Below are 109,720 nucleotides of genomic sequence, written 5' to 3' on the forward strand. Positions count from 1 at the left end.
GGCGATGTTATCGACGGTTGCGTGCATTCCGTTGTGGCGTTCGTCGAAAAGCCTGACCCAGCCATGGCTGCGCGCAATGTGGCGAACGGCTATCTTTGGAATAGCGGCAACTTCATGTTTCGGGCGGATGCGCTTCTTGAGGAATATCGGGCCGTCGATGGTACAAGTGTCGATGCGGTAACCCAGGCCATCGACAAGGCAGAACGGGATCTCGCCTTTGTGATTCTCGACGGGGCGGCACCGGCATATATAAAGTACAGAGCCGATTTCTATCGACTACGCCGTGATGGAAAAGACAGCTCGGGCGGCCGTCCTCCCGGTGTTGTAGTTGGTCCGACGTCGGTGCTTGGTATGCCGTATGGAAATTGTCATAGAAAGACGAAAGGCAATGCCGCGCGAGGCGCCGCGGTGTTTGAGAACTCGCGGAACTGCAATTTGTCGTCAGACAGGGCGCTTGTAGCACTCGAAGGCGTTGATGACCTCGTTGTGGTGTCAACTCAAGATGCCGTGCTGGTCTCGCGTCAGAGCGATGCAAATGGACTAAAGTGGCTGGTTGCAAAACTAAAATCGGTCGTACTCAGGTCACCGAGAATCATCTCAAGGTTCACCGGCCATGGTGGTCGTATCACTCGCTCGACATCGGGGTTCGCTACCAGGTAAAGCGCATCGTGGTGAAAGCGGGCTGCCGGCTGTCTTTACAAAAGCATCATCATCGCGCGAAGCACTGGATTGTAGTGCATGGTACGGCCCTGGTGACTGTCGACAACACCGAGAAGATCGTTCACGAAAACGAGTCGATCTATATCCCTATCGGCGCCACGCATCGGATGGAAAATCCCGGCAAGATTCCTCGTGAGCTGATCGAAGTTCAAACAAGAAGCTATCTCGGCGAGGATGACATCATCCGCATTCAGGATGATTATCGCAGGTCCTAGATTTTCGAATATATATTGAGCGGTTTACTTGGTTGTTGCCAAAGTTCTCCTGAGCAAATGATCGCATCAGTTCCTGTTCATTTCAGGTTTTGTCCATAAATTACACTAACTGGCAGACTTGTCTTCGAGCGTGAGCAGGTCGAGGCTATCGATGTCCGGCATAGCGCGTCCAGCAATGCCCTGAAGATCACCGTAGAAACTTGTGCTGGCACTGATGACGCCGTTGAGCTGGGCTTCGCGTTTGGCCCATAGCCGCATGGTGGCCCTGCGCTCGCGATCGAGATCGGACTGCATTTCGCAGAACTTTTCGATGATAGCCTCGATGTGTTGCCGGAATTGGGGACCGGTGAGATACTGATAAATCATCCCCATTTTGGTACGGCGGCCATCGACGGCAAGGCGGGTGCTGGCTAGATCAACCAGTGATTGGCGGAGCACCATGGCCAGCGGAATGGCGAAACGGGGCGCGGTCACCCAGATATTGTCGATGAAACCGAAGCTATCAACGCCATTGGGTAACGCGCTTGACACGATCAATGCAATCTCGGCCTTTACGGCACGTTGATCGTCGCGCAATTTGGCGAGCCAGCGGTCACTCCAGGTCCGGGTATGCTTGCATTCCCATAGGATCGTGCCGCAGGCTTGGCCGGCGGCGCCGCGCACGCGATGTAGAATATCACCACCTAATACACCGACTGGTACCGGTTCGATTTGGTCGCGGGGAAAGCGCTGGCACAGCAAGGCCTCCATTTCGACCTCGCGCGCTTGGCCTTGCAGTTGCTGAGAACCCTGTTCAGCCTTGCGACGCAGCTGTTCGATCTGGCGCTTCATGCTAGCGATCTGAGTTTCTTTCTCGGCGACCCTGGTCTTGAGGTGGCCTTCGGCTTCGGCTTTCGCGGTGCTGCGCACCTTCGCAAGTGAAGCCTGCACCTTCTCCTCTACCCTCAGATCGAGTTCACGTTTGGCGTCGTCGAGTTCACGTGCTTTGCGCATCAGCTCAGCCTGGGCCTTTTGGGCGCTTGCTAGCTTGGACCTGTTGGCATTCAGGTTGCGCTGCAGTTCGGCCAAGCGTCGATCGCGTTCCGCAAGATCGCCCGCCAACGCGCGGCGAACCTTTTTCGCTTCGGATTTAGTAATCGAGGTCCGCTCGGCGCGCAGTTTCTTGGCGATCTCGGCGTCGATCGTCTTGCGGGTCTTGGCAAGCGCATCCCGCATCTTGCGAATACTGGACTCACGCTTTGAAAACTCCGCGTCCTTTCTCGCGAATTGGCGTTCTGGTCTGCCCCCTGAAAAGTGGTCCTCCCTGAATTAGGCTATTAGCCGTTAGAGAGGACATTGGAATGCCCCAGAAGAAGCACAAGGCGGAAGAGATCGTCGCGAAGCTGCGCCAGGTCGATGTTTTGCTTTCACAAGGCAGATCGGTTGGCGAAGCGGTTCGTTCGATCGGCGTGACGCAGTTCACGTATTACCGGTGGCGCAAGGAGTTTGGTGGCCTGAAGGGCGATCAGGTAAAGCGCTTGAAAGAGCTTGAGAAAGAGAACGACCGGCTGCGCAAGGCAGTGTCGGACCTGACGCTCGAGAAGCTGATCCTGAAAGAGGCTGCCTCGGGAAACTTCTGAGCCCTTCCCGCCGTCGCCGCTGCGTCGACCATGTCATGGTGAAGTTCTCCGTCTCGGAGCGCTTTGCCTGCAAGGTTCTGGGCCAGCATCGCTCGACCCAGCGCAAGAAGCCGCAAAGCCGACCGGATGAAGAGGCATTGACGACCGACATCATCAGTCTGGCCTTACGCTACGGCCGCTATGGCTATCGCAGGATCACGGCGATGCTGCGGTCCGAGGGTTGGACGGTGAATGCCAAGCGTGTCGAGCGTATCTGGCGGCGGGAGGGGCTGAAGGTTCCTCAGAAACAACCGAAGAGAGGCAGACTCTGGCTGAATGACGGATCGTGCGTCCGGCTTCGGCCCGAGCATCCAAACCATGTTTGGTCCTATGACTTCGTCGAGGGCCGGACCCACAATGGCAGGAAGTTCCGCATGCTCAACATCATCGACGAGTTCACCAGAGAATGTCTGGCGATCCGGATTGATCGCAAGCTCAACTCGACCGACGTCATCGACGTCTTGTCGGACCTGTTCATCCTACGCGGCGTGCCCGGCCACGTTCGTTCTGATAACGGGCCGGAGTTCATCGCCAAGGCAGTGCGAGAGTGGATTGCAGCTGTCGGCGCCAAGACCGCGTTCATCGAGCCCGGAAGCCCTTGGGAGAACGGCTACTGCGAGAGCTTCAACTCGAAGCTTCGCGACGAACTGCTCAACAGTGAGATCTTCTACAGCCTCGCCGAGGCCAAGGTCATCATCGAGGCATGGCGGCGCTACTACAACACCGAGCGACCACACTCATCGCTCGGATATAAACCGCCGGCGCCAGAGGCCATCGCCTGGCCTTCAAAGCCAGCCGGATCGCTTCCGCCAGCAGCGCAAGCAATGGCCGAAAAGCCGATTATGCATTAAGACTGAAACCGGACCACCTCATAGGGGCAGGCCACTGTTCTAAAGTCTTTCTGATCGGACATATAAAGCGCCAGTCGCGGTCTTGCGGGATAGCCGTCGGTATTCCGGCCAGAGGAATAATAAGAGGAAGTGTCTCCCAAGTTGGGTGCGCGAGAACAGCAAATCCAGGGACGATATCCTTGGCTCGCCTAGGCCGTATGATCCGGAGCAAGAATACGCCAGCGCTGCACGATCGCCTTAGGCTGCGATTCAGCAATACGATATTGCCGTCCCGGATATGAAAGTTCCAGTTCTGACGTAATCGGTCGTCAGGGCATAGGGCTGCGTCGATCACCTGCCAGCTGTCGAGTGAAATCGGGCTCTGAGTCACACCGCGACCCCTTGTAGTTGATAGATGTTCGGCTACTATTAGCAGGCCATCCGTTGTAAATTACGGCTCCTCGCGGTTCAAGAGGGGCGAATCCTTAGTTCAATACGAGGGCTATTCCCCATGGCGAAAAGAGCTCAGATTGATCGTGTCGACGATTGGGTCGGTCGGCCGACGCTTGCTGATCGGACGAGCGCGGACCGGTTTCGATGGCTGGACGACGAGATCGAGCGCGAAATTGCGCCGACAAATATCTTCGAGAAAATCGAGGCACGAGACATCAGCCATAAAGTCGCGGAAGAGCAGCTTTTGAAAGGCATGCAAACTGCGATAGTCAGAAGCGCCCGAGTGCAATCACTAGCGATGCTGCTTGGCCCCGCTTTCGGTCAGAATACTGATAAGGCGTTTAAGGTAGCACAAGATTACTTTGGTGGGTCCGAAGAACGGCAGCGCGCTGCCAAAGACCTGGTGCTCGACCTCGAAATATCGATCGAAGATATCGAGGCTAATGCGTTGCACTTACGTATGGCCAGCATTCACGCGCTTGACGCCATGATCGATCGAAGGGAAGGCGGCCGCAATCGAATTATCAAGCGCCATCTGAAAAACAAGAGGGCAGCGAGTTCTAAGAATTCTGTGCCGACGGCAAATGAGAAAGGTGCAAAAGTATCAAGGGAAAGAATTCAGCGTATGGGAAGAGATTGAGTGTAATAGGATGGCAAGCGAAAAGCAGATCGCGGCCAATCGGCGCAACGCCATGCACAACACTGGGCCAAAAAGCGGGCTCGGGAAATTCCATTCGAGTCGTAATGCTCTAAGGCATGGCTTTTCGCTAGGCCTCGCGCTCGATCCAGCGAGTATCCGACGAGTGAATTCTTTGAAAAGGAAATTGCTTGGGGCAGGTGCAAATCAAGATATGGAGCGAGCAGCCGAGGAGTTTGCACGAGCCCAGGTCCACATATCGAGGATTCGCAAGGTCCAGTCGGAGGTACTCGCAGAGTGCGCAAAGGCGCTCGAAGGTGATCAGGCGAAAGCCATCCGACGGCTGGGAGCATTAGATCGCTACGAAAGATATGCGTTCACAAGGCGGGAGCGAGCGCAACGAGTTTTTGAAAATTGCCAAAACGAAGCCAATTATACTAAATAAATCAATATATTAACAGAAACAAGAAGGAGCAATCGTTGGACTATCTGCCTCTCAACGCGTTCAGGCTTACCGCCATCGCCGAGATCAGCGGCTTCATGAAGAACGCATCGTTTGCGGGCGTGATATCGGTGCGCAGGCCATAGGCTTTCAGTTCCCCCGAGACCACGGGCCCGACCGACGCGATCTTGGTGCGGTAGAGCCCGGCGCGCAAGCGGTCCTCGCACCCATGGACTCGCGCGACCTCCACCAGCCGCCGAACCTGTCCGGAGCTCGTCAGTGCAACGGCATCAACCCGGCCGTCGGCCATTTCTTCGATTGCTCCGAGGATGTTGGCCTCAGCCGCGCTTGCATCATAGATGTATGGTACCACTGGATCGATACTTGCATTCTGCGCTTTGATTTTTCCAAGCAGTGCGCTGTGGTCGCGATCTGGATAAAGCTGCAGGCCGACGCGATGGCCGTCGAGGTCGAACCGCGCCAGCGTTTCGGCGATGCCTTCGGAGGTCGGCTTGTCGGTGGTGATCGTCGCCTCCAGTCCGATTTCGCGCAACGCCTTGCCCGGCTTCGGGCCGCGCGCAAACGTGCGGGCCTTACCAACGGCCGTGACAAACTCCTGATCGAGGCCGATCTGCCGCGCAGCTTTGACAAGGCGCCTCAACCCTTCGCCGGTCGTCAGCACCAGATCGTCATGCGGGGTCCGGATGCAGCGTCTGATCCAGTCCTCGACCTGCGAGGGGTCTGGCGCGTCGCGAATGGTGAACATCGGGCATTGCAACACTTCGGCACCTTGCTCCGCCAGTAAGCGGGCAAATTGCGCTTCCTCGCGCGCTTCGAGGATCAAGATACGGAAACCGGATAGCCTGTCAGTCATGGTCACCCAGGAGGTCAGGTGTTGATCGCTTTACCGTATTGATTGTCTCTCTGGCAGGATGAGTGGCGCAAGGCCAATGTGGGTGATAGAGCAGGGGGCCTGTTCGAGTTTTATCACTATCGTCCGGTCCCATGCCCCACCATCAATTCGTGTTAACGCTCTCCTGCCCCGACCGGCCCGGGATCGTATCCGCAGTGTCCACGTTCCTGGCTCACAACGGCCAGAACATCATCGATGCCCAGCAGTTCGACGATGCCGAGACCGGCCGCTTCTTCATGCGAGTGGTGTTCAATGCCGCCGATCTCGCTGTGCGGCTCCCGGCGCTCCAAACCGGGTTCGATGCGATCGCCGAGCGCTTCCACATGACCTGGCAGTTGCGCGATCGCGCCGAACTCCGCAAGGTTATGCTGCTGGTGTCGAAGTCCGATCATTGTCTGGTCGATATTCTCTATCGCTGGCGCACTGGCGAACTGAAGATGATTCCGACCGCTATCGTTTCCAATCATCGACGCGAGACCTATGCGCACCTCGATTTCGGCGAAATACCGTTTCACTATTTTCCGGTGACAAACAAGGCGTCGCAAGAAGCCGAGGTCCTGAAGCTGGTGGCGGAAACCGGCACCGACCTGGTGGTGCTAGCGCGCTACATGCAAATTCTGTCGAACGACATGAGCGCCAAGCTCTCCGGTCGATGCATCAATATCCATCATTCATTTCTGCCTGGGTTCAAGGGCGCAAAAGCCTATCACCAGGCCCATGAGCGCGGCGTCAAGCTGATCGGCGCAACCGCGCATTATGTCACCAGCGATCTCGACGAGGGTCCGATCATCGATCAGGACGTCGAGCGCATCAGCCATCGCGATACGCCCGATACGCTAGTCCGCAAGGGGCGCGATATCGAGCGACGAGTGCTGGCGCGCGCGATCCGGCATCACCTGGATGACCGCGTGATCCTAAACGGCCGCAAGACCGTCGTGTTCATGGATTGAGTCGCTCCCGGTTGCCGAGGTTTAGTTGGTCGGGGCCGTCACATGATTGTCGGTCGATTGGGCGCCGGGATCTTTCGCCTTCGGTTCTAGGCGCTCGCGTTCACGCTGCTTCATCACCTCATCATATTTCGCAGTACCCGGCCGCGGTGGTGCGTCCGCGGGAAGTCCGCCCGCCCAGTGCGGAATCGCGTCCCCCATCCCGGCTGCCATATGCGAATTGATACTGGCGCATCCACCCAGGTTGCATACGGTCAACAGGGCGCAAAGCAGCATCGAGAATCGGCGCATCGAATATGTCATGACCAAATGATTAGTGTCTCGGTGTGGAGATTGCGGGGCGTCGTCCGTTCGTTCCAGATACTGAATGGCTTAGTTTCTAAAAATTTGCGGCGAAACTTCGCGCAAGGGCAGGTATTATGATACTGATTAGCGCGGCGACTTTCGTACCACCGTTCACGTGGGGAAACGAAACTTATCTTCGCTGCCTGCCTAGCGCGGCCTGCAGCCGGACAAAGCTGGGAAGTCATATCATCGCGAAAGGGACCGGAGGATGCGATGTGATTGAGCATCTATTAGCGCGCAAACCGGATAAATGCCGATTTGCAGAAGGCCTCTAGCCTGGCAAGCAACGTAAGAACGCTTGAGCGAAAACATCTCGACGATAGGATGATCCTTTTATGGGGCCCGAATCGCGCGTTGCGGTCGCCGGATGGAGGTGAAATCAAACATGGGGCGTCCCGCTCGCAAGCTACCGATATCGAGAGCGGTAGGCAATTCTCCGGAATTTTCACTCACGGATCAGGGTTGGAAAAAAGTTGAGATCGCGTATGGCCAGGCTCTTCCGGCCGCGGTTCGCCAGAGCATCCTGGACACAACGAACAAATATCTCGAGTGGGAAGTCTTTGAACGAAATGCCAGTGCATTGAAACCGGCAGTCGATCTGGTCGAATCGATCAAAGTCGAATCCAACAATCTCCGAAAGAAACTTTCTAGGGCGGGAGGCGATGCGGGAGCTTTTGCGCAATCTGTGATCAGAGAGCATTTTCATCCGGTTCACTTCAGAATGAAACCGTATGACCAGCTGTTTCCCGCGCTCGGCGACATAATGTCGTCGTTAAGCGTTGCCTGCCAGACGGCGATCGAGGAAATGGATGACCCGGAGGGTAAGGTTTTCCGCGAAGGTGCAAGTTGGGACGATTGGATCCGAGCGCTGACAAACATTGCAGAAGAAAATGATTTGCCTACCGCAGCGTCCAAAGCCGGCAATCGGAAATCTGACGTCGGGCCTTTCGCAAGGTTGGTTGCAACGCTGCAAGAGAATTTGCCAAAAGAGGCCCAAAGGCACGCTAACACCAGATTGTCATCGGCCATTTATTCCGCGCGCGCCAACCCATTGAAAACGACAGACGAACCGTAACCGGGGCGCATTAAAATGAAATCGTCCTACAAAAACGTCCTGTCTTGGGCGCGATAATTTTTAGAGCCTCCCACCCGATGAGTAATCAGGAAAGGTGGAGAGCTAAACATGTCCAAAAGAGAGCCGAGAACAGACTACACACCGGAGGCCTGCAATCAGGTGGTTACGCTGATGGGAACCGGTCTTTCGCTTACCGCCGCTGCAGGCTTGATGGGATTTTCCCGTGCCACGATCAACTGCTGGATGGATAAGCACAAAGAATTTAAAGACGCTGTCTCTAGGGGGCGGGCTGCACGTGTCCTCGCCCTTGAAAGCAAGATGCTCGCCAGCGAGAATACCGCTGTTATCAGCGCATGCCGCTTTGCTCTCATGAATGCCGCACCCGAGGAATGGTGTGAGAAACCGGTAGTCGAGGCGGCAGTGGATCCGATCCGCCTATTAGCCGAACAGCTTTCGGGCACCGCGATTCGCCCGCGAATGCCGGAGCCCAAGACCATCGAGCACGATGCGTCACGCGAAGTTCGGCAGCAGCAGCGCGTAACCGTCCATGATGTGGAGAATAGTCATAAGCCACGCATTCACACCATTTCCCGCGAAAGCTATGAGGACGAAGGATAAGCTCCGGCGAGCTCAGCGTCGCCTCGTGTCATGCGCCGCTTGGTTGTCGTGCCGCGGATCTGGCTGGACGTAACCAATCGGGCCGCACATTGAGTGGCAATAACGCGAGCACTTTGACGATGATCCTAGCTAGGCCAGCGCTTCCACGGCACCGGACACTTCTCGGCGCTGCGCGGTATCGCCCGATCGGCGGGCGTGGCTTCAGCCACTGGTGCGGCGACGGACTTCATGGTGGTCCGGCTTCTCGGAATGGGTGGTCCCACGAGCAATTGCATCGATATGGCCATCACGCGAAGCGGACGCCATGGTCATGGGTGAACTGCGTCCCAATCATCAGGAGCGTCATGCCTTTACCGCGCCAATTGCCTCACGGGCCCAATCCCCGAACGCCCGCGGCATCATGTCATGCTCGGAGATCACGTACGCGCCGAATTCCTCCGGCGTCAGTTCGTCCGAGAACGGACCGGAAGTTTCTTGCGCGTGCGCCATGCGGACGAGCGCCTTGTCGTAGACGGCGCGCGCGCCGCCTCCGGACCGCCGGGCTTGATTGTAAAGACTGAGGAGGCGTCCAATCAGATCGGACCATGCCTTATTGCCGATCAGGGGGCGAACGCCGGAGTGGAACGCTTCGTGCAACAACGAGGCCGTAACTTCGCCATCAGAGCGCAAATTGGGCGCAACGAGATGAATAACGCCGTCGGCGTCGGTCACGTAAGCGTTGGCGTCGGAATCCGCGACCGGCTCGATGACGATTTGCCAGCGTCGATGAGGCGCTTGATCGGGCCGGCAAGCGCCGTCTGATCGAGGGCAGAGCGCACCCGCTCCGGCGACATGCCCCGCTCGGCATTGTTTTCAGATCTCTCGAATGTTAGATTAATCCCGCTGGCGGTGCTTTGTGATGCAGGCTGACCCACCGGAAGCGATTCCGTGGTTCCTTCGGGAACACTGACCCCCGGACCGCCAGACTTCTTGTCCTCCCTGTCATATCCAAATCATAGTGCCAGGTCCCGTCCTGCTGGACATGAAGTGTGACAACAAGCCGACGGGTTACACCGCCCAAATTTACAGGGGCCGAGACAACAACATTCTCGCGCACCCCATACTTATTGCCCGGCTCGCGGCTGACCACCTCACCACGCTCGATGATTGAGCGGATGGCGGGAACCGCGCGAAGAATGAAGTCAGTCTTGTTCCCTTTTGTGGCTTCCCGCCGCCCGCTGTTGCCGAATTTAACGGGCGTCCCATCCGGGCGTTCGACAATCTGCCCTTTAAGGTTTTGATCGTACCATCTTTGTGCTGCGCGCCGGAGTGCCGGCATGTCATTCGGGCCATTAAACTCTATGCCCAGCTCATCGCCAGTGAGTTTCGCAACTGGCTCGCGATCTGACGGGATGAATTCTCGGGTGTCCCGACTCGGTGCCGCTTCGGTCGCAGTCGGCGCGATGAACCTGTGCTCCTCGTAGAGAAGCATCCCATGCTTGTCTTTGGTCTCCATGTACGGGATCACGGTGGCCTTGCCCGTCTCGTCCTGAGCAAGGACGAAATAGCCGTCGTCGCCCCAGCGATGGCCGTTCACGGTGTAGTAGGGTTCGCCGCCGGCATACACCGCGGTCTCGGCCGGAGCCCCCGGCGCGCAGCCAGTACGGCGGCGCGACCGGGTTGGCAGCGATGTCCTTTTCGAGATCATCGAGCTTGCGCTTGGTGTCATCGAGCTTGCCGACGAAATGGAACGGCTCCTGCTCCACAGCCTCGTTATGCGCCAACGATCGCTGCGCCTCTTCGACATTAGACGTCAGTTTTTTGCCGCGTTGCTCCCGCAAAGATCGAATTGCGAATTCGAGGCTTTGTAGGCTCGGGCCCTCGCTGCTCATCACCTCATCACCGAGCTTCACGTAAAGGTTAGGCTTGGAGTTGAACCGGCCCCATTTCCCATACAGAGGCACGTCGGTGCCGATCTGCTTTTCATCGCCAATGGCGACTTGCCGCCCAGGAAGAGGTTACGAAGGGCCTCGCTTGCGTTCTTAAGGGTGTCGAATTTCTTCTTGCCGAGCACAGATCGAATCTGTTGCCGCGCTGCGCGTCCATTAGCTCGGGGCGCTTGCTTCGCCACGTCGGTATCGCGAACGCCGCGAACCGCTGCTCTAACGTCGGGCAAATCCTTGCGCATGCGGGCGGCCGTGCGCTGGCGTCCTGTTTGCCGTGCTGATAGATGCGCTCGCGGCTCTGTAACTGTGCTCGATCTGCTTCTTGAGCCTTTCACGGGTGAGCACGCGCGGATCGCCCGCGGCTTCCGAGAACGTCGAGAGAATGTCGCTCTGTTCATCGGCGGCGTCGTCGTCCTCGATGACGCGCACGCTATTGTCCGATTTGAGGAATTCGGTGATGAACTTCTTCTTGATCGCGGCTCAGCGGTGACAGAAACTGATCAGGCACCGTGTGCTCCAGGTTGGGCATTGGGGATTTTCGCGCTGATCAACACCATCATCAATCTGCGAACACGTTCACCAACATAAAGGTCACGTCGATAAATGTTCAGGCGACTCATTAATAGTCACTAGGTTAGAAGCCGGCTGCGGAGTAGGCGGACACGCCCGCTCAGACCATATTGTTATTGTTCCGTCCGACGCTTTCGTAGACGAAGCCGAGATCCTGCATATCTTCAGCGCGATAAATGTTGCGCAGATCGACCACGATCGGCTGCTTCATGATGAGTTTCAGGCGCGGCAAGTCGAGAGCGCGGAACTGAACCCATTCCGTCACGATCACCAGCGCGTCGGCGCCTTCCGCGCAGGCGTAGGCGTCATCGCAATAATCGATATCGGGAAGCTCGCGTCGCGCCTCCTTCATGCTGGCGGGGTCGAAGGCGCGGACCTTCGCCCCCATATCGCACAGGCCTGTGATCAGCGGAATTGACGGCGCGTCGCGCATGTCGTCGGTATCCGGCTTGAACGCCAGTCCCAGCACCGCGATGGTTTTGTTCCGGAGATTGTCGCCGAGCGCTTGTGCTACCTTGCGCGCCATTGCGCGCTTGCGGTTATCGTTGACCGTGACAACCGATTCCACAATGCGAAGCTGGGTGTCGTGGTCTTCCGCGATCTTGACCAGCGCGCGCGTGTCCTTGGGAAAACACGAACCGCCATAGCCCGGGCCGGCGTGCAGAAACTTTGTGCCGATGCGATTGTCGAGACCTATTCCGCGCGCGACCTCCTGGACATCGGCGCCGACCTTTTCTGACAGGTCCGCGATTTCGTTGATGAAGGTGATCTTGGTCGCGAGAAATGCGTTGGCCGCGTATTTGATCAGTTCGGCGGTGCGACGCGCGGTAAACATCAACGGCGCCTGATTGAGCGACAGCGGCCGGTAGATGTCGCCGAGCACCTTGCGCCCGCGCTCGTCGGTTGTTCCGATCACAATGCGATCAGGAAATTTAAAATCGCGGATCGCTGCGCCTTCGCGCAGGAATTCGGGGTTGGACGCTACCACCACATCTGCCGACGGGTTGGCCTCAAAGATCAGCCGTTCCACTTCATCGCCGGTGCCGACCGGCACGGTCGATTTGGTAACCACCACGGTGAAATCGCGGATCGCCGCCGCGATCTCGCGCGTCGCGGCATAGACGTAGCTGAGGTCGGCATGACCATCGCCTCTTCGCGAGGGGGTGCCGACGGCGATGAACACCGCATCGGCCTCCGCCACCGGGCCGGCGAGATCAGTAGTGAAATCGAGCCGTGAAGCCTTGACGTTGGTCGCGACCAGCGCCTCAAGGCCGGGTTCGAAGATCGGGATTTCGCCGCGGCAAAGAGCGGCGATCTTGACTGCATCCTTGTCGACGCAGGTTACCTGATGCCCGAAATCGGCAAGGCAGGCTCCGGACACCAAGCCAACATAGCCCGTGCCGATCATGGCGATGCGCATCGTTCTAACCTACCGTAGGAGGGTCGGGGGATGGTATTCAGCGCCTCATATAGCGTTTTCGAGCGAAGTCGATAACCGGTTTGCATGACGAAAACGCGTCAAGAGGCATTTGACCTTCATAAGGGCTGAAGCGGAGTAGGCCCTGGGCCGCTTTCTGGGTTTCAATTGTGGGCAGATGATGATAGGAAAATAGCTTTACGTCCTTCTGCCCATTAATCTGGCCCCATTCACGCTACAATGACGAACGAGGAATTGCTGAGCCAGATTTCCGGCTATTGTCGCCGGGCCGGCATGGCCGAATCGACCTTCGGCCGGCGTGCCGTCAATGACGGTAAGCTTGTGCACCGGCTGCGCGAGGGCAAGCGCATCACCATCGACACACTGAACCGGATCGAGGCATATATCGTCTCCGGTTCCCCGGATGGGACGGTGCGGGTCCGCAAGCCGGAGCCGATCGAGCGGCGCGATCCCCGCGCCAACTTCCGCTTTTTTGAGAACCGGCAAAAGTATCTGCTTTTCGTCCATACCTGCAGCGAAAAGCGGGTGATCGCCGATCGGGTCGCGCTGGAGTTCGGCAGCATTCATCCGCGACCGCCGGCGCTGCGGGTTTTTGATGCGGGGGTCGGCGACGGCACAGTCTTGGCGCGGGTGATGCGGTCGATGCATGGCCGGTTTCCCCACATGCCATTCTACATCGCAGGCAAGGAACTTAGCCTCGAAGACATCAAGCTGACGCTGGATAAGTTGCCGGACCGTCTGTTTGAGCATCCCGCGACGGTTATGGTGCTGACCAACATGAATTACGCGGAGGCGCCTTGGCTGGCGCCCCGGTCGTCCCAGGCTGCGGCCAGCATGGTATGGCGCGAGGTGCCGCTGCGGGGGGCATCCTCCGGCGAGTTCGAGGTTCAAATCCGCGACCTATGGCCGTTTCTGGAGGAGAACTGGAGGGCGAGCGTCAGCCCGGTCACGGGGATGCCGGTTTACGAGCGTCCGGTGGTGCTGGTCATCTATCGCGAGGACCACCAGTTCCTGCTGGATTCCGCGATTCCACGGGCCGGGCGGGTCGAAGCTAACTTTGATCTGGTGATCGCCTCGCAGCCGTACCGGGCTCGGTCTTCCCTCAATTTCAAGGCTAGAAGAATAATCGCTCCGCTGGCGCGAAGCTTGCGATCTGGAGGGCGTTTGATAGGAATACATTCTCACGGACAGGATCCTGGACTGGAGATCGTCCAGACCGTCTGGCCAGGAGAAAACCCTTTCGCCGTGAGCCGTCATGAGCTATTGCGCGCCGTGAAGTACGAGCTCGGTTCGGTGGGGCGCGACCTCAATTTCAACGCATACGCCGACCATCGTTCGATTTTTCGCTATGATATGGAAGCGCTGCCCAATGAGGTCACCGGGTCCATCGGGACTTCGACTTTGTTCGCGGCGTGGAATGCTGCGGTTTACGTGGCCCAAGTCGAAGATGACCGGTTGACGGAAATGACCCAAAGCGGCCGCTATCTCGACGCTACTAGAGAGGTTTTGCGCAAACACAACGGTCTCTGGTTCTACGATGAATCCTACGTCATCTCGCGTCGCCGGGACTGACATTTCAGACAACAGCACGAAAGGACCGCCACCTCTGGCGGACGAAAGGTCGATTGATGCGCGGATCCTATTTATTCACGAGCGAGTCGGTTTCGGAAGGACATCCCGACAAGGTGTGCGATCGGATCTCCGATGAGATCGTCGATCTCTTTTTCAGCGAAGGCCCAAAAGCCGGCATCGACCCATGGGCGATCCGCGCCGCCTGCGAGACCCTTGCCACCACCAACAAGGTGGTGATCGCCGGCGAAACCCGCGGGCCGAAATCCGTCACCAAGGACAAGATTGAGAGCGTCGTGCGCGCCGCGATCAAGGACATCGGCTACGAGCAGGATGGCTTTCACTGGAAGAATGCCAATATCGAGATCTTGCTGCATCCGCAGTCGGCGGACATCGCGCAGGGCGTCGACGCCTTGCAGCCCGGAGCCAACAAGGAAGAGGGCGCCGGCGACCAGGGCATCATGTTCGGCTACGCCTGCAACGAGACGCCGGACCTGATGCCGGCGCCGATTTTCTACGCTCACAAGATCCTGCGGCTGATTTCTGAGGCTCGCCACTCCGGCAAGGAAAAGGTGCTGGGACCGGACTCCAAGAGCCAGGTCACCGTGCAATATGAAAACGGCAAGCCGGTCGGCGTGCGCGAGATCGTGGTGTCGCATCAGCATCTCGTCGAGGACATGAGCTCCGATCAGGTCCGCGAGCGTGTCGAGCCCTATGTGCGCGAGGCGCTGCCGAAGGGATGGATCACCGACAAGACCATCTGGCACATCAATCCCACCGGCAAGTTCTTCATCGGCGGTCCCGACGGCGACGCCGGCCTGACCGGCCGAAAGATCATTGTCGATACCTACGGCGGCGCGGCACCGCATGGTGGCGGCGCATTTTCCGGCAAGGACCCGACCAAGGTTGACCGCTCGGCGGCCTACGCCGCGCGCTACCTTGCCAAGAACATCGTCGCGGCCGGTCTTGCCGACCGCTGCACATTGCAGCTGGCCTATGCCATCGGCGTGGCGCGGCCGCTCTCGATCTATATTGATACGCACGGCACCGGAAAGGCTCCGGAAGACACGCTTGAGCGGATCGTCTCCGAGGCGATGGATCTCACGCCGCGCGGTATCCGCAAGCATCTCGACCTGAACCGGCCGATCTATGCGCGTACCTCGTCTTACGGTCATTTCGGCCGCACGCCGGACAACGAGGGCGGATTCTCCTGGGAGAAGACCGATCTCGCCGAGGTGATCAAGCGCGCTGTGTGATGGTTCCCTCTCCGTTGCGGAAGAGAGCGCTTCACTCGTTAATCTCGTGAGATATCAGGGAATACCATAACACCATGACCCAATCTGCCACCGCCAAGCAGCCCGCCGGTTTCACAGACTACATCGTCGCCGACATTGGCCTTGCCGATTTCGGCCGCAAGGAAATCTCGCTGGCCGAGACCGAGATGCCCGGACTGATGGCGACGCGCGAGGAATACGGCCCCAAACAGCCTTTGAAGGGCGCGCGCATCGCGGGCTCCCTGCACATGACGATCCAGACCGCGGTGCTGATCGAAACCTTGAAGGCGCTCGGTGCCGACATCCGCTGGGTCTCCTGCAACATCTATTCGACGCAGGATCATGCCGCCGCCGCGATCGCCGCCGCCGGCATTCCGGTTTTCGCGGTGAAGGGCGAAACGCTGAAGGACTACTGGGATTACACCGCGAAGCTGTTCGACTGGCACGGCGGTGGTTACCCCAACATGATCCTCGATGACGGCGGCGACGCGACGCTGCTAATCCATCTCGGCGTGCGCGCGGAGAAGGGCGACACCGCGTTTCTCGACAAGCCGGGCGCCGAGGAAGAGGAAGTGTTGTTCGCGCTGATCAAGCGCCTGCTGAAAGACAAGCCGAAAGGCTGGTTCGGGAAGGTAGCCGAATCCATCCAAGGCGTCTCGGAGGAGACCACCACCGGCGTGCATCGCCTTTACGAGATGCAGAAGAACGGCACGCTGCTGTGGCCCGCGATCAACGTCAACGACAGCGTCACCAAGTCCAAGTTCGACAACCTCTACGGCTGCCGCGAGTCGCTGGTCGACGGCATCCGCCGGGGCACCGATGTGATGATGAGCGGCAAGGTTGCCATGGTTGCCGGCTTCGGCGACGTCGGCAAGGGCTCGGCCGCCTCGCTACGTCAGGCCGGCTGCCGCGTCATGGTCTCCGAGATCGATCCGATCTGCGCACTGCAAGCGGCGATGGAAGGCTATGAGGTTGTGACCATGGAGGACGCCGCGCCGCGCGCCGACATCTTCGTCACCGCCACCGGCAACAAGGACATCATCACCATCGAGCACATGCGCGCGATGAAGGATCGCGCCATCGTTTGCAACATCGGCCACTTCGACAACGAGATCCAGGTTGGTGCGTTGAAGAACCTGAAGTGGGACAACATCAAGCCGCAGGTGGACGAGATCACCTTCGCGGACGGCAAGCGCATGATCCTGTTGTCGGAAGGCCGTCTGGTGAATCTCGGCAATGCCATGGGGCATCCGTCGTTCGTGATGTCGGCCTCCTTCACAAATCAGACGCTGGCGCAGATCGAACTGTTCGCAGGCAACAAGAACGGCAAGTACAAGAAGGAAGTCTACGTGCTGCCGAAGTCGCTGGATGAGAAGGTGGCGCGGCTGCATCTGAACAAGATCGGCGTCAGGCTCACCGAATTGCGCAAGGACCAGGCCGATTACATTGGCGTCAAGGTCGAGGGCCCGTTCAAGAGCGATCATTACCGGTATTGAGCATGATCCCGAAAAGTGGGCACCGGTTTTCGGATGAGATCATGCTCGCTTGAAGGCTTACGCGATACGAAACGCAAAAAGCCCCGGAGCGATCCGGGGCTTTTTAGATTCTGTCAATTGTGAGCGGTGGTCGGACGTCACCGATTCAAGTGGTCCGGCCGTTGCTCCTTTGGGAAGCAAGGAAATCCGACAGCTTGGCCGCTTGTTTGGGCGCTGCCTTCTTGGCCCGGGGAGGCGCTTTCACCGGCTTCGGCTGCGTCGCCTCTTCGGCTTCCTTCGCAAGCCGCAGGGCGCGCAGGCGCTCCATGTTCTTGCGGACCGCGACATCGCGGGCTTCAATATCGGCGCGGGCTTTGGCGCCCTCGACGGCTGCTGTACGCATCCGTTCGTTACGGGCCAGTTGTGCTGGACTCGGCGGAGACTTTGTCATGGAACTTATATAGGCATGGTTTGCCGGAATGCCAGGGTTAAGGCCGGGATTTGCCTTCTCAGCCGAAAAATGCCATAACTAGGGGTATTCGATTGCCGGCATTGGTTTTGTTAGAGCGCCGCAAGTCTTCTGTAAAAAGACAAGGCTCCTTTCCAAAGACATCGCTGAGATTGGATGGCTCGCGCAATCGTGCGCGGAAAACGCGTATGTGCGCGCTTTGGAATAAGGGACGACTCCGATGACGACAGGTACAGTGAAGTGGTTTAACGGCCAGAAGGGTTTTGGCTTCATCCAGCCGAGCGATGGCGGCAACGACGTGTTCGTGCATATCAGCGCGGTGGAGCGTGCGGGCCTCTCCGGCCTCAATGAGGGCCAGAAGGTCAACTTCGAGCTGAAGACCGACAAGATGCGCGGCAAGGTCAGCGCGGAAAATCTCTCGCTCGCATAAACAGATCATGGTCGCGCTGGCTGTCATCCCTTTGTGATGATGGCCGTGCATCATGCAGAGAATCGGAAAGCGTCGTCACCCGCGGATGAACCGGGACTCGCTTTCTTCGCGCCTCGTTTTACCTATGTCCTGAAACGGACAGTGTCTTGAAACGGGCGTTCAGGGAGCCTCGTCAGCGATGACGGGGCTTTTTTGTTGCGCCGGCATGTCCGGCAACCCGGCGCATTGTTCGCGCTCCCGGAACCCGGCTTCACGCCCCGCGTTTTCTCCGTTCGATCCCGCCCCAAGCATTCCCACGAGGCCCCGATGGAACATCTGCAATATCCGAACGAGAGCGAGGGCTATCGAATCGCGCGCAACCGGTTGTTGGAGGAGGAGATCAAGCTGCGCGCGCAGATCGAGGCGGTTGCGGCGCGGCGTCGCGCGCTGCCGCTCGGTGGCAAAGTGCCGTGGGATTATGTGTTCGAGCGCATCGGCGACAATCTCATGCCGCAGAAGGTGAGGATGTCGGAGCTGTTCGGGCCGCACGACACGATGATCCTTTACAGCTTCATGTACGGCCCCGAGCGCGACTCCCCATGCTCCGGTTGCACGCATCTTCTCGATGGTATCGACGGCGCCGCGCGGCATTTCACTCAGCGCGCCGCGTTTCACGTCGTCGCCAAATCGCCGATCGCGCGGCTGATGGCGTTCGCGCGTGAGCGCGGCTGGCAGCACATGTCGCTGCTCTCGACCGCGGGCAACTGTTACGACGGAGACTATTTCGGCGACACCACGAAGTTGTCAAAAGCCATGCGGTTTCAGCACAGGGTGCCGGTGGGCCAGAACTGGGACGAGACCATCTTCAACGTGTTCAAGAAGCGCAACGGAAAGATCCATCACTTCTGGGGCTCGGAGATGGCCTTCACGCGCCCGGCGCCGGGTCAGCACCACCGCGCGGGCGACATGGCCGATCCCTTGTGGAATCTGCTCGACATGACGCCGGAGGGACGAGGGGAGACGTGGTTTCCGGAGGTGGAGTATTAGCGAGGACGGGCATCGCTTCTTCCCGACGTGCAAGGGAATGGCTATTACGCCAAGGACGAAACAATTGCGTTCAACTGCTAGCTTCCTTTTGCAAACCGACTTGCGATACTTGCTACCTGTTTGGCGGATTTTGCCAACGCTGTCGCGTCACCGTCGCGCCAATACAATTCCTCACCGACGTAAGAAAGATCAGTTTGGGAAGGGATCGTTATAACGATAATTCCCAGTCCGTAAAACGAGTTGAAATCCATATTGGAAAGCACGGCATCGCGCAGTTTATCGGTTAAACTAGATTTCCTGATACGATCTTTCCATCTGGAAAAATAAACTTCGACCGAAACTTTCAGGCGTTTGGCTTCGCGATTGACGCCAACCACGTATCGCTTCCCGATCTTTTTTGGCTCAATACCGTCCAACTTTCGAATCTTATCGGCGTCTGCCTTTTTGTCAGTAACGCCAATCACGATTTTTCCCGTGCTTTTGGGGCCTATGTTTGCAATTGCGCATATTGTTTTGATGACCTTATCAATCGTTTCACCGTCCTCAGTACCGCTGCCATCCTTGAGCGAAAGAATTCCCTGCTTGAGCTCATAATTTGCGAGCTCGATTTCTGAGCGTCGAATGATTCCTTCAATATCGATGGTCGTATGGTCAGTATAAATTTGCTTCGCTAGTTTGGCCTTTACGAAACTCCCTCCGATAAGCCCTTTAATCGTGTCGATATTCTTCCGGCGCTCCTCCGGACTAGTTGCTTTCCTACCGGTCTCAATCCTGCTCGAAAGGTTATTTAAAGCGGCTTTCACTCCCCCATAGTCCGAAATCTTTTTCTTCTCTCCAATTATTATTTCATGAAATGCTATTAGGATCACCGCAAATACAGATGGAAAAGCATTTGTGTTCGTTTTGGTGAAAATGATATTGCGTAATTTGCTGACTGACTCTGTGTTGCAAACCTTCATAATTTCGTCGACGCAGAATTTTACCTCGTCAGTGATCTTGCTAGATCCATATACTTCTAGCGCTGCTAAAATTCCCTCCGATGCGGAGCTGCTCTTTTGGTATATTTCATCAAGCGCGTCTTTTGATCGTTCAATAAGTTTGGCCTGCCCCTATGAGGTGGTCCGGTTTCAGTCTTAATGCATAATCGGCTTTTCGGCCATTGCTTGCGCTGCTGGCGGAAGCGATCCGGCTGGCTTTGAAGGCCAGGCGATGGCCTCTGGCGCCGGCGGTTTGTATCCGAGCGATGAGTGTGGTCGCTCGGTGTTGTAGTAGCGCCGCCATGCCTCGATGATGACCTTGGCCTCGGCGAGGCTGTAGAAGATCTCACCGTTGAGCAGTTCGTCGCGAAGCTTCGAGTTGAAGCTCTCGCAGTAGCCGTTTTCCCAAGGGCTTCCGAGCTCGATGAACGCGGTCTTGGCGCCGACAGCTGCAATCCACTCCCGCACTGCCTTGGCGATGAACTCCGGCCCGTTATCAGAACGAACGTGGCCGGGCACGCCGCGTAGGATGAACAGGTCCGACAAGACGTCGATGACGTTGGTCGAGTTGAGCTTGCGATCAATCCGGATCGCCAGACATTCTCGGGTGAACTCGTCGATGATGTTGAGCATGCGGAACTTCCTGCCATTGTGGGTCCGGCCCTCGACGAAGTCATAGGACCAAACATGGTTTGGATACTCGGGCCGAAGCCGGACGCACGATCCGTCATTCAGCCAGAGGCTGCCTCTCTTCGGTTGTTTCTGAGGAACCTTCAGCCCCTCCCGCCGCCAGATACGCGCGACACGCTTGGCATTCACCGTCCAACCCTCGGACCGCAGCATCGCCGTGGATCCTGCGATAGCCATAGCGGCCGTAGCGTGAGGCCAGACGGATGATGTCGGTCGTCAAGGCCTCTTCATCCGGTCGGCTTTGCGGCTTCTTGCGCTGGGTCGAGCGATGCTGGCCGAGAGCCTTGCAGGCAAAGCGCTCCGAGACGGAGAACTTCACCATGACATGGTCGACGCAGCGGCGACGGCGGGAGGGGCTCAGAAGTTTCCCGAGGCAGCCTCTTTCAGGATCAGCTTCTCCAGCGTCAGGTCCGACACAGCCTTGCGCAGCCGGTCGTTCTCTTTTTCAAGCTCCTTGAGGAGTTTCACCTGGTCGCCCTTCAGGCCACCAAACTCCTTGCGCCACCGGTAATACGTGAACTGCGTCACGCCGATCGAACGAACCGCTTCGCCAACCGATCTGCCTTGTGAAAGCAAAACATCGACCTGGCGCAGCTTCGCGACGATCTCTTCCGCCTTGTGCTTCTTCTGGGGCATTCCAATGTCCTCTCTAACGGCTAATAGCCTAATTCAGGGAGGACCACTTTTCAGGGGGCAGACCAGTTGCCGGGGAGAGCACGAAGCAAGCCGAAAAACCACTGCGTGCGGAACGCCGGACGATGCCGGTGCTTTCGTGGTGACTAACTCGTGCGCTTTTTTCATCGCGCATGAGGCTGCGGACGCATCGCGCGTCCGGCGTTCCGCGCGCCCTCTTTCAAGGGGGAGCAAACGGAAACAAGCGATGGCGTCCCCGCGCCGCAAACAACAGGGGTGTTCTCGCACGTCTGGAGGTTAGCGTGGATTGTTATGAGCGCGAATGAGGCAAGCCTCGCGCGCACTACAGCGGCTCGGTCGCTGCATCGAGCCAGAGTTTCGTGGCTTCGTCGAGATGCGGGCGCACCTCGCGGCGAACGCGGGCATGATAGTCATTGAGCCACATCAGCTCTTTCTTGCTGATGCGACGATCGATCAGGCGGCGGTCGATCGGGGCCAGCGTCAGGGTCTCGAAGCCGTTCATGGGTTTCTCGGCGCCGGCAATCTCCGCGGCCGTGACCAGCACCAGATTTTCGATCCGGATGCCGAACCCATCACGTTTATAATAACCCGGCTCGTTAGACAGGATCATGCCGCGCTTCAGCGGCGTGGTGCCGAGTTTCGAAATCCGCGCGGGACCTTCATGCACCGACAGATAGCTGCCGACGCCGTGGCCGGTGCCGTGGTCGAAGTCGATGCCGGCCTGCCAGAGAAACTGCCGCGCCAGCGTGTCGAGTTGCGCGCCGGTGGTGCCATCGGGAAACACCGCGCGGGCGATGGCGATGTGGCCGCGCAGCACGCGGGTGAAGCGGTCGCGCATCTCGTCGGTCGGCGTGCCGATGGCGATGGTGCGGGTGACGTCGGTGGTGCCGTCCTCGTATTGCCCGCCGGAATCGATCAGCAGCAAATCGCCGGGCACGATGCGGCGGTTGCTCATGCGGGTGACGCGGTAGTGGACGATGGCGCCGTTCGGCCCGGTGCCCGAGATGGTGGGAAAGGAGACGTCCTTCAGCGCGCCGGTGTCGCGGCGAAAAGTTTCCAGCGCCTCGACCGCGTCGATTTCGGTCAGCGTGCCCTTCGGCGCCTCGCGGTCGATCCAGGCGAGAAACCGCGCCAGCGCCACGGCGTCGCGCCGATGCGCGGCGCGCGCGCCGTCGATCTCGGTCTGGTTCTTCACCGCCTTCAAAAGCGCAACAGGATCGTTACCGCGCACCGGCTTTCCGCCGGCCGAGGTGATCAGGCGGCTCAGCGCGTCGGCGGCGGTGGCTTTGTCGAGCGCGATGGCCGCGCCGGATTGGGCCGTCCGCGTCAGCGCGTCGGTCAGCTCATCCGGTTCGTGGACCTCGGCGTTGCGCTCAAGATGATCGCGTGTGCTGTCGGAAAGTTTGCGGGTGTCGATGAAGATGGTGGGGCGGCCATCCTTCGGCACCAAAGCGTAAGACAGAGGCAGCGGCGTATGCGAGACATCGGCGCCGCGAATGTTGAAGGTCCACGCCACCGCATGGGAATCCGACAGCACCAGCGCATCGACGCCGAGCTTTGTCATCTCAGTGCGGATGCGCGCGAGCTTATCGGCCTCGGCTTCGCCAGCGAACGTCGCGCCGTGGATCGTGACCGGGCCGAGCGGCGGCGCGGGTCGGTCGGTCCAGATGCTGTCGACCGGGTTGCTGTCGACGGGGACCAACTCAGCGCCCGCCTTCGTGCAAGCCGTCGCGAGACGTTCGACCGCCGCCGAGGTGTGCAGCCATGGATCGTAGCCCAGGCGGTCGCCGGCCGTGAGATGCTCCGCCAGCCAGCTTTCCGGTGGCGGATCGGCCAGCGAAGCGATGCTCCAGGCTCGGACATCCACCTGTTGCGCCGCCTGCAAGGTGTAGCGGCCGTCGACAAATACGGCAGCTTCCGTCGCGAGCACGATGGCCATGCCGGCCGATCCGGTGAATCCGGTGAGCCACGCCAGCCGCTCCTCGGAAGGCGGGACATACTCGTTCTGCTGCCGATCCGCGCGCGGGATCACGAAGCCTGTCAGTTGCCGCCGCACCAGCTCCTCGCGAAACGCGGCAAGACGGGCGGTCAGCGCGACGCCGCCTTCGGGGTCTTCGAATGTCTGGAAATGGGCCTCGAACATTGTCCGGGCATCATAGGATCGAGGGCAGGGCTGCGCAACGCAGCCGGGGGGGGGCATCGTCTGTTCTGCATCAGTAGGCTGCACCAGCCGTCGATCCGGATCTGCCGGATCAACACCAGCCCCTGCGCGCGGTAGGCCGCAATGACGCCGCGCGTTTGCTGCGGCAGCAGCCCCGAGAGGATCACTAGGGCTTCAGGCGCGAGGTGACGCGCCATGGCCGGGGCCATCTGCCGCAGCGGATTGGCGAGGATATTCGCCAGCACCAGATCGAACGGCGCGCGCATGCGAAACGACGGCGCGGAAAAGCCGGTCGCGCAGATCGCCTCGACAAGATTGCCGACGCCGTTCGATACGGCATTCTCTCTCGCTACGGCCGCCGAACGCGGGTCGATGTCGCTGGCCAGCACGTTCCGACGCAGCGCCTTGGCCGCGGCGATGGCCAGGACGCCGGTCCCAGCGCCGAGATCGAGGACGCGTCTCGGCATCCGGGCGTGCAGTACCTGATCGAGCAGCAGCAGGCAGCCCCGGGTGGTGCCGTGGTGGCCGGTGCCGAATGCCAGCGCGGCCTCGATCTCGATGCTCAGCTTGTTCGGCGGGACGCGTGCGCGGTCGTGTCGGCCGTGGACGATGAAGCGGCCGGCGGGGACCGGAGCTAGCCCTGCAAGGCTGGCCTCGACCCAGTCCCTGGCGGCAACGCTATCGAAGACGACGGTTCGGGCGACCTCATCGCCGGCGGCGAGAGCGACCAGCGCGCGGATTCGTTTTTCGTCCGGCGGATCGGCGAAGTGGACCGCGATGCTCCAGCAGCCGTCGCTGCGTTCAAATGCGGTAACCGCGGCCTCGCTATCCTCAAGGCTTTCGGTCAGGAGATCGACGACCCGACGCGCGATCTGCTCCGCCCCGATGGCGAAGGTGGCGCAGCTTGTTGCCGGCGAAATGGCGTTTGTCATCGACAGCCCGGGGCCCATAGCGTTTTCGAGCGAAGTGGATACCGATCCGCGGGAAGAAAACGCGTCAAATCAAGATCATAGCTCCGCCTCGGATTTCATGAGAAGCGGAAAGGGGAAACGGAGATTCCGCAGGGCCTCATACATATTTGGCAATGAGATAGCCGATGCCATAGGCCGGTCCGGCGACCAGGAGAATGGCGAACACCATGACAAGCCAGCCCTTTATAATCGCGATGATGCCGCCGCTCTCCCAGAGCTCTTGCGGTCCCGGGCGCCCGTAGGCCCACAGCGACCAGGAGGCGGCCACCAGCAGGTAGACGTCAAAAATATTCAACGATGCGCCGACATAACCGAGATAAGTCGGGACAAGAATCGCCAGAAAAACCCGGCCAAGAATTTGTAGCACCTCAACCCCCAGAACTTGCCTGCTTTCGTCAGGCCTTTGCTTTAGTGCAAATCGGAAACTTACACGATGGAAAATGCGCAGGCGGGAAGGCGGCCGCGGGGGTGACGGCGACAGGCGTCGCGATTGTCACGAAGGGCGGCCGGGGATGCGGAAGCTTTCCCACAGAGATATCCACAGGATTTCCACAGCCTGATCCCCGGTTTCGCACAGGGTTTTCGACAGCCTTATCCGCCGCCTCGGCATCGGCCCGGGTTGTGGTCGGAATTGGCCTCGCTGGCGATAGTCTATGTGGTGTTGAGTGTTAGCGGCGAGCGAACAGCGCCCGGTGATCCCGTAGGATGGCGCGGGCGGCGTTATGACCGGGTGCGCCTGTGACACCTCCGCCGGGATGCGCGCCGGCGCCGCAGTGATAGAGCCCCTTCAGCGGGCCCCGATAGTCTGCGTAGCCGAGCATCGGTCGGGCCGAAAACAATTGGTTCAGCGTCAGCGCGCCGTGGAAAATATCGCCGCCGAGCAATCCAAATTCGCGTTCGAGATCGAGCGGTGACAGGACCTGCCGGCCGATCACGCTGGCGGCAAAGCCCGGCGCGTAGCGGTCGACGGTCGCGATCATGAGGTCGGCGACCTCATCGCGATGGTCATCCCAAGACGCGCCGTCAGGCAATTGTGGCGCGACATGCTGGCAGAAAAGACTGGCCACATGGCGGCCGGGCGGCGCCAGGGAGTCGTCGATCACCGAGGGGATCAGAACCTCGATCACCGGTTCGCGGCTCCAGCCTAACTTTCGCGCATCCTGCCAGGCGCTGTCCATGTAGTCGAGACCGGGTGCAATGATGATACCGGCGCTGAGATGGTCGCCGGCGCCCGGCAAGGCGGAGAATGAGGGGAGGGCGGAGAGCGCGACGTTCATCCGGAATGTCCCGGAGCCATTGCGCCAGTTCTTGATGCGGGTGAGAAATGTGGCGGGTAGCGCGTCTGCGGGCAACAGCCGCGTATACAGCAGTTTTGGGTTGACGTTCGCCGCGACATATCTTGCGTGGATCGTCCGTCCGTCGTCGAGCACGGCACCAGCTACCTGCTTTCCTTCGACAATGATCTCGCGCACGCCTGCGTTCGTTTCGATTTCCACACCGTTCGCGCGGGCGGCCGTTGCCATCGCCTGGGTAATCGCGCCCATGCCGCCGATCGCGTGTCCCCAAACGCCCTTCTTGCCGTTCACTTCCCCGAAAGCATGGTGCAGCATCACGTAGGCCGAGCCGGCCGCGTAGGGACTCGCATAGTTGCCGACGATGGCGTCAAAGCCGAACAGAGCCTTGATAAGATCGGTTTCGAAGCGATCGTCGAGCATGTCTCCTGCCGATCGCGTAAAGAGATCGAGCAGGCTGCGTTGCTGCTCCAGCGAAAGCCCGCGCAGGATGCCCACCGTGCCAGCGGCGTTGACGAGCTCGTGCGCCGCCTTGAGGCCAAGCCCCTCAACGAGATTTGGTGGCGCGCGGAGCACGAATTGGCGGACAACGTCGGCGATCTCTTCGAGTTCGCTCATGAAATCGCCGATCGCGTCCGCATCCCGTTCGCTCAAGCGAGCAGCCGATGCCCGGGTGCGGCCTTCGCCGGTGAGCAGGTAGCGGCCGTCGGGAGCGGGCAGGAAGTTCTGCGCGCGGCGTTCGACGATCCGAAGGCCGTGGTTGTGAAGCTGCAGGTCAGCGATGACTTTCGGATTGAGCAAGCTGACGGTGTAGGCCGCGACCGAATTGCGGAAACCTGGGTGGAATTCCTCGGTCACCGCTGCGCCGCCCACCACCTTGCGCCGCTCCACGACCCTGACGCGCAGTCCGGCCATTGCAAGATAGGCCGCGCACGTCAAGCCGTTGTGGCCTGCGCCGATGATAACGACGTCAGTGTCTGACATATCCGCTTCAAAGTCCTCAGACGGTCTGACTGCCGTCCTTCAAGCTCTTATCGGAAAGGCCGATGGACGGCACAAGGCTTACGAGCCGAGTTCAGCCTGATGACACGCTCTGCGTTGGCGGTAACTGCGCAATGGTGAAGTAGCGGTCAGTCGTCGAAGCCAGAGAATAGGCCTCGCGACCGGTAGGGTCGTGGCGCATAGACTTGAGGCTGCGCGTATCCGTAGCCTGTTTGATCGCCGTAGTAGTATTGCTGTGGTTGAGGAATGTTCTGCGCGCCATGACGATAACCGCGCGGAGCAGGATAGCGCTGATCGTTGGAACTGCCGTCGGCCGGATAGATATAGCCGTCGTTGCCGCGAACGGTGGCCTGCGGCTGCCGACCGGGTGCGATCTGCCCGGGCGTCAGATCGACCGGATTTCCGGCGGCATCGTAAGATTGATAGCCCGACGTTGGGTCGCGACGGGCGACATCGGTTTGCCGCCTGCTACGAGGATTGCGCGCTAGCGCCACGCGCGACGATCCAGTCAGTGTGACGGTGGTGTTGAGGACGCCCTCTGTCTTCACAAGAGAGAACAGTGTGCTGGCGTTGGCGCGCGAGATCCGGACGCAGCCGTGAGAGACGGGGACGCCGAGGCTGCCTTCGGAGAACGTGCCGTGGATGGCATGACCGATCTTGGTGAAGAAGATCGAGTGCGGCATCGGCGCGTCGTCGAACTCCTTGGAGAAATGGTCGGCTTCCATTCGGAAAGTTTGGAATTTGCCATTTGGAGTTTCGTGCGACGGATTTCCAGTCGAGACCGGCCATTGATAGCGTTCAACGCCGTCGACGGAAACGGTCATTTGCTGATTGTCCTTGTCGACCACAATGGACACCTTTGCGTGGGCGACGCTACCAGCGGCGAGAAACAGCAGAGCGGAAACAGGAATAAGAAACTTGCGCATTACCTCGGCCTCGACTTCAGCCTACGTCCCCGAGCCATAATATGCGCTCAAACAGGGTGTGCTTCCAGTAGCGGGTTTGCGTCATCGTTAACTCACGAGACGGCACGACCAAGGCGGGGGAGAGGAAAAGTCGGGTGAGACCTAGGAAAGCGCCCTCCCGCAAGGCTTGGAACTTTCGGCGAGATTCCACGTTATATCACCGTAGATCCAGCGATCACGGCCTGTTGGGGCAACCTAGCTAGATTCAAAACAAAATAAGGACAGAAATGCCGATGAGGATGAGAACCATAGCATTGCCAACCGAGCCTTCTTTCCGTGTGCGGATCGCGGTAGCCGCTGTTGCAGCGGCGCTGGCCCTATTCGCCATACCGCATCAAGCGCATGCTCAAGGTGTCTTCAACGGTATGGAGCGCGGTGCCAACCAAGGCGCGTACGAGGGTCATCGTGCGGCAGGGCCGGTGGGCGGCGCAATCGGCGGTGCGATCGGTGCCGGCGTCGGGGGTGCGGTCGGCGGCGTCAACGGCGTGCTCGGCATTCCGGATCGCGGATACCGCAGAGGGCATCGATGCCGTGGTTATTGGAAGCACGGGCATTTCCACTGCTACCGTTGATAAGGATTTCCCGTATGACGTATGAGCAGACCGCGGTCGGGGGGTGAACCCATCGCGGTTTGCGCATCACAATTTAATGTCTAAGCCGATAGCCGGTTCTGAATATCCACCATACCATCAACATGCAGGCCGCGAGAAAGCCGACTGTCATGCCAATACTCACGAACACGCTGACGTCAGCAATCTCGTAAAAACTCCACCGGAATCCGCTGATGAGATAGACGACGGGATTAAAAAGCGCGAGGGTTTGCCAAGTCTGCGGCAGCATGTTGATCGAATAAAAACTTCCTCCGAGGAATGTCAGCGGCGTGATGATCAACATCGGAATCATCTGCAGTTTTTCGAAACCGTCGGCCCAAATCCCGATGATGAAGCCGAAAAGACTGAAGGTCACTGAGGTCAATATCAGAAAGGTCAGCATCCATATCGGATGATGAATGTGCAATGGCACGAACAGGCCGGCGGTGGCCAGAATGATCAGGCCTAGAATGATCGATTTGGTCGCAGCCGCCCCCACATAGCCGAGGACAATCTCGAAATAGGAGACCGGCGCCGACAGTATCTCGTAAATGGTGCCTATGAACTTTGGAAAGTAGATCCCGAACGATGCGTTGGTGATGCTTTGCGTCAGCACCGACAACATTATGAGCCCGGGCACAATGAAAGTACCGTAACTGACGCCCTCGACCTGAGTGATGCGCGATCCGATTGCCGCGCCGAACACCACAAAATAAAGCGAGGTCGAAACCACCGGTGACACGATGCTTTGCAGCAGCGTGCGCCAAGTGCGCGCCATTTCGAACTTGTAAATCGCCTGCACGGCTCCAAAATTCATGGTCAGGTCCTTACCAGGCTGACGAAGATCTCTTCCAGTGAGCTTTCGGTGGTGTCGAGGTCCGAAAATCTGATACCCGCGGCACGGAGATCGCTCAGCAGGCTGGTGATGCCAGTGTGCTCACTTTGGGTATCATAGGTATAGGTCACTTGCATTCCGTCTGCGGCAAGCTCGAGATTGTAAGCCGCCAACGTTGCGGGTATGGCTTCGACCTTGCACTGCAAATGAAGCTTCAACCTCTTTTTGCCGAGCTTCTGCATCAGCGCTACCTTTTCTTCGACGAGAATGATCTCGCCCCTATTGATAACGCCGACACGGTCCGCCATTTCTTGAGCTTCTTCGATGTAATGCGTCGTCAGAATGATCGTGACGCCCAAGGCTCGCAGCGCGCGCACCATCTCCCACATGGCTTTCCGTAATTCGACATCGACCCCCGCTGTGGGCTCGTCGAGAAACAGCACTTGCGGCTCGTGCGAAAGGGCCTTCGCAATCATCACACGTCGTTTCATGCCACCGGACAGCGTAACGATCTTGCTATCTTTCTTGTCCCACAACGAGAGATCCCTCAGGACCTTCTCGATATGGGCCGGGTTCTTGGGCTTTCCGAACAGCCCACGGCTGAAACTCACGGTTGCCCAGACCGTTTCGAACGCATCAGTATGCAGTTCCTGCGGCACCAGTCCGATCATCGCGCGGGTAGCTCGATAGTCGCGCCGGATGTCCCGACCGTCGACCCGCACCTGTCCTGCGGACGCGTTGGTGATGCCGCAAATGATGCTGATGAGCGTTGTCTTGCCGGCGCCATTGGGGCCGAGCAGTGCGAAAATCTCACCCCGTTTGATATCGAGGTCGATGCTCTTCAGTGCTGCGAAGCCGGACGCGTAGGTCTTCGACAAGCCGGAAATAGATATGATGGGCGACATGCGAGCTTGACACGCTGTAGGCTGGTGGAAAAGGGGCGACGAGAAAATGATATCGCGTCGAATGGCAGGATGATGGAATGGAGGTCAGATAGGAACACGTGCGGTGGTTCGCAATTCGGCTATACCCGCTTCACAAAGCTATCGACCACCTTTTTGTCGCCGGCTTTTTCGAAAGCGATGGTCAGCTTGTTGCCATCGATCCGCGCCACTTTTCCGTAGCCGAATTTCTGGTGAAAGACCCGGTCGCCAAGTGAGAACTCGGATGTCGTGCCGGTAGATTTCGCGACCAGTTCGCCTTCGATGGTCAATGGCGTGTACTTCGACTTCGATCGGCTCGCAGTATAGGATGCATTGGTCTCGTTGAATCCGCCCCGACCGCGATTGGCCTGCGCGCGTTGCCAGCCAGGCGTTGCATAGCTCGAGCCAAACGACTCGATGTTGTCGAACCGCGAGGGGCCGTAACCGCCCGTTCCGCCCCATCCCGACCCACCCTTCGATTCCGTGATCTCGACATTTTCCGCCGGCAGTTCGTCGAGGAAGCGGGACGGAATCGTCGTCGACCATGAGCCGTGGATACGGCGATTGGTAGCGAAATAGAGCTTTGCGCGTCGGCGCGCCCGTGTCAGCCCGACGTGCGCGAGGCGGCGCTCTTCTTCGAGACCAGCGCGTCCCTGCTCATCCAGCGCACGCTGATGGGGAAACAGACCTTCCTCCCAGCCTGGCAGGAAGACGCTGTCGAATTCGAGCCCTTTGGCGGAATGCAGCGTCATGAGCGAGACGGCATCCTCGTCGGCGCCGCCGTCGCGATCCATCACCAGAGATATATGCTCAAGAAAGCCTTGCAGGTTTTCGAACTCCTCCATCGAGCGTACCAGTTCTTTCAGATTCTCCAGGCGGCCAGCAGCATCGGCCGAGCGATCCTTCTGCCACATCTCTGTGTAGCCGCTCTCGTCCAGCACGATCTCGGCAAGTTCGGTGTGCGGTATGGCCTCTCGCTGCACGCGCCACCGGTCGAAGCTCTCGACCAAAGCACGCAGCGATCCGCGCGCTTTCGGTTTCAACTCGTCGGTTTCGACAACGGTGCGGGCCGCTTCGCTGAGCGGGATCTGCCGCTTTCGCGCAATCCCGTGCAGCATCTGGACGGTGGCATCGCCCAGGCCTCGTTTGGGCACATTGACGATGCGCTCGAAGGCAAGATCATCAGCTGGCGAGTTGATGAGGCGCAGATAGGCGAGCGCGTCGCGAATTTCGGCGCGCTCGTAGAAGCGAGGGCCGCCTATAACGCGATAGGGCAGGCCAAGCGTGACAAAGCGGTCTTCGAACTCGCGCATCTGGAATGAGGCGCGTACCAGAATTGCGATTTCATTCAGTTTTTCGCCGGCGCGCTGGAGCTGTTCGATTTCCTCGCCGATGGCTCGGGCTTCCTCCTCGGAATCCCAGGAGCCGGTGACGGTGACCTTCTCGCCGTCGATATCTTCGGTGCGTAATGTCTTGCCGAGCCTGCCTTCGTTATGCGCGATCAGGTGCGAGGCAGCGGCGAGGATATGGCCGGTTGAGCGGTAGTTACGCTCCAGTCGGATCACCTTGGCGCCTGGAAAATCGTGCTCGAATCGCAGGATGTTATCCACCTCGGCGCCGCGCCAGCCGTAGATCGACTGGTCGTCGTCGCCGACGCAGCAGATGTTTTTGGGCTGGGCCGTGCGCGGGCTCGGATCCTCTCCCGGAGAGGAAGCGGGAAAATGCGCTTGCGATGAAGGCGGCGCCTGCGACAGCAACCGCAGCCATAGATATTGCGCAACGTTCGTGTCCTGATACTCGTCGACAAGGATGAACTTGAAGCGGTTTTGATATTGCCGCAGCACGTCCGGATGCTCGCGAAACAGCCGGACATTCTCCAGCAGCAAATCACCGAAGTCCACTGCATTGAGGATTTTCAACCGCGCCTGATAGGCGGCGTAAAGCTTGCCGCCGCGACCGTTGCCGAATACGGAGGCTTCGCCCGACGGCACCTGTGCGGGCGTCAGTCCGCGGTTCTTCCAGCCGTCGATTAACCCGGCAAGCATCCGCGCGGGCCAGCGCTTGTCGTCGATGTTGTCGGCCTGCAGAAGCTGTTTGAGCAGGCGGATTTGATCGTCGACATCGAGAATCGTGAAGTTGGATTTGAGTTGCACCAGTTCGGCATGAACGCGCAGGATCCGGCCCGCAATGGAATGAAAGGTGCCGAGCCACGGCATACCTTCGACTGCTTCCCCGAGCATCTGGCCGAGACGATGTTTCATCTCGCGAGCGGCCTTGTTGGTGAAGGTCACCGACAAGATCTCGCCAGGGCGGGCGCGGCCCTGGCTGAGAATATGCGCGATGCGGGTCGTCAGCACGCGGGTCTTGCCTGTTCCCGCACCGGCCAGCACCAGAACCGGTCCGTCCAGCGTTTCCACGGCCTCGCGCTGTTCCGGATTGAGCCCACTCAGATATCGCGGCGTTGCTGCGGCCCGCGCGCGCGCAGCGATGCCGCCGGCGGCGGGCTGGTGCTCGGAAACGTTGCTATGGATCAGTCTACCTGGATCGGTCATGCGAATCGTCTTTTCCTACGATGACACTGCTGGCCAGCGAAGGGGAGAGCCCTCTTGGTCGGATCAAAGAAATATATAGGGCGACGAGCTTCGTAGCGGCTTTTCTGCGTTCAGGCCAATGGAATGGCCTCGCCGCGTTCGACGTTTTGTTCCCCAAAAACCGCTCATTTTCAGAACTCTCTCGTATAGGGCCAGGCGGAACCATTGTTCCGGTGACGGATTGTTTTTCAGTCACGCGCAAAGCGCGCAAAAATGGAGGCCAGATCATGTTGAATTGGGTAGTGACGTTCCTGGTCATTGCATTGATTGCCGGCGTTTTGGGCTTTGGAGGCATCGCGGGCGCCTCAATCGAAATCGCGAAGATCATCTTTTTCATTGCGCTGATTCTGTTAGTGGTTTCAGCGGTGGTCGGGTTGTTGCGCGGCCGACCCCCGGTATAGTGCGTGGGTTAACCGGGGTGTCGAGGACATCTCGGGGACGCGCGGTGATGCTGCAAGCGCAATGACGGCCTGAATGCGGATATCGGAGGCGAAGGGGCACGACGTTGCGGGGCGGCCATATCGACGTGAAGCGTCATCGTTCGGAGGTTGCCGAGAGGCAACCTTCGTCAGCGTTTTGTTCCTCTCCTTCACGCAGACGCTTTTCGTCGATCGATCAGAAAAATTGAATCTGCACCCGAGGCCGCCCAGACGATTTCCCGCAAATAGCGTAAATGGCATTCGGCCATGAACACGGGAGGCGCGGGCGCGCTTTCATGTAATCGAGGCCGATTCCCCAGTTCGAGCCAGAACAGGTCGGTGCGCGATGATGGGTCTCTTGACCGCCATCATCGCTTCGCACTGTCTGTGCCGCCCTTTCCAGGAACAATGCGCTGCCTGCCGTCGCTGCGACTTTGCCACAGTTGTTATTAGTATAAGGATGCGGCATTTGTTTTAGTGCGCCTCGCGGAGTCCGGAAGCACGAACCCGGGTCTACCATTTGCGGAAGGGCGAACCGAACGAATGCAATTTTGTCGGAAGGGTCAGAGGGGGACACCGTGCAGACGACACTGCTCGGCCTGGCGATTACATTCATTGTTGCGCTCATCGCCGCGCTGATCGGGCCGCATTTCATCGACTGGAGCCGGTTTCGGTCCCAGTTCGAGACAGAGGCGGCGCGCGTGATCGGCGCGCCGGTGCGGGTCGAGGGTGGGATCGACGCCCGGCTGCTGCCGTCGCCGTCATTGCGGCTTGAGTCGGTATTCGTTGGAAGGCCGAACGATCCGGGACAGGTACAGGCCGACAGTCTCGCCGTCGAATTCAGCCTTGGTTCGCTGATGCGTGGAGAGTGGCGCGCAACCGAATTGACGATCAACGGTGTGGTCCTCGACCTCGGTCTCAATGACAGAGAGCAGACGGGCTGGCCACTATCGCTTAATTTCGGCTCGCTTTCTGTTGATCGGTTGAATCTCACCGGCCGCGTGGCGTTTCATGATGCTGCAAGCCGCAGCACTCTGGAATTGAGCGACATCGCGTTCAGTGGAGAGGTGCGGCCATCGGGAGCTTCCGTGCGCGGCGACGGCAATTTCGTGTTGTCAGGAACGCGATATCCCTTCCAAATTTCGCTCGCACAGGCGAGTGTCGGCGGTGCCAGCCGTGTTCATGTCGCGATCGATCCCGGAACGCGGGCGGAGTTCATCGACGTCGATGGGGTCTTGTCGTTCGACGAGAAGATTCCGCGTTTCGATGGCGCGCTGACGCTGGCAGGTGCTGGGGAATCTGTCGGCAAAAAATTTTCGGTCGCCCCCTCTCAAAGACCATGGCGTGTGTCGGCCAACGTAAAAGCAGATCCGAAAGGCGCGCGTCTCGAGCAGGTTGATGCTAGTTATGGTAGCGTCGACTCTGCGCTGAGGCTCACAGGCAAAGGAGACATTCGTTTCGGCTCGTCGCCCCGGCTTCGCGCTGCATTCTCCGCGCGTCAACTCGACGCCAACCGCCTGTTTGCCAAGGAACAGGCCGATCCCGCAAAGATGTTGCAGACAATGCAACGTTATCTAACAAAAATCCCGAAACCATGGCTCGCCGCTGACATAGAGATCAGCGCCGACCAGATCATGCTGGGCGGCGGCCCTATACAAAATTTCAGTACTGACTTACGCAGCGACGCTGCTTCATGGACGATCAGCCGGCTGGAATTCCACGCTCCCGGCGCCACGCGTATGGCTGTTAACGGCGCGATCCTGCTGCCCGGACCGTCGCCGCGACTCAACGGTGCACTCGACGTTGAATCGTCTGATCCCGATACTTTCATCGCGTGGTTGCAAGGCCGTGGCGAAGTCACTCATCTGAGCCGAAAGCCGCTGCGTGTGCAAAGCAAGTTGACTGCTGATCAAAGCCAGGTGGTCTTCGAACAGATCAAGGCCAATATCGAGGGTGGCAGCGTTGAAGGGCGGCTGGCGTTTGTCGATTTGACGCCAGAGAACGGTACGCGGGCCGAAGCTGAACTCAAAGCGGATCGCCTCGATCTTGATGCTGCGGCGAGTCTGGTGCGCGCGGTCGCGGCATTGCAAGATGATTGGCCCAGTGAGGGACGATTGTCCTTAAATGTTGATCACGCGATGTGGGCGACACGGGAATTCGGTCCATTTCTCGCCGAACTGAGTTATGGGCCAACGGCAATCTTGCTCGAACAATTGAAGGTCGGCTCCTCCGGTGGACTCATGATCGATAGCTCCGGCGCATTCGACCGCATCAATACGACCGGAAAGTTATCGTTGAATGCGACGTCTGAGTCGGTTGCCCCGATGGCGAGCGTGATTGCTCCGCTCTCACCGAGCGTCGCGGCGCGCCTCGATGCGATACCGGTGGCCGCGGGGGCTGCCCAGCTTCGCCTCACGCTCAACGTTGGTAAGAGCCTTGCCGACAACAACAAGGCAGATGCCAGCGCTACACTCGACGTCAATCTGCCGCAACTGAAAGGCTCACTATCACTGGTTGCAGCACCTTCACTCGCGGCGGTGCGCGCCGCCGATTTTGATGTATTGGCACGCAGCGAGGTGACGCTTCGGACGAAGCTGACGTCGGAGCGCGGCGGGGGCGTGCCGGTGTTGCTGGGTCTTGATCGTGTGATCGCGGTTGCGAACCCATCTGTACTGGAAGCTACAGCGACGGGAACCTGGCGTACCCCGGCCCAGCTAAATGCGAGGGTGTCAGGAGCAGATCTCGATGCCGAAATAAGAGGAATGGTGCAGCCATGGTCATCGGATCGGAAGGCGGACCTTAATCTCACGGTTCACCGCGTCGATCTCAAGCCGCGACCGAATCTTCAGTCGTCAGGTCCCGACGGTCAGGAGGTCAGGCTCTCGTCACATGTCACCCTGGCCGACGACAAGCTGATTTTCAGCGATCTCGATAGCGCGATCGGCGGCTCGCGCATGCGCGGGAATGTTACGGTCAGTCTAGGAAACGAAAGACGCTTCGATGGCGAACTCGGAATCAATACGCTCGATCTGGCGACGGTGTTTGGACTTGCAGTCGACTTCGGGGGGCGTGATCCGGCGGAGCCGTTGAATGTCGGCCTGCCGGAGGGGTGGCGCGGTCAACTGGCTTTCGCGGCGCTGCGCGGTACGTTGCCGGGAGGCGCTGAATTGAGACCCGTCAGCGGCGTTGTCAAAGGGGACGACCATTCCCTGACGTTCGATGCGATGAAGGGGAAAATCGGCGATGGCGATGCCACGGCAAGCCTCCATGTTGGGCAGACCGCCGAAGGCGTTGCCTTGAATGCGAACGTCCAGTTCACCAACGTCGAGGGGGCAGCATTGCAATACGGTGCGCTGGCGATGCCTGCCGGCCGTACCTCCGCGCGGATCACACTCGCCAGCCGGGGCCGCAGCGCGTCGGCGATGGCGGGAGCGTTGTCCGGCGACGGGGTGGTCACGCTCGATCACGCGCGGATTTCAGGGCTTGATCCGCACATGTTCGAAGTTGCGATCAATGGCAATGTCGAGCGGGGATCGGACGATGCTAAATTGCAGGAGATCGTAGAGCAATCGCTCTCCGCCGGACCGCTGTCGGTCGCATCGGCGCAAATTCCGTTCACGGTGAGGGATGGCCGTTTGCGTGTTAACCCAACGCCGTTAGACGGCGAAGGTGCGCTGGCGATTGTCTCCGGCGGCTATGACATCACGTCAGATCAAGTCGATATGCGCGCCGGCCTTGCGTCAACCTCGACCGGATCTGCGAACGATCGTCCGCAAGTTCAGATATTCGCAGTTGGGCCGTCCCACGCGATAAACCGGGCTATTGATGTCGCGGCGCTGTCCTCATGGCTTGCGGTGAGGTCGATCGATCGCGAGTCTCGCAGACTCGACTCGATCGAGCAAAGCCTGGAGCCGGCTCCGAGCGTTTCCCCGGCGCAGGCATCCCTGCAGGCTGAACCGTCAAATCTTTCCGCTAGTCTACTGGCTTCGGACGCAGCACCCATCACTCATCCACCAAGACCAAAGCGGGATCCTCGGCGGTTTGCGGCAAGACGTCGGATGGCTGTCCCGCTACCGTCTCGGCGTCCGACGACTGCCGCCCGGGCATCCCGTGTGCCGACACCGCCGTCGGCTGCGCGTTTGCCGGTGGAGACACAGCTCGTGGCGCCAAGGCCGGTGCGCCAGCGCTGAGGCCGCCGGTCTCCGCCGGAGGAACGAAGCCGGTGCGTCAACTCGCGAAGAAGTGTCCCCGACCAAGTCCGGGTGTTTCTTCTGATTTGCTCCGAGCCGACAGTCGTGGAGCTACTTCGGGCCAAGCGGCGCAAGCCGCGTTGACGATGCCTGACGTTCGCCGATGAACATGGTGCTTACCGCTCGCGTGCGAAAATGCTCGAGGACATACAGACGGATCGCCGAAGACAAATTGTTGGTCCTGCGATTGGTATCAATCGAAGCAATTTGTGTGGAAAGGGTTATGCCCCGCCGTGTCGCGATATCCTTCAGGCTGGTCCAGAACGCATCTTCGAGACTGACACTGGTCTTGTGACCACCGACGACAACCGATCTTTTGACGACGGCATATTCGCGCAATGGTCCTGGTTCTCCGCGGCAGTCGCCGCTTTCGTCGTTTTGCATGATTGACTCCATCTGTATTCCGGCAAACCTCATCATCGGCGCACGATGAGACCTCACCGGATGTTTGTTCGGTCTAACTGCGAAAGCGGTGCGGCTGACCGTCGGTGGACCGCGCTGCGGGCATGCAGGTGACTTCGCGGTCCACCTCTGATCGGCGCGATGGCAGATCGTCAAGGCAGGTAAATAGTAGCTGAATGTACCCGACGTCGGTATTCGGGAAATAACCTAGCCCGGCTCACTATCGTGACGCCGACGTGCGCAGACATACGGATGAGAATTGCGCCGGTGATCTGCGGAGAATCGCGCCTGCTATCCGAGGCTAGGACTGTGTTCGGATCCGGACGTCGTCGCGCGGCTTCGAAAGTAGTCCAGCACGAAGAGACGGATTGCCGAGGAGAGGTTGCCCTGTTGACGGTTGCTGTCGATTTCCCCGACGAGTTCGGACAGGGTCATGTCGCGGTGACTCGAAATTTCTTTCATCCCGTTCCAGAATGCTTCCTCGAGGCTCACGCTCGTCTTGTGACCAGCCACTACGATCGATCGTTTCACTACTGGCGATTTCATGACGCGTCCTCGCCGTCGATGTGGTGTTGATCGAGCAAACGCAGTTCTCGCATCCTTCGCTGTTCGGAAAGATCGCGCTCGGCTTTGCTGCGGCCGAAGCGCGCGCGATTAGCGTCAGCGATGGCGGCCGCCTGTTTGCGTTCGGCGCGCTTCCTGCGCTTGTTCAAGTTAATCACATCCCCCATGATCAATTCCGCTGTCTTGAATGCCGGGAGCGCGCAGCCGTAAACATCGAAAATTCATTCCGCCAAAAGCGGCTATAATTGGGGATGTACCATGATGCATCGCAGCAGGGTAGAAAATTTTGTCTAATATGCCGCACAATATTAGAATATAATAATTCCCGAAACCCTGATCATTAGAATATCAGCCTGTTAGGGAATGATAGGAAACTACAAAGCATCGAGGCTCCGACCGGTCATTTTATCCCGGTCGGGTCATTTTGCTGGGTTGCACCAATCGGTCGAACTCCACAGCCGTAACCAAGCCGAGCCGCTGAGCCTCTTCCTTTAATGTTGATCCGCGAGCGTGGGCGGCCTTAGCGACCTTCGCCGCGTTATCGTAGCCGATCCTTGGCGCGAGAGCCGTGACCAGCATGAGCGAGCGTTGCATCAATTCACGAATCCGCTGCTCGTCGGCACGGATGCCTTTGATGCAGTGTTCGGTGAATGAGCGCACGACGTCGGCGAGCAGCTGTATGGAGTCGATCATACAGTAAGCTAAAACCGGCTTGTAAACGTTAAGTTCGAAATGCCCCTGACTGCCAGCCACAGTCACGGTCGTATGGTTTCCGAACACCCGACAACAGACCATTGTCATCGCTTCGCACTGCGTAGGGTTGACCTTCCCCGGCATGATGGACGACCCAGGTTCGTTCTCCGGAAGAATCAGCTCTCCGAGGCCAGACCGAGGTCCGGAACCCAGAAGGCGGATGTCGTTCGCGATCTTGAACAGGCCCGTTGCAACCGCATTAATCGCGCCGTGAGCGAAAACATAGGCGTCGTTTGAAGCCAACGCCTCAAATTTGTTTGGAGCGCTTGTGAAGGGGAGTTTTGTAAGCAGCGCTGCATTTTTCGCAAACAGTTTGGCAAATTTTGGCTTCGAGTTCAGTCCTGTCCCCACCGCGGTTCCGCCTTGCGCCAGCGGATAGAGATCCTTCAGTGCTGTGTGAAGCCGGGCCAGACCGCTCTCGATCTGCGCCGCATAGCCGGAGAATTCCTGGCCGAGCGTCAGCGGAGTCGCATCCTGGGTATGAGTCCGCCCAATCTTGACGATATCAGCGAAGACCTTTTCTTTTTCGCGCAGCGCCTTGAGCAGAGCGGTCAGGGCGGGAACCAAGTCTGACACGATGCCATGAGCCGCCGCGATATGCATCGCCGTCGGAAATGAATCATTCGACGACTGGCTCATGTTGACGTGGTCGTTTGGGTGAACGGGCTTCTTATGGCCGAGTTGGCCACCGAGCAGCACGTTGGCACGATTGGCGATGACCTCGTTGAGGTTCATGTTGGTCTGTGTGCCGGAACCGGTCTGCCAGACCACCAGCGGAAAATGCTCGTCGAGCTTGCCGTCGATCACTTCGCGTGCCGCGCGAATGATTGCGTTCGTGCGCCGGCGGTCGAGCAGGCCAAGCTCCCGATTGGTCTGCGCTGCTGCGAGTTTGACGATGCCGAGCGCTCGAATCAGCGGCATCGGCATCCGGTCGTCTCCGATGCGGAAGTTTTGTCGGCTGCGTTCGGTCTGGGCTCCCCAGTAGCGGTCTGCCTGAACTTCGATGGGACCGAAGCTATCGGTTTCCGTGCGCGTTTTCGCCGTGCGTGATGACGCAACCATGGTCCGGTCCGTTATGTTCGATGCCGCTGTGGGGCGCAGCCCGATCCTCCGCCGGCGAAAGGACAATCCGGCAAATGCAACCCCGGGTTACTTCTTGCGGAAGCGGTCCAGTCTGACAACCTCGGCGCCCTGGCTAGGTTTAGGTTTGTCCTCGGTTTCGGCCGGCTGGGAAGGACTAGCTGGAACGGCCAGCGCCGTTGGAGAGGGCGCAGTCGGGACCGTCCTCGAGGTCTCGCTCGCGCTTGTCTCGATCTCAGCTTTCTCTGTCTCGGTTGTTTCTGTCGCAGCCGGCTCAAACTGCAATTCGAACTGTACCGATGGATCGAAGAAGCCCTTGATCGCGCTGAAGGGAACCACGAGGCGCTCCGGCACCCCGCCGAACGACAGGCCGACCTCGAAGTGATCCTCGGTCACCGTCAGATCCCAGAACTGGTGCTGGAGAATGATGGTCATCTCCTCGGGATATTGCGCCAGAAGGCGGGACGATATCGTCACTCCGTCGGCCGTCGACATGAAGGTGATGAAAAAGTGGTGCTCACCCGGCAGCCCGTGCTCGGCGGCGTCCATCAGCACGCGGCGCAGGACACCGCGCATTGCGTCGCTCGTAAGCAAATCGTAGCGAATATGATCGGTTTGCATCGATTAGGTCTCGTCGCCTCGGCAATATGCGCAAATCGCCGCGAACGTCTAAGCCGACTCGCGCCGTCTTGCGATGATACTCCCACGATCTTGCGAGGTCAGCAGCGGTTGGGGTCGGACCGGTAAGTTTCTCGTCGCCAGTTGGGCTGGAGCGGTGAACGGATTAAAGTGGAGGCTTCTGTTGCCAGGTGCCTCCGAACCCCGCCTGACGGAGCTTAACCCATCAGGACTTCAGAGTGGTCTTTCAAACTGCGTTACGCAGCCTGAGCAACCGGAGCATAGTTGTCGTTTGCAACTATTGCATAGCCCGATAACGGCGGAACCATACCGGGAAAAAGCGAGCCCTTTACGCCCTCGTCGATCCTGTTTCGCCCCCGCCAGAACCCGAAATCTGCCGGGTCGGGCTCTGGTGGAGGCGCCGGGTACTGCCCCCGGGTCCGAATGGTTTATTGCGGCGGCCATTTATTTCCATAGCCGGCGAACCGGCGCTTTCAATATAGTCTGCAAAACGTGAGGAAAAAAGGGTGCCAGACGGCACATTTTTTGCTGTCTCGGCGATCCATTTTCCCGGGTATAATGAAACGCGGCGCTGTCAGATCAAGCAATCCGACGCTAAGTTCATCGCCCGAAAGCGCCAATGGCATGAATCAATATCACGATCTGCTCAAACGAATACTCGGCGAAGGTACGGAGAAGCATGACCGTACTGGCACCGGAACGCTGTCTGTCTTTGGACATCAGATGCGCTTCGATCTCGCATCTGGCTTTCCGATGTTGACCACCAAGAAGCTTCCCCTCCGGTCGATCGTGCATGAACTGCTCTGGTTCCTGAGGGGCGAGACCAACATTAAATATCTGAAAGACAACGGCGTCTCGATCTGGGACGAGTGGGCCGATGCAAACGGCGATCTCGGCCCGGTGTACGGCTCGCAATGGCGTTCATGGCCCGCGCCGGACGGTCGCAGTATCGACCAGATCGCCAACGTCATTGACATGATCCAACGCAACCCCGATTCGCGGCGGTTGATCGTCAGTGCGTGGAATCCGGCCGATGTCGATAAGATGGCGCTACCGCCGTGCCATTGCCTGTTTCAGTTCTATGTCGCCAACGGAAAACTGTCATGCCAGCTTTATCAGCGCTCGGCCGACGTATTCCTCGGCGTACCCTTCAATATCGCGTCCTATGCGCTGCTGACGATGATGGTTGCGCAGGTTACGGGGCTTAACCCGGGCGACTTCGTACATAGCCTGGGCGACGCGCACCTGTATTCGAATCATCTTGAGCAGGCTCGGCTTCAACTCGCGCGACCCAAGCGACCGCTGCCGGCGATGACGATCAATCCCGAGGTGAAGGATATCTTCGCGTTTCGCTACGAGGATTTCAAACTCGAAAATTACAATCCCCATCCGCACATCAAGGCCGAGGTTGCGGTATGACCGGGATTGTTTCCCCGCGTCCGGAAATAGCCCTGGTGGTTGCGGTTGCCGAGAACGGGGTAATCGGTCAGCGCAATGGGATCCCGTGGCGGCTGAAAGCCGATCTGCAACGCTTCAAGGCGATCACCATAGGCAAGCCGATCGTAATGGGGCGCAAAACCTTCGACTCATTGCGTCGGCCACTGCCGGGACGAACCAACATCGTCATCACCCGCGATCCGGACTTTACGGCGGCCGGAGCGTTGGTGACACGATCGCTGGTAGACGCGCTCGCCATCGCAAAAGGAGATGCCATGCGGCGTTCGGTCGCTGAGATTGCGGTGATCGGCGGTGCCGAGATTTATACCGCGTCCATGCCTGTAGCCGATCGCCTCGAAGTGACCGAGGTTCATACCCAAGTCGATGGGGATACCGTTTTCCCGTCGATCGATCCTTCGATCTGGCACGAAGTCGCCCGCTGCCGAAACACGGCGGCCAGCGGCGACACTGCCGATTATTCTTATGTGACATATCGCCGTCGGATGCATTAACCGCATTCCCTGATGTTTGCATTGACATTTGTCTGATCGAATATAGCTCCTTGCAGCTAACAAGCCGCGTTGTAAGGGCCGAGAGCGTCCCCTATAAGGTCGAATGGAGAGCGAGGTTAGGCTTTAAAGGCCCATCCGCGCGGAGGAGAGTGTCGATGCCGTGGAAGAATCAAACCGGGGGGCCATGGGGTCAGGGTCCGAAAGGGCCTTGGGGAGCCGGCCCGCAGCCGACTGGACCCAAGCCGCCGGATCTTGAGGATCTGCTGCGTCGGGCTCAGGAGCGTATCCGGCAACTGTTGCCGGGCGGACATCTGAGCGGCATGGGCATCTTGCTGATTCTGGTCGGCGCGGTCGTGATCTGGGGGATGTCCGGCTTCTTCCGGGTGCAGTCGGAAGAACTCGGTGTGGTGCTGCGCTTCGGCAAGCATGTAAGGACCGTGCAGCCTGGCCTCAATTATCATCTGCCGTATCCGATCGAGACCGTGTTGCTGCCGAAGGCGCTGCGTGTCTCGACCCTCAATATCGGTTTGACGCTGGCTCAGGACCCAGCCCGGAATACCAGCACGATGCGCGACGTGCCGGAGGAAAGTCTGATGTTGACGGGCGACGAAAACATCGTCGACGTCGATTTCACGGTGTTGTGGCGGATCAAGCCGGGCGGGGTCGGTGACTTCCTGTTCAATATCCAGAATCCGGAAGGTACCGTCAAAGCGGTGGCCGAAAGTGCGATGCGCGAGTTGGTGGGACGTTCGGATATTCAACCCATTTTAACGTCCGAGCGAACCAAAATTGAAGCTTCGGTGCATGAACTGATGCAGAAGACCCTGGATGAATATGGCGCCGGTGTTCTGATTCAGCAGGTGCAGATGCAGAAGGTCGATCCACCGGCTCAGGTCATCGATTCATTCCGCGACGTGCAGGCGGCGCGTGCTGACCTCGAGCGGCTGCAGAACGAAGCTCAGACCTACGCCAATCGAGTTATTCCCGATGCGCGGGGCCGGGCGTCGCAGATCGTGCAGAATGCTGAAGGCTACAAGGGACAGGCCATCGCCGAAGCCAAGGGCCAGAGTTCTCGGTTTCTGCAGGTTTATGAGGCCTACAAAACGGCGCCTGACGTGACGCGCGAGCGCATCTACCTGGAGACCATGGAGCATGTACTCGGAGACGCCGACAAGCTCGTATACGATCCGGGTTCATCGTCGCCGGGTATCTTGCCTTACCTGCCGCTGAGCGAATTGACATCGCCGCGTGGTGCCGGGACCGCGAACCAGCCGGCTAGGACGAACGGGAGCGCTCGATGAAAATCGGAGTTTTAGGGATTGCCGGGCTACTCGTGGGGCTGGCCTTGCTGGTGGTGGGATATAGTTCCGTTTTCACGGTGAGCCAGACCGATCAGGTGTTGCTGGTGCGACTGGGTGAACCGGTGCGTGTCGTCACCGAGCCGGGACTGCATTTCAAGGCGCCGTTTGTGGACTCCGTGATCCAGATCGACAAAAGAATTCTGGACCTTGAGCAGGCGTCGCAGGAAGTCATTGCGTCGGACCAGAAGCGGCTCGTCGTCGACGCGTTCGCGCGCTATCGAATCAAGGATGCGCTGCAGTTCTACCAAAGCGTTGGCTCCGTCCAGGCAGCCAATATCCAGTTGACGACGCTGCTCAATGCGTCGCTGCGTCGTGTTCTGGGCGAAGTCACCTTCATCCAGGTCGTGCGGGACGAGCGCGAACATCTGATGGGTCGCATCCGCGACCAGCTCGACAAGGAGGCCAGCGGATACGGCATCTCGGTCGTCGATGTTCGGATTCGGAGAGCAGATCTGCCGGATCAGAACAGTCAGGCGGTCTATCAGCGTATGCAGACTGAGCGACAACGGGAAGCCGCCGAGTTCCGCGCTCAGGGTGGTCAGAAAGCCCAGGAGATCCGGGCAAAGGCTGATCGCGAAGCGACCGTGATCGTGGCCGAAGCCAATTCCGCGGCCGAGCAGATCCGCGGCCAGGGCGATGGCGAGCGCAACCGGCTGTTTGCCGAGGCCTACAACAAGGCTCCGGACTTCTTTGCGTTCTACCGGTCAATGACCGCCTACCAGAACGGATTGAAGGGCAGCGCTACCCGCTTCCTGCTGAAGCCCGATTCCGACTTCTTCCGCTTCTTCGGGCATCCGAGCGGCAGGCCTTCGGCATCGGCGGCGAAGCCGTAAACCCGAAAGATTGCGATGCCGGGGGAAACGTCGTCGATGGGTTCCATCGCCTTCGCGGATTTTCTTATCGGTCTCGGTATTCTTTTCATGATTGAAGGCATTCTGTTTGCCGCGGCCCCGGATTGGACGCGGCGAGCGATGAAAAGTGCGCTGACGGCTCCGGAACACATTTTGCGGATGGTGGGTATCGGGTCGGCAATCGTGGGCCTTATCCTGATCTGGCTGGTCAGGCGTTAGGGGAGCAGGCTCTTGGCGGTCCCCGACTATAGTTTGATCCGCCAGTGATCCTGTAATTCTAAGCCTTCTCCACGACGATCGCTGAGCTCATGCGAGCGAATTATAGGTTTTCGCGCGAAGACCGCCGGTCGGCATGAAGAAGACCCATCGTACCAAAAGATAGAGCGCCGCTTCTATGTCTATCAGTGGCGGAAGCCTACCGGATCCACCGGGCGGGAGCGGTTCGAAAGCCTGAGCTTGCAACGTATCGTGAAGGCGGTGCCAGCTTTTTGCCGTAATCGGAAATCCCGATGGATCAGCGAACGCCGTTTCGCTGCTTGCGCGTGTTCGGCGTCCGGCGCAGTGTATGCCCGGCAATATGCTTCTCCAGGAGAGAGACTCGAAACATGATCCGAGCGATTCACGCGTTGAGCTTTCGCCGGCGTTCCCTGCTGATCGCGCTATGCCTCAGCGCCGCTAGCGCCATGATCTCCGAGCCGGCGCTGGCCCGCGGTCCTGATGGCATCGCCGACGTGGCGGAAAAGGTGATCGACGCGGTGGTCAACATCTCGACGACTCAAACCGTTGAAGCAAAGGGCGGCGAGAGTCGCCGCGCGATTCCACAGCTTCCGCCGGGATCACCGTTCGAGGAGTTCTTCGACGATTTCTTCAAGAATCGCCGCGGCGGCAAGAATGGCGGCCTGCAAACGCACAAGACAAACTCGCTCGGCTCCGGATTCATCGTCGACGCCGCCGGAATTGTGGTCACCAATAATCACGTCATCGCCGATTCCGACGAGATCAACGTCATTCTGAATGATGGCACCAAGGTCAAGGCTGAAACCGTCGGGGTCGACAAGAAAACCGATCTCGCGGTGCTGAAGTTCAAGCCGCCGCATCCGCTGACCGCCGTCAAGTTCGGCGATTCCGACAAGTTGCGGCTCGGCGAATGGGTGATTGCCATCGGCAATCCGTTCAGTCTTGGCGGCTCCGTTACCGCCGGGATCGTCTCGGCGCGCAACCGCGACATCAACAACGGCCCCTATGACAGCTACATCCAGACCGATGCCTCCATTAACCGTGGCAACTCCGGCGGTCCACTGTTCAATCTCGAGGGCGAGGTCGTGGGAGTGAATACGCTGATCATCTCGCCGTCGGGCGGTTCTATCGGGATCGGCTTTGCGGTGCCGTCGAAGACGGTAGCAGGCGTTGTCGATCAATTACGGCAGTTCGGTGAGTTGCGTCGAGGTTGGCTTGGTGTCCGTATCCAGCAGGTCACCGACGAGATCGCCGACAGCCTCAATATCAAACCGACCCGCGGGGCGCTCGTTGCCGGCGTGGAGGATAAAGGTCCAGCCAAACCTGCCGGCATCGAACCCGGCGATGTCATCATCGCTTTCGACGGAAAGGACATCAAGGAGCCGAAAGATTTATCTCGCCTTGTCGCCGATACGGCAGTTGGCAAGACAGTCAAGGTCACGATCATTCGTAAAGGCAAGGAAGAGACCAAGAAGGTAACGCTGGGACGCCTCGACGACAGCGACAAGGCAACGCCCGTCTCGATCAAGACCAAGCCTGATGACGACGACAAGCCCGTAACGCAGAAGGCGCTCGGCCTCGATCTCGCCGCGCTTAGCAAGGATCTGCGTGCGCGCTACAAGATTAAAGACAGTGTCAAGGGCGTCATCGTTACCGATGTGGACGCGGATTCCGACGCGGCCGAGAAGCGGCTCAGCGCGGGCGACGTCATCGTAGAGGTGGCGCAGGAGGCCGTGAGTAGCGCTTCCGATATCCGCAAGCGCGTCGATCAATTGAAGAAGGACGGCAAAAAGGCAGTGTTGCTGATGGTTTCGAACGGCGCCGGCGAACTGCGGTTTGTGGCGCTGAGCCTGAAATAGGCACGACCAGATCGGAGTGTGGTTGCGGTCCGGCAATCGCCGTTCGATGGAGCGGCGAAAGACCAGGATCACTGAACAGGCGGAGACGGCGGCTGATTGCGTTTTGAGTCTGAATGGACTCAAGCGGTTACGAACTCGTCGCGTCGGTATCCCTGCGCATAAAGTAAGGCGGTAAGGTCGCCATGATCGATTCGGGCGGCTGCCGCTGCGGCAACCGCGGGCTTGGCGTGATAGGCGACACCTAGACCGGCCTGCTGGATCATGCCGAGGTCGTTGGCGCCGTCGCCTACCGCCAGCGTATCAAGATTGTCGAGATCGGAGGCCTCGCGCAGCTCGATCAGAGTTGCAAGTTTCGCCTCGCGGCCGATGATCGGTTCGGCGGCCGCGCCCGACAATTTTCCGTCTTCGACCAGTAGCGTATTGCCGCGATTTTCCTGAAAACCGATCATGGCGGCCACCGCTTTGGTGAACAAGGTGAAGCCGCCGGAGATCAGGCAGGTATAGGCTCCATTGGAGCGCATGGTCATGACCAATTCGCGCCCGCCCGGTGTCAGCGTGATGCGCTTTGCCAGCACCTCGTCCACGACTGATACGGAAAGACCCTTCAGCAACGCCACGCGCTCGCGCAGCGCGGTTTCAAACTGCATTTCGCCGCGCATGGCACGCTCGGTGATCGCTGCTACATGCGTCTTGAGACCGGCGAAATCGGCGAGTTCGTCGATGCACTCCTGGCCGATCATGGTGGAATCCATGTCGGCCAGAAACAGCTTCTTGCGCCGGCCGAGCTGCGGCTGGATCACTACGTCGATCGGCAGATCGCCGCGCGCCTCGCGCAGGCGTTGGGTAATGGCCGGAATGGGCTCGTCGCTTTCGAAGGGAATGTCGGCCGCGACTTCGTCCCACAGCCAGCGCGCGGGGCCGGCATTGCTCAGAATTGCGCGCGCGCCGTCGAGCACCGTGCTATCGAGCGCGGGGTTAACCGGATTGCAGATCAGCGTGGCGACGAGTGACATGGATGGGGAGAGCTCTGGCGAGGTAAGCGGGCAGGCGACGGATGCCGTGCTTATCGCAGGGCCGACCGCGAGCGGCAAGTCTGCGTTAGCGGTGTCGCTTGCCGAACGGACGGGCGGCGTCGTCATCAATACCGACTCCATGCAGGTCTATCGAGATCTCCGCATCTTGACCGCGCGGCCGACCCCTGATGAGGAGGCGCGAGCGCCACACCGGCTCTACGGCCATGTCGATGCGAGCGTGAACTGCTCCGCCGGGATGTGGGTCGCCGATGCAGCGGTCGCTCTCGCCGAAGCTCGCGCGCAAAACCGGATGCCTATCTTCGTCGGTGGCTCCGGCCTTTACTTCAAAGCGCTAACGCGCGGTCTGTCGGCGGTGCCGCCGATTCCGTCTCAGGTGCGCGATGACGTCCGAGCGCGCCTCGAACGTGATGGGGCCGAAGTGCTTCATGCTGTTCTCGCGCGGCGCGATCCGGCGGCGGCGCAACGTCTGAAACCGCGCGACCGCGCCCGCATCGCCCGTGCCCTCGAAGTTGTCGAGGCGACCGGACGCTCGTTGACCGATTGGTATCGCGATGGCTTGCCGCCGTTGCTGCCGCCCGAGCGGGCGAGGGCGGTCTTCGTTGCTCCGGATCGTGAAGCGCTTTACGCGCGGATCGACGCCCGTTTCGATGCGATGCTGGCGGCCGGGGCGCTGGAGGAAGTCGCGGCGCTGGCCGAACGGCGTCTCGACCCGCTCCTGCCGGCGATGAAGGCACATGGCGTGCCCGCGCTGGTCCGGCATCTGCGCGGCGAGATTTCGCTGGCGGAGGCCGCCCAGATCGGGCGCGCCGACACGCGCCACTATGCCAAGCGGCAGTTCACCTGGTTTCGTCACCAGTTGACAGAGTTCGCCTGGGTGCGGCCTGAGGAGGCCAGAAAGGCGCTTGACTAAGAGGTTTGACGTTTCGCGCTGAGGCGACCGGCCCCTCGGCCCCTTCCAAACCGCCGAAACCGGCTTATTTGCATCGAAACACCGTTGACGGCTGCAAATCCGCCCCGTATAACCCGCGCAACCTTTGGGAACGTTAGCTGTAAAATGCGCAACTTTGTTATCCGCCACCTCGTCCCCGTTATCATCGTACCTTGGAGCACCGCCCGGGACGGCTGAGCCGTCCGAATGGAAGGCGGTGTGCCGGGGGCCTTCAAGGCCCTTTTTTATTGTTTGCGACGCTGGCGGACACGAAGCCTGCGCGAATCCGGAGCCGACCATGAGTCAGACCAAGCGCCAAGATTCCAATCAGATGACCGGTGCGGCCATGATTGTTCGAGCCCTCGTTGACCATGGTGTCAAAAGCATTTTCGGTTATCCGGGCGGGGCCGTACTCCCGATCTATGACGAAATTTTTCAGCAGAGCGATATCGAGCATATCCTGGTGCGGCACGAGCAGGGCGCAGGTCACGCGGCCGAAGGCTACGCCCGCTCCACCGGCAAGCCGGGGGTGGTGCTCGTGACCTCGGGGCCCGGCGCTACCAATATGGTGACGCCGCTGACCGATGCACTGATGGACTCGATCCCGCTGGTCTGCATCACCGGCCAGGTACCGACGCATCTGATCGGCAACGATGCGTTTCAGGAATGCGACACCGTCGGTATCACCAGGCCCTGCACCAAGCACAACTGGCTGGTGCGCGACGTCAACGATCTCGCCAAGGTGCTGCACGAGGCGTTCTATGTGGCGACCACTGGCCGCCCCGGGCCGGTCGTGGTCGATGTGCCCAAGGACGTGCAGTTCGCCACCGGAACCTATCACCCGCCGCGCAAGACCGATGTCCACGCGTCATACAAGCCTCAGATAAAGGGAGATGCCGGACAGATCCGCAAGGCTGTCACGCTGCTGGTGAATGCCAAGCGGCCGATGATCTATACCGGCGGCGGCATCATCAACTCGGGCAGAGAGGCGTCGAAGACGCTGCGTGCGCTGGTCGAAACCACTGGTTTTCCGATTACGTCCACTTTGATGGGACTAGGGGCCTATCCGGCCTCCGGCAAGAATTGGCTTGGCATGCTCGGCATGCACGGCACTTATGAGGCCAACATGGCGATGCATGATTGCGACGTCATGCTGTGCATCGGCGCGCGTTTCGACGACCGCATTACCGGCCGCACTGACGCGTTCTCGCCGGGCTCGAAGAAGATTCACATCGATATCGACCCCTCATCGATCAACAAGAATATCCGCGTCGACGTGCCGATCATCGGTGATGCCGGCAGCGTGATGGCCGACCTGTTGCAGGCTTTCAAGGCGGAAGGCAAAAATCCTAAAATCGATCCGTGGTGGTTCGAGATCGGGCGCTGGCGCGCGCGCAACTCGCTGGCTTACAAGAAGAACGACGACGTGATCTTGCCGCAGTTCGCGATCCAGCGTCTGTTCGAGGCGACGCGAGGCCGGGACACCTACATCACAACCGAGGTCGGCCAGCATCAGATGTGGGCCGCGCAGTTCTTCGGATTCGAGGAGCCGCACCACTTGATGACCTCGGGTGGCCTCGGCACCATGGGCTACGGTTTGCCGGCCGCGCTGGGAGTGCAAGTGGCGCATCGCGACAGCCTCGTCATTGATATTGCCGGCGATGCGTCGGTGCAGATGACAATGCAGGAGATGTCAACGGCGGTTCAGCACGAACTCCCGATCAAGATCTTCATCCTCAACAACCAGTACATGGGCATGGTGCGGCAGTGGCAGCAGTTGCTGCACGGCAACCGCCTGTCGCATTCGTATTCCGAGGCGCTTCCCGATTTTGTCAAGCTCGCCGATGCCTTCGGCTGCGTCGGCCTGCAGGCAACCAAGCCGTCTGATCTCGACGGCGCGATCAGGGAGATGATCTCGGTGAAGAAGCCGGTGCTGTTCGACTGCCGCGTGGCAGCGCTGGAAAACTGCTTCCCGATGATTCCATCCGGCAAGGCGCACAACGAAATGCTGTTGCCGGCGGAAGCCAATGATGATGCGACCGCGGCCGCGTTTGCCGGCGGCAAGGCGCTGGTGTGAAAATGTCTCGAAGTGTCGCCACGCACAGATCGTCATGCGCGGACTTGATCCGCGCATCCATCGTGAAGACGGCTTGCCGGGGCACAGGCGAACGAAACGACGCCGTTTTACGAACGGCTACGCTCGGCAATGACGGCAATCACGATATCGATTTGAGAACATATCCATGAACCAGCCCGCTTCCGCCTACTTTCTCGAAGAGCGCCGCGATCCGAATGAGACGCACACGCTGTCGGTGCTGGTCGCCAACGAACCGGGCGTGTTGGCGCGGGTGATCGGGCTGTTCTCAGGTCGCGGTTACAACATCGAAAGCTTGACGGTGTCCGAGACCGAAAATCAGAAGCACGTCTCGCGAATTACCATCGTCACCACTGGCACCCCAATGGTGATCCAGCAGATCAAGCATCAACTCGACCGCATGATCCCGGTTTATCAGGTCGTTGATATGACACTGACCGGGCGCTCCATCGAGCGTGAGCTAGCCATGGTCAAGGTGAAGGGTTCGGGGGACCAACGTATCGAGGCAATGCGGCTCGCAGAGGTGTTTCGTGCTCGTGTGGTGGATGCCACCAATGAGAGCTTTGTGTTCGAGATTACGGGCGGCACCTCGAAGATCAATCAGTTTGTCGACCTGATGCGGCCGATCGGTCTAGTCGAAGTGTCACGAACCGGTGTCGCTGCGATCGGCCGCGGACCGGAAGGGATGTAAGGTCATGCTGGCGCGCGACTGGTTTTACAGTGAACGTGGGCGGATCGGATTGGACTCGCTCATTGCTGCGCGCTCCGCAATCTATGATCACGATGATAGCGGCAGCCGGGCTCGCGCAACCCTCGCCAAGCTAGGCTTGCGGCCCGGCTGGCGGATCGCAGATATCGGTTGCGGCACGGGCACGCTTGCTTGTGAAGCCGCCAGGATGGGTGCGGAAGTCTATGCGGTCGATATTGCGCCGGCAGCGCTCGCTCTGGCCGAGGCCCAGGCGCGTGACGGCAACGTCGCGATCCGGACTCAGGCGGCCGGTCTGCTCAGTTTTGCTCTCGCATCGGATTCTCTGGATCTGGTCGTGAGCGAGTTCACGCTGCATCATCTGCCGGATTTCTGGAAGGCAGTCGCGCTGTCACGCATGTTCCGCGTCGTCAAGCCCGGCGGACAGCTGTTTCTGCGCGACATCGTGTTCGTCCGCGAACCGGATGGCTCCGACCGAACGGTCGAGCAATGGGCGGAATTCAACATCAACAACCACGACTTCCCAAGCGGCGAGGTCGCCAGCCATATGCGCGACGAACATTCGACCTTTGGCTGGGTGATTGAGCGGATGCTGAAGGACGTCGGCTTTGCGCTGGTATCTGCGGACTATCACGCGCCGCTTCACGGCACTTATCTCTGCCGCAAGCCAGGCGACGAGCCTCCGGCATAGTCTTGTGTTTGTCGCGCGGCGCTATTCACCTTTTCCTACCGGACGACCTTTGAAGTTTTTCCATCATCCAAGGTATTGCAGCGGACTTGTTTCCCGGCATCCGTAGCCCTAAAACCGGGCGCAACTTGTGGCCGCAAAAGAGGACCAACCATGCGTGTTTATTACGATCGCGACGCCGACCTGAACCTGATCAAGGGAAAGAAGGTGGTCATCGTCGGCTATGGTAGCCAGGGCCACGCCCATGCGCTGAACCTGAAGGACTCCGGCGTCAAGGAGGTCGCGATCGCGCTGCGCAAGGGCTCCGCTTCCGCCAAGAAAGCTGAGGCCGCTGGTTTCAAGGTGATGGAAGTCGCCGATGCCGCGAAGTGGGGCGATCTCGTGATGATGCTGACGCCTGATGAACTGCAGGGCGACATCTATCGCCAGCAGTTGCACGACAACATGAAGAAGGGCGCGGCGCTCATCTTCGCACACGGACTCAACGTGCATTTTAATCTGCTGGACCCGCGTGCCGATCTCGACGTCCTGATGATCGCTCCGAAAGGTCCTGGCCACACTGTGCGGGCGGAGTATCAACGCGGCGGCGGCGTTCCTTGCCTGATTGCGGTTGCCAAGGATTCCTCGGGTAACGCGCATGATCTTGGTCTTAGCTACGCCTCGGCGATCGGCGGCGGCCGCGCTGGCATCATCGAGACCACGTTCAGGGAAGAATGCGAGACCGACCTGTTCGGTGAACAGGCTGTGCTCTGCGGCGGTCTGGTCGAGTTGATCAAGAACGGCTTCGAGACCTTGGTGGAAGCCGGTTATGCACCGGAGATGGCCTACTTCGAGTGCTTGCACGAGGTGAAGCTGATCGTGGATTTGATCTACGAGGGCGGTATCGCCAATATGAACTACTCGATCTCCAATACCGCTGAATACGGCGAATACGTTACGGGTCCGCGCATCGTGACCGCGGAGACGAAGAAGGAGATGAAGCGCGTGCTCGACGATATTCAGTCCGGTAAATTCGCTCGCGACTGGATGCTGGAAAACAAGGTCAACCAGACTTCCTTCAAGGCGACCCGCGCAAGGCTTTCCGCCCATCCGATCGAGGAGGTCGGTGCAAAACTCCGCGACATGATGCCGTGGATCAAAAAGGCCGCTATGGTCGACAAAACGAAGAACTGAAGTTCTTCTTCCTGCCTATGATTGATCGCGCGGTGCGATCTTAATGATCAGGAGTGTGGTGCGCGGGTCGACTAACAATGAATTGAGGTTCCCTCTCCCATAAGGAGAGGGAAAAGGTGCCGCTGTGAGGTACACAAGCAAGCATCTACCACCTTATTTCTCGTCGATCTTCGCCCATAACCACCGCGCCACCGTTGCCGATGAACTGTCCGCGTCACTGCCGCTGGCGCGAAGATTGGCCTCGCGCATGAGCGTGATGCTGATTCTTCCGAGCAAGGGCTGAATTGCGGCGCGCAGCTTTGCGTCGTTGGCGCGCCGGGGCGATATCAGCATGATCGCGTCATAGGGCGGAATGGCGTGTCCGGGATCGTCAAGCGCGGTCAGGCCGTATTTGGCGATCAGTCCATCGCTGGTGTAGCCCGCTATCACGTCGACTTCGCCGGAATCCACTGCGGCATACATGAAGTCCGACTGCATCTGTCGTCGCTCGCGAAACGACAATCCGTAAATCTTCTTCAGAGTCATCCATTCAGGCCGGGCGAAGAATTCGTAGTCGCCGGCGATCGACATCGTGCCCGCGCGGGCGGCGAGGTCGGAGATCGAATGAATCTTCAGCGCGTCAGCTCGTGTTTTTGACATGAGCAGCGCGTAGGCATTCTCGAAGCCGAGTTCACCAAGCAGCGTGATATTCTGCCGCGCCAACCTCGCCTTGAGCTCGGTGATGAGTTTCTCGCGCGGCTTGACGTCTGTTATATGGAACTGATTGGACCACAGCGTGCCGGAATAATCGACGTAGATGTCAACGTCGCCATTCGCTAGCGCATCGAAAATGACGTTGGAGCCAAGACCCTCGCGGGTGGTTACGGGAAGACCCGCGGCTTGTAGCCGGTGCGAGATCAGCGCCGCGAGCACATATTGTTCGGTGAAGGTTTTAGCGCCGACGATGTAGGTGGGTTTCGCGCGGGTGAGGGAGGGCGCCAGTGTGGCCGCAACGAGAATTGCGATTCCGACAAGGCCGACTGACACGCGGATGGGGCGACGTATCTGCAAACCGGATTCGATCAGCGCCAGCAACTGATCTACGACCAGCGCGAGGCCTGCCGCGGCGATGCAGCCGAAGAGCACGAACACCCAGTTCTGGGTTTGAAGCCCGGCAAAAATGTAGTTGCCGAGACTGGTCTGGCCGATCGGCGTAGAGAGTGTCGCGGTGCCGATCACCCAAACCGCTGCGGTGCGGATGCCGGCCATGATCACAGGAAGCGCCAGCGGAAGTTCGACCATGACGAGGGATTGCTGCGCCGTCATACCGACCCCTCGGGCCGCTTCCGTCAATGCAGGATCAATCCCCTGCAAGCCTGTGATGGTGTTGCGCAGTACCGGAAGCATCGAATAGAGCGCCAGCGCCAGGACCGCAGGCAAGAATCCGAATGCTGAGAATCCGAGGCTGAACCATCGCGATGTCATTGTCGCCAGAGCCAGGAGGAGCGGATAGAATAACGCCAGAAGCGCCAGTCCGGGCATGGTCTGCACAATGCTTGCAAAACCGAGAAGCATACTCCGCAGCAAGGGCCGGTTGCGAGCGGCCAGCGCGAGCGGAAAACTGATCACGAGCCCCAGCCCCAGCGCGGTCACGCTGACGCGGACGTGGTTGCCAAGATAGTTGGGCAGGTGACCGAGCGCTTCATTCCAGCGCGGATCGAAGAGCGAGCTCATGACGTGATGTTCTGCGAGAGCGCTGCCTGAAGCCGCTCGGCCTGGCGGCGAGGCGTGCCGAGCAACTCGCTGACATAAGGGTTGTCGATGCGGGACAGTTCCTTCGCCTTGCCCAGCGCAACCAAGCGACCTTCGTGCATGACAGCAACGCGATCCGCAAGCAGCAGCGCTTCGGTCATGTCATGGGTGATCATGATGGTTGTGAGACCGAGTCTGGCGTGTAGCGCACGATAGTCGTTGCCGAGCGCGTCACGCGTTACCGGGTCGAGGGCACCGAACGGCTCGTCCATAAGGACAATGCGCGGCTTTGCGGCGAGTGCGCGCGCTACGCCGACCCGCTGGCGCTGGCCACCGGAAAGTTCATGCGGAAAGCGATCGCGGTGTTGGGCGCGGTCGAGTTGCACCAGATCGATTAACTCGTCGACCCGGGCGGCAATTTCGGATTTTGGCGTCCCGAGCAGGCGGGGCGTGATGCCGATGTTGGCGGCGATAGTCATATGCGGAAAGAGGCCGCCGCTCTGGAATACGTAGCCGATGCGGCGGCGCAGCCCGATCGCGTCGATTCCGGCGATATCCTCGCCTGCAACGGTGATAGTTCCGGCGTCGGGATCGATCAGGCGATTGGCGAGCCGCAGCAGTGTGGTCTTGCCAGAGCCGGAACCGCCGACAATGGCGAGGAATTCGCCCGCCGCGATGGCGAACGAGACGTCGTCCACAGCTCTTACATAGTCGTCTTTTGCACAGTCGCCTTTGAAGCTTTTGGCGACATGCGAAAACGCGACCAGCGGTGAGGTTTCGCTCATGCCCTGCGGGGGGTATCACACGGTCGCCATCGCACCAAGCCCATCGTCTTGGCGGCAACAGTAAATTCTAGGCGAAGCCCGAACCCACCGTTCAGTTCGAGTTTTGATCCGGTTGGTGACGCTAGAAGGCGTCGACAATTTTATCTTGTTGTCCTCGCCTTTATTTTGTTTTGGATCCGATTTCTCGCTACGCTCGAAACCACCATCTCCCGCAGGAAATGGGGAAGCAAAGGCGCAATTCCCTTATGAGTAAGACATCACCGTTGTTGCCAGAACAACTAAAACGCTACGTGGAGCCCTTTCGTGTCGATGGTACCGGGGCTTTTCGTCTTGCCTCGTACAAGACTGCGGAGCGCGGCGGCATCGACAAGGACAGCGGGCAGGAGATCATCAAGGCCAACCGCGACCGCCTTAGCGATTTGCAGGAAAAGCTCTATGCGCAGGATCGCTGGTCGCTGCTCTTGATCTTCCAGGGCATGGACGCCGCCGGCAAGGACAGCGCCATCGAGAGCGTGTTCGACGGCGTCAATCCCCAAGGCTGCGACGTGCATTCCTTCAAGCAACCTTCAACGGAAGAACTCGATCATGATTTCATGTGGCGCGCGGCGCGGCGGCTTCCTGAACGCGGGCGCATCGGTATCTTCAACCGCTCCTATTATGAGGAAGTACTGGTGGTGCGCGTGCATCCGGAAATTCTGGCAAAGCAGAAAGTTCCACCGAAGCTGGTGACGAAGAACATCTGGCGCGAACGCTTCGAGGATATTTCGGCTTTCGAGAAATATCTGGCCCGCAACGGCACGCTCGTGCTCAAGTTCTTCCTCAACGTCTCGAAAGAGGAGCAGCGCCAGCGTTTTCTCGACCGCCTGGAGGAGCCGGCGAAAAACTGGAAGTTCTCGATGGGCGATGTTGCCGAGCGAAAGCTCTGGGATAGGTATCAGGCGGCCTACCAGGACATGATCCGCCATACGTCCTCGCTCGATGCGCCGTGGTACATCGTGCCGGCCGACCACAAGTGGTTCGCGCGTGTCGTGGTCGGATCTGCCATTGTCGGCGCGCTGGATAGGTTGGACCTGCGGTTCCCCAAGGTCGACAAGAGCGAATTGGGTGAATTCAAGAAGGTTCGCAAGGCATTGCAGAATGAGAACAACAGCGCGTTGCGCGTAAAGAAGCAGCAGTGAAGCATGCTGCGGGGGAGAAGTCCGGAGTTGCTTCCGATTCGTCGGCATCCCGAGGAACAGGGAGGTCGGCACGAACGAACTGAGCAGAGTGGTTGGTCACGATCTGTGCTGCCGGGTCCCGCAACAAGTTCGGCAGTCTTCCTGACCAAATTTTGGGCATTGCGATGTCAGGTCATTCTCGTCTAAAATCCGGGCAGGAAGGGTCGGCAACGAACCGTCAACGGTTCTTGTTGAAAATGACCCTCTAAAGGGTTCGGTAATGCTGGCTTGCAGCGAAATGGCAGGAGTTCACGGGCTGGTGGCGTTGGCCGCTGGTTCCGAAGAGATTCCGGCTGTGCCCATGCCCAGTCTGCTGACTGGCGGGCTTCTGCTTCTTATCGGCCCCTGAGCGCCGGCTGGGCAGTTGCTGCCTGGGCACTCAGGGGGACGCAGGAACACCAGAACCCCTTCGAGCGCCCGCACGGCGCATTGACCCAGAGGACCTTTCCCCATGACTACCGCGAATAAGTCCGACAAGGACCGCGTCGTTATTTTCGACACCACCCTGCGCGACGGTGAGCAATGCCCCGGCGCCACTATGACTTTCGAGGAGAAGATCGAAGTCGCCGAGATGCTCGACGACATGGGAGTCGATATCATCGAAGCCGGCTTCCCAATCGCTTCGGTCGGCGATTTCGAAGCGGTTGCGGAGATCGCGAAGAACGCCAAAAGCGCGGTGATCGCAGGTCTGGCCCGCGCCATTTCCGGCGATATCGCTCGTGCCGGTGAAGCGGTGCGTCATGCACGGCGGGGCCGCATCCACACCTTCGTTTCCACTTCGCCGATCCATCTGGCGCATCAGATGCGCAAAAGCGAGGCGGAGGTGCTGGAGATCATCACCGCCACGGTGACGCAGGCCCGCAACCTGGTCGAGGATGTCGAGTGGTCGGCGATGGACGCGACCCGCACCCCAATTGATTACCTGTGCAAATGCGTGGAGACGGCGATTGCAGCCGGCGCCACCACCGTCAACCTGCCAGACACCGTTGGCTATGCCGTGCCTGACGAGTACCGGCGGATGTTCAAGACCATTCGCGAGCGGGTGCCGAACGCGGATAAAGCGATCTTCTCGGTGCACTGCCATGACGATCTGGGTCTCGCCGTCGCCAACTCGCTGGCCGGCGTCGAGGGTGGCGCGCGCCAGGTTGAATCCACCATCAACGGCATTGGCGAGCGGGCAGGGAACGCCGCGCTGGAAGAAGTCGTGATGGCGATCAAGACCCGCGGCGATGTCATGCCGTATTGGTGCAACGTCGAGAGCACCATGCTGACTCGTGCCTCTAAGCTGGTTTCGGCGGCCACCTCCTTTCCGGTGCAGTATAATAAAGCGATCGTCGGCCGGAACGCGTTCGCGCACGAGAGCGGCATTCATCAGGACGGCATGCTGAAGAACGCACAGACCTACGAGATCATGACGCCGGAGAGCGTCGGCGTGAAACAGACCTCGCTGGTGATGGGCAAGCATTCCGGCCGCCACGCTTTTCAGCACAAGCTGGAAGAACTCGGCTATAAGCTGGCCGAGAACCAGTTGCAGGATGCGTTCGTGCGCTTCAAGGCACTGGCGGACCGCAAAAAGGACATCTACGACGAGGACATCGTCGCGCTGGTCGACGAGGAAATGGCTGCGTCGCACGATCGTATCAAGCTGTCATCGTTGACGGTGATTGCAGGTACCCATGGTCCGCAGCGTGCGACGATGAAGCTCACGGTCAATGGCCAGACCCGGATCGAGGAGGCCGAAGGCAACGGGCCGGTCGACGCCGTATTCAACTGCATCAAGAGGCTGGTGCCGCACGAGGCCAAGCTCGAACTCTATCAGGTTCATGCGGTGACCCAGGGCACTGATGCGCAGGCGGAAGTGTCGGTGCGTCTCAGCCAGGACGGCCGCGCGATGACTTCGAAAGCCGCCGATCCTGACACGCTGGTTGCATCCGCCAAGGCCTATCTCGGTGCGCTAAACAAGATCGTGATGAAACATCAGCGCGACCTGCCTTCGGCCGCTGCCAGCTGACTGCTCGTTCCGCAAGCGAAACGGACGGTGCGTCAACCGCCGTTTGTGCGAGCGACGGATCCTGACGCGACATATCATCGCGACGAATCGCGAGGCGACATTACATCTTCGTAAGATAGGGTTCCCTTGCGAAGATGTAATTTGCTTGGTGTGTTGCGCGCACCCATCTTGATTGGACCTTGCAAAGGAGAGTTCCAATGAAGAAGGCCATCCTCGCCGGCGTCGCAGCGCTGATCATCGCCGGTTCGACAGCGGTGTACGCTCACCCGCATCACCTGTGGTCCCATGATCGCGTACAACTCAGTCAGCAGGACCGAACGGCTATCGCCGATGCGCGGATTGCGGCGGTCCACGCCGGTCTTACTCTGACGCCGGATCAGGAAAAGCTGTGGCCGCCGGTGGAAAAGGCAATCCGTGATTTCGCCAAGCTTCGGATCGACCGTGCCGACGCCAAGATGCAGGCCAAGAAGGAAAGCAAGAACGAAGCCAAGAATGATGACGCGGAAAAGCAGGCGCCTGTCGATCAGGTGGCGCGGCTTCGCGCCCACGCCGATCGCATGGCCGAGACAGCTGCAGCTTTGAAAAAGGTCGCTGATGCTGCCGATCCGCTTTACAAGACCCTCGACGATGGCCAAAAGCGGCGCCTGATGGTTCTCACCCGTATGAATCACGGCTTCGGAATGGGAAGCTGGTGGCACCATCATCACTTTGACCGAGGCGGTGATTGGTCCGATCACAGCAAGGACCGCGACGGGGACTCCGGTCACCATGACCAGCAGAAGCCCGGACGCCTCTGACCCGCCGATATGAGTTAGCCCAGCCATGAGGAAGCCGCCGGAAATCGGCGGCTTTTTCGTCTCTCCGAGGCTACGGCGGTAGGGGAAAGCGGGGCTGCGTTGCTGGACATCGTGGGTTCGCTTTGCTAAACGACTCCCTCCCGCAAGGGAATTTCGGACAGTTCCGGGCGATTAGCTCAGTTGGTAGAGCAGCTGACTCTTAATCAGCGGGTCGTAGGTTCGAGCCCTACATCGCCCACCAATGAAATCAAAGACTTAGTGAGAATTAAGCCGGATCAGACGCAGAACGGATCATCCGGTTTGCTCTTCGGTTTGCGATTTTTGTTCACGAGCCGTACTTCGCGTTGACCTTTGCGATCGCTTGTTCCGCCAATTCAAAGCGGCCACCGAGATAGTGCGCTTCTAGTATCGCGTCGACATCGCGCGGACTGTGGCCGGTAATCGATGCGATTTGAGCGGTACTGCAATCGGCCAGTGCAAGGCGAGTAACAGCCGTACCTCGCAGGTCGTGAAAGTGCAGATCGAAGTCCGCAAGATTAGCCTTTTCGAAGGCTTTTCCCCACGATGCTCGGAAGCCGTCACTGGTCCATGGCTCACCAAACGTGTTGCGTAGGATCGCGCCATCGGCCTTTTCTGGCTTCCGAGCGTCCAGGGCAACCTTCAAAGGCGCGCCGACGGGAATGACAACGCGACGCCTGCCTTTCTTGCCGCGCCCTTTGCTCTGACGAAGACGAATATGTGAGCCATCGTATTGCGGCCATGTGAGGCCAATCAGATCGCCTTGACGCTGACCGGTCCACAAAGCGAGCAGGAGAGCGAATTGCAGTTCGTCGGATGCGACGGCACAGAACGCCTTGATATGCTCTGGTGACCAAATGATCTCTGCACGATCGGCCTCATAGAGCCGCCCGCCACGTTCGCAGACGTTCACTGAAATCGTCCCGTTGTCCTTGGCAACCGACAACACACGCGCCAAGACCGTCCAAGAATAGTCGGCAACTCGTGGCCGGTCAGCCATGGTGTCGCGCCAAGTCTTGAACTCGCCACGCGCCTTACGATGTTCGACTGCGGCAAGGGGCATCGTGCCGAATTCCTCTTCGATCAGTTTGAGGTAGCGGCGATAGTCCTTCTGCGTCTTTTCGGACAATGTTGTGAACTCACTGGCAGCCTTGAAGGCGGCGATCAGCGAAAACATGGTCCCTTGTGCGGGTTTCTTCCGTTCAGCATGTGCAGCGGCGTAGGCAACGATGAATTGCGGATCCTTTGGCTTCAACGGCAAACCGTCTTCGCCCTTCAGCATCGGACCGCCGCGCCACGCGTAGTAGTATCTACGCGTGGTCCCGTCGGCGAGACGCTTAGTGGCGGTTGCGAGACCGGGCAGCTTTCCGCGCTTCATTCTCTTCTTTCCATTGATCGAATGGATCGTTCGCGTTCGGCGATGGCCGGGGAGTCGTCAGCAGAACACGGATCACGGTTCCGTCCCGCTGCACCACCTCCACAACGCTGGCGCCGGTTTGCCGTGCCGCCCGGATGGTCCGGGCGACATCGGCTTGGCTGACTGCCGCGCGGCGACGGGTCATGGCTGTTTGCCAATCCCGACTGGCTTGGTGATGCCATCCGGTACCCGTTCTGCCGCGTCCCGAGCCGGCGCCGCAGCGTCACGAAGACGTTGCGCCGCCTCACGGGCAGGCGCGGTGGCGTCGTGGAATTCTTTCAGGGCGACTTTTGTCTCAAGGCTTGGTTCAAGCGGGTTCGACATTACATGTGCTCCCCAAGCTCGCCACTCTCAGGCAGGTTTTTGTAAAACGTCATTTGAAACTCAGGCACCCAGTCGTCGGGATCGCCTCCGAGTTTGATGAACCGATCGTAGACCTCCAGCATGGCTTCCCTTGCCGGGCTGCGGGCATACCAAGCAATCTGCTCGAATACCTCATCCAGCGTCATGCTGTATTCACGCTGCTCGGCGCCTACGAGGACTATGTTTCCCTTTAGGATCTGGTAGCCGACCGGAAAGTGTGCGCGCGTCCAATGGCGGGCGGGGGTCTTTTCGAGTTTATAACCGAGCTTTTTCAGTTTGTTACGAGCTTTTCGTTCGCGAGTGGTGTCGGTATCCATGTAGTGATCCCTCCTTGGGCGTTGACAACCTTCGGGTAGCGTAGTAAGAATAACAAATCGAAATCTAATTGTGTTTCGTTACTGTGTCAATAGAAACCTCCATGAAGCTCACAGACCTAATCCTCCATACGTCGACTTGGCTGGGGATCCCCTACACCCAAGTCCGGACAGTTGCACACGAACTTCGTGCGGCCAGTTTGATCTCGTCGGGAGGGCGCGGCACCGGTGGGGCGGAGATGACGGTCGACGACAAAATCAACCTTCTACTTGGAAGTTGCGGTGTCGAAGTAGCCAAGCGCGCAACCGACCATGTTCGTGTCTGGCGGCGGTTAGAGCGATCTGGATCGAAAAACGATGATCCGTTCGCATTCACCAAAAGCGCCACCGTAAAAGACTTCTTCGTTGATCTCATCACGAAGGATCTGAACGGCGGTCCGCTAGACGCCTGGCTCAAGGAAACCAGCGACGAATTTGATCGCGAACAAGGCAGGAGGGCGTTGCCGCGGCATCACATCACGTTGGACTTCTTCATCGACGAATTCAAATTCACGATTTTGGTCGCGAGGAATCGAGTTTATCCGAACCAGCGTACGGAAGCGGATTCGATCGAAGTGACGTTCTTTCAGCCTATGCCGACCCCAGCGTTGGGGTTCATCAGCGGCTTGCGGGATCAAGGATACAAAGCCGGCTCGAAACTTATCCGAAGATTGGACGCTCAGAACATCCGCGGTTGGGGCACCTGCCTGACGGACGAACCCTCGTGAACCGCACCGAGATCGCCAAGCGCAACGCCCACATTCTCGAACTCTTCGACGCTGGTCATCGCACCTGTGAAATCACGAAGAGGCTCGGCTTTCCGAAATGGTGGACTGTTAACAACGTCCTGCAAACGTACCGACCCGATCGTGTACGTCGCTGGGTCTCTTCATCCCGAGTTGCGGGCGCCCAGTCGTGTGTGCCTGCCATTAAGAATCTTGCTGCGATGGGTATGAGGCAGTGCGAAATCGCTCGCCTGCTCAATGTCTCGCGTCAACACGTGAGCGCTGTCCTACGCGATTAACCAAAAGAAAAACCCCGCCGGGGAGGGCGGGGCTTCTTATACGGGGATTGCATTGATTAGTGAAATATACCCGGCAGCGCCGGATTCTGCAAGTACGTTGCTGCCTCACGCTCTAAACTACGCCGACAAATGGGGATGGTCCGTTTTCCCGGTGCCGATAGGCACAAAGAAATCCCATAAGTCGGAAGAGTACAGTGGAACGAAATGGGGCGCCACGCGCGACCCGAGCGAGATTCAACGCGACTTCACAAAATGGCTGGATGCCAACATTGGCGTGCCGACCGGGCCGGGCAACGAAATATTTGTTCTCGACGTTGACACCGTCGACGGCCATGGGCGCGACGGCTTTTCGTCACTCGCAGCATTAGAGACCAAGCATTGTCCGTTGCCACCGACACTCATGGCGGAAAGTCCGAGCGGTTCGCGACATTATGTGTTCAGGCACCCCGGTATCGACGTCATTACAAGAGCCGGAGTCTTCGCGAAAGACTCCGGCATCGATGTGCGCGGCGACGGAGGAATGTTCCTCGCAGCCCCGAGCCGAAAAGCCGACGGCGGCACGTACCGCTGGTTAAATGCTCCGCACGTGATCGCTGTCGCGCCGCAATGGGTCTTAGACGAGGTTTGCAAGGCGAAGCGCCCGGAGAGCAAAATCACCGGGCACGTACCGGATGCGGTCGGCGGCATTTCGCACGATGGAATTCGTTACGACGAACTCTGCTGGTGGATCGAACAGAAGCTGAAACGATGGGAAGTCGATCCACCCAGCAACGATGAATGGATCAGCGTCGGAAAGCGCATCAAACTTTCGTTCCCTGGCGAGGACGGCCTTAGCGCGTTCCTAGCCATGAGTTGGGAAGATCAGCACGAGACGATCACGCGCCGATGGAGGAGTCCGACAGATTTCAAAACGGAAGGGGACAACCTAGAGACCTTACCGGGGCTTTTGAAGCGTGACACCGCATGGATGTTCCGCCACGTGTTCGGCTGTCCCATACCCCCAGCACCTCCATTGCAGCCGCTACCCGTAGGCGCACCTTTGCCGGAAGGATGGCACTGGACCGAAGACGGGCGCACAGAGCGTTCGGCTCCAAGTCAGTCGGCCGACATCCTACCTGTGTTCTCCGCTGCGTCGCTAGATGGGTTGCCCGTACCGCCACGGCGTTGGCACGTCCGTGGTTGGATCCCAGCCGAGACCGTCACGCTGCTTTATGGTGACGGCGGTACGGGCAAATCTCTCATTGCTCTTCAACTTCTTGCCTCTACGGCGCTCGGTCGCCCTTGGCTTGGCCGGCTTGTCGAACGGGGTGTTTGTCTATTTGTGACCGCAGAGGACTCTCGCGACGAGGTTCATCGCCGGTTGGACGACATTGCCCGCGAGAATTCCGTTCCGCTGAGTTCAATGACGGACCTGCATATCGTTTCACTTGCGGGAGAAGATGCGATCCTCGCGGCACCTGACGGCCGAAGCAGCATCCTCGTTCCAACCGCCTTGTTTGCCGCCTTGGAAGCCCAGTGCATCGTACTTAGGCCGACGTTCGTCGTTCTCGACACGTTGGCGGACTTGTTCGGAGGCAACGAGATCGACCGCTCGCAGGCTCGGCAGTTCATCGGTCTGCTGCGGGGTCTTGCGCTGAAATATGATATCACGATCCTTTTGTTGGCACATCCTTCCGTGTCAGGCATGACGAGAGGTACCGGTTCTAGCGGTAGCACCGGCTGGAACAATTCCGTGCGAAGCCGTCTGTACTTTGATCGCATCCGCGCCGACGACAACAGCGAGCCGGATCCGGACGCGCGCGTACTCCGGTCCATGAAATCAAACTATGGCAGGGTAGGTGAGGAGATCGTCCTGCACTGGCGCCGCGGTATCTTCGTGCCTGATAGCATCACTGCCGGTGGCCTGATGGCGGCGAACGATGCTCGCAATAGGGCCGATGAAGTCTTCCTGAAGCTTCTAGCGCTCTACGATGCGGAAAGCAGGGGTGCTGTTAGCCCGAATCCCGGCAGCAATTACGCGCCGAAACTATTTGCAGAACACGCGGGCGCGCAAGGTTTAAAGAGCAGGGCGCTGAAGGATGCCATGGATCGGTTGCTCGCTTCAAAGCGTATCGAGGCCATCATGACCGGGCCGCCCTCGCGGATGAGACAACACCTAATCGTCTCAGATCGGAATTATCAGTTGACGAAACAGCCTACCAACCCGATTCCAACGCCCTGCCAACCACCTACCAACGCGGTACCAACACCCCTACCAACGGTGCCTCAAACCCTACCAACCCCCATACCAACGGACTGCTATCCCAACCCCCATACCCCTATAGCGCTGCGCGCGCCCTAAAGGCGCTTGCGCGCTTGCATGACCATGGAAAACATCAACTCATCATTTCAAAGGCACCAATCATGAGAGCCTTGATCAAACTAGTCATACTCGCAGCGGTGATCGCGGGGATTGCCTACATGGCCCAGCTACCGGCGTTTCCGCCGCCGCAGAAGTACGGCGCCGTTGCCAGGTCGCAATGTCTAAGGGAGGCCGGTCACGACCGCGACAGCCAGCAGGCTTGCGTGACCACTAAGTTGCTAGGGAAGTATGTGGAAGAAGAATTTAATTCGCAGAGGAGGTGACCCCCACATGGAAACTAAGCCGATCACGCTGAACGAACCTGACCTCTACGTTGAACGCATATGGGGACTGCCCGCCATCGCTGCCTTTCTCGACGTGAGCGTTGACACTGCGCGTCGATGGGCGAGGAAACCGGACGTTCCGATTTACAAGACGGGTGGCCGGCACTGGGCAATTCGCAGCGAACTCTTTCGATGGATGCGTCGCGCGGCCTGAGTTGCTAGGGTCTGCAAGGTCTTGCTAGCTTATATGTCCTAGCGTTTTGTGGCATATAATCATGAATGAAACTCTGGCCGTTTAGCCGCACTACTGTCGAAACAAAATCGCTCGCTGACCCGACCGATACCGAACTCGCGATCTTCGGTGCGACTTTCACCTCGCCCCTTCAGCTTACACCGGTTGCCAATGCGGTTCGGCTGATCTCGGAAGGTCCGGCCACACTCGACATCTACGTCGTTAAGCGCGGCGACATTCCTGAGAAGATCGACCACCCTTCGCTGAAACTCCTTCGCGGCGAATTTAACCCCTGGCTGTCCGGTTACGAAGGCATCCGCGATCTGACGTCGATGGCGTGCATCCATGACGCTGGTGGTCTTGCGGTTGCGGTTCGGAACAGCGAAGGGAAGGCGATTGAGATTATCGTCTATGCTCCCGGCCGCATCACCGTCACCTATGCGTCGGACGGCAGTGGCGAACCCGCGTACAGCATCGACGGACGTCCACTGAATTCGCGCGATGTCATCCATGTTCGCTCGCCGTTCAGTCGCAGCCCCGTCAATTTGGCCCGTGGTGCGATCGATACCGCCGCGGCGATGGAAACCCATGCGAAGCGCCAATTCGAACGGGGCGCGCGCCCTGGCGCTGTCGTCGAGGTACCGAAAGGTATCGGCGAAGATGCGATCAAGCGGATGCGGTCGAGTTTCGGCGCGGCCTATGAGGGTACCGCGAACGCCGGCAAGACTGCTTTCTTGTATGACGGTGTGACCCTGAAGGTCGCACAGCTTTCCAGCGTCGATGCCCAATTCCTCGAACTACGCCGCTTCCAGACCGAAGAAATCGCGCGAGCGTTCAATATGTCGCCGTCAATGCTTGGTGATTTGACCAAGAGCAGCTACGCGAACGCCGAGCAAAAGCATAAAGAATTTCTGTCGTACTGCCTTGAGCCGTGGCTCTGCGTTCTTGAGTCCGCATTCAACCGCGCGCTTCTGTCTGACGAAGAACGCGCGACGCTGACGTTCCGCTTCGATCGCGATGACCTTTCCCGCGTCGACCTCGCCACGAGGGCCAACGCCATCAATAGCCTGATAGCCTCCGAAGTTATCAATCCGAACACGGGTGCATCCTGGATCGGCCAGCCTCCGCATACGGGCGGCGAGACCTACGGAAACCGCAACATTACCGTCAAGCCGATCCCCACCGACACAGGTGCGCAAAATGGCGAGTGATCTTTCCGCGCTCGACGATCTGGTAGCGGGGCAGGACCGCGGCGCCGATCTGGTCATCAAGCATCCCGTCACTGGCGAGTCGATGGACATGATCCTGACCGTCGCCGGTCCGGACAGCGACGTGCAGCGCAAGGCGCGCTTGCAAATGCAGGATGAACTTTACGCGTTCAAGGGGCGGCCGCCGGCAGCCGAGTACGATCGGATGGACATCGATCGGCTTGCCCGGTGCGTTGTCTCTTGGAACGTCAAGCGTGATGGGAACGTCGTGCCGTTCGCGTTGACGAACGTCGTGAAGCTCCTGCGCGAGCAAGAGTCGGTGCGGCAACAGGTTGAACAGTTTTCGCAGAGTAGGGCGCCGTATTTCTTACGGCTGCCAATGGAGGAAACGTGAGTTTGAAGGTTGGGGACGTCGTTCGGCTCAAGTCGGGTGGGCCGCGGATGTCCGTTGATGGTGTACCTGACACTGTGACTGCCAAGGATTGCGTGACAGTTCACACGACCTGGTTCGATGCAAAGGGCGACGTTAAGTGGGGACGCTTCCCGGTCGATGCACTCGCGAAGCAGGACGCGTAATGGACCAGCTTGAAATCAAAGCGAACCTTTCGGTCGACGAAACAGGCACCATCACGGGCAACGCTTGGCCATTCAGTTCAGCCGATTCCGTCGGCGACATCATTACCAAGTCAGCGTTCGGCGACATTCCATCCGATCTGCCGATCCTGTTCGAGCATCGACCCTCGGACTTGATTGGGTCTTGGAGCGAAGTGCGGGCCACCGACGATGGGTTGGTGGTCAAAGGGCAATTGCACCTCGACCAGCCCCGCGCTCGCTCCATTCGGACAATGCTCAAGTCTGGCCTGGTCGATGGCCTGTCCATCGGATTCCGCACCAAGTCTTCCCGTAAAGAAGGCCGTAACCGAATTATCGACGCGCTCGATCTGGCTGAAATCAGCCTTGTGCGAAATCCGTCGCACCCCCGAGCACGCATCACTTCCGCGAAGTCTTTTGACGAAGCCGCAGCACTTGCCGCGGTCATTAACCGAGCCGCTGCGGCTCTAGCATTGAGGTAATCCCTTGGGTAAGCGATTCTCTGATCTCGAATTCAAAGACGCCGACGAAACCGATCCGGTCGAACTGGTGACGAAGGCGGTCAACGACCTGACGACCAACGTTGACGCGCGCCTTAAAGCGATCGAGACCAAGGCGGATACGACCAAGTTGGTCGAGCGCCTGGACAAGCTGGAGGCCAAGGCCAACCGTCCCGGCCACGGCGATCACAAGAATTCAGACGCCGCGCTCGAAACCAAGGCGTTCGGCGCGTATGTCCGCTCTGGCATTACTCCGCCGGATCCGCTCGAACTGAAGACCCTGATCGTTTCCAGCGACCCGCAGGGCGGCTACTTGGCGCCGACTGAGATGGCGACCGAGTTCATCCGTGATCTGGTGCAGTACTCGCCGATCCGCGGTCTCGCGTCGGTTCGTTCCACGTCGTCGCCGGCCGTCAGCTATCCCAAGCGCATCGGCCGCACCAACGCGAAGTGGAAGGGCGAAACGCAGACGCAGGAAACCGGCGAACCGACCTTCGGTCAGCTTGAAATCCCGGTGCGGGAAATCAACACCTATGTCGATATCTCGAACCAGCTTCTCGCCGACAGCGCCGGCGCTGCCGAGTCAGAAGTGCGGATGGCCCTCGCCGAGGACTTCGGCCTGAAGGAGGGGCTTTCCTTCCTGAAGGGCACCGGTCCGCTGCAGCCGGAAGGTCTTCTGGTCAATGCAGATATTAGCATCGTGCCGACCGGCAACGCTTCCACGCTTGGTTCGAACCCGGCCGATATGCTGATCGACACCTTTTATTCGCTTCCGGCCGCTTATAGGAACGCGGGAACGTGGCTGATGAACTCCACGACGCTCGCGGCTATCCGCAAGCTGAAGGACGGCACGACCGGCACCTATCTGTGGTCACCTGGCTTCCAAGGGCAGGCGGACACCATCCTCGGTCGCCCGGTCATCGATTGTCCCGATATGGAGGACGTCGGCTCAGGCAAAACGCCGATCGCATTCGGCGACATCAAGACGACTTACCGCATTCTGGACCGTATCGGCCTGAGCATCCTGGTCAATCCGTACATTCAGGCGACCAACGGCATTACCCGCATTCACGCCACGCGGCGTGTCGGCGGCGCGGTCGTTCAGCCCGCGGCAATGAAGAAGATCGTCTGCAAGACCTCGTAAGGAGAATATTTCTATGCGTGATATCGCTTCAAACATCGGCACTGTTCTGGCTCTCGCGCCAGCGGTGCAGTCCGCAACCATCAAGGGTGCGACGGTCGATACGGCGGGCTTTGAGAGTTGCGCGTTCGTCATCAATACTGGTGCGACCTCCGGTTCGCCTGCGCCGAGCTTCACCGCGAAGCTGCAGGAATCAGACACCGACGTGGACGGTGACTTCACCGACGTTGTGGCTGGCAACCTTGTAGGTGACCTTCCGGCCTCCCTTGAGGATTCGAGCGTCTACAAGCAGAGCTACATCGGTCACAAGAAGTATGTCCGTGTCGTTGTGACCAAGAACAGTGGCACGTCGATCGCAGCCGGTGCCGTTGCGGTGCTCGGACACGCACGCTCGCGGCCTGTCGCCTAACGCCAATCACTGAGCGCGCTTCAGCGTCGCGCTTGGTGAACACGGGAGTCGCGGTCCTCGTAAGTCATGCGACTCCCGTTCCTTAAACTAGGAATGCCAATGCCTCTTCGTGCGCCTCGCATCTGTTCATGTGGTCTGAAAGTCGCTTATGGCGTACGTTGCGTGTGCCAGGTACGGGCGCGTACCGAAGCTGACAAGTGCCGACCGAATGCGCGCGAGCGCGGCTATGACACCACATGGCAGAAGGCCCGCTCTCACTATCTCGATAAGCACCCTCGTTGCGTCATGTGCAGTGCAGCCGCTCGCGTCGTTGACCATATCAAGCCGCACCGTGGCGATACCAAGTTGTTTTGGGATCGCAGCAATTGGCAGTCACTCTGCTTCTTTTGCCACGACAGCCGCAAACAGCGGATGGAGCGTGCATCGTGAGTGCGGAGACATTCGTTGAACGCAACGATGAAGAGAACGAAAAGCATTTGTGGTGCGCCGTGCTCGGTCAAGTAATCGCCGATGCAACAACCATGCGAACTGGCAAAGACGCGCAGCGCGACCAGCGCGAGGCAATCGAATGGTTGCTTACCGACACGATCGACTTCCGTACTGTCTGCACGCTCGCAGGTGTTGATCCTGAAGCGGTGCGCGAGCGTTTCATGCGCATACCGGGGGTGGTCGAAAAGTTTCAGGAAACGCAGCGGGACCGGTCATTCCCCTCGACGCAAGAGGCGGCAAAATTGGAGTTTTCGAGGTCATGACCGACACAATGACGACAGTGGCTTTGCGCCACCTGAATCTCGGTGACTTCACGGGTGAAGTCGGCGGTGTTAGCTCATATGAAGTTAAGACGGTTGAGCGGTTGATTGATGCCGCTCAAAATTGGCTGGAGACCCAGCTCGGCTACAAAATAGCCGACAAATACCCGCCGAGTGGCAGTCCGTTGTTATCGACGGTACCTCCGGCCATCGACCATGCCATTTTGATGATGGTCGCGCACTGGTACGCCAATCGCGAGGCGACGCTGGTCGGGGTGAACGCAGCACCGTTACCGCTTGGCGTGAGCGAGATCATCCAAGACTATCGCGACTGGAGTTGGGGTGAAGCTAGTGCTTGACCCGTCCGCCGCGGTTCAGAAGGCATTGCGGTCGCGGCTCATTGGCAACGCGGTCGTCACTGCGTTGGTGCCCGCGGCGAGCATCCTCGACAGAAATCAGCGGCCAGCACCCGATCCAAGCATCATTATGGGCGAGGATCAGGTGATCGACGCGCCAGAAATTCTGCTCAACCGATCCTATGTCCGCGTCTTTTCGACCCTTCATATCTGGAAAAAGGAGCCGTCGACGGCCGGCGTGAAGGCGATCAGCAATGCCATTCGTCGAGCGATTGGCGTGAACCGAACGGCACGGCTCGATTTGGGCGACCCGGATTATGTGTGCTCCGACTGTCATATTGAGCGTGTGCAATTCCTCCGCGACCCGGACGGCGAAACGTCACACGGGGTCATGACCATCGAAGCGCTCGTTCAACAGCGCTGGTCGGTGTCGATATGAGGGCAGGGAACTTAGACCGCACCATCACACTACAGCGTGCGACCACCACGATCGACGATTTCGGCACGCCAGCCGAAACCTGGACCAATTTAGCAACGCTTCGTGCGCAACAGGTGACGACGAGTACCGACGAATACATCCGAAACCACGGCGCATCAGACGAGACCGTGATTGTATTTCGGACATGGTGGCGAGACGGCATCACGAACGCCGACCGCATCGTCTACGCCGGAGATACCTACAACATCAAAGAGACCAAACAGATCGGCCGCCGTGCCGGATTGGAGTTGAGATGTCAGAGGATCGCGTGACCGACGAGAAGCCAACGCTCGCTGAGATTATCGCCAAGCTCAAGGAGTTTGTAGTTGAGTGCGAGAAGGATGACGAGGAGCGTAAGCTTCAGTTTGGATACTTTGAGACGTCAGAAGGAAATCTCTGAACGATGGTCGCGTTTCCCACTTACGAATTCGGTACCGTGTCAGTCGCCAACGGTAGCACGACAGTTACCGGCGACGGGGTTATCTGGTCAGGTGTGAATGCTCGTGCCGGGGATTCGATCTCGATCGATGGTGGTCCGTTCAACAGAATTGATCAAGTCACCGATCTAACCCACCTTGAACTGGTCCTGCCCGCGACTGCCGACAAGACGAACGTTCCTTATGTGGTCATTTGGGATTCACCTCTCCGCTACGTCGGCGGACAGCAGATGGTCGACGTCTCCTTCCTCATCAGCGTCCTGAACTCAAAGGGCCTGCTCTGGTACTTGCCGGACGGCTACACTGACCCGAACGACGTGGTTCCAGCGCTTACTGCGGACGACGGGCAAGGTATTCTCCGGATCGCTACAGGTGCCCTATGGGTAATGGATGGCGGGACATGGGTCTCTGCCGGCGTCTATAAAGGGTTCAACTACAAGGGCGCTTACAACCCCGCGACTGCATACGTCGTCAATGACGTCATTACGTCAGGCGGTTCCGTTTACGTCGTCACGGCACCAACAACCGGTCACACTCCGCCGAACGTGTCCTATTACGATGTATTCGCGTCAAAGGGGGATACAGGAGCAACCGGACCCACGGGAGCAACTGGTCCAGGCTACAGCGCCACGTCAACAACTTCGCTAGCCATCGGCACGGGCAGTAAAGCATTCACCACGCAAGCCGGTCTAGCCTACACCAACGGCGCGCGAGTGCGGGCGTCGTCTGCAGCCAATACCGCAAACTGGATGGAAGGTCTCGTCACGTACAGCGGCACGACGCTGACGATGACATCCACAAAGACGGGCGGATCCGGGACGCACGCTGACTGGAATCTGAACGTCGTTGGCGAACCTGGTGCCGGCGACCTATCTTCGGCGAATAACCTCTCCGACCTCGCGAGTGCAACTACCGCGTTGACCAACCTGGGCGGCACCACGCTCGGCAAAGCGGTGTTCACTGCGGCTGATGCGGCGGCTGCGCGGGCGGCGATTGCGGCGGCGCCGAACGATCTTTCCAATATCAGCCTTGCGGTGAGCGCCTCCGCGGGTGCGCTCACGATCGCGTTGAAGGATGCTGCCGGCAGTGATGCGACCGCAACAACACCTATAGTTCTCGATTTTAGAGACCCGACAGGCGCCACGGGAAGTAAGACTAAGCTCGCCATTACAGCAGCGACGTCCCTGGTGCTCTCTTCCGGCTCGACCTTGGGCGTCACATCATCGACCGCGTTCCGACTTTGGGTTGTCGGATTCAATGATGGTGGAACATTCAGGCTTGGTGCGATCCTCTGCACGGTACCCGGCCAACAGTTTGCACTGAACGAAAGTCTGGTGGCGTCCAGCACGGCAGAAGGTGGTGCCGGTGGGGCTGATAGCGCGGGCGTGTTCTATACCGGGACCGCAGTCAGTTCGAAGGCCTTCCGGATTCTTGGTTATATCGAGTGGGGCGCCTCGGGTTTAACGGCGGGCACCTGGACCACGACCAATCTATCTGCTGTCCAGACATTCGGACCGGGCATTAAATTACCTGGCCAGATCGTGCAAATACGGCACGTGTCTTCCTCGGGTGGTAGCACAACAAGCACGACCTTTGTTGATGTCACTGGCGCGACTGCGACAATCACACCAACGTCGGCGGCCAGCCTTATCTCGTTGCTTGCAACTTGGACCTACACACAGGCATTCCTCGCGTCCACCAACGTTCTCTATTTCAGTACCTTTTTGCGAGGAGCGACCACACTTCCGGGAGCTAACCTAACAGCCAACTCGAACACGTCGGCAGGTGGTGTCGGCTTGGGTGGATTTGGTGCGTTCTCTAAGCTCGACGCGCCAAACTCAAACTCTTCGACTACATACAAAATGCAGCATGCAAGCAACTCCACGTCTAGCACGGCCGCTACGACGAATTTTGTAATGACGCTACTTGAAGTGGCGGCGTGACCCGTGAAAGGCACTAAACCAAATCTGATCATGACCAAAGACGCGATCAACCGCAACAAGTCGGCGCCAGGCTGGATGTCAAAAGACGCGAAGACTGAATGGAAGCGCGTTTTTCCGTCGCTTGTCTCGCGGAAAATTCTTACCGCGGCGGACCTTGGAGGTCTCGAAAACTACTGCATTGCGATCGGTCGTGTTCGCCAGATTGAGAAAGCCCTTGGAGGCGGATTCGACGACAAGCTTGTACGCGCCCAAGACAAGGCGATGACCACGGCCCGCCAACTTGCCGCCGAGTTGGGATTGACGCCTGTATCCCGTTCGCGGCCGTCGGTACGTGACAACAACGATGAAGATGACGAAGACAATCCGCTCAACGTATCCTGACTGGCTCTTTGACGACAGTCCGATTGATGACCCGTTCGGCTATGGCGAGCGGGCGGTCCAATTCCTACGCCGTCTAAAGCATCCGAAATCGACCCTGCCAAAACGCGCATTTCAGCTCGATCCGTGGCAAGAACGCATTGTTCGGCGCATCTATGGTCCGGGCAATGCCGATGGTACGCGCACCGTCAATACCGTCGTGATTCTCGTCCCACGCGGCAACCGCAAGACGAGTTTGGCAGCCGCCCTCGCGTTGCTCCATACCATAGGCCCTGAGCGTGTGCCTGGTGGCGAAGCGATATTTGCGGCTTCTGATCGTAAGCAAGCAGGTATTGCGTTCAAGGAAGCACGCGGCATCGTCCAGGCAGATAAGCGCGTCGCCTCCAACCTTAAGGTGTACGATCCTCACAATTCGGCGAAGAAGATTGAGTATCCACGCGAAGCCACAGAGTTGGAAATCGTTTCGTCTGATGCGCCGGCGCAGGAAGGACGAACTCCCGCCTTCGTGCTGGCGGACGAAATCCATATCTGGCGGGGCACTGATCTCTGGAAGGTTTTGACCAACGGTCTCGATAAGACCGACAACAGCCTACTAGTTGTAGCCACGACGGCGGGTAGGGGCCAGGACAATATCGCTCATGAGGTTATCGAACGCGCGCGAAAGATCGCGCGCGGCGATGTGGTTGACCCCGGCTGGCTTCCAGTCCTGTTTGAAGCTGATCCGGACTGCGACATTTACGATGAGGGCAACTGGCGTCGGGTAAATCCTGGCAGCGGGCATGGCTACCCGTCACTAGCCGGCTTTCGTAGGCATATCGAGCGAGCCAAGGACAGTCCAACGGAACGCGATAGCCTCAAGCAGTACAAGCTTAATATCTGGCTTGATCAGTCGACCAGCCCATTCGTCGAAATGGCAGTGTACGACAAAGGCGACCGACCGATTCCGGACGATATCGACGGTCTCCCGTGCTGGATCGCGGTCGATATGTCGTCCACAACCGATTTGACCGCAGTTGTCGCGTGCATTCCGTATGGCGACGATTTCATTATCCTTCCGCACTTCTTTTGCCCCGGTGACAATCTGCGAAGCCGCGGCGACCGCGACAGCGCGCCATACGTGGCTTGGGCCGAGCAGGGGCACCTTACCCCGACACCGGGTAACGTCATCGATTATGCAACCGTTGAGACGTGCATCCGTGGTCTATGCGAGCGCTTCGACGTTGGTGAAATCGGCTTCGACAAGGCGCTCGCACAGCCTGTGATGGGTCCGCTTACCAACGACGGGCTTCCGTGCGTTGTCATCGAACAGAAATGGCAGGTGCAGACGCCAGCGCTCCGCGACCTGGAGAAGGTGATCCTAGAAGGTCACTTCGTCCACGCCGGCCATCCCGTGTTGCGCTGGAACTTCGCGAACATCGCAGTTCACAGTTGGGGCAACGATAACCGCGCGTTCCGCAAGGACAAATCGACCGGCCGCATCGACGGCGCCGTCGCGTCCTGGATGGCAGTCAGCCGCGCATTGGCTGGTGACGCACCGTCGATCTACGACTCGCCGAACTGGTCCGACGATATGGCATGGGTGTGATGAGCGACGATAACAACGATTTTGATAAGTACATCAACAGCGTTCCGGACAAGATCGTTGCGGAATTATCCGGAGCCATCCGCGATCAAGCCGAAATGCTGTCGGACGCACAGCGCCAGGCGCTTGAGCAGTTGGAAGTTGAGCCAACGGGCGATCTTGCCGCGTCGTGTGTCGCACTGCCGACCGAGGACCCACTTACCTACCTGGTCCAAGCTGGCGGCGACATGACCACCAAGGAAATCCGCAAGGGTAGCGGCGTTTCATATGATTACGCCGAAGCGTTCGAATTCGGCACCAGCCGCCAACATGCCAAGCCGTTCTTTTGGCCGACGTACCGTGCGAAACGGGCGGGTATCGAGCAGACCATCAATGATGCAGTGGAGAAAGCCTTAAAATGAGTGCAGCAGCGCGTGAAGTAACATGGGCGGGAGGCAAGCACGTCTTTGACCTAAATAGCCGGCGCGTTGCCTGGATGTTGAACGATGGCTTTCCGGGGCAGTACGGCACTTCGGTCTTCGCCGCGTTCAAGCGGTTTGAAGAACGGGTGCATTCCCCACTGGATATTGCGAACGTATTCCGGGTCGGTCTGCTCGGCGGTGGCATGTCGGAGAAAGATACAGATGCGCTCATTGCTGACCATGTTCGTGGCCAGCCGTACCACGCCAACGCGGTAATCGCGCATGGTCTGATTGTCGCTATTTTCGAGGACGCACCGAATGCCAACGCCAGCGCTTAACGTCGCAATCCGGGCGGACACGTCCAAATTCAAGTCGGACATGGAATCGACCTCTGCCATCGCTCACATGGCAATCGGTCGAATTACTCGTTCCGTCATTGAAATGAATTCCGGCTGGCTGGCCTCGCAAGGTGTCGCTGGCACGGCAACCTTGGCATTTGGCAACTTGCTTGGCGTGCTGGGGCCGATCGCACTAGGTATTACCACCGTCAAGAATTCGTTCCAGCTACTAGATTATGCGATTGATCTTTCAAAGAAGCAGGTTGCCGAGTTCAGCGAGCTTGCAGATAAAGCTAGTTCGTCAGGGTTTGACGCTGAGTTCTTCCAGCGCATTACAAAGAGCAGCGGCGAAGCGCGGGAGAAGATCGACGGCCTATCCGAGGCGCTGGTCAAGTTCAATGAGGCGAGCGCGCATAAGCTCGGTGGTAGCGATCTTCAAAACCGAATCGACGAACTTAAGAACAACGGCAACCTGTCCAACAACACCGGGGTCGCCGCGTTCGCAACCGCGGGTGATGCAGAAGCGCGGTTGCGAGCCATCGTTAGCCTGATCAATCAGATGATGGACGCGGGCGAGCGCCTTGCCGCTTTGGATCTAGCCGGGAGGGCATTCGGCCCGCAAATCACCGCCGCGCTACGCGACAATAACGGCTATTTGGACGCCATGCTGAAGCGCGCCGATGCGCTAAGTAAAACCAAAATCGTTTCGGACGAAGACCTTGGCCGCGCCGTTGACTTGAAGGAACGGTTAGAGGCCGCGCAAAAGGTTCTGGCGGATAAGTGGAAGCCGATTCAGGACGATCTTGCCAAGATGGGCATGACTTATCACGAATCTTGGGTGAACATCACCGAAGACCTTGCGGCGGCGGTTGGATATGCGACGCAACTCTATACGGCCCTGAAACAGGTTCCGGACTGGTTCGCTAACCGGATCGGCAATGCGTCGATTTGGAACGCAATCACCAACGCGACCACGACACCGGAATCTCGCGCCGCTTCCGAGGCATCGCTGGGCATTTCGAGTGATCCCGCAGCGATCGGCATGATCGCGGCAAACGCCAAACTCCGGTTGGCGCTACAGAACCACGCCAACATTTCGAAGGGAATGCGCGAGGCAACCGACGTTCAATCGATTGTTCGCGGCGACACGTCCAAGAATCCCGCCGACGACAAGACGGCGGAAAAGAACGAGTTCGACAGGGCAGCCGAGGCTATCGCCAAGCATACCGCCAGAATGGAAGCGGACGCACAAACGGTCGGGAAGGGCACCGCCGCTATCGAAGAACTGCGAGCGGAGTCTCAACTGCTCACCGCGGCGCAGCAAGCCGGGTTGCCGGTCACGGAAGCGATGCGCGACAAGATACAGGCTCTGGCACAGGACGCGGGCGACGCCGCATCTGCACTGGCAAAGGCAAAGGTTGCGAGTGATATCGGTGTCGGAAAGCAGACGGCGCTCCTTTCCCCGGAAGATGCGGCCATCGCGCGCGAGCTTGCTGGCATCTATGGCGATGACGTTCCGCGTGCGCTGGCGAGTTCGGAAGCGGCGGCGCTGCGGTTCAACAACGCGCTTCGAGAGGTCGGCACCCTGGGCCAGGATATCACGCGTGGCGTCTTTACCGATTTCGAAACGCAGATTCGCAAAGGCGCGTCTGCCATGGATGCGCTCAAGACCGCCGGCGTGAACGCACTCGACAAGCTCGCCGACAAACTTGCCAGCATGGCGACTGATAACCTTTGGCAAAACGCGTTCGGCGGATCCGGCTTCAATATTGGAAGCCTGTTCGGCTCTAGCAGCGCGACAGCCGGGGCAACTTGGTCGTCAGGGCTGGGCGCCGGTACTGGCGGACTATCGTTTCCAATGTTCGCCAGCGGTACCGACAACGCACCGGGCGGTCTCGCGATCGTTGGTGAGAAGGGACCAGAGTTGGTCAACCTTCCGCGAGGGTCGCAGGTTGTCCCGAACCATCAGATCGGCTCGGCGATGAGTGGCGACACCATCACCGCGCCAGTTACAGTCAACATTGACGCCACTGGCGCCGACGCTGCCGGCCTCCGACGCGTCGAGCAGCAAGTTGCCGATTTGAAAGCGAACCTGCCCATGCTCACGGTCCAGGCAGTCCGAAACGCAAAGAATCGGAGGTTGCTATGATCGATCTCGACTGGTTGTCCGATCGGCTCGTCTACATTCTGCGTTGGCAGATGGACCGGCATCCCGGTGCAATGGAGACCTATCCCGACGCGCCTGAAATGCCCGCAGCCGGCTTGCGTGTATGGGGGATATTTCTCCATCTGCACGCTACGCGCGGAAGCAATGGGTTCGGCGCCAATCCGATTAGCTACCAGGATATCGAAGCCTGGTCACGGCTACGTCGCGAGCCGGTGCGTCCGTTCGAACTGGACATAATCCGCGCATTGGACGCGACGTGGCTGGAAGTCGCCGCCATCATGGCAAAGGAGCCGGACAGGCCGAAAGTCAGTTCGGAGAAGGTGACACCGCAGTTGTTCAAGCGGCTGTTCGGGTGAGGGGAAGTAAGGGATGGGTTAGATCCGGCGTGTAAATACGTGTAAATAAATGATTCGCTCTTCTCGGATTTATGGCGCACACTCTCTGCATCATCGCACGGATTGTGGCTTTTATCGGTGATGAGAACGCCAGTTTGCGCTTGCGCTCCCGCCTTCCTCTTACGGAAAGGAGCGCGCCATGCAACAGCGGCAACGTTTCGATAAAACAATAACGCTTCAAGATCGACTCGAAGATTTTGCTAAGGAGATGCGGCATAAAGCCGATAGTCTCGCGCCCGGTCCAGAACGCGACGAACTGCTCAGCAAAGCCGGACAAGCCGACGCGGCGGCCAACATAGATAAGTGGATTCGTCCGGATTACAGCCGTCGAAGTAATGACGCTTTGATCCGCGCCGACTGCTTTAAACCTTCCTAATTCGCATCAGCCTGATTATCGCACGGTTTGCGTCACCGTGATTTCGCAAACGGAATCAATGGGACCACATGCCCGCAGTTTGCGGCTATCGCTTTGAAAGATCGCGAAATCTTCTGGACTCTTAATCAGCGGGTCGTAGGTTCGAGCCCTACATCGCCCACCAACGATTTCAAAGACTTATACCGAAAACGCAGCGCCATTCCGACACCACGTCAGTCGGGTCATTCCGACAAAATCCCCTTTTTCGTTCTGGCGTCCCGTCGTTTGCGCGCACCTTCGCGCTGTTGAACCGGCGTCTGCTGCGCGTATCGCAGCAAAGCCGCCGTGGTCTTGTGTCCGCTCAATGAGCGAAGTTGGGCGTCGCTCAGACCAGCGTCAGCGCCTTCGACGTTGCCGCCGTGGCGCAGCCCCATGAATTTCACCTCAGGTCCGATGCCAGCCTTGGTACGGATGACGGCAACGCAGTGGCGGAAGTAGTCCTCGGCCCAAGGGAGGAAGGTCTTGCGGCGCCGGTCGGCGACGTCTCTCGTGACGATCAAGGTCCCGCGGCGTGGGGCATTATCGAGCCGGGCCATAAGTTCCGGCCAGAGCGCCGTTCCGTCGTCATCGTAGAGCGGAAGATCGTAAAGAACCTTCGTCTTGTGGTGGAAGATGCGCGCGCAGGCCGGCGCTTCAGAAGGGCGATAATGGCCCCATGTCAGGCGGGAGAGTATGTCAACCTGGCGCTGCAACCAAAAGAAGGCAATCATTGCCGCAGTTCCGATAGATGGCGATCCATCCTCGTCGGCAGCGGTGACGAACCTCATAAGTTCGCCATAAGAAACCGGCCGGGTGGTCTTAGGCGAGTAACTGATATCCATTTTGGAAAACGGATTCGGTAGCGGCACCGCGGCGGGCTTGCTGCGGTGAGCGACGTTCCAAGCTCGCCGGCATGCAGACATTGCGCCCTTTGCGGTTCTGGCGCGCTCGCTGCCGTCTGTCTTCTCCTTGAGCTTCTCATGAAGTTTATCGGCAGTGCCGGGCGTGACGCTCTGGAGCAGAAGCGAGCCGAACGTGCGCCCATCCTTCAGCTTGAAATTCGATACAAGCGAGAGCTGGAGGTCGATGTCCTTTCGGTACTTGCTCGATTTACCGGTGTACTTCGGTGACGCCTTGTAGACCGAGGTCATCCAGTCGAAAGATCCGGGAATTGTTTTGCTGACAGTGAGATCGCCATCGCGCAGGCGCCACGCATCGAACTGGGGGTTCAGCAATCCATCGCAGCGGCTCTTCGCTGCAGCATAGTCAGAGCCGAGCGCCTCGCTGTGCAGCGCGCAGCCGGCTTTCTTGGCCCAGCTCGGGATATCCCAATAATAGGCGACAGCGCCTGACCTGAGGCGCTTCGATACCATCAGCTTGGGCCAGCCCTGAGGCTTCTTACGCGGCATCAGATCAGATCCTCCGCGGCCTCAACGAGGGCAGGGGCTTCGACCCTCAGGCCATGGCGACGTGCGATATCTCGGTCAAGCTTGAAGCGATGCCACTTAGGGAGACAGCCCTTTGATTTGCTGGGCGCCGAATAAACAGTCGGCACCTTCTTGAGAAAGGCTTCGACACTCGGTTCGTCGCAATAGGCAGCAGCGGTTTCAGCACGCATTTCCAGCGGCCAAGCTCCGTGCGGTATCGCGACAGGACGAGACATTAGCCGGCCGCCTCCGCGCGCTTGCGCAAACTCAGCCCGGCGACGAGATCATCCCTCATAGTTCGGCGACGACTGGCCGCGGCGAGACCGCGCCGGAGCGCGGCTTTCAACGCCTTCACCACGTCGCCTTTCCTGAAGGTCTGCGCTCGGCGCGGCATTGCTCGATCAGTCTCCATCTGGGCGCCGGCCGGCCAAGCCACAGCGCGATCGTGGTTTCGAAAATTCGAAAACCGAGGCCCAGATGAAGTGGGAAAGGTTTTCGCAGCTACCCGTTTGGCCACGGGGAAATCTTGACCACGATCAAAGCAGCGCTTGCCCATCGTTCGTCAATCGGGATTTTCCGGACTTATCCTAATAGGCACGTAATGTGGGGTATCGTCGTAAAATCAATAACTTAGCTTCGCAGCAAGCCCGATCACTTTGTGTTACATATTACCCACTGCCGCCGCTCACATCGACGCGAACAGCAAAAGGCCCCGCCGAAACGGGGCCTTTCTCTTCGGGGCTCGGGGTGGTTACGCCTCGCTCATTCTCGGCGGTGCAAGTGAGAGGCGATTTTCCTCTCGGTAGCTTTCGAGCAATCGCTTGGCGCGAGCCACTGTGTTCTCACGAGACCGCATTGCCTCAAGCTCTCGCTCCAGCTTCTCGAATAGAGGTGCGTACACTGGCCCATCCAATTCGATCAGATACGCCAACAAGGCGAGACCACGTTCAAGGCGCTCGATCGTGACTTCTCCATGTGGGTCCGATTTTGGTCGGAGCGCGGTGCTGTGAACACCAGTGGTGAAAGATTTCTTCTGTCGTTCACTCATCGCTGCCCCCATGTTTGACCGTCCGCTGTGCCCTATGCATCGCCTCAAGTTCGATGCAGTCGTAGCCGTCGTCGTCTTCCCTGGCGATCGGCCGGGGGTTGGCCGCGAGAGTGACTTTGCGCGCGCGAATCTCTTTGCGGGACGAAACCAAAAAGGCAAAAAGGGCGAACCCCGCTTCAATGCTTTGAATTGTAGCTTCGCCATCATTAATTTTTTCTCTTTTCGCAATGCCGCGTCGGCACCACTCTTGCCACTCGCACAAAAGCTCGTCTGCTTCTTCTTGTGATGTCGTCATTGGTAAGTTCTCGCTGGCTGATCAAGCCGTAGCCCGTGACAGACGGACAGCCGGGGGTTGATCACGTGCGAGAACACGTCGAACGCTTTTGGGCTTGCGCCTTGGACAGCGCGTTCGCCCCCGGCCTCGTGGTCTATGATGTAGACGGTGTCTCGTGGGCGATCAAACCCAACGACGGCTTGGCACGAATCGGAAGATTTGCAAAATCTCAACGTCCAACAAAAGCTCCCATAGTTGGCGAAATCTCTCTCCCGTCAGCGCCGCGTCCGATTGCCGCTCAACTTCGCCCCGTTTCTTTGCCATGACCGAATCCGCCTCAATCCGCCATAGTGTTGCTCGCCTAGAGAAAGCAAAGGCTGCCCTTGCGCGATTTGAGGCAGCCGCGACGCTCAACGAAGCCGAAAGCGCATGGTCCGATCTTCTCCTGTCAGGAAACGCCGTTTATTCCAAGCTCGAGCAGGGCAGTAAAGCTAACGGGAAGGCATCTGCTTGGTTTGGCAGAGCCAAGAAGGCGCGGAAGGATGATCCGCTGCTGTCGTATATGCATCATGCTAGAAATTCGGAAGAGCACGGAATTGAAGATGTAACCAAACGCATGGAAGCCGGCCAAGCAACTATCACAATACGTGAACCATTTGATCCGGCCAAATTAGACGGGCTAGAATTGCGAATCGGAAAAGATGCGCGCGGGCATGTTCAGGTCTCATCTTCAAACGAAGAGGTTGTTTCGACCCAGGCATACAGCAAGCCATCGTTAGCTCTAGTCCGCGTCAAAGACCCTCGCTTCCAGGACCACTTCGACCCGCCATACGAACATCTAGGAGTAACGCTCCCAGACCAAATGCCCCCGACCGTTGCCAGGCTCTTTGTCGCCTATGTCGCGCATCTCATAGAGGAAGCTAGGTCTATGGGAATCTAAAGCGATGCCTTGAGGGACAGCTGAGGGCCCCCACCGAGGCAGGACAACTCGCACCAGAGAAATCGGAGACGTGGATCACGGTGATCGCGCCAACAGATTCCGAACGGAGCTGTTGTCCCGGTCGATACCCCGATGTAGCTGACAATCGTTCGCATCGACCTGCTCCAGGTCACCTCTTGCGCAAGGCGGTACCATGCTAAATCGACATGAGTCGATGCCACTCACGTTGGCAGAATCGTTGAGCAAACCGGCGTGGCCAAGAAAAGCAGAGACGACTTTGCGGTGAAAACCGTTCTCCAGATCGCTAAGCGCGCGGGCTGGCTTTGCTGCTTTCCGTCATGCCGCACGCCCACCGTGGGCGCGACCGAAGACGGGCAAGGCGAGATAAACATCGGTACAGCCGCGCACATCTGTGCGGCCGCGCCCGGTGGTCCCCGCTATGACAAAAATATGTCGGAAGACGAGCGCTCGTCCGCAGACAATGGCATCTGGATGTGCCGAGATCACGGCAAAGCGATCGATTCCGACGTGAAGCAATTCACCGCAACTGTCCTCCGAGAATGGAAGAGAGAGGCGGAGCTGAATTCTTGGCGGCGCGTGCTGCGGAACGAAGTCGCAAGCGCTCCTGCCGCCGTCGGCGATGCCGACCTCGCGACGCGTCTAAGGCGCGCCGCCGAAAAAGACCTCGGTGTTTTCCGCGAAACAGCAAAATGGCCGTCCACCTCCGTGGCGCTCCGGCTGGAAGTGAACGGTTTCGACACGCCCTTCACAACGGATGCTCTCGCGCGGGCCGTTACTTCGCTCGATGACCTGATCCTCGTCGCGGGCCCAGGCATGGGCAAGACAACGACGGTGTTTCAGGTTGCCGAAGGCGTGCTCAAGAACGAGAACGGCGCGCCACTGATCGTGATGCTGAACGATTGGGCTACCGAAACCGCAACCGTACTCGATTCTATTCTCAAGCGGCCCGCCTTCAGGGGGGTTTCGGAAGACAATCTCCGCAAGGCCGCCGCACGACCCGGTGTCGTCCTTCTGCTCGACGGCTGGAACGAACTCGATGCGGAAGCGCGAAAGCGTGCCCGCGTTCAAGTGAACACGCTCAAAGCTGAGCTGCCCGAGCTTGGGCTCGTAGTCTCGATACGAACGCCGCGCAATCAGGCACTCGACATTCCGTTCGGTGGCAAGCGCGTCGATCTATTGCCGCTGAGCTATGAGCAGCAGATGCAGATCGCCCGGGCCGTGCGCGGGGAGGATGGCATGAAGCTAATGGATCAGGCGCTACGCACGGCTGGTGTCCGGGAGCTTGTGACCATTCCGCTGTATCTTACTGCGTTGCTGTCCCTTCCGAGGGGAATGCCGTTCCCAACCACGAAAGAGGAGGTGCTCCGGCATTTCGTGGCCGCCCACGAAAGGGATACGAGCCGCGCCGAGGCAATGCATGGCGTTGTGCAGGATTTCCAGCAGGACTACCTGGACGGCTTGGCCGTGCTCGCCACGCGCACCGCTAACACCGCAGTTTCAGACAGTGACGCACGGCGATCTGTCTCCGACACGGCGGCATTGCTTGGGAACAATGGGCAAATCACGATCAAACCGGAGCCAAATGCCGTTCTCGACGTGCTGGTCAGCCATCATGTCCTTATGCGTCCAGGCGATACGCCGGGCGTCTCGTTCCAGCATCAGCAGTTTCAGGAATGGTATGCTTCCCATTTTGTCGAGCGCCGCATCATCGCAGAAGTGAACGATCCCCGGCGCCGAGAAGCGCTTAAGGCGGAGATTTACAATTTCCCTGCCTGGGAGGAGGCGATCCTTTTCGCGGTAGAACGCATGTCGCGAGGCGATGAGCACCACCGTGCCGCCAGCGGCAAAGCGATCCTCGCTGCGTTCGAGGTCGATCCGATCCTCGCCGCGGAGATGATTTATCGTTCTTCGGACGATCTATGGATGCAGGTCGCCGTGTCCATTCAAGAGCATATCGCGCATTGGCACGCGCTCGGAAAAGTCGATCGCGCCTTCCGCTTTATGCTCACGTCGGGCCGCCCAGAATTTTTCGATCATGTGTGGCCACTCATTACCGATGAAAACGAGCAAATCAGTCTCAAGGCACTGCGCAACTGCAAACGGTTCCGGTCGCCGATCCTCGGAGAGGACGCGGTGCAGAAAATCAAAGCGCTCCCGCAGAAGCCTCGTCTAGTGCTCCTTTACGAAATCGCGTCGCGGAGCGGGATGGACGGGCTAGATCTGGCAACCAGCATCGCAAAAGACGATCCTGAGCCGGAGGTCAAATCATCCGTAATCGATGCGCTGGCGTTCCGGCGTGCCGATCGCCATATCGCCGACATCTTGCACGATGCGGATGAAAAGACCTTCGACCTTGTTTCCCGGAGGAGTCTCATTGACGAGATCGATGACGAAGATGTTCGGCAGGGCATTGAAGCCGCGCGCAAGCGACTGGTTTCAGAAGAGACGTCCATTGAGGGCCGCTTGCGGCGGATCGTATACGGGGAAGCCAACGGGGACTACAGTAGCGAGCTGACGTCTATCATCGCCACGATGGAGATTGACAAGAGACAGGATGCAAGGGTGCGGCTTATTTATGAAGCGCGCGACCGATACCCGCGCGCCGTCGCAGACGGCTTGCTTGTGCGCCTGCGCGAAGACCGCGTGCTGTTCCATGGCGCAGCTGACATACTCGCCTCTGTCGGCCATATTATCGAAGACGAGGTGCTGCTCAACCTCGCCTTAGCTAATCCCGCAAGCAACGATACGCAGGCCGACGCCGCCGCCTCTGTTCTGGGACCTGTCGCCGTCGGAAAAATGCTTGACCGTCTTCTCGCACTCGCGCCACACATTCGCGCGGAGCGCGCCGCGAGTGAAGCCTACGGTGCGCTGGAGAGACGCATTGCGCATGTGCCGGGCGAAAGTCTCGTTGAGGCTATCGTTGAACGCTCGCCGACGCTCAACAGTGAACAAATGGCTAGGTTCGCTTCACTCCTTTCGCGTGGCTCGGACCGGGATAGTGAACACGCCAGGCCCTTCAATGCTGATGCTGTCCGCACTGTTCAGGGGCTAGTCGAAAAATGGGGAACGCTCATGCTTGCTTCTAGCGATGCCGAGCGTTGGCACAAGGCCGCGATTGCGACGCTTGCCAGTCATGTTCCTGATGTCGGCTTGTTGCCGCTCATCAAGCGGATGAATGACGACAACCTGCGGCTCTATCGCGATTTTCGCGCGCGAGCCGAAGTGGAAGGTTGGAGGCACGGAAGTTCTGTTCACGAAGCGCGCACGCCTTATACTCACGAATACCAAGGCGCGTTCTTGGCGATCAAAATGCCTGAAACCGCAGCTCTCATGCGTGAATATCTGGAAGACGAGCACTTCGGAGCACTCGCGGCGCGCGTGCTCGCGGATCAATACCGCAGGGCGAACGAACCGAAGAGCAGCCGTTTCCTCGGTGAGATCGATTGGTCTAATTTCGAAACGAAACGTGCTGCGCGTGTAGCTAACCCAGCTGCAACGTGCGATGAAGCTGAGGCAATCTTCGGCGCAGTTGATCGCTTGATTGCGGATGGCACGACCACGAAACAGCAATTGCTTGCAGTCTCGCTTGGCATCGTAGGGCTCCGTCTACCGCACGGCCAGCGGGACGCCACAATCCGCAAGCTCATCTCTATCGCGCCGACGGAGCGATATGAATCTGCGCGCTCCGACCTTCTTTGGAGCCTTGTGCTCTCCGGTTGCGAAGTCGACTTGGCGGATGTGGTTACTGGCGTCAACGCCACTTTGGAAGCGGCGGAAACACAATCATGGATACTGACGCAAGGCGAAGGCGATGGTCTGAAGGTTTGGCTTCGCCTTCTACCCTTCGTCAATAGACCCACCGACGTGCTTTCGGTCCTTCGCGGCTTGCCGCGTGCGCAGCCCGACCCATATTTTTTGCGAGATTTGGTGCGCAATTACGCCCATGCACCCGCGGAATCCGCTGAAGAGGTTTTGTTCAAGCTCGCCGAAGCGGATGCAAGGTTCTACGCCGAGGATGAATGGCAGAATAGTGTCATCGCGCTCAATACGGTGTCGTCTGCGAGACGGCTCATCGATCTTGTTGCAACGGGTACTCTGGATAGTAAATCCAGAAACAATTGGCACCTGATCCGTCAGCTTGGCGGGCTGCTCGCGGAGCATGAAGATCTGCGTCGGCACGTCTACTCCCTGCTAAAGGATGGCGCACCCACACCGGGATTGGCGAAGCTCGCAGGAGCGGTCGCCGAGCATCCCGACGAAGATGGTCTACTCCTGCTCCTCAAATGTGAGCAAGATGGACTAAGGTTCCGCGGCTGGCGTACGATCGAGAAGGCTGTCACCAATCATGTGTCCGTGGATGGCCACCAGAATGCGTATAATGTGGTCCCGATACCGGCGGTGGAGCTGCGCCGCAAGCTTTTGGCTATGACCACTGATGGCGGACCGAAGGACGTGGCGTCGCGTTGGCTAAGCGACATAGACACTATTCGCGACCAATTTGGATTGCCGGAAGGCGAACCACGTCATCCCGATCTCGCGTCTGGGAAACCTTGGCCGATTATGACGCAGGACCCCGAAGCGACAGCGGACTAACGCCATCTTCGCGCGCTAGAATGCGCTGGACCGTCTTCGCATCGTACTTGTCCAGGCCGAACTCGCTCATCCAGGCGAATGCGATGCTTCGAAGGCTGTCGCCGTTGGCTTGCATGCCACGCCCGTGCTTCAGCGCAGCTTGCTCATTCGCATTCGGCACCAGCCGACCTTCAACTATGTCATAGCCGAAGGGCCTCTTGCCGCCGTTGTAAAGGCGCTGGGACGCGCGATGACGCTTGGCATCACGCACCCGCTCCCGGATACGGTCGCGCTCGTTCTCGGCCACCGCAGAGAGGATGGTGAACACCAGCTTGGAGATGCCGTTACCGGTGACGTCGCCGCCCAGGTCGATCATGTGCAGCGCGATCTTGTCGTCCTTCAGCTGCTCAAGGGTGCCGAGCGCATCGGCCGCAGAGCGGAAGGCGCGGTCCAGCTTCGCGGTGATGACGACGTCGCCGGGCTGGAGCGCAGCAAGCAATCGCTGTCCCTCTGGCCGATCGGCGAGTGGTACAGATCCCGACACACCGGCCTCGACGAAGGACTCAGCCACCGACCAGCCCTTCATCATGGCGTAGCCGGTGATCTGCTGGCGCTGGATGTCGAGCGATAGGCCGCCATTGGCCTGTTCGGAGGTCGAAACTCGGCAATACCCGTAGACCTTCATGGCTGCTCCTGTGGCATTGCTAAAGCAACGCCACGTATTATGGCAATGCCACAAAGAGAAATCAAGTACCGCCGGAGCGCGTTACCGGCTGGTGCTGCCAATCCATCCCCGAGAGATGGTCCCGTCTGCAACACGGCGATGCACCATAAAATCTGGAGGCAGCATGCCACCGTAGTCGCGGCCAAGCTGCGTGAAGATCAGCGCGAGGCTTTGCTCTGGATCCTGAGAAACCGTGATCGGATGCCAGTCGGCATCAGGGCATGCCGGGCCGGGATCGTTGAAAGCATGGTGGCCGGTCTGCCCTGCACGAGGCATTAGCGTCCGCCTCCGTATGGCGACGATCGCCGCTCGTATCCCTGTCGCTCGCACGGTGGCACCTCCGGATAGTCCACCCCGATCACGGCCCACAACTCCTCGAAGGTTTTGTAGTGCGCCAGCTCGTCACTGCGCGGCAAGCCGCCAACGTTTATCGAGGTTTCGCCTGCAGTAATGGCGGCTATCGCTGCCCGCTGTACGAACGCCTCTAAGTCCTCTCCGGCATCGGCATCGCGTTGCCATCGGTGCTCGCTCGCATAGGCCCAATTGATCGGCCCCGGCAATCCGCCCTCAAAGCGAAGGATGCGGAACGGTGACGTCCCGTCTTTCGTGCGCTGCATGTTGAGCCGTGCCTCAATTGCCGCGATGCGCTTTTCCAGTTCATTCATTGCCATCCATCCTTTGCTCGATCGCACGCAGGCGAATTTCCATTTGCATAGTTTCGATCGCGCGCCGCTGCAGCTCAACAACGCCAGCGATCTCGACAGCTTCGGCCGGAGAGAGCTGACCGGCCGCCATGGCCGCCGTGACGGTCGCCAGGGCACCGACAACATCCGCCGCCGAGTCCATCTCAGGCAATTTAAACACGACGGGCCGGCCCTTGCGCATCGGCATGACTCGATCGAGGATCAATCGCCCGGCCGCCACGTCACCGGCTTTTGCTTTCCGGATCATCTTGGAAACAACCGCTTCGAGATCGGCCGCCATTAGCGTCTCGGCCAAAATCGTTAGACCGTGGCGTGTGCCCGGTGGTTTGCCCTTCGGGTTGCCAGATGTGCCCTTCTTAAAAGGGCGTCCCCGCACCTTTGGCTTCGCTGCTTTCGTCGCTGATTTTACAGCAACGGGACGCTTCGTCATTGGATCACATCACGACGGAAAACGGGACTGTAGATCGGCAGGAAGGTGACCCATCGCGGCGTCGAGCGCATCGCACCGATCACTAATCTTCGAAATCTGCGCGGTGACGTCGCCGCGCATCTCTTCCAAAGCAGCTAGCAGCTCTTTAATTTGTTCGGGATTCATCTTGGTGATCTCCTATTTCGGTGATGTTCGCTTGATGATCCCTGCGGGTACACCGTACAGCCATGCGAGAGTTTCTCAAAACACCTTTGTGGATAGGGTTTAAGGGTAACCAAGCAATACGATTTGGCGGGGCGATGGATCTCCGATGATGTCGCGCTTGTGACGCCCGCCTTTGGCCTCTGACCCAAAGGCGGGCGTTGTTCTAGCGGCCGAGCAACGGATGCACTTGCCGGCTACGAACGGCCATGGCGTAGCGCAATGCGTCGGACGTTTTCGTTTTTAGGTCTGCTTTGGGCCAACAGCAGACATCACTTGCGGCTGACACTGGCATCAATCGCGTTGTCGATCTTGCGTCAGAATTGGGCGCGGCCTTGTTCGTGTGGATTGGGCCCGCCCATGTACGTAGCAATGACGTAGCCATGGTCCAACTTGCCGGGGTAGACGCGATCGTCGTTGGTGTGCCGGCCGACTCAGAATCCCATCCCTCATCCAGCGCGAAGCCGGCGAAGGTCAGATTTCACGCGCGATGACAGTGGCCGAAGTATCGAACCTTACGCGGTGAGTTTTGCATTTACGTCACGCTCTCTCGGGCCGGAACCAATCTTGGTGGTTTGGCTGAGAGTTTTACTTCGTCGCTCTCCAATGATTTGCGTAGCCGGGGCGCCGCGAATTCAAGGAAACTGCGCATTTTCAGCGGAAGCCGGCCCTGTGCCGCGTGGATCAGATGAACGGGCATAGGTGGGGGCTCAAACTCGTCAAGCACGACCTGCAACTTGCCCTCGGATACCGCCGTCGCGACTTGGTAGGAGATAACGTGAGTGAGACCGATCCCGGCAATAGCGGCGTCGACGGCGCACTCGGCGGTATTTATGTTGAGGCGGCAGGTGGGCCGCACAGGTTGGCTTGCGCTACGCCCTTTCCCCGGAAAGACCCAGGATGAGTTGCCATTCAGGGCCGCGAACGTCACGCATGTGAGGTCAACGAGGTCCGAAAGTGTCCTAGGTATTCCGTTTTTCGCGAAGTACTCCGGGCTGCCAACAACGACGCGGCGAACACTACCCACGCGCGTTGCGATCATGCTGGAATCCGGTAGCTCCCCGATCCGGACCGCCATGTCGATGTTGTCCTCCGACAGGTTGACGGCTCTGTCCGACAAGGACATCCGGATGTTGATGTCCGGAAAGGCTTTCAAGAAATCGTTCACCATCGTCAGAACGTGAAAGCGTCCGAAGGTAATCGGTGCGGCAATGATCAACTCGCCGCGGGGCGCGGTGTATTCTCCGGCAGCCAGCGTTTCCGCGGCGCTGATGTCGTCGAGGATACGTTTCGACGCCGCCAGATAGGCTGCGCCGGCGTCTGTCAATGAAAGCTTGCGGGTCGTGCGGATGAGCAGTCTGGATTTCAGGTGGTCCTCTACTTCCGACACCTTTCGGCTGACGGTGGGAAGGGGAACGCCGAGCTTGCGGCTGGCCGCAGAGAAGCTTCCCGTTTCGGCGGTCGAGACGAAGATCTGCATCGCTTCCAGACGGTCCATGGTATTTTCACCTGTCGAGAGGATGGCTATTGAAAATAGTCGATTATGAATGAGGAAGAAACGGACTATCTCCACCCCTGACCAAATGTAGAACAAGCTGGCATCAGAGGGTTCGCGAGCTGGAATGCGAGAACGAGCTGCTGCGTGAATAGCTGGCGCACCGCGGTCCGTGAATGCTCTAAAGCGCGCCAACCGCGAGAACGCCAAAGTCCGTTAAGTTCAGAGAGTAATTTCGGACGGAGAGAACCTGTCGAATGCGTTTCTCTAAGCGCAACTTCTCTCGGAGAACGCCAACATCGAGCACCACACTAGTTTTTCCGGACAGCTAGATATCCTCGTCGAGACGGGTTCGAAAAAATTGCAACGAGCTTTCGTCGCTGCAGCACACTTTCCACAGAATCAAGCGTGGATACTCTCGTGGTCCTTCACGTCGGCGTAATATTGGGGGCTTCTCGGCGGTCGAACATACTATGGTCCCGAACGACCCTCACGCGAGGCAGCGAATCAGCATCTGAAGCGATAAGCTTGGTTTCGCGGCAGAGACATGGTCATGCCACGAGGCCATCAGAATAAGGTCGCCTGGCGCAAGTGACCTGATTGTGCTCCGAGCCTTGCGAACCAGTTGCCGACGATCTTGGCTGTTATCTCCGCGCTATTGTCCGACCGTATGTGTTTTGGAACACCTTTGGCAAGCATCACGTCGGCTGTTGATACGACGAGCCACGCGGATGGCCAGGCATTCCCGTGTGAACTCGTCGACCAGCGTTGTCAGCCGCAAGCCATCCTGGATCCGCGCCTCTTCGGCATGATCAAAGCTCCTTGTCTTCGCTCAGTTCTCACAAAGCTCAAGTCAAAAAAGCCCGGTTAGGTCACGCCGAAGTGCGGTTCACTTCGAAGTTAGCTGAAAACATCCGACTTCCCCTATGGGGCGGCAGTGTGTCAGACGGCTGCGATGCAATCCATCTCAATGTCAAATCCGCCGCTCCATTGCCGCACATTAATGAGGACATGCGGCGGCGGATCCTTAGGAAAGTAACGCCGATAGACCTCGTTCACCTCTCTGAATGATTCCACCGCGGCGCAATAGACGTTGCATTTCAGCACATTGTCGAGCGAAGAACCGGCCGTTTCGAGACAGAGCTTCATCTGCTCCAGCACAAGTTCGGTCTGCCGCACGATTGTACCCGGGCCCTTGCAGATGTCGCCCGTGTCGGGCTCGAAGGGCGGCGCAGCGGTCACATATAGAGTGTCGCCGTGGCGGACTGCGGTGCTTTTGGGAGCATTGTATTTATCGAGCAGGCTAGCGAGAGGTTCGACGCGGATGATCTGACGTTTCATGATTTACTTCCCTTTATAAGGATCCCGACATCGGTCTCGTCGGTTGCTTTCCTGATCGCAGACCTCCACTTGGGAGGCGCAGACATTGCCGTTCATACGTGACAGAATGTTTGCTTCTTCCTTGGTGGATCCGCTTTCAGGCTTGAGAACGTATACTGGGACAGAGCCCGATTTAATCCGCCAGGTTTGAGATTCATCCTTTCATTAGGCGAGAGAGCGCGCTCCAGCTCTTTGAGACTCGGCATGGGAAAATCTTGGGTCAAACGGTGTCGCAGTTTGACTCCGTAGCACTCGCAATCCCGACGAGGGACACGTTGTGCAACAGGAGATTCTTGCGAAGGCCGGAAGAGCTGGTTCACCGGCCGAATGTTTTCAATGCGTGGATTGGTATGAAGTGGCCGGGTGGGCAGCAGCTGGATTTGTTCCAAAGGGCTATCGCCCATTGTTTGGACCAGGTGCTTTGCTAAACAGCAATCGCTATCTTCAAGTTGGGGAAGGACGAGCGCCCGGCGGTGATAAAGTATTCCGAGCTGCGGGCCAGTGGGTTGAATCGGTCACAGGCCAGCATCATCGAGCTGGGCAGAGGGAGCGAGTAGATGGAAAAGCTCTCATCGTTTCAACTAGAGACAAAGTCTCTATTAGAGGCGCTCTTGAAACAAGCTGGTGTAAAGTATGAGTCAAGCGTTGATGGGGGCCCGGAGCAATTTGCATTGGTATACAGGTTGCTCGGTGTGGTGTCTTACATATACCCGGACGGTGCTGACATTGGCGGGAGCGGTTTGGATAAGCGTTTCGAAAAATACGATTATAACTCGCTGGCTGAACTGGGATGCGATTACGTTCAATTTATTCAGAGTTTAATAAGAACGCATCATCGTTAGTATGCATTGCTGCAATGATCCTCGAGGTTGATCTGGGCAAGAACTCTTGCAGGGTTGTTGGCGTCGACACGACCGGTGCTGTAGTCGTTCGTCGACTGTTTGCGAGTCGAACACGGCCACGCAGCTTGCGTCGCAAAACGATCAACTGATGTCGAAGCACCGCGTTCTCAGCTTCAAACCGCAACTTCGACTTGAATGGCGAGACCAAAATCCCCAGAACGAAACGCGTCGAAATCACGCGCCGCCGAGACAGCCGGACGCATTCTCTGTCGTCCGATCCTGGGCGGACTGCACCATCAATATGTTCGGATTTGATTTGCGGTAGGCACACGGGCTTGCCTTCGCAAACTGTAAGACGGCATCGCTGTCGTCTGCGTTCACTTCGCCGAATATGCGCTCCATTACGGTGAAATCCCGGTGCGGCGCGAAGCCGATCGATTGCGACCAGGCCGCCAGTTCGCACAACAGCTTTTGGGCGTAGCTCGGATCGACGGAATCCATGGGCGAGGCCGCATTCGCCGCCTCCCTGTACACGAAAACGTCGTCAATAATTTGAGACTGGACGCGAAAGCAAAAATTCAGGGGGAAGGGTACAAATGCACTGCGCCGAACGCTCAGAGCCCGGAGGACGCATCGGCAGCGTCATTAGCGAACTATCACACTTGGGCAATTCCGATCTCGTTAATCGGTCCAACACGATAGATCATCGATGAGCGCTCCAGCAGCCGAACCTCAAGCAGATCAGGGACGTCGTTGCCGATGCCTGCGGTATCGGCAACGATGATCTCACATCGGAAAGCGGCGCGACCGCGGCGTGAGAGGAGCGCGCAAGGTCGCGATGGCGCTATGCATACACCTAATCCGCCTGCAACTTTGGCAGGTTGTCGAGGTCTTTACCGATCGCGGCACCGCCGTCGCCGTGAGGTCAGTTCCCGAAATCACGCGAGAGAGGCACTCACCCTGTCTATCTCGCTGAGCTTGGCGGTAGCGATGTTTGAACAGAGCGAGATCCATCGGTACCGTCACCCGAAGGAATGGCTTCAGTGTCCGGTTTTGCATGCTTGAAGCCGATGCGCGAAAGTGTGATGTAGAACGCGCCGACGTTCATCAGCGCCCAGATGGCAAAGCCGAGAGTATAGCCGCCCAGAAGATCCTTACTGGCGGCGAGGGTGATCGTCATGGTGAAGCCGCAGGCCGCGCCGGCGGCCTTGGCCAGCCCGCTGACCGCCCCGACGTGATCGAGAAAGTAGAGTGAGATCAGCTTGACGACGGCTGCTGCAGCAGCACCGGCCAGCAGCGCAAGCCCATACATGGCGATCAGCTCGACATGCAGTGAAATCTGCATGGTCATGACCAGGGCCAGAACGGCCATGATGCCGAACATCCAGCTCAGGATTGTCAGAACATCAAAGTGGTCGGCCAGCCAGCCGCCGAGCGGTCGGGTGATGGCGACGCAGACCACCAGCAGCGGGGTGTACACCATGGACGCGCGGGTGGCATCCACATGCCACCGATCGAGCAGATAGGTCGGCATCGCAGACGCGAAGAAGGTGAGGGTGCCAAAGGAGACCCAGTAAAGGTACGGCACGAGCCAAACCACCACGCCCGAACGGTACACGGAGACGATTTCACGTAGCGAAGCGGGTTTGTGCTGCCTGTGCGGCGGATCGGACGTAAAAAACCAATAGACCAGCGCCATCAACAGTGTGGGGACGCCGAAGATCGGGAATATCAGCCGCCAACCGTCCGGGCCATCGAGGACGCGGGTAACCAGGAAAGTGACGGTCATCATGCCGACGGTGATTCCGATATTGCCCATAGCAAAGATGCCAAGAGCTGTCCCCTGCTTCGATTTGGGGTACCAGGACGCGACATGAGCATTGCCGACCACGAAGCTCGCGCCTCCGAGTCCGAACAGCGACCCCAGAAGCAGAAAGGCGTAGTAGCCTTGTGCGAAGAACCCGGCAAACAGGGGAATGGTGAGGGTAAGAAGCAAAAGCGTGAAAACTGTCCGACCACCGAACTTGTCTGTCAGGACGCCGAGCGGGATGCTGACGGCGGCCGCGAAAAAAGGCTCCATCGCGGCCAGTACGAGCACCTGGGTGGCGCTGAAATTGTACCACTTGATCAGAAAGGGGGCGAGTGCGGAAAACATCCCCCAAACCGCAAAACCGAGCGAAAATGCTAGAAACGAAATGCATAAAACCCTTGGGTTGCCTGGCGGATCGGCCATCCCATCAACCTCGACAGCTGGATCTTCCAAGGCTTCCTCCTACAAAAGGAATATCTATTCCCTGGATATTGCCATTGGCTGGCTCACCGCACCTGCACCAAGGATAATTCCTGGTTTCCTGTTCTCATCGTAATGGGAAAACAACGCCCGCATAGCGCCGGCGATGGCCATACTCCTCGGCATCGAACGCATCGTTCAACAGAAGATCGGCAGGTCGCGGTGACCTCATGCGCGGCGTAACTGTCAACACCGTTTCAGCCTCCGCTTTCGTCTGCAGGAATAGGCTCGTGCTCCTGCATATCGAGATGCCGCTCGAGTTTCCGCGGAACTCGGCATCCCACCGCCGGGCGCCAAGTCGGTCGCAGATAGGCCCAGGGCTCATTGCTTTTACGATATCACTTTGACTGAAATTGAAATATCAAAATGGTGATCCGAAACTTCAATTACTAGCTCCGGAATCGCCATCACCGCAAAAGCGGACCCGTTGCTCGCTTTGGAGTTGGTCGTTCCTGATCTGCGTCAACCGGAGTCAACCGACATTCGCCGCAACCTCGCCTCTAATATTCCGGTAGTTGGCACTGCACTTCGGCGGCAGATAGAAGGTGTCCGTCATCAAAACATTTTGCGCAAAGAGCGGCGAGATTTAGCGGAGAGCGGGCCTCATTTGTTGGTTGATGTTAAGCGGCGATCTTGCGGTGGAGCAAGCGCCGATATTCTGCCGTTTAATCCTTCACGCTGTTTGATGATGGATTGTGCACGTCCGAAGTAGACGTCGGCGGGTGTGACGTTACCGATGCCCTCGTGACAACGGCGATGATTGTAATGCTCGATGAAGGCCTCGATCTGACACTCGAGATCGCCGGGCAGGAAGTAGTTCTCGAGTATGGCTCATGCCGTTGGCATCTATCCATTCGGCAAGCTCGGCGGCGATGTAACTGGGTGTCCCTGTCGGAAACCTAATCCGGCTGGCGATCCATATCGCATACTTTGAGGCGAGCTATGGATTTGCATTCGTGCAAATCGCCTCCCGATAAAAGCAAAGGGACCGGCTTGACTATGAGTCAGGCCGTTCGATTCCGATCGCAGTTTATTGACTCGATCGTTGGATTTTACGTTGCTAACCTCGTGGATGACTATCCGTCGCAGCCGCACGCTGACGGGATCGCCGCGATGGACCTTTTCGTGGTGCCGACAATCTTCTTTCGTCCTGTCTATGGATTGCTGATCATGGGCCATGGCCGGCGGCAGATCCTGTGGTTTGGGGTCACCACGCATCCGACGGCCGAATGGCTCGTCAACCAACTGACGGAGGCGTGTGACTGGGAGCAAATCCCTCGTTACCTGATCCGGGACCGCGATGGCGCATACGGCGAAATATTCATGCGTCGGGTTCGGTCCATCGGTATTCGAGGCCGCCCGACGTCTGTTCGCTCACCCTGGAAAAACGCATACGCAGATCGGCCGATCGGCTCGATCCGCAGGGTATGTATTGATCGTGTCGTGGTATTCGGGGAACGTCATCTGCGCCACGTGCTGCACTCGTACATGCTACTACAACGGACGCACACTCATTTGTCATTGAACAAGGAGGCGCCGATGTCACGCGCCGACAAGACAGCTGGACGCATTATCTGCCATCCGATCCTGGGCGGACTGCATCATCAATATACCGGATTTGATTTGCGATAAGGACACCCTTCGTGAAGCCCTTCTATTTGTCTCATGGGCGCTGACGGGGAACACGGGGTAGCTACTGATCTGGCTGTAGCTCCGCATGACCAATGGCGCGGTCCCAAATGCGTGTAGCATCGAAGGCATTGGGCAACGCGGAAAAGCAAATGGCCCGAAGCATTGCCTGGGCCATCCACATCGCGAGCGAGCGTACATCCGGCTCAGCTCGCTAACCTATCCGCAGGTTCTCAGCGCTCTCTTTGCCGCGGTTCGCCACGACCTCGTAGGACACCTTGGCGCCCTCTGCCAGGCCGGTTAATCCTGCCTTCTCCACGGCGGAGATATGAACGAATACGTCCTTGCCGCCGTTGTCGGGCTGAATGAAGCCATAGCCCTTCTGCCCATTGAACCACTTCACAGTACCAATCGCCACGTTAGTCATCCCCAAAACGTTGAATGACGAATACAACCCTAAGCAGTGATTGGATGCAAGGCGCATCCCGTTCGTAGTGAGCAGGCGCGAAAGGTTAGCGTCACCTCAGCGGCCACACTGTGCTCGAAGTGTGGCCGCACTACTCATCCCGCGTTCACGTTGGACTTCCTACGCTCTGGGACGATCTGGAACGCCACAGGGTGAGACCATGCCGAGAATGTTGCCGTTGTCTACAGCCAGAATGACGAAACCGTTTTAGCCGCGTCACGAAATTGGATTGAAACGATGTGCGACTACCAGGCTTCACTAAATCTAGGAGCTAGCCCTGCAATGAATGCTTCGATCATGATGCTGCATACGATGCCTTCCAAGCGCATTGAGCGCCTAGAGGCATAGGACGCCCGCCGGCGCGAACGGTCGGAATTCGGATCAATTTCATTCTACGGCTAGCTTTCCATGCGTTGCTTTGATCAGCGATCGCGCTTTTTGAACTGATCGCGACGTCCAAAGGGTACTAAATGCTCGTTCGACTAAATGTGGTGATGGCCGCCGTAGCGCTGCTGAACAGCAGCGCTCTCGCGCAGGGCGTAAGTCTCACCGACCCGCAGATCGCGCATATCGCCTATACCGCTGGCAAGCTCGATATAACCGCGGCAAAGCAGGCGCTGGAAAGATCTGAAAACAAGGCGGTGAAAGCGTTTGCCGCTGATATGGTGCGAGATCATGAAGCCCTGAATAAGCAGGCAATTGCGCCCGTCAAAAAGCTCAGGGTCACTCCCAAAGACAACGACACTAGCCGCATGTTGTCCCGAAACGCTGCCGTCAAGTCCAAGGAGCTGTCGAAGTTAAAGGGCGTCGCATTCGACAAGGCCTACGTCGCCAACGAAATCATTTATCACAAGATGGTCGACGATACGCTGGAAAACCTTCTTATTCCGTCGGCTAGCAGTGTGGAGTTGAAGAGCCTGCTGAAGGCGGCCCTCAAGAACAACCAAAGTCACGAGCAGCACGCCGAGCAAGTGGCGACCGAGTTAAACTGATTAGGTCGGTCCATCGCACGAGCGCGACACTTACCAACGACGCGACCGACCTGAGTGAGTGATATGAATCATGAGTGGCATCTCAGTTGATCCGTCCAGCAAGGCCTTCATCCGCAATGCGACCCTACGTAGGAAACGGGGGTTGCTTCTGATTGCGGCGGTGATTCTGTTAGACATCCTACTCGCCTCAGCGGCTTGGTATGCCGTTGGCTATCTCATTGGAGCGTAGAGCGAAGGTTGGACTATAAATTTGGACGATCAGGTAAGTGGCCTGGTTTAGAATCAAGCAGGCGATTACGATAGCGATGCCGCTCCAAGGACCGAAATCGTTCATATGAAGAACGGCGGCGGAAAAGAATGCAATCATCAATGCACTAGGCACGAGGACAAGAATTTTAAAACGAAGGCCCGCAAGCGCTCCAAAGAGCACGCTGATGGCCAGCAAACCCACTACAGCTATATTGATGTTTGATGCCAAAGACATTTGTGATCCCCCTCTTCGTGAGAAGCAAGACGGACAACAAACTCGCACAAGCGGCCTAAATGAATTGTCGGTACAATTTAAACAATTCAAACTACTTGTAGTGGTTCGTTGGCATCTCGCTTCTACGGGAGCGGCGTGGGACTGATGAATTTTTGATTCATAAAAGCTGTTTCAGTTCCCCAACTGCGGTCTCACGGCCGACCCGCGCATCTGTGATCAGCATGAAATCGAAATGCGGCCACACCATGGAACGATAAGCCATGAGCAATTCCATTCGACGGCGTGATCATCGACGAGATCGAGGACGGCTGTCCGCCCAGCGGGGCTCGGGATGCTCGCATCGAAGCGGCCAACTGGCCTGCATCGCCTGGACGTAGCGCATGCTGGGTTTCAGGGATCGGCTCAACCCTTACCACAAGCACGGGCAGCTGATTGCCTCGAAGCCGACGGCGGCGTGACGAACCTCCGCAACACATCGAGCAAGCACCGTGGAACGAAACCAAAGCGCTGCAGCGACCATTGCAGGACGGGTCACTCCAGATCGTTGCGGCAGGCGAAAAAGAGGACGCTAAAGACGCCTCTACCGAGATCGGCGCGCCACAAAACCATGGCAGCTGGTCTGCCCCCTGAAAAGTGGTCCTCCCTGAATTAGGCTATTAGCCGTTAGAGAGGACATTGGAATGCCCCAGAAGAAGCACAAGGCGGAAGAGATCGTCGCGAAGCTGCGCCAGGTCGATGTTTTGCTTTCACAAGGCAGATCGGTTGGCGAAGCGGTTCGTTCGATCGGCGTGACGCAGTTCACGTATTACCGGTGGCGCAAGGAGTTTGGTGGCCTGAAGGGCGATCAGGTAAAGCGCTTGAAAGAGCTTGAGAAAGAGAACGACCGGCTGCGCAAGGCAGTGTCGGACCTGACGCTCGAGAAGCTGATCCTGAAAGAGGCTGCCTCGGGAAACTTCTGAGCCCTTCCCGCCGTCGCCGCTGCGTCGACCATGTCATGGTGAAGTTCTCCGTCTCGGAGCGCTTTGCCTGCAAGGTTCTGGGCCAGCATCGCTCGACCCAGCGCAAGAAGCCGCAAAGCCGACCGGATGAAGAGGCATTGACGACCGACATCATCAGTCTGGCCTTACGCTACGGCCGCTATGGCTATCGCAGGATCACGGCGATGCTGCGGTCCGAGGGTTGGACGGTGAATGCCAAGCGTGTCGAGCGTATCTGGCGGCGGGAGGGGCTGAAGGTTCCTCAGAAACAACCGAAGAGAGGCAGACTCTGGCTGAATGACGGATCGTGCGTCCGGCTTCGGCCCGAGCATCCAAACCATGTTTGGTCCTATGACTTCGTCGAGGGCCGGACCCACAATGGCAGGAAGTTCCGCATGCTCAACATCATCGACGAGTTCACCAGAGAATGTCTGGCGATCCGGATTGATCGCAAGCTCAACTCGACCGACGTCATCGACGTCTTGTCGGACCTGTTCATCCTACGCGGCGTGCCCGGCCACGTTCGTTCTGATAACGGGCCGGAGTTCATCGCCAAGGCAGTGCGAGAGTGGATTGCAGCTGTCGGCGCCAAGACCGCGTTCATCGAGCCCGGAAGCCCTTGGGAGAACGGCTACTGCGAGAGCTTCAACTCGAAGCTTCGCGACGAACTGCTCAACGGTGAGATCTTCTACAGCCTCGCCGAGGCCAAGGTCATCATCGAGGCATGGCGGCGCTACTACAACACCGAGCGACCACACTCATCGCTCGGATATAAACCGCCGGCGCCAGAGGCCATCGCCTGGCCTTCAAAGCCAGCCGGATCGCTTCCGCCAGCAGCGCAAGCAATGGCCGAAAAGCCGATTATGCATTAAGACTGAAACCGGACCACCTCATAGGGGCAGGCCAATCGTCAACGACGATCGCCCGATAGGTGATGCCGTTCCATTCTCGGGACAGGATAGTGCCAGCTTTCAGCTCGACCTGTCCCCGGTCGAAGGCCACGAGCTTGGCCATGATGGAGTCGGACGTCTCTTTCTCGCCGATCCGATCAAGGAACTGGCGTATCGCCGGATCGAGGTCGCCCGACTGATCCGCCTGTCGCCGATAGCTGATGATGGCTGTCTGGAGATGCTTCGGAAGATGCGCCAGCGTGGACCAGCTAGAGCGACGACCACGCGACTGCGGTCGCTGACCAACGAGATCGCGACGACCCGCGAGCTCGCCCTTCAAGGCTTCAGCCATCGTCAGGCCTGCTTCGCTGCAATGATACGGTAGATGCGCTGATCGGCTTCAAAGCTTGAGACCAACTCGAGCCCGAGCTTCTTGCGGACGACACCGGCCAAAAATCCACGCACGGAATGCTGCTGCCAACCGGAGGCTTTCGAGAGTGCGGCAATGGTCGCACCAGCCGGGCGCCTCAGAAGATCGAGCAGTTTGGCTTGTTTATTCGCGCGTTTGTTGGCTTCAGCAGTTACGCTGACCACGCCGCCCGATTGAGCCGAGCTTAAGGGAAGCGTTGGACGTCGCTTCGTCGGTCTCCCCACCGGACGAGACTTTTTTCTTGCTGGTTTCGCCGCAGTGCCGGCCTTGGCACGCCCGTTGCGCTTCGATGGCTTCCGATTGCGGGATGACTTCTGCATAGGCCCTCCGAATGATGCGACATCAGCGTCGCACCATCCACGGCCCCGTCAGCGATGTTGCGCTGCGGGGCCGATCCAAAGGCCATCTCACGCCACAGCAATGCTCGCTTCGCCCGACAATGCCAGTCCTTTCTGCAGGAACCTCGAAAATACGGTCGAAGGCCGAAACGCCTCCGGCGCGGCATAAATGTTTCAACCCGCGCATCGCGACGGCCGAGTAGATTTTCAAACTCGCCGGCTCGACCGGCGGGTGGCGGCTGCAGTCTGAGCTCGGCCTCTACTACGATAATCTACTCGCTCTCGTCGTTCACTTTGGTCGGGCCGCATCGAGCTCTCAGGCCGCTGGCGACAAAATGTGAAAGGTCCTGAACCAGATCGATCGCAACCGTGGGATCGAGCGTCGATGATGAGGCGACCTCAGATCTGGAACGATGAGAGCAGCGCCTTCTGAGCCTGACTCGCATAACCTGCTCCGCCAACCGTCATCGCCGACGACCAGATGAATCACCATTATTTCATCTTCCTTAGGGATCTTCGTATCGGGACGATCAGGCGTGTCGATGAGCGGTCCTGGCAAGGTGAAAGGTGGTAGTGGAACGTATCCCGTCATGGCGCAATGGCGACGCCGATAGTTTGGATGAAGCCAAGAGCGAGTTTAAGGAGGCGTGGGAGCGGTTCTAAGCACGCGGAGATGTTCTGTACGCAAGTTCGGCGGCGAATGGATGCATCCATTGGAAGGCGGCACGGGCGCGCGCTGGGCGCAGTGGAAGAAGAAAAAGGGGCCCGTAGCATTCAAGCGCTTGTGAACTCTCCGTCCACTAGTGCGCATAACTTCCGCTGCCGGATGTGCAATGATGGCTAATCACCGCACGGATCGTGGCTTATATCGGTGATGAGAACGCCGCTCGCGCTCACGCCCTCCTCTCGCGGACAGGAGCAGCGCCATGCAGATCGGGCGTCGTTTCAAGCAGACCACATCGTTCCAGGACCGTCTTTCAGCCTTCATCTCGGGCGCGCGCTACGAGGCTAACGCTGCGCCGGGCGGCGCGGACGAGTACGAGCTGCGGAAGAAAATCCGGCAGGCCGAGACAGCCGCGAACATCGAGGCGTGGGCGAGCTTGCCCGAACTGCAGCCGCCGAAGTAGGCGCGGCAGCATTCCTAGCGCCGCATCCTCAGGATCCCTCCCATCAAAGAACCAGCAGCATGAAGAACCCCACCAAGGCGCAGGTCCGGCGCCGCTCGTTTGAGCTGTGGCAGCAGGCGGGCTTCCCCGAAGGCAGGGACAACGAGTTCGAACAGCGGGCCTCGCAGGAACTGCGGGCCGAAGAGAAGCAGAGGAGCGATCCGGCATGATTGGCAACTGCCGCGTATGCTGCGGCGTCGGCTGGGTGTGCGAGATCCATTCCAGCAAGGCTTTTGACTACGAGCTCGGCTGCGCGTGTAGCGAAGGGATGCCGTGCGAGTGCAACGACAGCACCCCTCCTGACACGAGCCAGGTCATCATTATTATCGAAGAAGTGACGCTGCACTGAGAGCCGTCGAGCGATGCATTGTCTCGGAAAATAGCGCGATGCGATGCGACATCACATCTCAGGCATTGTCGCGGCAAAACCCGTTCAAGGGGCTTACAAGGATTGATCAGGCGTATAGCGCGACGGGCCCATTCCCCCCGGAGGGCTCTAGCACGGTCCCGCAGCTTTTCGCCCCCAAAAGCCCCCGCGGGACCGTGCTCCCCAGGGAGGCCACTGGAACAATCAAATTAAGTCAGAACGATGCATGAAACCTGTCCGATCCGCGGCTGACGATTTTGTGCCGGAAGCCGTGCATAAATGGTAGGCTCAGCCATCATCGCCCCTTTCGAGGCATCCGCCGATGACTGAGAGCAGCGCGAGCTCCCGCCTCTTACGGAGCGCACCATGTGCAGCGAATGCGACGAACTGCGCCGAAAGATTGCTGTCAACCGCGGGCTTTCGATCGGACTTGACGGCCCGGCTAGCATCAGCCTCAACAAAGCCGAACTTACAGCGCTCGAAGAACAACTGGATGTGCTGCTCGGAGAGCACCTCGAAGCGGCGCGCCCTTCCAGCCAGAAAGCCCTCGATAAAAAACCGATGGTGCAATAACTTTTGGCGAATTGAGCACTAGCCCACTTTTACCTCTGATACCCTCAACCTCTGAAGATCACTGACGCCTGAATTCCAGCCGCCGTTAGAGCGTTTATTTCCAGGTGATTTCACGATCGTGCGGAGCGGGATGAAGAATGTGTCTTGCCGTGATCGAGAAGCATCCGGCGGAGCGTCTGAACGGACTTGGCTTGCAATGGACCGGAGGGCCCGTGACATTGGGCAATCGCTTTGCCGAGATTGGCGTATATGCTCTCTACGGTACTCATGCAGCTTAGCCTCTCGCCGCCGTGCTGAACCTGAGGTGTAAGCGCACGATCGACAAATTGCGATGCAATACGCCTAATGCACGCCGGGACGGGCTTACTGCTGCGCTCGTCCAACCGTCAAAAAATCTTCCGTTACAGCGCGTTGAATGCGATGAAGATCGTTGCCCTTATCAGATGGGTCAGGCACGATCTTCCCACGCTAACTGCAGTCTGCTGGGAAAGGCGCAGGATTTTCTCAATGCGAAATAAGCAGGCGGATATGCAGTTAAGATCGAAGAAGTGCAGGATGAGCTAGCTGGTGGCGATTCGGGGCATATCGTCACCCAAAAGTTTGATGAGCTTATCTGATACTGGTTTAACGACAGATCGCGGCTGATATTTTGATGATGAATCGGACAAAATTATTATTCGAGCCGCTCCAGCTTTTTCTGAAGATGATTTTCAAAACATGACACCGGATGAGGTCGAAGGTCATCGCGCATTGATTGATTCATTGAAAGAACCCCGAAAACGCCATGGGTTCGGACTAGGAGGGAGATGATACCTGTGATTGGCTCTGAATGGATCGCGCGCGATGGTCGTAAGATGCGTGTGGACGAGGTGATAATGCCCGTCGATCCGGACGCGATGCCATGGTGCAAAATGTCAGTATTGAACCCTGGGAAGAGGATGCGTCGCCACACCGAGATGGCGGTGTCAAACTTCGGCAGAGGATCCTACATCGGGTTTCTGAGGCCGCTTCCATGACATCATCCGTCTCCAAAATCCTCAACGAACCCCGCCTCGGCTTCGTGAAGGAGCGTGGATAGGTGGGCTAAGAGGGACTAGGATCCCGACCGGCTGCTTTTCGAGCGATGAACCTCACCGTCATTGCCGTCGACAACGTGAAAGCGACTACTGCGTCACCCATTGAAGGCCTCGGCGTCCCGTCAGCGAAAGTCGGTGGTGCGCAGGATGAGACCGGGTGGCTTGCCCTCGAATTCCGACAATTGAAACTTGCGGATCGCGCAAGCCTCGATCCGGTCGCGCAATCGCTCGAACTGAGCAGCGCGCTGGGCAGGCGCAATGCGTCCAGAATTTTCCATGCTGTCGAGCGCGTCGGTGCTGATGGCGCAGGGGATTTCCACCTCGTCGTTCATCATCGAGAACAGCACGACCATCCGATCGTATTCAAACCTATCAAAGGCTCCGCGTGTCAGTGTCATGAGATTGTTTCCTTCACTGTAGCGAGCGCACCTGTTACTTGGCGCCCCGATGTCACGTTCGCCCCGCTGCCGTGATGGGATCCGGTTGACCTTCAGGAGGGATCACAAGCCGCACGCGCATCCCTAAGCTGCGCATTGGACAGATCGACCGAACTAATGGACACCATCTCTATCGCCGCCGTGCACGAGGCAGCGGCCGGCACCATGATCATGGTAGAGACGCGACGATAGCAGGGAAACGACAGTCCTTCGATCAACTCCTCGTCTGTTAAGATTTCATAAGGGCCTGCGGGCAACAGGCGATCGATTCCTTGCATCTTGAATGGATGCTTGAAGTAAACTGTCTCTCGGCGCGTTCGTGTGACCATGATCCGCTCCGCCTGTTCGATGCAACGATCGCGTGGTGTCATCATAGAGGGCTGCGAATCTTAGTCCGCAGTAAACGCTTCCTCGTCAAGCAGCGCGTTCTAAAGAGTCTCCGCCGTCAGTTCACGTCGCTGCTGAATAGGGATGCCTGATAAATCGGCATGCAGATCGTTCAGGCTCGCGTCCCATCATTCGTCACTTCAGGGCTGCGGCCAAATAAACGCTATCGCCCGTTACAAGTGGCAACAAAGTCTGCCGATACAAGGTCTTCATAGCACGATAGCGTGAGTCGAGGCGGAAAGGGTGGGTGTTGATAATGTTCAATTGTGGTGCTCGCTCGTGTGCCGCCAGCGGACGAGAGCCCGATCTGCAACCCGGATAGGGGCAACGGAAGCCGCTAGGGGATTGGTGGGCTGGACAATCCACCGCACCCGGATTGGTCGCGCCGGAAAGTAATAGCTCGGGCGGGAGAATTCTTCGGCGCTAGTAGCGGCCAGTTAGCCAAAGCGGCGCAAGCTTGACGGTCCAATGCAATAGATCGCGCCTCCCAAGAACGCTTCCCCGGTCAGTCCCTTCTCTCAGTAACCTAGGAGAAGTACATCGGAACCGAAGAAACCATAAATGATCTGATCGCTAGCGACGTCGACAGAACTTCAGGCACCGAGATAATGGGCAAATGTCACGCGTAAGTCATGGCAACGAGACGATTTAGGTCATTTTTCAGCTGAATATTAGGTCTGATTGGGCGGTCATGACAGCATTGACTTATTGGGGAAACGATCAAACCATCGAAGCGCTCTCGCCACCGAGGGCATAATGACAAGCGCGACGATTAACCAAGTGATGCCGCGTCAGTAGGCGGCTATTCTTATAGTCGTCGACGTGACGAGCGATCGGCGCAGCGCTGCATCTCCATCACAGACTTCGCGAACCCTCCTCGCCAAGCCGTATGTTCGGAAGTGCCCTGCAGGTTCGGCGCAGAGATCATTTCTCAAACTCCTTCATGGTGTGTTCGACGAGACGATTTATGTGTGGGATGTCGGTGTGGTCGCCGATTACTTCGATCCCGGGTTTTTCGGTGTCGTACATTAGAGTGACGATGCCAACGCGCCGTTCTTCGACGTTAAGCGTGAGCGTGTCCATATCGGTATGAAACATCGCTTTGATGATCTCGGCGCTATTTCGTGATCGGCTAACGACCGTTTTATCTCCACTGCTGATGGAGATTTGAAAACCGTCGTTGACGGCGTTGTCAACGAGCGCGTTGGCGATTCTTTCGTGCAGTGATGTCTCATTCATAGAAGCTCTCTTTTCGTTGCCGGTGGCCGGATCAATCTCAGCGCTCGGGCGGCGCGACTTGTTCCGCTATTATCGCGTTGGCGTGAACGCGGCACCTTGAGGTAGTCATGAGTTATGATTGCGTTACTATCTGCTAAGGATGAGTGAAGTTTGTGTCGCCTTCATAATGCGAGATTTCGTAATCCGAAGCGTGCCCGTGAGCAGGCTTACCGATGCCCATAATTCACAGTGAGCGGACAAGAATCATCAGTCATCAATGCCAAAATGACGGAGCCAGGAAATCTTGAAGCCAAGGCAATACGGGCCCGTCTCGAAAGCGAAATGATGTCTAAATTGACATGATAACTTCCCCCGAAAAAGAAAACCCGGCACGCGCCGGGCTCCCTCGCGCCATTCAAGGACAGCTATTTCTGCTTCGGAGCTTCCGGCAAGGGTCTGGTATTGCGCGTGTTGTCCTGAGCGGTAGGTTTGGCCTCGCCCGGAGGTGCAGTGTTCGGGGATTCAGTGGGAGCGATCGGTGTATCGGACATGGTGTTTCCTTCCGGAAACGAACCTAAAACTAATTTTCTAGGTGCTCGCTGGAAGTGGGGCCTGTGACTCTGATCGCAATGGGTGCATGCGAAATAAGAAATATTTGTTCCACTCGTACACTGCCGTTGGCCCGCGATTACAAGGCATTGATACGAGGTTTTACAGCTGACCGGCAGCCTCCAAGCACCGGCATCCAGGTAGGCTTTACGCCGGTAAGGCAATGATCCTGCCTGAGGCGGTGTCTGCGGATGACCCAAGATTCAAAGCACTTCGCGAAAACGAAGATAACTGTCTGCAGCTTGCTGAAAGGGCAGGAAACAAAGCCGATAGCGAATTGACGAAGACTAGGCATCAGTCCGGCACATAATGATATCATCCAAGCGACGGTCATTACAACTTATTCATCAGTTCGGTTACCTGGATATCGCCCGGCGGAACGCAACCGAATTTTACAGCCTCGAGCAACGTCTTCCCTGCCGAGGACGTTGCAACGGTTCGGGCAGCCAGCTTGCCTCCGGTTCAAGAGTTTAAAGTGGAACAACGGCAGGGCTGCCTCAAAAACGCAGTTACCGATGCAAGGCCTCATCGCGCGGCTGATAGTGTTCAATAATGTTGCCAGCACAGACTTACACGAGGGCGCTCCGGCACGGATTTCCATGCTGCGCTGATCAGCGTAAGCAACTGACGCGCAGAACGTGGCGTGGGATCTCAGATCATAAGGCGGAGTGGAGCGTACTTACGCCCGGAGGCCATTTGGAAAGACGTTGGCAGTCGCACCTGAGATCCGTCCGTCGGTGAATTCTCCGACGCGGTGGTGTTGAAAGCGTTCGGCGAGGCTAGCGATCTATCAGCCCTTTCAACTCGGAGCTCGTTCACCAAGCGAAGGCCATTTCTCACGGCTGTTGCAGACTTGTTACCAAGTCACCCATTCGTCGCCCCTCCAATAACCTCGCCCCTCATGTTCGCGGAAGACGACATGCGGGTCGGCGCGCCAACTATCGTCGTGAATGACGATCCTCGCGTCCGGCGGGTAGCTGTACTGATCCGGCGTGTGCCAGCACACGTTTTCCGAACAAACGATTCCCGCCGAAGCGGTCAAGGACGTAAGGACTAGAGCGCCGCCGGTTACGGCAGTTAATGCCAGGATAGTTTTGCGCACAGAAGTCATTGGACAACCCTTCAGGTGATAAATGCACTGCGCCGAGCCTTTGAGAGATTTTTCGGTTAGCGAGCTTCGAATCTGGACTTGCTGGGCTGCGTCACACTTACGGGATCGGACGCCGGAAAGGAGTCGATCAACCCTTCTTCGAGCTGTTGATCGATACGTCGGATACTTGCTCTATCGATATCCCTCACGCTCATGGCCAAATCGTCGTTTACGCGTTTGATCTGCCAGTGAACGTACTCGATGATATCACCGAACTCAGCCTCGATATCGCTAGCTGATATGCCCTCCGTTTGAGCCATCTCAACGCACTTGCGAGCAAGCGCCCTAGCGAGCCTGGTGTCCCCTTTCGCCTGATAACCCTCGGCACGGATGTGAGACTGAATCCAAAAGTCTACGAATGTACGAACCTTATCGCCCAAAGCGTCCTCCATCCGTTATTAGGCGATCAAGCGTACAGCGAACCGCTATCGCCTATCTAATGCTAGTCGCTGAGATCTATCTCAAGGATTCCGGC

Annotated in this window: 113 protein-coding genes, 1 tRNA gene, 1 other RNA gene and 3 pseudogenes (1 of these 118 cut by a window edge); 64 read left to right on the top strand and 54 right to left on the bottom strand. The window is 58.4% G+C overall.

Features of this window, described 5'->3' with window-relative positions:
- A pseudogene (locus ACZ5IL_RS07710) lies at window positions 1-935 on the top strand (mannose-1-phosphate guanylyltransferase/mannose-6-phosphate isomerase) (it extends 368 nt beyond the left edge of the window).
- Window positions 936-1,040: 105 nt separating this feature from the next.
- On the opposite strand, the gene ACZ5IL_RS07715 reads toward ACZ5IL_RS07710, so the two are convergent.
- Window positions 1,041-2,003 carry a DUF2130 domain-containing protein gene (locus ACZ5IL_RS07715; RefSeq protein WP_464596130.1) on the bottom strand — a complete coding sequence of 321 codons (963 nt, stop codon included), beginning with the start codon at window positions 2,001-2,003 and terminating at the stop codon, window positions 1,041-1,043.
- 272 nt (window positions 2,004-2,275) lie between these two features.
- On the opposite strand from ACZ5IL_RS07715, the gene ACZ5IL_RS07720 reads away from it, so the two are divergent.
- Window positions 2,276-3,444 (top strand): IS3 family transposase gene (locus ACZ5IL_RS07720; protein ID WP_464592339.1). Its coding sequence is split into 2 segments (ribosomal slippage): window positions 2,276-2,540 and window positions 2,540-3,444, totalling 1,170 coding nucleotides; the frame shifts between segments, so codons are not numbered across the junction.
- Window positions 3,445-3,934: 490 nt separating this feature from the next.
- Window positions 3,935-4,516 carry a hypothetical protein gene (locus ACZ5IL_RS07725; RefSeq protein ID WP_464596131.1) on the top strand — a complete coding sequence of 194 codons (582 nt, stop codon included), beginning with the start codon at window positions 3,935-3,937 and terminating at the stop codon, window positions 4,514-4,516.
- 482 nt (window positions 4,517-4,998) lie between these two features.
- Here the strand turns inward: ACZ5IL_RS07725 and ACZ5IL_RS07730 are convergent, their stop codons facing one another.
- Window positions 4,999-5,829, bottom strand: coding sequence for a uroporphyrinogen-III synthase (locus ACZ5IL_RS07730; protein ID WP_464596864.1), 831 nt, complete (start codon window positions 5,827-5,829; stop codon window positions 4,999-5,001).
- A 131-nt stretch (window positions 5,830-5,960) separates the two neighbouring features.
- On the opposite strand from ACZ5IL_RS07730, the gene purU reads away from it, so the two are divergent.
- On the top strand, window positions 5,961-6,818 hold the full coding sequence (gene purU, locus ACZ5IL_RS07735) for a formyltetrahydrofolate deformylase (protein ID WP_425909759.1): 858 nt from the start codon (window positions 5,961-5,963) through the stop codon (window positions 6,816-6,818).
- Between the two features lie 21 nt (window positions 6,819-6,839).
- Here purU and ACZ5IL_RS07740 read toward each other — a convergent pair whose 3' ends face one another.
- A complete protein-coding gene (locus ACZ5IL_RS07740; protein WP_464596132.1) occupies window positions 6,840-7,016 on the bottom strand; it encodes a hypothetical protein in 177 nt (58 codons plus the stop codon).
- Between the two features lie 529 nt (window positions 7,017-7,545).
- On the opposite strand from ACZ5IL_RS07740, the gene ACZ5IL_RS07745 reads away from it, so the two are divergent.
- Together ACZ5IL_RS07745 and ACZ5IL_RS07750 are read left to right on the top strand one after the other, a co-directional pair.
- Window positions 7,546-8,235, top strand: coding sequence for a hypothetical protein (locus ACZ5IL_RS07745; RefSeq protein WP_464596133.1), 690 nt, complete (start codon window positions 7,546-7,548; stop codon window positions 8,233-8,235).
- A gap of 108 nt (window positions 8,236-8,343) precedes the next feature.
- A complete protein-coding gene (locus ACZ5IL_RS07750; RefSeq protein ID WP_464596134.1) occupies window positions 8,344-8,853 on the top strand; it encodes a hypothetical protein in 510 nt (169 codons plus the stop codon).
- A 342-nt stretch (window positions 8,854-9,195) separates the two neighbouring features.
- Here ACZ5IL_RS07750 and ACZ5IL_RS07755 read toward each other — a convergent pair whose 3' ends face one another.
- Both ACZ5IL_RS07755 and ACZ5IL_RS07760 read right to left on the bottom strand, forming a co-directional pair.
- Window positions 9,196-9,564: a hypothetical protein gene (locus ACZ5IL_RS07755; RefSeq protein WP_464596136.1), complete on the bottom strand. Its 369-nt coding sequence runs from the start codon at window positions 9,562-9,564 to the stop codon at window positions 9,196-9,198.
- 157 nt (window positions 9,565-9,721) lie between these two features.
- Window positions 9,722-10,561 carry an LPD3 domain-containing protein gene (locus ACZ5IL_RS07760; protein ID WP_464596137.1) on the bottom strand — a complete coding sequence of 280 codons (840 nt, stop codon included), beginning with the start codon at window positions 10,559-10,561 and terminating at the stop codon, window positions 9,722-9,724.
- A gap of 523 nt (window positions 10,562-11,084) precedes the next feature.
- Here ACZ5IL_RS07760 and ACZ5IL_RS07765 point away from each other — a divergent pair.
- Complete coding sequence (locus ACZ5IL_RS07765; protein ID WP_464596139.1) at window positions 11,085-11,366, top strand: hypothetical protein; 282 nt, start codon at window positions 11,085-11,087, stop codon at window positions 11,364-11,366.
- An 82-nt stretch (window positions 11,367-11,448) separates the two neighbouring features.
- Here ACZ5IL_RS07765 and ACZ5IL_RS07770 read toward each other — a convergent pair whose 3' ends face one another.
- Window positions 11,449-12,768 (bottom strand): UDP-glucose dehydrogenase family protein, encoded by a 1,320-nt coding sequence (locus ACZ5IL_RS07770; RefSeq protein ID WP_464596140.1) that lies wholly within the window; start codon window positions 12,766-12,768, stop codon window positions 11,449-11,451.
- Between the two features lie 237 nt (window positions 12,769-13,005).
- Here ACZ5IL_RS07770 and ACZ5IL_RS07775 point away from each other — a divergent pair, with 237 nt between their 5' ends.
- The 3 genes from ACZ5IL_RS07775 (at window position 13,006) to ahcY (ending at window position 17,125) form a co-directional block, all read left to right on the top strand.
- On the top strand, window positions 13,006-14,358 hold the full coding sequence (locus ACZ5IL_RS07775; protein WP_309774483.1) for a hypothetical protein: 1,353 nt from the start codon (window positions 13,006-13,008) through the stop codon (window positions 14,356-14,358).
- Window positions 14,359-14,414: 56 nt separating this feature from the next.
- Entirely contained in the window at window positions 14,415-15,611 is a 1,197-nt protein-coding gene (metK, locus tag ACZ5IL_RS07780) for a methionine adenosyltransferase (protein ID WP_425905805.1), read from the top strand.
- A gap of 74 nt (window positions 15,612-15,685) precedes the next feature.
- A complete protein-coding gene (ahcY, locus tag ACZ5IL_RS07785; RefSeq protein WP_464596142.1) occupies window positions 15,686-17,125 on the top strand; it encodes an adenosylhomocysteinase in 1,440 nt (479 codons plus the stop codon).
- Window positions 17,126-17,270: 145 nt separating this feature from the next.
- On the opposite strand, the gene ACZ5IL_RS07790 is transcribed toward ahcY, so the two are convergent.
- Window positions 17,271-17,555, bottom strand: a complete 285-nt coding sequence (locus tag ACZ5IL_RS07790; RefSeq protein ID WP_425905803.1) for a hypothetical protein — start codon at window positions 17,553-17,555, stop codon at window positions 17,271-17,273.
- Window positions 17,556-17,793: 238 nt separating this feature from the next.
- Here ACZ5IL_RS07790 and ACZ5IL_RS07795 point away from each other — a divergent pair, with 238 nt between their 5' ends.
- Window positions 17,794-18,003, top strand: a complete 210-nt coding sequence (locus ACZ5IL_RS07795) for a cold-shock protein (protein ID WP_079447398.1) — start codon at window positions 17,794-17,796, stop codon at window positions 18,001-18,003.
- A gap of 306 nt (window positions 18,004-18,309) precedes the next feature.
- On the top strand, window positions 18,310-19,029 hold the full coding sequence (locus ACZ5IL_RS07800) for a DUF899 family protein (RefSeq protein ID WP_464596145.1): 720 nt from the start codon (window positions 18,310-18,312) through the stop codon (window positions 19,027-19,029).
- 77 nt (window positions 19,030-19,106) lie between these two features.
- On the opposite strand, the gene ACZ5IL_RS07805 is transcribed toward ACZ5IL_RS07800, so the two are convergent.
- The 7 genes and pseudogenes from ACZ5IL_RS07805 to ACZ5IL_RS07835 form a co-directional block, all read right to left on the bottom strand.
- Window positions 19,107-19,988 (bottom strand): RNA-binding domain-containing protein, encoded by an 882-nt coding sequence (locus ACZ5IL_RS07805; protein ID WP_464596147.1) that lies wholly within the window; start codon window positions 19,986-19,988, stop codon window positions 19,107-19,109.
- A 174-nt stretch (window positions 19,989-20,162) separates the two neighbouring features.
- Window positions 20,163-21,332 (bottom strand): annotated as a pseudogene (locus ACZ5IL_RS07810) (IS3 family transposase).
- A gap of 340 nt (window positions 21,333-21,672) precedes the next feature.
- Window positions 21,673-23,493 (bottom strand): aminopeptidase P family protein, encoded by a 1,821-nt coding sequence (locus ACZ5IL_RS07815; protein WP_464596149.1) that lies wholly within the window; start codon window positions 23,491-23,493, stop codon window positions 21,673-21,675.
- Window positions 23,439-24,443 carry a 50S ribosomal protein L11 methyltransferase gene (locus tag ACZ5IL_RS07820; RefSeq protein ID WP_464596151.1) on the bottom strand — a complete coding sequence of 335 codons (1,005 nt, stop codon included), beginning with the start codon at window positions 24,441-24,443 and terminating at the stop codon, window positions 23,439-23,441. Before ACZ5IL_RS07820 ends, ACZ5IL_RS07815 begins: the two co-directional genes overlap by 55 nt.
- Before the next feature lie 136 nt (window positions 24,444-24,579).
- Complete coding sequence (locus tag ACZ5IL_RS07825) at window positions 24,580-24,849, bottom strand: hypothetical protein (RefSeq protein ID WP_464596153.1); 270 nt, start codon at window positions 24,847-24,849, stop codon at window positions 24,580-24,582.
- A gap of 301 nt (window positions 24,850-25,150) precedes the next feature.
- On the bottom strand, window positions 25,151-26,758 hold the full coding sequence (locus tag ACZ5IL_RS07830; RefSeq protein WP_464596155.1) for a phytoene desaturase family protein: 1,608 nt from the start codon (window positions 26,756-26,758) through the stop codon (window positions 25,151-25,153).
- Window positions 26,759-26,904: 146 nt separating this feature from the next.
- Complete coding sequence (locus ACZ5IL_RS07835) at window positions 26,905-27,702, bottom strand: L,D-transpeptidase (protein ID WP_464596157.1); 798 nt, start codon at window positions 27,700-27,702, stop codon at window positions 26,905-26,907.
- Window positions 27,703-27,974: 272 nt separating this feature from the next.
- Here ACZ5IL_RS07835 and ACZ5IL_RS07840 point away from each other — a divergent pair, with 272 nt between their 5' ends.
- Window positions 27,975-28,313 (top strand): hypothetical protein, encoded by a 339-nt coding sequence (locus ACZ5IL_RS07840; RefSeq protein ID WP_464596159.1) that lies wholly within the window; start codon window positions 27,975-27,977, stop codon window positions 28,311-28,313.
- A gap of 73 nt (window positions 28,314-28,386) precedes the next feature.
- Here the strand turns inward: ACZ5IL_RS07840 and ACZ5IL_RS07845 are convergent, their stop codons facing one another.
- From ACZ5IL_RS07845 to ACZ5IL_RS07855, 3 genes are all read right to left on the bottom strand, one after another.
- Window positions 28,387-29,148, bottom strand: coding sequence for an ABC transporter permease (locus ACZ5IL_RS07845; protein ID WP_425905788.1), 762 nt, complete (start codon window positions 29,146-29,148; stop codon window positions 28,387-28,389).
- A gap of 2 nt (window positions 29,149-29,150) precedes the next feature.
- Window positions 29,151-30,071, bottom strand: coding sequence for an ABC transporter ATP-binding protein (locus tag ACZ5IL_RS07850; RefSeq protein ID WP_464596161.1), 921 nt, complete (start codon window positions 30,069-30,071; stop codon window positions 29,151-29,153).
- Between the two features lie 119 nt (window positions 30,072-30,190).
- Window positions 30,191-32,641 (bottom strand): ATP-dependent helicase, encoded by a 2,451-nt coding sequence (locus tag ACZ5IL_RS07855; protein WP_464596163.1) that lies wholly within the window; start codon window positions 32,639-32,641, stop codon window positions 30,191-30,193.
- A gap of 266 nt (window positions 32,642-32,907) precedes the next feature.
- Here ACZ5IL_RS07855 and ACZ5IL_RS07860 point away from each other — a divergent pair, with 266 nt between their 5' ends.
- Both ACZ5IL_RS07860 and ACZ5IL_RS07865 read left to right on the top strand, forming a co-directional pair.
- Complete coding sequence (locus ACZ5IL_RS07860) at window positions 32,908-33,081, top strand: DUF1328 domain-containing protein (protein WP_425909757.1); 174 nt, start codon at window positions 32,908-32,910, stop codon at window positions 33,079-33,081.
- 596 nt (window positions 33,082-33,677) lie between these two features.
- A complete protein-coding gene (locus ACZ5IL_RS07865; protein ID WP_464596165.1) occupies window positions 33,678-37,289 on the top strand; it encodes an AsmA family protein in 3,612 nt (1,203 codons plus the stop codon).
- Between the two features lie 111 nt (window positions 37,290-37,400).
- Here the strand turns inward: ACZ5IL_RS07865 and ACZ5IL_RS07870 are convergent, their stop codons facing one another.
- The 6 genes from ACZ5IL_RS07870 to ssrA all read right to left on the bottom strand — a co-directional run bounded on the left by ACZ5IL_RS07870 (window position 37,401) and on the right by ssrA (window position 41,295).
- A complete protein-coding gene (locus tag ACZ5IL_RS07870; RefSeq protein WP_464596167.1) occupies window positions 37,401-37,733 on the bottom strand; it encodes a ribbon-helix-helix domain-containing protein in 333 nt (110 codons plus the stop codon).
- Window positions 37,734-38,042: 309 nt separating this feature from the next.
- Window positions 38,043-38,297, bottom strand: a complete 255-nt coding sequence (locus tag ACZ5IL_RS07875; RefSeq protein WP_079447385.1) for a ribbon-helix-helix domain-containing protein — start codon at window positions 38,295-38,297, stop codon at window positions 38,043-38,045.
- Window positions 38,294-38,482 carry a DUF4169 family protein gene (locus ACZ5IL_RS07880; protein ID WP_464596169.1) on the bottom strand — a complete coding sequence of 63 codons (189 nt, stop codon included), beginning with the start codon at window positions 38,480-38,482 and terminating at the stop codon, window positions 38,294-38,296. The genes ACZ5IL_RS07875 and ACZ5IL_RS07880 overlap by 4 nt, the downstream gene beginning before the upstream one ends.
- 238 nt (window positions 38,483-38,720) lie before the next feature.
- Window positions 38,721-40,130, bottom strand: a complete 1,410-nt coding sequence (gene fumC / locus ACZ5IL_RS07885) for a class II fumarate hydratase (RefSeq protein WP_464596170.1) — start codon at window positions 40,128-40,130, stop codon at window positions 38,721-38,723.
- A gap of 87 nt (window positions 40,131-40,217) precedes the next feature.
- The gene (locus ACZ5IL_RS07890) at window positions 40,218-40,769 is read right to left on the bottom strand and encodes an SspB family protein (RefSeq protein WP_464596171.1); all 552 of its coding nucleotides are present in this window, start codon (window positions 40,767-40,769) and stop codon (window positions 40,218-40,220) included.
- A gap of 167 nt (window positions 40,770-40,936) precedes the next feature.
- Window positions 40,937-41,295: a transfer-messenger RNA gene (ssrA, locus tag ACZ5IL_RS07895) on the bottom strand.
- Between the two features lie 116 nt (window positions 41,296-41,411).
- Between ssrA and ACZ5IL_RS07900 the strand changes: the two genes are divergently transcribed.
- The 6 genes from ACZ5IL_RS07900 (at window position 41,412) to ACZ5IL_RS07925 (ending at window position 47,044) form a co-directional block, all read left to right on the top strand.
- Window positions 41,412-42,206, top strand: coding sequence for a thymidylate synthase (locus ACZ5IL_RS07900; RefSeq protein WP_464596172.1), 795 nt, complete (start codon window positions 41,412-41,414; stop codon window positions 42,204-42,206).
- On the top strand, window positions 42,203-42,736 hold the full coding sequence (locus tag ACZ5IL_RS07905) for a dihydrofolate reductase (protein WP_464596173.1): 534 nt from the start codon (window positions 42,203-42,205) through the stop codon (window positions 42,734-42,736). Before ACZ5IL_RS07900 ends, ACZ5IL_RS07905 begins: the two co-directional genes overlap by 4 nt.
- Before the next feature lie 155 nt (window positions 42,737-42,891).
- Complete coding sequence (hflK, locus tag ACZ5IL_RS07910) at window positions 42,892-44,037, top strand: FtsH protease activity modulator HflK (RefSeq protein ID WP_079447380.1); 1,146 nt, start codon at window positions 42,892-42,894, stop codon at window positions 44,035-44,037.
- Window positions 44,034-44,930 carry a protease modulator HflC gene (hflC, locus tag ACZ5IL_RS07915; RefSeq protein WP_464596175.1) on the top strand — a complete coding sequence of 299 codons (897 nt, stop codon included), beginning with the start codon at window positions 44,034-44,036 and terminating at the stop codon, window positions 44,928-44,930. The genes hflK and hflC overlap by 4 nt, the downstream gene beginning before the upstream one ends.
- Before the next feature lie 36 nt (window positions 44,931-44,966).
- Entirely contained in the window at window positions 44,967-45,167 is a 201-nt protein-coding gene (locus ACZ5IL_RS07920; RefSeq protein WP_464596177.1) for a DUF2065 domain-containing protein, read from the top strand.
- A gap of 386 nt (window positions 45,168-45,553) precedes the next feature.
- Window positions 45,554-47,044 carry a Do family serine endopeptidase gene (locus tag ACZ5IL_RS07925; RefSeq protein ID WP_464596178.1) on the top strand — a complete coding sequence of 497 codons (1,491 nt, stop codon included), beginning with the start codon at window positions 45,554-45,556 and terminating at the stop codon, window positions 47,042-47,044.
- 119 nt (window positions 47,045-47,163) lie between these two features.
- Here the strand turns inward: ACZ5IL_RS07925 and serB are convergent, their stop codons facing one another.
- On the bottom strand, window positions 47,164-48,057 hold the full coding sequence (gene serB, locus ACZ5IL_RS07930) for a phosphoserine phosphatase SerB (protein ID WP_464596179.1): 894 nt from the start codon (window positions 48,055-48,057) through the stop codon (window positions 47,164-47,166).
- Between serB and miaA the strand changes: the two genes are divergently transcribed.
- The 5 genes from miaA to ilvC all read left to right on the top strand — a co-directional run bounded on the left by miaA (window position 48,056) and on the right by ilvC (window position 53,668).
- Window positions 48,056-48,988, top strand: coding sequence for a tRNA (adenosine(37)-N6)-dimethylallyltransferase MiaA (gene miaA / locus ACZ5IL_RS07935; protein ID WP_464596865.1), 933 nt, complete (start codon window positions 48,056-48,058; stop codon window positions 48,986-48,988). The genes serB and miaA overlap by 2 nt on opposite strands.
- Before the next feature lie 316 nt (window positions 48,989-49,304).
- Window positions 49,305-51,083: an acetolactate synthase 3 large subunit gene (locus ACZ5IL_RS07940; RefSeq protein ID WP_464596180.1), complete on the top strand. Its 1,779-nt coding sequence runs from the start codon at window positions 49,305-49,307 to the stop codon at window positions 51,081-51,083.
- Window positions 51,084-51,249: 166 nt separating this feature from the next.
- Entirely contained in the window at window positions 51,250-51,792 is a 543-nt protein-coding gene (gene ilvN, locus ACZ5IL_RS07945; protein ID WP_079447372.1) for an acetolactate synthase small subunit, read from the top strand.
- Between the two features lie 4 nt (window positions 51,793-51,796).
- Window positions 51,797-52,498: a class I SAM-dependent methyltransferase gene (locus ACZ5IL_RS07950; RefSeq protein ID WP_464596182.1), complete on the top strand. Its 702-nt coding sequence runs from the start codon at window positions 51,797-51,799 to the stop codon at window positions 52,496-52,498.
- Between the two features lie 150 nt (window positions 52,499-52,648).
- Window positions 52,649-53,668, top strand: coding sequence for a ketol-acid reductoisomerase (gene ilvC / locus ACZ5IL_RS07955; protein ID WP_464596184.1), 1,020 nt, complete (start codon window positions 52,649-52,651; stop codon window positions 53,666-53,668).
- Window positions 53,669-53,821: 153 nt separating this feature from the next.
- On the opposite strand, the gene ACZ5IL_RS07960 is transcribed toward ilvC, so the two are convergent.
- Together ACZ5IL_RS07960 and ACZ5IL_RS07965 are read right to left on the bottom strand one after the other, a co-directional pair.
- Window positions 53,822-55,381 carry an ABC transporter permease/substrate-binding protein gene (locus ACZ5IL_RS07960; protein ID WP_464596185.1) on the bottom strand — a complete coding sequence of 520 codons (1,560 nt, stop codon included), beginning with the start codon at window positions 55,379-55,381 and terminating at the stop codon, window positions 53,822-53,824.
- Entirely contained in the window at window positions 55,378-56,184 is an 807-nt protein-coding gene (locus ACZ5IL_RS07965) for an ATP-binding cassette domain-containing protein (protein ID WP_464596187.1), read from the bottom strand. The genes ACZ5IL_RS07960 and ACZ5IL_RS07965 overlap by 4 nt, the downstream gene beginning before the upstream one ends.
- Window positions 56,185-56,429: 245 nt before the next feature.
- Between ACZ5IL_RS07965 and ACZ5IL_RS07970 the strand changes: the two genes are divergently transcribed.
- The 4 genes from ACZ5IL_RS07970 (at window position 56,430) to ACZ5IL_RS07985 (ending at window position 60,450) form a co-directional block, all read left to right on the top strand.
- Window positions 56,430-57,362: a polyphosphate kinase 2 family protein gene (locus ACZ5IL_RS07970; protein ID WP_464596188.1), complete on the top strand. Its 933-nt coding sequence runs from the start codon at window positions 56,430-56,432 to the stop codon at window positions 57,360-57,362.
- A gap of 490 nt (window positions 57,363-57,852) precedes the next feature.
- Entirely contained in the window at window positions 57,853-59,412 is a 1,560-nt protein-coding gene (locus ACZ5IL_RS07975) for a 2-isopropylmalate synthase (RefSeq protein ID WP_464596190.1), read from the top strand.
- A 197-nt stretch (window positions 59,413-59,609) separates the two neighbouring features.
- Complete coding sequence (locus ACZ5IL_RS07980; protein ID WP_464596191.1) at window positions 59,610-60,209, top strand: Spy/CpxP family protein refolding chaperone; 600 nt, start codon at window positions 59,610-59,612, stop codon at window positions 60,207-60,209.
- A gap of 165 nt (window positions 60,210-60,374) precedes the next feature.
- Window positions 60,375-60,450 (top strand) — tRNA-Lys (locus ACZ5IL_RS07985).
- 84 nt (window positions 60,451-60,534) lie between these two features.
- Here the strand turns inward: ACZ5IL_RS07985 and ACZ5IL_RS07990 are convergent.
- Genes ACZ5IL_RS07990 through ACZ5IL_RS08005 form a run of 4 tightly spaced genes read right to left on the bottom strand, consistent with a single transcriptional unit; the run spans window position 60,535 to window position 62,324 of the window.
- The gene (locus ACZ5IL_RS07990; protein ID WP_464596193.1) at window positions 60,535-61,605 is read right to left on the bottom strand and encodes a tyrosine-type recombinase/integrase; all 1,071 of its coding nucleotides are present in this window, start codon (window positions 61,603-61,605) and stop codon (window positions 60,535-60,537) included.
- Window positions 61,565-61,789, bottom strand: coding sequence for a hypothetical protein (locus ACZ5IL_RS07995; RefSeq protein WP_464596194.1), 225 nt, complete (start codon window positions 61,787-61,789; stop codon window positions 61,565-61,567). The genes ACZ5IL_RS07990 and ACZ5IL_RS07995 overlap by 41 nt, the downstream gene beginning before the upstream one ends.
- A complete protein-coding gene (locus tag ACZ5IL_RS08000; protein WP_464596195.1) occupies window positions 61,786-61,968 on the bottom strand; it encodes a hypothetical protein in 183 nt (60 codons plus the stop codon). Before ACZ5IL_RS08000 ends, ACZ5IL_RS07995 begins: the two co-directional genes overlap by 4 nt.
- On the bottom strand, window positions 61,968-62,324 hold the full coding sequence (locus tag ACZ5IL_RS08005; protein WP_464596196.1) for a hypothetical protein: 357 nt from the start codon (window positions 62,322-62,324) through the stop codon (window positions 61,968-61,970). The genes ACZ5IL_RS08000 and ACZ5IL_RS08005 overlap by 1 nt, the downstream gene beginning before the upstream one ends.
- A 101-nt stretch (window positions 62,325-62,425) precedes the next feature.
- Here ACZ5IL_RS08005 and ACZ5IL_RS08010 point away from each other — a divergent pair, with 101 nt between their 5' ends.
- The 24 genes from ACZ5IL_RS08010 (at window position 62,426) to ACZ5IL_RS08125 (ending at window position 79,690) form a co-directional block, all read left to right on the top strand.
- On the top strand, window positions 62,426-63,088 hold the full coding sequence (locus ACZ5IL_RS08010) for a hypothetical protein (protein WP_464596198.1): 663 nt from the start codon (window positions 62,426-62,428) through the stop codon (window positions 63,086-63,088).
- Window positions 63,089-63,436: 348 nt separating this feature from the next.
- Window positions 63,437-65,725, top strand: a complete 2,289-nt coding sequence (locus tag ACZ5IL_RS08015) for an AAA family ATPase (protein ID WP_464596199.1) — start codon at window positions 63,437-63,439, stop codon at window positions 65,723-65,725.
- 62 nt (window positions 65,726-65,787) lie between these two features.
- On the top strand, window positions 65,788-66,009 hold the full coding sequence (locus ACZ5IL_RS08020; RefSeq protein WP_464596200.1) for a hypothetical protein: 222 nt from the start codon (window positions 65,788-65,790) through the stop codon (window positions 66,007-66,009).
- Between the two features lie 7 nt (window positions 66,010-66,016).
- On the top strand, window positions 66,017-66,223 hold the full coding sequence (locus tag ACZ5IL_RS08025) for a helix-turn-helix domain-containing protein (RefSeq protein WP_464596201.1): 207 nt from the start codon (window positions 66,017-66,019) through the stop codon (window positions 66,221-66,223).
- 65 nt (window positions 66,224-66,288) lie between these two features.
- Window positions 66,289-67,452 (top strand): phage portal protein, encoded by a 1,164-nt coding sequence (locus tag ACZ5IL_RS08030; protein WP_464596203.1) that lies wholly within the window; start codon window positions 66,289-66,291, stop codon window positions 67,450-67,452.
- The gene (locus tag ACZ5IL_RS08035; RefSeq protein WP_464596205.1) at window positions 67,442-67,843 is read left to right on the top strand and encodes a hypothetical protein; all 402 of its coding nucleotides are present in this window, start codon (window positions 67,442-67,444) and stop codon (window positions 67,841-67,843) included. Before ACZ5IL_RS08030 ends, ACZ5IL_RS08035 begins: the two co-directional genes overlap by 11 nt.
- Window positions 67,840-68,025 carry a YodC family protein gene (locus tag ACZ5IL_RS08040; RefSeq protein ID WP_464596207.1) on the top strand — a complete coding sequence of 62 codons (186 nt, stop codon included), beginning with the start codon at window positions 67,840-67,842 and terminating at the stop codon, window positions 68,023-68,025. Before ACZ5IL_RS08035 ends, ACZ5IL_RS08040 begins: the two co-directional genes overlap by 4 nt.
- Window positions 68,025-68,522, top strand: coding sequence for an HK97 family phage prohead protease (locus ACZ5IL_RS08045; RefSeq protein WP_464596209.1), 498 nt, complete (start codon window positions 68,025-68,027; stop codon window positions 68,520-68,522). The genes ACZ5IL_RS08040 and ACZ5IL_RS08045 overlap by 1 nt, the downstream gene beginning before the upstream one ends.
- Window positions 68,523-68,526: 4 nt before the next feature.
- The gene (locus tag ACZ5IL_RS08050) at window positions 68,527-69,684 is read left to right on the top strand and encodes a phage major capsid protein (protein WP_464596211.1); all 1,158 of its coding nucleotides are present in this window, start codon (window positions 68,527-68,529) and stop codon (window positions 69,682-69,684) included.
- Window positions 69,685-69,697: 13 nt separating this feature from the next.
- Complete coding sequence (locus ACZ5IL_RS08055) at window positions 69,698-70,090, top strand: hypothetical protein (protein WP_464596212.1); 393 nt, start codon at window positions 69,698-69,700, stop codon at window positions 70,088-70,090.
- 285 nt (window positions 70,091-70,375) lie between these two features.
- Complete coding sequence (locus ACZ5IL_RS08060; protein ID WP_464596866.1) at window positions 70,376-70,519, top strand: HNH endonuclease; 144 nt, start codon at window positions 70,376-70,378, stop codon at window positions 70,517-70,519.
- On the top strand, window positions 70,516-70,842 hold the full coding sequence (locus ACZ5IL_RS08065; RefSeq protein ID WP_464596213.1) for a hypothetical protein: 327 nt from the start codon (window positions 70,516-70,518) through the stop codon (window positions 70,840-70,842). Before ACZ5IL_RS08060 ends, ACZ5IL_RS08065 begins: the two co-directional genes overlap by 4 nt.
- A complete protein-coding gene (locus ACZ5IL_RS08070) occupies window positions 70,839-71,198 on the top strand; it encodes a head-tail connector protein (protein ID WP_464596214.1) in 360 nt (119 codons plus the stop codon). Before ACZ5IL_RS08065 ends, ACZ5IL_RS08070 begins: the two co-directional genes overlap by 4 nt.
- A 67-nt stretch (window positions 71,199-71,265) precedes the next feature.
- On the top strand, window positions 71,266-71,634 hold the full coding sequence (locus ACZ5IL_RS08075; protein ID WP_464596867.1) for a DUF3168 domain-containing protein: 369 nt from the start codon (window positions 71,266-71,268) through the stop codon (window positions 71,632-71,634).
- The gene (locus ACZ5IL_RS08080) at window positions 71,631-71,945 is read left to right on the top strand and encodes a phage head closure protein (RefSeq protein WP_464596215.1); all 315 of its coding nucleotides are present in this window, start codon (window positions 71,631-71,633) and stop codon (window positions 71,943-71,945) included. The genes ACZ5IL_RS08075 and ACZ5IL_RS08080 overlap by 4 nt, the downstream gene beginning before the upstream one ends.
- A complete protein-coding gene (locus ACZ5IL_RS08085; protein ID WP_464596216.1) occupies window positions 71,927-72,073 on the top strand; it encodes a hypothetical protein in 147 nt (48 codons plus the stop codon). Before ACZ5IL_RS08080 ends, ACZ5IL_RS08085 begins: the two co-directional genes overlap by 19 nt.
- Window positions 72,074-72,076: 3 nt before the next feature.
- Window positions 72,077-74,053, top strand: a complete 1,977-nt coding sequence (locus tag ACZ5IL_RS08090; RefSeq protein ID WP_464596217.1) for an autotransporter outer membrane beta-barrel domain-containing protein — start codon at window positions 72,077-72,079, stop codon at window positions 74,051-74,053.
- A gap of 30 nt (window positions 74,054-74,083) precedes the next feature.
- On the top strand, window positions 74,084-74,434 hold the full coding sequence (locus ACZ5IL_RS08095) for a P27 family phage terminase small subunit (protein WP_464596218.1): 351 nt from the start codon (window positions 74,084-74,086) through the stop codon (window positions 74,432-74,434).
- Window positions 74,403-76,016 carry a terminase large subunit gene (locus tag ACZ5IL_RS08100; protein ID WP_464596219.1) on the top strand — a complete coding sequence of 538 codons (1,614 nt, stop codon included), beginning with the start codon at window positions 74,403-74,405 and terminating at the stop codon, window positions 76,014-76,016. Before ACZ5IL_RS08095 ends, ACZ5IL_RS08100 begins: the two co-directional genes overlap by 32 nt.
- Complete coding sequence (locus ACZ5IL_RS08105; protein ID WP_464596220.1) at window positions 76,016-76,414, top strand: HK97-gp10 family putative phage morphogenesis protein; 399 nt, start codon at window positions 76,016-76,018, stop codon at window positions 76,412-76,414. The genes ACZ5IL_RS08100 and ACZ5IL_RS08105 overlap by 1 nt, the downstream gene beginning before the upstream one ends.
- Window positions 76,411-76,752, top strand: a complete 342-nt coding sequence (locus tag ACZ5IL_RS08110; RefSeq protein WP_464596222.1) for a GTA-gp10 family protein — start codon at window positions 76,411-76,413, stop codon at window positions 76,750-76,752. The genes ACZ5IL_RS08105 and ACZ5IL_RS08110 overlap by 4 nt, the downstream gene beginning before the upstream one ends.
- Window positions 76,733-78,901 carry a phage tail tape measure family protein gene (locus ACZ5IL_RS08115; protein ID WP_464596224.1) on the top strand — a complete coding sequence of 723 codons (2,169 nt, stop codon included), beginning with the start codon at window positions 76,733-76,735 and terminating at the stop codon, window positions 78,899-78,901. The genes ACZ5IL_RS08110 and ACZ5IL_RS08115 overlap by 20 nt, the downstream gene beginning before the upstream one ends.
- On the top strand, window positions 78,898-79,275 hold the full coding sequence (locus ACZ5IL_RS08120) for a phage tail assembly chaperone (protein WP_464596225.1): 378 nt from the start codon (window positions 78,898-78,900) through the stop codon (window positions 79,273-79,275). Before ACZ5IL_RS08115 ends, ACZ5IL_RS08120 begins: the two co-directional genes overlap by 4 nt.
- 178 nt (window positions 79,276-79,453) lie before the next feature.
- Complete coding sequence (locus ACZ5IL_RS08125; protein ID WP_464596227.1) at window positions 79,454-79,690, top strand: hypothetical protein; 237 nt, start codon at window positions 79,454-79,456, stop codon at window positions 79,688-79,690.
- Window positions 79,691-79,911: 221 nt separating this feature from the next.
- Here ACZ5IL_RS08125 and ACZ5IL_RS08130 read toward each other — a convergent pair whose 3' ends face one another.
- From ACZ5IL_RS08130 to ACZ5IL_RS08150, 5 genes are all read right to left on the bottom strand, one after another.
- Complete coding sequence (locus ACZ5IL_RS08130) at window positions 79,912-81,117, bottom strand: hypothetical protein (protein WP_464596229.1); 1,206 nt, start codon at window positions 81,115-81,117, stop codon at window positions 79,912-79,914.
- Window positions 81,117-81,371, bottom strand: a complete 255-nt coding sequence (locus tag ACZ5IL_RS08135; protein ID WP_464596230.1) for a hypothetical protein — start codon at window positions 81,369-81,371, stop codon at window positions 81,117-81,119. The genes ACZ5IL_RS08130 and ACZ5IL_RS08135 overlap by 1 nt, the downstream gene beginning before the upstream one ends.
- The gene (locus tag ACZ5IL_RS08140) at window positions 81,371-81,529 is read right to left on the bottom strand and encodes a hypothetical protein (RefSeq protein WP_464596232.1); all 159 of its coding nucleotides are present in this window, start codon (window positions 81,527-81,529) and stop codon (window positions 81,371-81,373) included. The genes ACZ5IL_RS08135 and ACZ5IL_RS08140 overlap by 1 nt, the downstream gene beginning before the upstream one ends.
- Before the next feature lie 357 nt (window positions 81,530-81,886).
- Window positions 81,887-82,183 carry a hypothetical protein gene (locus ACZ5IL_RS08145; protein ID WP_464596233.1) on the bottom strand — a complete coding sequence of 99 codons (297 nt, stop codon included), beginning with the start codon at window positions 82,181-82,183 and terminating at the stop codon, window positions 81,887-81,889.
- A complete protein-coding gene (locus tag ACZ5IL_RS08150; protein WP_464596234.1) occupies window positions 82,176-82,478 on the bottom strand; it encodes a hypothetical protein in 303 nt (100 codons plus the stop codon). The genes ACZ5IL_RS08145 and ACZ5IL_RS08150 overlap by 8 nt, the downstream gene beginning before the upstream one ends.
- 301 nt (window positions 82,479-82,779) lie before the next feature.
- Between ACZ5IL_RS08150 and ACZ5IL_RS08155 the strand changes: the two genes are divergently transcribed.
- Window positions 82,780-83,397, top strand: coding sequence for a hypothetical protein (locus ACZ5IL_RS08155; RefSeq protein ID WP_464596236.1), 618 nt, complete (start codon window positions 82,780-82,782; stop codon window positions 83,395-83,397).
- Window positions 83,398-83,679: 282 nt separating this feature from the next.
- The gene (locus ACZ5IL_RS08160) at window positions 83,680-88,011 is read left to right on the top strand and encodes an NACHT domain-containing protein (protein ID WP_464596237.1); all 4,332 of its coding nucleotides are present in this window, start codon (window positions 83,680-83,682) and stop codon (window positions 88,009-88,011) included.
- Here ACZ5IL_RS08160 and ACZ5IL_RS08165 read toward each other — a convergent pair.
- The 7 genes from ACZ5IL_RS08165 to ACZ5IL_RS08195 form a co-directional block, all read right to left on the bottom strand.
- Window positions 87,977-88,675: a recombinase family protein gene (locus tag ACZ5IL_RS08165; protein WP_464596238.1), complete on the bottom strand. Its 699-nt coding sequence runs from the start codon at window positions 88,673-88,675 to the stop codon at window positions 87,977-87,979. The genes ACZ5IL_RS08160 and ACZ5IL_RS08165 overlap by 35 nt on opposite strands.
- A gap of 81 nt (window positions 88,676-88,756) precedes the next feature.
- Complete coding sequence (locus tag ACZ5IL_RS08170) at window positions 88,757-88,990, bottom strand: hypothetical protein (protein ID WP_464596240.1); 234 nt, start codon at window positions 88,988-88,990, stop codon at window positions 88,757-88,759.
- Window positions 88,990-89,379 carry a hypothetical protein gene (locus tag ACZ5IL_RS08175; RefSeq protein WP_464596242.1) on the bottom strand — a complete coding sequence of 130 codons (390 nt, stop codon included), beginning with the start codon at window positions 89,377-89,379 and terminating at the stop codon, window positions 88,990-88,992. The genes ACZ5IL_RS08170 and ACZ5IL_RS08175 overlap by 1 nt, the downstream gene beginning before the upstream one ends.
- Entirely contained in the window at window positions 89,372-89,848 is a 477-nt protein-coding gene (locus ACZ5IL_RS08180) for a DUF5681 domain-containing protein (protein ID WP_464596244.1), read from the bottom strand. The genes ACZ5IL_RS08175 and ACZ5IL_RS08180 overlap by 8 nt, the downstream gene beginning before the upstream one ends.
- A gap of 9 nt (window positions 89,849-89,857) precedes the next feature.
- Window positions 89,858-90,013, bottom strand: a complete 156-nt coding sequence (locus tag ACZ5IL_RS08185) for a hypothetical protein (protein ID WP_464596246.1) — start codon at window positions 90,011-90,013, stop codon at window positions 89,858-89,860.
- Between the two features lie 571 nt (window positions 90,014-90,584).
- Window positions 90,585-91,547 (bottom strand): LysR family transcriptional regulator, encoded by a 963-nt coding sequence (locus ACZ5IL_RS08190; RefSeq protein ID WP_464596247.1) that lies wholly within the window; start codon window positions 91,545-91,547, stop codon window positions 90,585-90,587.
- 939 nt (window positions 91,548-92,486) lie between these two features.
- Window positions 92,487-92,885: a RidA family protein gene (locus ACZ5IL_RS08195; RefSeq protein ID WP_464596248.1), complete on the bottom strand. Its 399-nt coding sequence runs from the start codon at window positions 92,883-92,885 to the stop codon at window positions 92,487-92,489.
- A 596-nt stretch (window positions 92,886-93,481) separates the two neighbouring features.
- Between ACZ5IL_RS08195 and ACZ5IL_RS08200 the strand changes: the two genes are divergently transcribed.
- Window positions 93,482-93,766, top strand: coding sequence for a hypothetical protein (locus ACZ5IL_RS08200; protein ID WP_464596249.1), 285 nt, complete (start codon window positions 93,482-93,484; stop codon window positions 93,764-93,766).
- Window positions 93,767-94,000: 234 nt separating this feature from the next.
- On the opposite strand, the gene ACZ5IL_RS08205 is transcribed toward ACZ5IL_RS08200, so the two are convergent.
- The 3 genes and pseudogenes from ACZ5IL_RS08205 to ACZ5IL_RS08215 form a co-directional block, all read right to left on the bottom strand.
- Window positions 94,001-94,267 (bottom strand): hypothetical protein, encoded by a 267-nt coding sequence (locus ACZ5IL_RS08205; RefSeq protein ID WP_464596251.1) that lies wholly within the window; start codon window positions 94,265-94,267, stop codon window positions 94,001-94,003.
- A gap of 463 nt (window positions 94,268-94,730) precedes the next feature.
- On the bottom strand, window positions 94,731-95,999 hold the full coding sequence (locus ACZ5IL_RS08210) for an MFS transporter (protein ID WP_464596253.1): 1,269 nt from the start codon (window positions 95,997-95,999) through the stop codon (window positions 94,731-94,733).
- A 677-nt stretch (window positions 96,000-96,676) separates the two neighbouring features.
- Window positions 96,677-96,939 (bottom strand): annotated as a pseudogene (locus tag ACZ5IL_RS08215) (integrase core domain-containing protein); the annotation flags it as partial.
- Window positions 96,940-97,055: 116 nt separating this feature from the next.
- Here ACZ5IL_RS08215 and ACZ5IL_RS08220 point away from each other — a divergent pair.
- On the top strand, window positions 97,056-97,688 hold the full coding sequence (locus ACZ5IL_RS08220) for a hypothetical protein (protein ID WP_464596254.1): 633 nt from the start codon (window positions 97,056-97,058) through the stop codon (window positions 97,686-97,688).
- Between the two features lie 211 nt (window positions 97,689-97,899).
- Here the strand turns inward: ACZ5IL_RS08220 and ACZ5IL_RS08225 are convergent, their stop codons facing one another.
- Window positions 97,900-98,112, bottom strand: a complete 213-nt coding sequence (locus ACZ5IL_RS08225; RefSeq protein ID WP_464596255.1) for a cold-shock protein — start codon at window positions 98,110-98,112, stop codon at window positions 97,900-97,902.
- 509 nt (window positions 98,113-98,621) lie between these two features.
- Between ACZ5IL_RS08225 and ACZ5IL_RS08230 the strand changes: the two genes are divergently transcribed.
- Complete coding sequence (locus tag ACZ5IL_RS08230) at window positions 98,622-99,143, top strand: DUF4142 domain-containing protein (protein ID WP_464596257.1); 522 nt, start codon at window positions 98,622-98,624, stop codon at window positions 99,141-99,143.
- A 187-nt stretch (window positions 99,144-99,330) separates the two neighbouring features.
- On the opposite strand, the gene ACZ5IL_RS08235 is transcribed toward ACZ5IL_RS08230, so the two are convergent.
- Window positions 99,331-99,627 carry a hypothetical protein gene (locus ACZ5IL_RS08235; RefSeq protein ID WP_464596258.1) on the bottom strand — a complete coding sequence of 99 codons (297 nt, stop codon included), beginning with the start codon at window positions 99,625-99,627 and terminating at the stop codon, window positions 99,331-99,333.
- A 680-nt stretch (window positions 99,628-100,307) separates the two neighbouring features.
- Here ACZ5IL_RS08235 and ACZ5IL_RS08240 point away from each other — a divergent pair.
- A protein-coding gene (locus tag ACZ5IL_RS08240; protein ID WP_464593814.1) for an IS3 family transposase occupies window positions 100,308-101,476 on the top strand; the annotation gives its coding sequence in 2 pieces (ribosomal slippage) (window positions 100,308-100,572 and window positions 100,572-101,476; 1,170 coding nt in all).
- On the opposite strand, the gene ACZ5IL_RS08245 is transcribed toward ACZ5IL_RS08240, so the two are convergent.
- Entirely contained in the window at window positions 101,466-101,846 is a 381-nt protein-coding gene (locus tag ACZ5IL_RS08245; protein WP_464596259.1) for a DUF2924 domain-containing protein, read from the bottom strand. The genes ACZ5IL_RS08240 and ACZ5IL_RS08245 overlap by 11 nt on opposite strands.
- Before the next feature lie 2 nt (window positions 101,847-101,848).
- The gene (locus tag ACZ5IL_RS08250) at window positions 101,849-102,244 is read right to left on the bottom strand and encodes a DUF3489 domain-containing protein (RefSeq protein ID WP_244613850.1); all 396 of its coding nucleotides are present in this window, start codon (window positions 102,242-102,244) and stop codon (window positions 101,849-101,851) included.
- 944 nt (window positions 102,245-103,188) lie between these two features.
- Between ACZ5IL_RS08250 and ACZ5IL_RS08255 the strand changes: the two genes are divergently transcribed.
- From ACZ5IL_RS08255 to ACZ5IL_RS08270, 4 genes are all read left to right on the top strand, one after another.
- Window positions 103,189-103,389 (top strand): hypothetical protein, encoded by a 201-nt coding sequence (locus tag ACZ5IL_RS08255; RefSeq protein WP_464596261.1) that lies wholly within the window; start codon window positions 103,189-103,191, stop codon window positions 103,387-103,389.
- Between the two features lie 59 nt (window positions 103,390-103,448).
- On the top strand, window positions 103,449-103,598 hold the full coding sequence (locus tag ACZ5IL_RS08260; RefSeq protein ID WP_141385142.1) for a DUF2934 domain-containing protein: 150 nt from the start codon (window positions 103,449-103,451) through the stop codon (window positions 103,596-103,598).
- A complete protein-coding gene (locus tag ACZ5IL_RS08265; RefSeq protein ID WP_141385143.1) occupies window positions 103,595-103,777 on the top strand; it encodes a hypothetical protein in 183 nt (60 codons plus the stop codon). Before ACZ5IL_RS08260 ends, ACZ5IL_RS08265 begins: the two co-directional genes overlap by 4 nt.
- Window positions 103,778-104,161: 384 nt before the next feature.
- Window positions 104,162-104,368: a hypothetical protein gene (locus ACZ5IL_RS08270; RefSeq protein ID WP_464596263.1), complete on the top strand. Its 207-nt coding sequence runs from the start codon at window positions 104,162-104,164 to the stop codon at window positions 104,366-104,368.
- Between the two features lie 1,198 nt (window positions 104,369-105,566).
- Here ACZ5IL_RS08270 and ACZ5IL_RS08275 read toward each other — a convergent pair.
- The 5 genes from ACZ5IL_RS08275 to ACZ5IL_RS08295 form a co-directional block, all read right to left on the bottom strand.
- Complete coding sequence (locus ACZ5IL_RS08275; RefSeq protein ID WP_309775952.1) at window positions 105,567-105,842, bottom strand: DUF1488 family protein; 276 nt, start codon at window positions 105,840-105,842, stop codon at window positions 105,567-105,569.
- 92 nt (window positions 105,843-105,934) lie between these two features.
- Window positions 105,935-106,210: a hypothetical protein gene (locus ACZ5IL_RS08280; protein ID WP_464596264.1), complete on the bottom strand. Its 276-nt coding sequence runs from the start codon at window positions 106,208-106,210 to the stop codon at window positions 105,935-105,937.
- A 982-nt stretch (window positions 106,211-107,192) separates the two neighbouring features.
- Window positions 107,193-107,507: a hypothetical protein gene (locus ACZ5IL_RS08285; RefSeq protein WP_464596266.1), complete on the bottom strand. Its 315-nt coding sequence runs from the start codon at window positions 107,505-107,507 to the stop codon at window positions 107,193-107,195.
- Window positions 107,508-107,911: 404 nt separating this feature from the next.
- The gene (locus ACZ5IL_RS08290; protein ID WP_274533940.1) at window positions 107,912-108,037 is read right to left on the bottom strand and encodes a hypothetical protein; all 126 of its coding nucleotides are present in this window, start codon (window positions 108,035-108,037) and stop codon (window positions 107,912-107,914) included.
- Between the two features lie 1,225 nt (window positions 108,038-109,262).
- On the bottom strand, window positions 109,263-109,625 hold the full coding sequence (locus tag ACZ5IL_RS08295; protein ID WP_464596268.1) for a DUF768 domain-containing protein: 363 nt from the start codon (window positions 109,623-109,625) through the stop codon (window positions 109,263-109,265).
- Window positions 109,626-109,720: the final 95 nt, after the last annotated feature.

The sequence above is a fragment of the Nitrobacter sp. CN101 genome, assembly GCF_055390255.1.

Excerpts from the sequence above, each read along its gene's own strand:
- miaA (WP_464596865.1), top strand. The coding sequence starts at position 48,056 with ATGGATGGGGAGAGCTCTGGCGAGGTAAGCGGGCAGGCGACGGATGCC.
- ACZ5IL_RS08190 (WP_464596247.1), bottom strand. The coding sequence starts at position 91,547 with ATGGACCGTCTGGAAGCGATGCAGATCTTCGTCTCGACCGCCGAAACG.
- ilvN (WP_079447372.1), top strand. The coding sequence starts at position 51,250 with ATGAACCAGCCCGCTTCCGCCTACTTTCTCGAAGAGCGCCGCGATCCG.
- ACZ5IL_RS08135 (WP_464596230.1), bottom strand. The coding sequence starts at position 81,371 with ATGTCTCGTCCTGTCGCGATACCGCACGGAGCTTGGCCGCTGGAAATG.
- ACZ5IL_RS08250 (WP_244613850.1), bottom strand. The coding sequence starts at position 102,244 with ATGCAGAAGTCATCCCGCAATCGGAAGCCATCGAAGCGCAACGGGCGT.
- ACZ5IL_RS08145 (WP_464596233.1), bottom strand. The coding sequence starts at position 82,183 with ATGAGTGAACGACAGAAGAAATCTTTCACCACTGGTGTTCACAGCACC.
- ACZ5IL_RS07940 (WP_464596180.1), top strand. The coding sequence starts at position 49,305 with ATGAGTCAGACCAAGCGCCAAGATTCCAATCAGATGACCGGTGCGGCC.
- ACZ5IL_RS08275 (WP_309775952.1), bottom strand. The coding sequence starts at position 105,842 with ATGACACTGACACGCGGAGCCTTTGATAGGTTTGAATACGATCGGATG.
- ACZ5IL_RS07970 (WP_464596188.1), top strand. The coding sequence starts at position 56,430 with ATGAGTAAGACATCACCGTTGTTGCCAGAACAACTAAAACGCTACGTG.
- ACZ5IL_RS08105 (WP_464596220.1), top strand. The coding sequence starts at position 76,016 with ATGAGCGACGATAACAACGATTTTGATAAGTACATCAACAGCGTTCCG.
- ACZ5IL_RS08180 (WP_464596244.1), bottom strand. The coding sequence starts at position 89,848 with ATGACGAAGCGTCCCGTTGCTGTAAAATCAGCGACGAAAGCAGCGAAG.
- ACZ5IL_RS08035 (WP_464596205.1), top strand. The coding sequence starts at position 67,442 with ATGGCGAGTGATCTTTCCGCGCTCGACGATCTGGTAGCGGGGCAGGAC.
- ACZ5IL_RS07745 (WP_464596133.1), top strand. The coding sequence starts at position 7,546 with ATGGGGCGTCCCGCTCGCAAGCTACCGATATCGAGAGCGGTAGGCAAT.
- ACZ5IL_RS07830 (WP_464596155.1), bottom strand. The coding sequence starts at position 26,758 with ATGTCAGACACTGACGTCGTTATCATCGGCGCAGGCCACAACGGCTTG.
- ACZ5IL_RS07995 (WP_464596194.1), bottom strand. The coding sequence starts at position 61,789 with ATGACCCGTCGCCGCGCGGCAGTCAGCCAAGCCGATGTCGCCCGGACC.
- ACZ5IL_RS07725 (WP_464596131.1), top strand. The coding sequence starts at position 3,935 with ATGGCGAAAAGAGCTCAGATTGATCGTGTCGACGATTGGGTCGGTCGG.
- ACZ5IL_RS08170 (WP_464596240.1), bottom strand. The coding sequence starts at position 88,990 with ATGCCTCGTGCAGGGCAGACCGGCCACCATGCTTTCAACGATCCCGGC.
- ilvC (WP_464596184.1), top strand. The coding sequence starts at position 52,649 with ATGCGTGTTTATTACGATCGCGACGCCGACCTGAACCTGATCAAGGGA.
- ACZ5IL_RS07870 (WP_464596167.1), bottom strand. The coding sequence starts at position 37,733 with ATGCAAAACGACGAAAGCGGCGACTGCCGCGGAGAACCAGGACCATTG.
- metK (WP_425905805.1), top strand. The coding sequence starts at position 14,415 with ATGCGCGGATCCTATTTATTCACGAGCGAGTCGGTTTCGGAAGGACAT.
- ACZ5IL_RS08265 (WP_141385143.1), top strand. The coding sequence starts at position 103,595 with ATGATTGGCAACTGCCGCGTATGCTGCGGCGTCGGCTGGGTGTGCGAG.
- ACZ5IL_RS07900 (WP_464596172.1), top strand. The coding sequence starts at position 41,412 with ATGAATCAATATCACGATCTGCTCAAACGAATACTCGGCGAAGGTACG.
- fumC (WP_464596170.1), bottom strand. The coding sequence starts at position 40,130 with ATGGTTGCGTCATCACGCACGGCGAAAACGCGCACGGAAACCGATAGC.
- ACZ5IL_RS08150 (WP_464596234.1), bottom strand. The coding sequence starts at position 82,478 with ATGACGACATCACAAGAAGAAGCAGACGAGCTTTTGTGCGAGTGGCAA.
- ACZ5IL_RS08165 (WP_464596238.1), bottom strand. The coding sequence starts at position 88,675 with ATGAAGGTCTACGGGTATTGCCGAGTTTCGACCTCCGAACAGGCCAAT.
- ACZ5IL_RS07835 (WP_464596157.1), bottom strand. The coding sequence starts at position 27,702 with ATGCGCAAGTTTCTTATTCCTGTTTCCGCTCTGCTGTTTCTCGCCGCT.
- ACZ5IL_RS08115 (WP_464596224.1), top strand. The coding sequence starts at position 76,733 with ATGCCAACGCCAGCGCTTAACGTCGCAATCCGGGCGGACACGTCCAAA.
- ACZ5IL_RS08140 (WP_464596232.1), bottom strand. The coding sequence starts at position 81,529 with ATGCCGCGCCGAGCGCAGACCTTCAGGAAAGGCGACGTGGTGAAGGCG.
- ACZ5IL_RS08130 (WP_464596229.1), bottom strand. The coding sequence starts at position 81,117 with ATGCCGCGTAAGAAGCCTCAGGGCTGGCCCAAGCTGATGGTATCGAAG.
- ACZ5IL_RS07775 (WP_309774483.1), top strand. The coding sequence starts at position 13,006 with ATGACGAACGAGGAATTGCTGAGCCAGATTTCCGGCTATTGTCGCCGG.
- ACZ5IL_RS08045 (WP_464596209.1), top strand. The coding sequence starts at position 68,025 with ATGGACCAGCTTGAAATCAAAGCGAACCTTTCGGTCGACGAAACAGGC.
- ACZ5IL_RS07875 (WP_079447385.1), bottom strand. The coding sequence starts at position 38,297 with ATGAAATCGCCAGTAGTGAAACGATCGATCGTAGTGGCTGGTCACAAG.
- ACZ5IL_RS08100 (WP_464596219.1), top strand. The coding sequence starts at position 74,403 with ATGACGAAGACAATCCGCTCAACGTATCCTGACTGGCTCTTTGACGAC.
- ACZ5IL_RS08245 (WP_464596259.1), bottom strand. The coding sequence starts at position 101,846 with ATGGCTGAAGCCTTGAAGGGCGAGCTCGCGGGTCGTCGCGATCTCGTT.
- ACZ5IL_RS08095 (WP_464596218.1), top strand. The coding sequence starts at position 74,084 with ATGACCAAAGACGCGATCAACCGCAACAAGTCGGCGCCAGGCTGGATG.
- ahcY (WP_464596142.1), top strand. The coding sequence starts at position 15,686 with ATGACCCAATCTGCCACCGCCAAGCAGCCCGCCGGTTTCACAGACTAC.
- ACZ5IL_RS07925 (WP_464596178.1), top strand. The coding sequence starts at position 45,554 with ATGATCCGAGCGATTCACGCGTTGAGCTTTCGCCGGCGTTCCCTGCTG.
- ACZ5IL_RS07965 (WP_464596187.1), bottom strand. The coding sequence starts at position 56,184 with ATGAGCGAAACCTCACCGCTGGTCGCGTTTTCGCATGTCGCCAAAAGC.
- ACZ5IL_RS08010 (WP_464596198.1), top strand. The coding sequence starts at position 62,426 with ATGAAGCTCACAGACCTAATCCTCCATACGTCGACTTGGCTGGGGATC.
- ACZ5IL_RS07990 (WP_464596193.1), bottom strand. The coding sequence starts at position 61,605 with ATGAAGCGCGGAAAGCTGCCCGGTCTCGCAACCGCCACTAAGCGTCTC.
- ACZ5IL_RS08030 (WP_464596203.1), top strand. The coding sequence starts at position 66,289 with ATGAAACTCTGGCCGTTTAGCCGCACTACTGTCGAAACAAAATCGCTC.
- ACZ5IL_RS07840 (WP_464596159.1), top strand. The coding sequence starts at position 27,975 with ATGAGGATGAGAACCATAGCATTGCCAACCGAGCCTTCTTTCCGTGTG.
- hflC (WP_464596175.1), top strand. The coding sequence starts at position 44,034 with ATGAAAATCGGAGTTTTAGGGATTGCCGGGCTACTCGTGGGGCTGGCC.
- ACZ5IL_RS08175 (WP_464596242.1), bottom strand. The coding sequence starts at position 89,379 with ATGAATGAACTGGAAAAGCGCATCGCGGCAATTGAGGCACGGCTCAAC.
- ACZ5IL_RS08270 (WP_464596263.1), top strand. The coding sequence starts at position 104,162 with ATGTGCAGCGAATGCGACGAACTGCGCCGAAAGATTGCTGTCAACCGC.
- ACZ5IL_RS07770 (WP_464596140.1), bottom strand. The coding sequence starts at position 12,768 with ATGCGCATCGCCATGATCGGCACGGGCTATGTTGGCTTGGTGTCCGGA.
- ACZ5IL_RS07760 (WP_464596137.1), bottom strand. The coding sequence starts at position 10,561 with ATGACACCAAGCGCAAGCTCGATGATCTCGAAAAGGACATCGCTGCCA.
- ACZ5IL_RS07845 (WP_425905788.1), bottom strand. The coding sequence starts at position 29,148 with ATGAATTTTGGAGCCGTGCAGGCGATTTACAAGTTCGAAATGGCGCGC.
- ACZ5IL_RS07730 (WP_464596864.1), bottom strand. The coding sequence starts at position 5,829 with ATGACTGACAGGCTATCCGGTTTCCGTATCTTGATCCTCGAAGCGCGC.
- ACZ5IL_RS08285 (WP_464596266.1), bottom strand. The coding sequence starts at position 107,507 with ATGAATGAGACATCACTGCACGAAAGAATCGCCAACGCGCTCGTTGAC.
- ACZ5IL_RS08205 (WP_464596251.1), bottom strand. The coding sequence starts at position 94,267 with ATGGATTCCGTCGATCCGAGCTACGCCCAAAAGCTGTTGTGCGAACTG.
- ACZ5IL_RS08200 (WP_464596249.1), top strand. The coding sequence starts at position 93,482 with ATGGAAAAGCTCTCATCGTTTCAACTAGAGACAAAGTCTCTATTAGAG.
- ACZ5IL_RS08230 (WP_464596257.1), top strand. The coding sequence starts at position 98,622 with ATGCTCGTTCGACTAAATGTGGTGATGGCCGCCGTAGCGCTGCTGAAC.
- ACZ5IL_RS08120 (WP_464596225.1), top strand. The coding sequence starts at position 78,898 with ATGATCGATCTCGACTGGTTGTCCGATCGGCTCGTCTACATTCTGCGT.
- ACZ5IL_RS07960 (WP_464596185.1), bottom strand. The coding sequence starts at position 55,381 with ATGAGCTCGCTCTTCGATCCGCGCTGGAATGAAGCGCTCGGTCACCTG.
- purU (WP_425909759.1), top strand. The coding sequence starts at position 5,961 with ATGCCCCACCATCAATTCGTGTTAACGCTCTCCTGCCCCGACCGGCCC.
- ACZ5IL_RS07975 (WP_464596190.1), top strand. The coding sequence starts at position 57,853 with ATGACTACCGCGAATAAGTCCGACAAGGACCGCGTCGTTATTTTCGAC.
- ACZ5IL_RS07855 (WP_464596163.1), bottom strand. The coding sequence starts at position 32,641 with ATGACCGATCCAGGTAGACTGATCCATAGCAACGTTTCCGAGCACCAG.
- ACZ5IL_RS08020 (WP_464596200.1), top strand. The coding sequence starts at position 65,788 with ATGAGAGCCTTGATCAAACTAGTCATACTCGCAGCGGTGATCGCGGGG.
- ACZ5IL_RS08225 (WP_464596255.1), bottom strand. The coding sequence starts at position 98,112 with ATGACTAACGTGGCGATTGGTACTGTGAAGTGGTTCAATGGGCAGAAG.
- hflK (WP_079447380.1), top strand. The coding sequence starts at position 42,892 with ATGCCGTGGAAGAATCAAACCGGGGGGCCATGGGGTCAGGGTCCGAAA.
- ACZ5IL_RS08055 (WP_464596212.1), top strand. The coding sequence starts at position 69,698 with ATGCGTGATATCGCTTCAAACATCGGCACTGTTCTGGCTCTCGCGCCA.
- ACZ5IL_RS08085 (WP_464596216.1), top strand. The coding sequence starts at position 71,927 with ATGTCAGAGGATCGCGTGACCGACGAGAAGCCAACGCTCGCTGAGATT.
- ACZ5IL_RS08195 (WP_464596248.1), bottom strand. The coding sequence starts at position 92,885 with ATGAAACGTCAGATCATCCGCGTCGAACCTCTCGCTAGCCTGCTCGAT.
- ACZ5IL_RS08280 (WP_464596264.1), bottom strand. The coding sequence starts at position 106,210 with ATGGTCACACGAACGCGCCGAGAGACAGTTTACTTCAAGCATCCATTC.
- ACZ5IL_RS07880 (WP_464596169.1), bottom strand. The coding sequence starts at position 38,482 with ATGGGGGATGTGATTAACTTGAACAAGCGCAGGAAGCGCGCCGAACGC.
- ACZ5IL_RS08235 (WP_464596258.1), bottom strand. The coding sequence starts at position 99,627 with ATGTCTTTGGCATCAAACATCAATATAGCTGTAGTGGGTTTGCTGGCC.
- ACZ5IL_RS07850 (WP_464596161.1), bottom strand. The coding sequence starts at position 30,071 with ATGTCGCCCATCATATCTATTTCCGGCTTGTCGAAGACCTACGCGTCC.
- ACZ5IL_RS08090 (WP_464596217.1), top strand. The coding sequence starts at position 72,077 with ATGGTCGCGTTTCCCACTTACGAATTCGGTACCGTGTCAGTCGCCAAC.
- ACZ5IL_RS08210 (WP_464596253.1), bottom strand. The coding sequence starts at position 95,999 with ATGGCCGATCCGCCAGGCAACCCAAGGGTTTTATGCATTTCGTTTCTA.
- ACZ5IL_RS07920 (WP_464596177.1), top strand. The coding sequence starts at position 44,967 with ATGGGTTCCATCGCCTTCGCGGATTTTCTTATCGGTCTCGGTATTCTT.
- ACZ5IL_RS07820 (WP_464596151.1), bottom strand. The coding sequence starts at position 24,443 with ATGACAAACGCCATTTCGCCGGCAACAAGCTGCGCCACCTTCGCCATC.
- ACZ5IL_RS08000 (WP_464596195.1), bottom strand. The coding sequence starts at position 61,968 with ATGTCGAACCCGCTTGAACCAAGCCTTGAGACAAAAGTCGCCCTGAAA.
- ACZ5IL_RS08005 (WP_464596196.1), bottom strand. The coding sequence starts at position 62,324 with ATGGATACCGACACCACTCGCGAACGAAAAGCTCGTAACAAACTGAAA.
- ACZ5IL_RS08290 (WP_274533940.1), bottom strand. The coding sequence starts at position 108,037 with ATGTCCGATACACCGATCGCTCCCACTGAATCCCCGAACACTGCACCT.
- ACZ5IL_RS07800 (WP_464596145.1), top strand. The coding sequence starts at position 18,310 with ATGGAACATCTGCAATATCCGAACGAGAGCGAGGGCTATCGAATCGCG.
- ACZ5IL_RS08070 (WP_464596214.1), top strand. The coding sequence starts at position 70,839 with ATGACCGACACAATGACGACAGTGGCTTTGCGCCACCTGAATCTCGGT.
- ACZ5IL_RS07740 (WP_464596132.1), bottom strand. The coding sequence starts at position 7,016 with ATGGGGGACGCGATTCCGCACTGGGCGGGCGGACTTCCCGCGGACGCA.
- ACZ5IL_RS08110 (WP_464596222.1), top strand. The coding sequence starts at position 76,411 with ATGAGTGCAGCAGCGCGTGAAGTAACATGGGCGGGAGGCAAGCACGTC.
- ACZ5IL_RS08255 (WP_464596261.1), top strand. The coding sequence starts at position 103,189 with ATGCAGATCGGGCGTCGTTTCAAGCAGACCACATCGTTCCAGGACCGT.
- ACZ5IL_RS07815 (WP_464596149.1), bottom strand. The coding sequence starts at position 23,493 with ATGTTCGAGGCCCATTTCCAGACATTCGAAGACCCCGAAGGCGGCGTC.
- ACZ5IL_RS08080 (WP_464596215.1), top strand. The coding sequence starts at position 71,631 with ATGAGGGCAGGGAACTTAGACCGCACCATCACACTACAGCGTGCGACC.
- ACZ5IL_RS07860 (WP_425909757.1), top strand. The coding sequence starts at position 32,908 with ATGTTGAATTGGGTAGTGACGTTCCTGGTCATTGCATTGATTGCCGGC.
- ACZ5IL_RS07750 (WP_464596134.1), top strand. The coding sequence starts at position 8,344 with ATGTCCAAAAGAGAGCCGAGAACAGACTACACACCGGAGGCCTGCAAT.
- ACZ5IL_RS08025 (WP_464596201.1), top strand. The coding sequence starts at position 66,017 with ATGGAAACTAAGCCGATCACGCTGAACGAACCTGACCTCTACGTTGAA.
- serB (WP_464596179.1), bottom strand. The coding sequence starts at position 48,057 with ATGTCACTCGTCGCCACGCTGATCTGCAATCCGGTTAACCCCGCGCTC.
- ACZ5IL_RS08185 (WP_464596246.1), bottom strand. The coding sequence starts at position 90,013 with ATGAATCCCGAACAAATTAAAGAGCTGCTAGCTGCTTTGGAAGAGATG.
- ACZ5IL_RS07950 (WP_464596182.1), top strand. The coding sequence starts at position 51,797 with ATGCTGGCGCGCGACTGGTTTTACAGTGAACGTGGGCGGATCGGATTG.
- ACZ5IL_RS08260 (WP_141385142.1), top strand. The coding sequence starts at position 103,449 with ATGAAGAACCCCACCAAGGCGCAGGTCCGGCGCCGCTCGTTTGAGCTG.
- ACZ5IL_RS07805 (WP_464596147.1), bottom strand. The coding sequence starts at position 19,988 with ATGAAGGTTTGCAACACAGAGTCAGTCAGCAAATTACGCAATATCATT.
- ACZ5IL_RS08060 (WP_464596866.1), top strand. The coding sequence starts at position 70,376 with ATGTGCAGTGCAGCCGCTCGCGTCGTTGACCATATCAAGCCGCACCGT.
- ACZ5IL_RS08155 (WP_464596236.1), top strand. The coding sequence starts at position 82,780 with ATGACCGAATCCGCCTCAATCCGCCATAGTGTTGCTCGCCTAGAGAAA.
- ACZ5IL_RS07795 (WP_079447398.1), top strand. The coding sequence starts at position 17,794 with ATGACGACAGGTACAGTGAAGTGGTTTAACGGCCAGAAGGGTTTTGGC.
- ACZ5IL_RS08220 (WP_464596254.1), top strand. The coding sequence starts at position 97,056 with ATGAGTCAGGCCGTTCGATTCCGATCGCAGTTTATTGACTCGATCGTT.
- ACZ5IL_RS07905 (WP_464596173.1), top strand. The coding sequence starts at position 42,203 with ATGACCGGGATTGTTTCCCCGCGTCCGGAAATAGCCCTGGTGGTTGCG.
- ACZ5IL_RS07890 (WP_464596171.1), bottom strand. The coding sequence starts at position 40,769 with ATGCAAACCGATCATATTCGCTACGATTTGCTTACGAGCGACGCAATG.
- ACZ5IL_RS07980 (WP_464596191.1), top strand. The coding sequence starts at position 59,610 with ATGAAGAAGGCCATCCTCGCCGGCGTCGCAGCGCTGATCATCGCCGGT.
- ACZ5IL_RS08125 (WP_464596227.1), top strand. The coding sequence starts at position 79,454 with ATGCAACAGCGGCAACGTTTCGATAAAACAATAACGCTTCAAGATCGA.
- ACZ5IL_RS07790 (WP_425905803.1), bottom strand. The coding sequence starts at position 17,555 with ATGACAAAGTCTCCGCCGAGTCCAGCACAACTGGCCCGTAACGAACGG.